This window comes from Selenomonas ruminantium subsp. ruminantium ATCC 12561 (assembly GCF_000424065.1).
GTDB lineage: Bacteria > Bacillota > Negativicutes > Selenomonadales > Selenomonadaceae > Selenomonas_A > Selenomonas_A ruminantium.
In genome coordinates, this window is sequence record NZ_AUJE01000016.1 from 1 (window position 1) to 86,398 (window position 86,398).

Here is an 86,398-nt window from a genome sequence, read left to right on the forward strand (position 1 = left end):
ATGGTACATACATAACTTTGGTGGGAGAGCAGTTTATTTATCCGAAGCTGCGATTTAGCCTGTTGCCACAAACTCGTTGCTCCTGTAACAAGAACATCGATGTACTTGCTGCTTATCACAACGAAAATGACGGTTTGTACGGACATCACTCAGGGCGGAGGTGGTGATGCTTTTCGCCGTGGAACGACTGTCCGAACGCAGTGAGGACTGGCCCACAAACGACAGTTTCTAGAAATTGAGCTGACCATACGCGCCGCCGGTCTTGCCCGGCGCATGTGGCTAAAAAGCCCATATATTTCCTTGTGGGTCATTTAGTGCAACGGCGAAAAGTATTACCACCTCCGCCAAACTGAGCTGTAACAAATAAGTTCAATCTCGCAAAGACATCGATAAACTGCAATTTGCAAAAAGTGCGTTGACCATTTAACGTCAACGCACTTTCTGTTATTTGAAAAAATATTTTGTTCGCTTTAACGCGCCAGCGCCGCCCGCCGTTTGGCCCGCAGTTTATACCAGACCATCGGCGCAATCAGCATAGGCACGCCGGTTAAGAAGGCTGCCTGCAAATCCGGCATGAATACCATGATGCCCAGGCAGATAACCTGCGACCAAATGCCAAAGAGCGTCACATACGGGAAAAACGGAGTCTTATAACGAAGGCTTGCCTCCGTCCCCGCTGCAATCATCGCCTTGCGGCTGCGATACTGGCTCCAGCAGATGGAAATCCAGGCTATCGCCCCCGTGAAGCCCGATACCGCGAGCAGGTAAGTGTAAATCACCGAATCGGGATTAAACGCATAAAGCATAATCACTGCCCAGCAGGCACAAATGGAAATCCAGATGGCGTGTGAGGGCATGCCGTTTTTATTGAGATTGCCAAACGCCTTGGGCGCCATATCCATTTTGGCCAGCGCATGCATGGCCCGTGCCGCACCATAGAGCCCCGAATTGGAACAAGAGATGGCCGCCGTCAAAATGACGAAAGCAAAGAACGCACCAAAACCGGTCAGCCCGTAATGGTTAACTGCCGCCGCAAAGACGCTTTCCTCCAACGAGGCCTTATCCCAGGGCAGAATGGAAACCAATAGCGTAATCGGGATAATGTAAAGCGCGATAATCCGCCACGTTACATTGCGCACCGCAATCGGAATGCTCTTGGCCGGGTCTTTGCACTCACCAGCCGCCAGGCCAATGATTTCCGTACCCTGAAAGTTTACGAGAATAATCACCATCGTGAGCACAATCGACCAATAGCCATTCGGCGCAAAACCGCCGCTGCCCAAGAGCACGCTCGCGCCGATAACGCCCTGGTCGCCGATAACGCCCAGACAGATAAGCCCGGCCACGATACTGAACGCCACCAGCGCGATAATCTTTATAAGCGCCAGCCACGATTCACTCTCCCCGAATTTATCCACATGAAAGAGGTTAATACAGGTAACCAGCAGGCTGAACAACACCGCCCACCAAAGCTGGCTCACTGCCGGCAAAAAAGAATTCATGATGATGCCCGCAGCAATCATCTCGGACGGAACATACGCCACCCAGGTGAGCCAATATGCCCAGCCCACACCACAGGCCCAGGTTGGCGAAATATGTTCACGCGCATAGGTAACAAACGAACCGGAAATCGGTTTGTCCACCGCCAGCTCCGCCAGACACAACATGACGCACAGGACGATAATACCGCCCAAAAGATACGCCAATACCGCCGCCGGCCCTGCCTGCTCCAGCACATACCCCGTCCCCAGGAAATAGCCGCTGCCGATAACCCCGCCAAGAGAAATCAGCTGCAGGTGCCTGTTCTTGAGACCTCTGTTCATTTTTTCTTCATTCATGACCTTAATAACACAACCTTCCCAGCACCGCTGCTTTCTGTGATTTGTATAGCTGCTGCCATCCGCGGCGCTTCATGTAATAATAAGCTAAGAATACTACAAAACAGAGGGAATTACCATAAAAATTTTTGTCAAAACGCCCTTTTTTTCCATGTATACAATAGGTATACTAGAAAGAGAAAATTTTACGCAAAATCAGGAGGCCATATGCATAGCTACCGCACTATCGAAGAAATTGACGATAGCGTAGAAACCCTCTACGAAATCCAAAAATCCAAATTCATCACCCACCTACGCCATGTGGACAGCGAAGAAGAAGCCCGCGAATTCATCACCGCCATTAAAAAACGTTACTTCGACGCCCGCCACAACTGCTCCGCCTACGTCCTCGGCGAAAAAGCCGACAAGCAAAAATCCAACGACGACGGCGAACCGGGCGGCACGGCGGGCAATCCTATCCTCGAAGCCATCAAAAAAAACGGGCTGACCAACATTGTCGTGGTCGTCACCCGTTACTTTGGCGGTATTAAATTAGGGGCTGGCGGCCTTATCCGCGCTTACTCTCACGCAGCAGCCATCGGCATCGAAGCGGCCACCATTCTGGAAATGACGCCCTTTGCCCAGCTTGATGTTGCCATCAGCTACGAACACCTCGCCACCATCGAGCATTATATGCGGCAAAAGGAAATCCGCAGCAAAGAAGCGGACTACGCCGAAGGCGTAACCCTGCACCTCCTGATTTCCCCTGCCGAAACCGAAAAAATCAGCGAAGACATCACCAACCTGACCGCTGGCCGTGCGCAAATAAAAAGTGGCGATGAGCAGCTCATCGCCATTCCGGTCAAATAATCTTTTCCCCGTGATACAATTCTCCGCCGATATCCGGCTTCACACCATATTCAATCGCCCATTCGCACTTATACTTGATTGCCTGCGCATGAATGCTCTCCAACCGGTCCTGCGTGCGCACGACCTTCCCCGGCACACCAACCACCAGCGAATTAGGTGGAATCACATCATTTTCCTTCACCAAGGCTCCTGCGGCAATAATCGAGCCTTTGCCAATCTTTGCCCCCGTCAGAACCGTAGCACTCATGCCAATCAGCACATGGTCTTCAATCTCACAGCCATGCAGCACCGCTCCATGACCGACCGTTACATAATCGCCAATGATGCAGGGTTTATCATCTGCCACATGCAGACAGACCAAATCCTGCACATTCGAACATTCCCCGACAGAAATGTAATTCACATCTCCTCGGGCCACAACCCCCGGCCACAGACTGGAATATTTTCCCACCCGCACATCACCGGACAAAAAAACTTGAGGAGCCACGAAGGCTTCCTCATGAATCTGCGGACGCCTGCCCTTAAACACATCATCTTTTAACGTATACAAGAAAATCCCTCCCCGAGGGCCTTGGAGTCAACCATCCATTTGGCTCTTGGCCAATTCTAAAATATCTGCCTGATTCCTTGTCCTGTCTCCGGCAATCCGCGCTGCAATATCCTCTGGCGAACCTGCCTCAGGCACAGCTTCTGCTGCCGGCGGTTGTGGTGCTGCCGGCTTTTTCACATCTTTCATCGCCTCAGCCTCCAGTTCCTCCTGCGAAAGCTCACTGCCCGGCGTAGCCACATAATAAGGCTTCGTCTCCAGCATCTCCATATTCATTTTACGGTTGCCAAAATACACCCGATGTCCCGTCTGAATCGGCTCCGACATGGTATCTCCCCCCATCTGCACGTCTTACATCTTTAGACTCTTTCGACAAACAGAGGACTAAATCCTGCCTCAAAATCAGAAAATCCGCCCACGGACATTACCCGTGAACTTACCGATTTCCTCCATAAAATTCTTCCACGCATCCGGCATAGCATCGCCCCGCAGAACATAACAGCCCGTATCCTCCGAACCATCACGCCAGCTGAGTGTCCATTCCACCCGCGGCAGGAAATCATCCGTGACCCCGTCCTGCTGCACCTGCCACTCCGCCGCATGCTCAGCAATCCGCTCTAAGAGCAGCGGCACATTGCGCACCGAATCAAAGGCATGGCGTTCCGTCCCCAGCCCCTGCTTATGCCGCGTAAACACCAGAATATGCTTGCCCCGATTGATGATCAGCTTTTCCACAAGGCTGATTTTTTTTTGCTTCGGCAGATAGATATTCCCCCGCGGATTGTCAATCGTATCATGCAGGATCAGCGCCACCTGCTCCAGCTGCCGCACCCGGTTAATCTCCACACCGGGAATCTCATTCATCAGGTCGATAAACGCCGCCCAGCTGCCCGGATGCGCATTATCCCCCACAATCCGCCGCTGACCAAGTTTCGAATCCTTAAACGCCAACCGCCACAAACTATGCCGTTCCGGCGGCACCGGCGGCTGATAACTTGCCCGCCAGGAACCAAGATGCAGCTTTTCCAGCCGCCGCAGCCAGCGCCGTCCGCCATCTAACACCGCAAACTCGCCATCGCCTACACGATAAAAAAGCTGCCGCTCCCGTACAGAAAACTCTACCTTTAGATGCATATCCTCTATTTCAAAACAAAGCTGTTCCAGCAAAACTTCGTCCTCCAATCCATAGTATCACTTACATCATAGTAGAAAGCGCTGTAAGTTGCAATAGGTAGCAGGGATTTCATTTAAGCCCATCGATTCCAATCTTTCTTATTTTCACACTTACAGAATAAACTTGCTAACAAACTAAAAGACGATCTATCGGATAACCGATTATTACAATAGGACATAAGCTGCAGGTCACGATAATAGTCGTCCCCCTTGTTATTATCAACCAAATATAATTTTCTGGCGACTGACAATAACCCCAATTCTTCTGCATGTGCCTCACAATATGGCAAATCATCCGAAAATAATAGGTATAGCGAAGGACAAATATCCTTTTCTATCTTCCTGATCATATCACTAAAGTAACTCATTGGAGCTGCCCAACCATATTTAACCATATCACCGCGGCGGATATGTATTGCTGTTGATTCTCTGGAAGAATTTATTGCATCTAATAAATTCAAATTAACATCATCTATAATTGGAGGAAATTTCAAGATTTCGTCCAATTCATCGTTCATATTATTATAAAAAATCTCCGACAACCAATACCCATGCCAATAAACACATGCTTTTGGTGATAATGTCAACGATGTTCCCGGAATATAATCGTTAATCTTTCCAGAAAACTTTATATTTTTAACACCTTTTTCTCTAATAACTTCTAAGGAAAGACCTTCCCTCAACAATTGCTCTGGTATATATAATCCATCCTGCCGCTTGGCCGTCATATAGCGCCAAACATCAGGCGAAAACCTATCACTAAGCAGGGGAGCTTCTATACCGAATATTCGCTTTAATTCGTAGCCATGATGAGGAACATCTGTGCCATAAAATTTATTATCATCAAGGAAAAAATCTATATCCGGCAATAACCTCTGTAAAAAATAGAAAAACATATATTGGAAAACTTGATTCCCCAGTCCCCCATTTATATATACAATATGCATAAACACCTCCACATTATAACCGCAAATCTTTTAACTTCCTAATTCCCTTTCCACAGCTGCTAAAGCCAGTTCTACAACCTTATCCATATCCAGATATCTATACAGCGCCAACCGCCCGCCTAACAGCAATTTCTCCTCCCAGCCAGCCAATCCTGCATATCGATTATACAAATCCTGATTACGCTGATCGTTAACCGGATAATAAGCCTCCTGCCCCGGCTGCCATTCCTGTGGATATTCCCTAGTAATATAAGTTACTGGCTGCGTGCCAAACTCAAAATGCTTATGCTCGATAATTCTGGTATAAGGAACCTCCGGTGCCGTATAATTCATTACGGCCACTCCCTGATAATTTTCCTGTTCCAACCGCTCCATTTCAAATCGCAGCCCACGATAAGCCAACCTTCCTAGCCTATAACCAAAATATTCATCCAGAGATCCGGTATACATAACTTTTTCTGCCATACAATCATATTCACTCCGGACAGTGTTGTAGTCAACGCCCAGCTGCACTTGAATTCCTTCCAGCAGTTTCTCAATAATCTTATTATAACCACCGATAGGAATCCCCTGATAACGGGCATTAAAATAATTATTATCATAGGTATAACGCACAGGCAGACGTTTAATGATAAAAGCAGGTAAGTCCTTGCACTTGCGCCCCCATTGTTTTTCCGTATAGCCCTGAATCAATTTTTCATAAATATCCCGCCCCACCAAAGAAATCGCCTGTTCCTCCAGATTTAGCGGTTCACCTGCTATCTCCGTCCGCTGTGCAGAAATTTTCATCTTAGCCTCAGCAGGTGTCCGCACGCCCCACATTGCCCGAAAAGTATTCATATTAAAAGGCAGATTGTACAATTCCCCACGAAAATTTGCCATTGGTGAATTGATATACTGATTAAATTGCACAAAACGATTCAAATATGTCCATACCATTTGGTTATTCGTGTGAAAAATATGTGCACCATAAACATGTACATTAATCCCCTCGCGTTCCTCACAACGAATATTCCCGCCAACAGCCTGCCGCCTTTCCAAAACCAGACACTTTTTTCCCCGCTGTGACATTTCATGGGCAAACACCGCTCCAAAAAGCCCGGAACCAACAATCAGATAATCATATTTCATGATATAATCTTCCCCCATTAACGACAATCTATCCAGCAAAATATATTCTATTGTTGCGATAATATTCTGCAAACCAACGATAAATCCCTGCCACTCCATCGATGTCTGATAGTAACTTCCACCTAAATTGATTTATATCATATTTCCTTCAAGCCAATCTCCTTGAAAATACGCACATCAACTACCGAGAAAAAAATTTAAGATTTCGTCAACATATCCGATATACAATACGAGGAATATATGATTCAAGGAAGGATGTGTAAAGCATGATGGATATGCATATTAATGGAACAGGTGAATACCACTCCCCCTATGACCGGTACAGCAGCTATGACCCACACGACCACGCAACTGCTCCCTATGAGACGAACTCTCCAACCGAGGATACTGAAACCAAAAATGTCGGCAGTCGAAACTCCCCCCCTAGTGAATGTAAAACCTGTAAAAATCGCAAATACCAGGATGGATCCGATGAAATGGTTTCCTTCAAGGCAGCCGGTCATATCGACCCCAACAACGCTGCCTCCGTAGTCATGAGCCACGAACAGGAACACGTTTCCAATGCTTACCAAAAAGCAGACGCCAGCAACGGAGAAGTTGTCCGCGCCAGCGTTCGTCTCAAAACCGATGTCTGCCCCGAATGTGGTCGCACTTACATATCCGGCGGCGAAACCACCACCCAAATCCGCTACGTCAACGAAACCACCCCATACCAAAAAGACCTCAAAGAATCCGACAAAAACAAATACCAAGGAGCCCATGTAGATATTGATGCAGGCTAAAAGGAGGCATCTAACTCATGAATATATTAATGTGTGACACGCAATATACATTCTTTCTATACTATTTATTAATGCCTTATGAAAAGTTCAAAGAAACTTTTTTTATATTCGATTTTTGTTTTAGCCCCATTGTTGTTAAAAACCTAGAAGACAAAGGTTTTGCCTGCCACCAAAAAATTCTATATAATATTCCCGCAGAAAAACTTCCCATGGAACGAAAAAAAATAAAGAATACTTAACAAAATTAACAAATGAAATATACAAGCATTTTAATGGCGATGTTTGTATTTATGGACAGGATCACATCGACATTGCTACAATCATATGGGATGAAAAATTAAAAGATATTCCGTTTATCCTCTTAGAAGATGGTACAGGTAACTATGTAACTAGAAACAGCCTTGGTGAAAACCGTCGACATTGTATGGGACATAACAATCGTGTGGATAGTATATTTTTAACTGGCATTTGGCGAATTCCAAACGATTTAAAAAGAAAGGTACAAATTATCGACATTAGATACTTATGGGGGAATAAATCCGATATATAAAAAAATCTTCTCAAATTTCAACAAAAAAGACACTTACATCAAAGCACATCCAACAGGAGGAAACATAGACTATCAACGTGTATTCCCTGAAGCTTATGTGTTTTGTAATCCAATACCATTCGAGGTTTTATATCTGACAACAGGCTCTAATTTAAAAACCATCGCTTCAGTTTCCTCTACCGCATCAATGATTGCCGATGAGGAGGTAGACGTTCAATTTTATGATAAAAATGGTAATCGAATTAAATTAAAATATCCTTGTGATAATTTTGTATAGTAAAGAAAATACCAGCCTATGTATCTATTACACAAAATCATAGTCTTTTTACGAACATTACCTTACAATACATTTCTAAACGTTCATGCATAAGTGCAAATGCCTTCTCATACTCTGCCAACAAAAATCTATGTGTAATCAAGGGCTTTAAATTCAACCTGCCATCCTGCATAGCAAGCAACGTATCTTTCCACTCATTTTTCTTTTGACTAAAGCTGCTATTCCACGTTCCAACAATTGATAATTCCTTGCGAAGAATTCGCCAATACACGTCTTGAGATAATCGCATATCACCAACAGGATTCCCCATACTCACAATAGTACCATAGTTCTTAGTGTTGAGAATACATGTTTCCAATGCCCTTGATTCTCCCGTTCCCTCAATACAAGCATCAACACCACGACCGAAGGTGATTTCCTGTATCAACTCTTCCAAATTATCCTGTTTCACATTCACTGCTAACGAAAAACCTAACGTCCTAGCAAATTCAACTTTATCCTCCGTACGCCCAACCAACACAATATTTTTTACCCCTGCTGCTCTAGCCCATTGCGCCAATATCAAAGCAATTGGACCAATTCCATAAATGAGAATAGTACTCCCTGCTTCAACGCTGCACTTGTGAAAAGCGTGCAATGCCACAGCTGCTGGTTCACACATCGCGGCTTCTTCATAACTAATTCCTTCTGGCATAAAGCAAATATTATCCTGTTTAACTGCTAAATATTCTGTCATCGCTCCATTTCTACGCGAACCATAATAATCATATTGCGAACATTGTGCATAGTGCTCTTCCTGACACGCTTCACATTGTCCACAAGGCAGTAGCGGAATCACTGCAACTCCACGACCAATTATCGAATCATCTTCAGCCTCTACAATTTCCCCAGCAAACTCATGTCCAATAATTGTTGGAAAATGATATGTCCCTTTTATAAATACCCTTGGAATATCACTGCCACAAATTCCCACAGCCTGAATTTTCAAGAGGACTTCCCCTTTATGACGCATTGGCATAGGCACATCTTCATAACGCAAATCCGCAATAGCATGCAAATTTAAAGCTTTCATTTCAACCACTCATCCTTCTCTACAGCGATTAATGCCTTAAAAAGTTCTATATCTTCTGTATTTGTAAGCTTGATATTTCGCTCTGAACCTTTGGCAAAGTGAATATTCCAGCCCAAAGCACTTTGCATAGCAGAAATCGAGTCCATACGTATTCCTCTTGCATCTGCCGCTGCATACATTTCCCGCATACGTCTTCCTGACACAGCCTCAGGTGTTTGTCCCCGGACTAATCTACTGCGTTCCATTTCTCTCGATGTATATGCCTCATTTGTTTTCTCATACATAGTATCTGTGCAATTAAGAATAGACATAGAGTTACCATACGAACGACAAACTGCTATTGTGTCCGATAAAGACTCTGCTGTAACCAGCGGACGAACACTGTCATGAACGATAATCACATCATCATCATGTACATATTTTAAAGACTCCATTCCAATCCTTGTCGATTCAAAGCGTGTATCACCTCCAGATACTATTCCCATAAGTTTTGTAATATTATATTGCTTTGCATATCCTTGTAATATTTTTTCCCAACCATCAATACATACCACCTGTATACAATCTATTTCCGGATGATTCTGCACCACCAGCAAAGTGTATATAATCACAGGACAATTATTTACATGTATAAACTGTTTTGGAATTTCTTGTCCCATACGACGGCCAGTGCCTCCGGCCAAAATCAATGCAATATTCAAAACCTCATCTCCCGTATCGTCTGCAATATCTCACTATAAGGCTTATTCTTCCCAAACAATAGTGTCGTCCCCAATACAAATCCCTTAACGCCTTGCGGTGCAAATTGTTGAATCTTATCTACGCTGCACGCTCCATCCCAGTACACATCAAACTGCATTTCCTTACGCAACGCTAATAGATGAGCCAATTTCTCTCCTACATAAGGCAAATACATTTGTCCTGCATTTCCAGGATTAACAGCCATAACAAGAACAGACTTTACAATGCGCAACATTTCATAGACTGTTTCTACACTCGTTCCTGGATTAATAGCAATTCCCGGTATCATTCCAGCATTAATAATCTTTTGTAATGTCGTAGATGGATGATATTCTGCCTCAGGATGAATATAAATCGTGTCACCTTTTCGTAAATTTCTAATAAATATCTCTATCGTATTATTTGGATGCTCTACCATTAAATGCACATCTAGTGGCCTATCAGCAGCCGAACGAATATAACGCATATCATTAAGAGACATCGCATAGTTAGGCACATATCGACCATCCATAATATCAATATGAAATGAATCTATTCCTCCTTTTTCCAAATCTCTTACTTCTTTTTCCAAATTTCCATAATTGGCACACATCATCGATGCCATCAAATTGAAATATAATTTTTCCATTTACTATGCCACCCCAATTTGATGATATTCAATTCCATATTTTGCCAGACGATTCTTATCATATTGATTTCGCCCATCAAATATCAGCGGTTGTTTCAACAGTTTTACAATTTCTTCAAAATCAGGCTGACGAAATTCTTTCCATTCCGTTATCAAGATAAGCGCATCAGCGCCCTTCAATGCCTCATATTTGCTATCTGCATAAGAAACTTTTGGCATATCAACCAAATAATATGTTTGTGCCTCTACTATAGCTTTAGGATCATATGCTACAATATTTGCTCCCCGTCTTACTAATTCCTTAATGATATTAATAGCAGGCGATTCTCTCATATCATCGGTATCAGGCTTAAAACTAAGCCCCCACACCGCGAAGCATCGCTCAGATAAATTTTCGCCAAAAATTTGTACAATTTTTTCAGGAAGCACCATTTTTTGCCGTTCATTAACTAACTCTACAGCATTTAAAATATTTGGTTCATAGTCATACTCCATACTCGTTTGTATTAGTGCTTGAATATCCTTTGGAAAACAACTACCGCCATAACCACAACCAGGATAAATAAAACTATAACCTATACGAGTGTCACTGCCAATCCCCAAACGTACTTTATTCACATCTGCACCCACACGTTCACAAATCCCGGCAATTTCATTCATAAAACTTATTTTTGTAGCCAACATGGCATTTGCGGCATATTTAGTCATCTCTGCACTGGGAATATCCATAACAATAAAATTTTCTGTATTTTTTACATGTACTCTATAAAGAGCTTTCATAACCTCCTGTGCTTCATCATTATCCACACCAATAACCACCCGATCAGGTTTCATACAATCACTAACAGCAGCACCTTCTTTAAGAAATTCAGGATTAGAAATAACATCAAATGTCAAATTATTTTCTCTATGGTCTAACTCTTCCTGAATCCAAACTCTCACTTTCCTTGCAGTGCCTACTGGAACAGTAGATTTATCCACCACAAACATATGATGAACCATATATTTTCCAATATCCCTTGCTACATTTTCCACATAAGATAAATCTGCACTCCGATCTTTTCGCATCGGTGTCCCCACTGCAATAAAGCAAATATTTGTATGCTGCAGAGCTTCTTCTATGCTTGTAGTAAAGTGTAAATGTCCTCTAGCACAATTTTCTACGACCATTTCTTTTAAGCCAGGTTCGAAAATAGGAATATCACCATTTTTAAGCATAGAAATCTTTTTATCATCTATATCAACACACCATACCATATTCCCCATTTCTGCAAAACAGGTGCCAGTTACCAGTCCTACGTACCCAGTCCCTACAATTGTAATTTTCATAACATTTTCTCCCTAAATCACCTTACAGTATTTTACGAAAATATGCTATCGTTCGTTGTAATCCATCATCTAAACTAATTGATGGTTTCCAATCTAACATCTCCATTGCTAAATCAATTATTGGCTGACGTTGTACAGGATCATCACTAGGCAATTTAGCATGTACGATATGTGAATTGGACCCTGTTAAATTAATTATTTTTTTTGCTAAATTCATCATAGTAAACTCTTCAGGATTTCCTAGATTAACTGGTCCTAAAAAATCCTCAGTTTCCATCATCCGCACCATGCCATCAATAAGATCATCTACATAACAGAAACTTCTTGTTTGAGTCCCAGTTCCATATACCGTTAAAGCCTCACCTCGAATGGCTTGTACGATAAAATTAGATACGACACGTCCATCCGATGGATTCATACGCGGACCATATGTATTAAAAATACGAATCACGCGAATATCGACATCATACTGTCTATGATAATCAAAGAACAAAGTTTCTGCCATTCTTTTTCCTTCATCATAACATGAACGAATACCTATTGGATTTACCGAGCCCCAATAACTTTCAGGCTGTGGATGTATCTGTGGGTTTCCATAAACTTCTGAGGTACTTGCCTGCAGAATTCTTGCATTTGTTTTCCGTGCCAGCTCCAACATATTAATGGCTCCCAAAACCGATGTATTCGCCGTCTTGATGGGGTTGTATTGATAATGTATCGGACTTGCAGGACAAGCAAGATTATATATTTGATCCACCTCAAGCTGAATAGGTTCTGTCACATCATGTCGTATATACTCAAAATAAGGATTCACTAGAAGATGGCGAATATTATCCTTACTACCTGTAAATAAATTATCCAAACAAATAACATCATTCCCATCAGCCAGTAACCTGTCACACAAATGCGATCCTAGAAATCCAGCACCACCTGTCACTAAAATACGTTTCAATATCTTCACCTCTATTTATATAAAATATTGCAGGCTCTAACTTACAAATATTTTTTCAGCATGTACAATCCTAATTTTATGTTTATTATATAAAAAATAAAGTGTTATCAATCTTTCGGTACAAAATCCACCATATCGATTAAAATACGGATCATTAATATCACCAACACGTTGCTCCACTTCTCCAACAATTGGGAACATCCATTTACATAAATCATCTAAAACCATACGACTTAAAATACACATATTACTTGCGTAAAAAATACGACCTTGAAAAATTTCTTTTGCAGCTTCGTAATATTCCGGCGACATTTCCGCTAATACATCCATCATTGGTTTCCAAACGGTAGGGATATGTTTCAATAAATAATCTTGATATACAGAATGCTCACACAATGTTGGTAAAGGCAAAATAGCATCTATATTTCCAGTCTGTAGCAAAGACACTATTTTATCTAAATCGACCCAATGCCTGCGATAGTGGCATAAACCCAAATAATCAGCATCTGCATTCTTCCACATCCAATAAAAAGCCGTCATCTCACAATAGTGTGGATTTCGTATAGAAATATTATCCCCTGTTGAATCTAGAACATCTGCTATACGCTCATTCGTTAAAGCTGCACCTACTTGAATCGGTACGATGTAAGATGATTCGATATCATAATTGCGCGTTTTAATTGGTTTATCAAATATGCTTTTCGCCATATATATCTTTACTGTTTTCTGCAAAGGAATATCATTAATATGTATAAATTTTTCTTCTCTGCCTTTATAATATCGCGAAAAAAAAGCATATTTCATTTCGTTATCCATCTCTGCATTATACAGTTCTATATTTCTAAATCCACTATCAAGCAAATAACACCTTGCTTTATCATTGTACTTTTCAGAAAAAGCAATAATGACCTTAATATTTTTATCAAGCTCATGCAATCTAGAATCAAAAATATTAAAATTTATATTATTATATTCAGCTTGATCATTTTCTAAGGGAAAAGAAAATATCCTCATCTTGACATCAGGTTTTATACACTCTATATACGCTTTAATCCGCATAGCATAGTCCTGTTGTCCGAATATCAAAATCTCATCTTTTATAAACATACGTTCTCCCAATATAGCAGCAACAATCTAAAAACAAAACTAAAAAACTATCGGTGGGAAATTTAATGTGACTATTTTCGCTAAAGTTTTCTTTTTCAACATTTCAAAAACAACAGTTTGACTTTTTCCTGAAAGAGCCAATACAAATATGGCATCCGAATATTTTTTTACATTAGATAAGTAGATAACTGGTCGTCCTTCAAATTTCGGATATTTTATTTGATTGTCACTTACAACAAAAGCCCGAGGAACAATCCCTATATCCTTCATAATAAAAGAAATGTATTGTGCAACTATTCCCGTTCCGTAAACATATATATCACATGTACTTCCAGATATATCATTCAATTGTTTTTTTATTTCATAAAACGTGTTATCCAAAAAAGAAACACACGTATTATAATCATTCGTCACCGCCATATAAATCTCCTTAGGCATTATATTTTGCATACCGTTACATTCAGTTAATGTGTTTTTCAGTTCAGCGATATATTTTTTTATTTGTTCCTGAAATATCACACAATCAGCAAAGTACATTTCTAATATATGTCGCAAAAAAATTTGAAAATAAAAATTTATCATTTTTTGCTTGATATTTATCATAGGCGAATCTAATATAATACGCTCAAACACCCTCCATGATGATAAATTTAAATCACATCGTTTCTCCGTCATTCCATTCGCATTTACAAAATAATGATAGGAATATTTATTATCAAAATAAATATTCCTTGTATGTTTTAATACATTCCATATTCGATCAAGGTCTTCAAAAACAGTTACTGCTATATCCATATTTTGATTTTTAAAGAGATGACGTCTGTATACTTTCCCCCAAAGATACCAATGCATCCCTTCTTTATTAACCATTGCTATCATAGCTTGCTCTACGCTCATTTTTTCAGATAATCTAGACAAATATGGTCTACTTACTTTTTCGTCTACATTTCTCACTACGCATCCTACAGCAATATCTACATCATCATATTTTTCCAAATCTAGTACTAAACTCGGCAATAATTCTCTGTCTACCCAGTCATCACTGTCCACAAATGTTATATATTTTCCACCAGCCACAGCTAAAGCAGCATCTCTGGCTGCAACTAACCCTCTATGCCTTTGATGAATCACTCTAATCCAACTATATTGCTGTTCCAAACTATCACAAATATCACCAGATGAATCTGTGGAGCCATCATCAACCAAAATAACCTCATAATCAATAACAGGCATTTCAATCAGCGAGTATATACAACGTTTTAAAAATTTCTCTACATTATAAACTGGAACTAGAACACTTAATAACATATTTCATCACTCCATCAAAATGTGATGTTTAAATCAATGTAATAAAAGAAACGATGTAAATGCAAAGTCTTTATAATTTCTTGACTATACTTCGAGTTAGCACAGATTACAAACAGCGATTTATTTGCCTCCGTTGGCACCTCATCTATGGATAAAACTTTATGTCCGTACAATGTACGCTTAGATTCCCGTGAAATTACAAAACCATTAATATTTATCCCCATATCTGAAAGCCTACATAAACATTCTGTTGCTGCGTACCCTATTCCATATATATATATATACGGAAAAGATTTTATTTTTTTTATATCTTCTTTATCGAAAATTAAATCAAATGATTTTTTATATGCAGTAAATGTGTCAAATATAGCTCTTTCGAAATCACTTGTAAACTGTCTCCTAACACTTGGTATATCCTTACAACTCAATTCATATACGCTGCCAGCCACCATTTTTTTTTGAATTACTAAGAATTTTTCTGCCATTACGGAATAATCTATCATCATAAGCTTTAGCATAGATGCATATTGCACTACTCGTCCGATTAATAAATCAATCTTATATGTGCTGCTATTGGTCACAGAATTTTCATGAACACAATAATTATATACACACTGAGAATATACAGTTGCTTGATTAGCATAATACAATGCTCGAATAATAAAATCTCCGCCTTCGCCAATTACTATTTTTTTATAATATAGATTTCTTTCTTTTAAGTATGATCTTTTATAAATTACCGACCAGCAATAATAAAAAAATTCACTATTTGTCAAAAATATATCAAACAATTCTCTTCCTTGATATACATGATTATATTCAGCCATAATTCCTCGTGGAATATTTTTATTTGCCTTATCATCCATAAATATATAATTAGCTTTATAAAAGCACATATCTACTTCATTAGATAATACATAATTCAAGAGTCCTTCCAATGAATTTGGAGAAAGGAAATCATCTGCATCTAAATTCATAATATATTTACCTATAGCATTATCTAAACCGATATTTCTACTTAAAGCAGCACCAATATTTACTGGATTAGATATCAATTTAATACGTTTATCTGTAGAAATATATTGGCAAATAATTTCTCTAGAATTATCATTCGATGCATCATCTATACAAATTATTTGCCAAGAGCATCTTTTTTGCGCTATCACACTATCCAAACATCTTTTTATTGTTTTTTCTGCATTATATACTGGAATAATAACACTTACATCAATCATGATTTTTCCTCATTTCACAAACGGATATATAGCTCTTACTACAGCATCCCCCAAAGCAACCGTCCCTATCTCAGTATCATAATGTACATCATCCGAATGCGCTGATTCAGGTAAGGATAGCGCTACTTGATACAAATCATTAATGAGTACTTGTTTATCATTCCGATATTTTTTTTCAAAAAACATTTTAACTGCCGCTTGATTAAAATATTCTATATCAGAATTACACCTACACCCAAAATCCATCCCCGGCGTAAATCCCGGCTCTTTTACTGGCGTAGTTGTTGCAAAAATAATTTCAGTATTTGGAGATAAAAACCATACTCGTTCTACAATTCGTGACAATAAATTCAAATATGTATCCAAATCATTAAAAGTATTACTTTCATTAGATAGCCTCAGAACATCCCATAGTCCATTGTTAAAATGAACAACATCCGGAATAGCTCCATCCAATACAACTCTATACCAATCATGTAAATACCTTAAGGTAAACTGTGTGAATCTACAGTTATCATTTGGGAAAAAAACCATTGCTCTCCCCTTGAGTTTCTGTCGAACATAATCATCATAATTTTGTCTAATTGAATCACCTAGTAATAATACATTTATCATAAAACATCACCAATTTCATTTTTTATAAAATCAGCATATTCATAAAAGTGCTTATCTATATCCTCCCAGCTATTTTTTGCATCATTCAAGGAACGCAGCTCACTAATTACATCTTTTATATCGATTTTATCATCATACACTCTAATATTATTAAATTCCTTTAACCATATATACGAACCAGTAATTTTTTTAGATATATTATCAAAAGCTAAACAAGGAGTTCCTGTAATAGCAGAAAAAATCATTCCATGTAATCGGTCGGTAAAGACAATTTCAGCACCTGAAAACTCATCCAATATCTTTTCTACTTGCGCATTACGTTCAACCATATTCACATTGCATTTTACTACAGTATCAATTTGTTTCCAAGATAACTTTAAGTCTTGCAGCACTGAGATAATTTCTGATTCACATTGATATTCATTTACAGCCTCTTTATCTTTTCTAAAACAGAGTAATGCACCTCTCCTATCCTTTGATTTATTAAATCTTATATTCAAAGCCATATCAGGCACCAATGAAATTTTGTTATTCAAAGAAAATAAATCTTTTGCTAACTCATAAGATATTTTTTCTCGAAATGCTAAATGCAGATTCTTGTGCGATAAAAAACACCTTGACTCTTGAACCATTTCCTGTTTACCAAAAGAGTTATTCTCATAAAAAAGCGTTTGTGGTAAAATAAACATCGTATTGTGGGGATATGTTGAAATTATATGACGTACAATATCATCAAATCTAGGCCATAATGTCCCTAAATATCCCCCACCGCTAATCAACAAAATATCATCTTGTTGTATAACATTTTTTATTTTTAAATTATCAAGTATATATTCCTCACAGGAAATTTGAATGAATTCAACATCAGGAAAATATTTATGAAAAAAAATACGTTCCCCCACGGCTATTGCATGGTCGCCTAAATTAGAGTAATCAGGGCTATTAAACAATATGAATGCTGCTTTGCGATTTTGTGCAAACAATTTCTCATAATCCGGCCATACATTATGATATATGAAATTATTATTATATAATTTTTGTTTCATTGCTCTAGCATATAACGGCTTAATCCAATGTTTCCCTTCGTTATCTACTCGATCTCTCATATCCAAATAGGAATTGCATTTTAACTCAGGTATTGCTCCCCAGGCTATAAAAGCATGCCCATTAAAACAATACCTCATCGCACACTTATCCCCTACCGGCGCCACTGGTATAGGGCTCCCCTTGCATGATAAGAAGGGATATAGCTTTTTTTGTCTATAACAAGTCTGTAGATTACCACTTTGCAAACTAATATTAAATGTCCAGTCACCGGCGTAACAAAAATATGATATACGTTGATTATATAGCTTTTTTTTCAATGAAAACATCATTGAATCAAACTGCCCCCAAATTGCTTCATAGTCATCTATTGTCAAGTCTGATAAAAGATCAAAATCATCTCTCGTGGAATCTCTTGCAAAAGAAATATGAGGCATGGCGCCATTTGCTTTATCCTGAAATATATTTTTAATTTTAGGAATATATGGTATTAAACGATCATTAGGAGTAATTTCTATTGTATAAGAACAGGGGGATTCTGCTATCAATTTTACATTACGCCAAAAGACATCCTCAAGATGTCTTTTTTGCAATTCAAAGTAATGATATGATAACTTAAAAAACATTCTTTCAAGGTATTTCTTATCCAAAGACAATATTTCTTTTATCTTCCTGGTTGTAGTTCCGTTCGTTACTAACGATACATAATGACCTTCTGCCAATAGTTCAGAAACTAATTGTGTAATATCTCTAGAAAGCAATGTTTCACCACTGGCGCATATGTTAACAAAACAAGCGCCACCACAACGCGATAAAGATAAAGCATGCCTTATTTGAATCGGCGAAAAATCAGATGTCTTTCGCCCTTCTTGATAACCATCACGACGCCAAACATAACAATATTCACAATGAAAATTACATGTAGTTGTATCTCGTAATTGCAAATCAATAAAGCGATGAATTTTTTCTTTTTGAATTCTCTCTGGCCATTGAACATCATAAGAATATTTATCAGTAAAGCATTCACAGAGAATATCTTTTACGAGACAATACTCAACGCCTATGCTCTTACATTGATTTATTATTTCAATAACAGCTTTTTCTGAAACAGAGACAATCACTACTAAAGGATTATGATAATTTACTAATTCTTTTGGACTAATAACCGTTCTATTATCACCTAATGGACATTTCCCCCAGCGATCAGGATTATTATCAACAAATCCAATTATTGATACACATCTATCCAAACGATCTACATAAGGAAAAAAATTAATCCCCATACCAAATAAGAATATATTTCTATCTTCGTATTTTATAGCCATTCTAGACACCTTCGTTTCATCTAATAAACACAATTCTCAATCGGTATATGGTATTGTATAGCTGTATCAATATCAACAATGCTTACACCATCAATCTTATTTGCTTTCAAAGCCTCTTTCACAGCATCATAAAAATAATAATTTGTTAGTATTATAGTATCAAAAGTGACTTGTTGATCCTCTATAGGCTGAATAGTTAATCCACCTACTTTTCTACCGTTTAAATCAGAATTTCCATCTACGATACAAACAATATTCAACTCATATAATTTAGCACTATCAAAAAACTTCTTTCCTCTTTTCCCGAATCCCCATAAGCAAAACTTTTTACCTACTTTTTTTGTTTCTGTTATAATTTTTTTTAAATCCATTGTTTCAATATCAAGTGACAATGCCAAATCCCAATCATTTTTTCGAATCAAACTTTCCCATTTCATAAAATCAAAATCAGACAAAAAATCTTTCCTGCTCAAATTATTCATGCCGATATTCTCCCAACCATCATTTAGCATGAAACTTTTGAAACTTTTTCTACTATATTCATCACTCCCAGTCGCATACATACTGTAAAGCAACGAGCACAAAGATATATGATAAAACGATTCCCGATACATTGCAAACATATTATCTTGAATTAATCTTTTATAAATCGCCAACAAAGCTTGATAAGTGCAATAAGGATTTTTCCCACGACTCTGAGAAATTTGTCCAGCTCTATTTATACGCCTTATAACCAATTTTTCGTTTAAATATACTATTCTTTTAGCTAACAATACGCTTATATGACCAAAATAAACATCATTTGAGTTTTGTATATTTTGATACAAAATTCTATTTTTTTTAATCATTTCACGTTTATACATTCTACGCCACGGAGCTACTGGTAATATGTCGAATATATACTTCGAAAATTCACACGGAGAAAAAGGGGTATCTATTTTATTTCTAAAGTAATTTGATGTTCTACTAATATAACATAGTTGATTTGTATTACTATCATACTCAAAGGCATCCCAACAGACTAAATCAGCATCATTTTTTCGAATTGATTCCAAGCCTTTTTTTAGCATTTCAGGATAAAAAAAATCATCAGAATCTAAAAAAATTAAATATTCGCCTTTTGCTTCTTTTATTCCTAAATTCCTACAATATCCAGCGCCTTTATTTTCTTTATTTTTTTTACAATGAATCATTGGATATTCAGCATTATATTCTTGTAAGATATTCCATGATTCATCGTTAGAACCATCATCAATACAAATCACCTCAAAGTTTTGATAACTTTGTTTCAAGATACTATCTAGACATTGCCGAAGATACGGCGCAGTATTATAAACCGGAATAACTATACTTATACTGGGATTTCTGTTCATTTTGACTAACCTCATCTAATTAACATTAAACGACACATTCTTGAATTGTTAGTCCAAACTTTATAAAACATTCAATATCAATTATCTTTTTACTAATATATCCATAACGATTCAATTCTTCCCTAACATCTGTATAAAAAGTACTATTAGTCAAAATTACAGCATCAAAATCGTTTTTTTGGTTACATAATTTATGAATATCAACATTGTTCACACAACAACCATCCAATTTATCATCATTATCTATAATCCCATTAAGTTTAAAGCCATACTGAATTGCTGCATCTACAAATTTTCTTCCTCTTTTTCCATACCCCCATAAACAAACTTGATAGTTTAGTTCAGTGAGATGCAAAAACAACTGTTCATCAAACATAATATCAATATCAGGACCAAACATGTCACTCCAATTATTATCTACAGCTAAAGGTTTCCACTTAAAGTATTCAATTGGAGAAAGAAAGTCCTCCTTTTGTAAATCATACATATCACATTTTTTCCAACCTTCTTCATTTAGAAACTGAGAAAATTCATTTCTCGTTTCACTATTACATCCTGATGCAGATAACGCATGCACTACAGTCCCTAAAAACGAGGAACGAAAAGCATTTTTATATGTACTATATAATCCTCTTTTGTGCATTTCTTCAAATAAAGCATACATAGCTTGGTATGCACATAAAGGCTTATTACCACGATTATCCGATATTTGACCCACTCTATTAATCCGATGATACACAAAATAATTGTCCAAAAAAATTATTTTGTCTGCTAAAAGAGGTATCATGCGACCAAAAAAGACATCATTTGAATTTGCAAGATTTTGGAAGCAAATATTTGCATTTAACACGAATTCTCTCTTATATAGTTTTGTCCAAGGGGCTTCCTTTAAAAGGGAAAACACATAATCTGCAATGTCTCTTGCCTTAAATACATCCGACATAACTCTATTAAAAGGCGCTAATTTTCTTCTAACATGTGCAAAGCTGCCTGTTTTTACATCTGTAGATACATATTCCCAATAAATTAAATCGGCATCTGTTTTCTTTCCAATAGAATACGCAGTTTCCAACATATCTTCCGCAAAATAATCATCTGAATCCAAAATAGCAAGGTATTCTCCTTTAGACATTTTTATGCCTAAGTTGCGACAATATGCAGCCCCCATATTTTTAGTATTTTGAACTAAAACCATTCTATTATCGTCTTTAGCTAATTCTTTTAATATCTCTATAGAACCATCGTTTGAGTTATCATCTATACAAACAATCTCTATATCTGTTAATGTTTGATTCTGTATACTCAATATACAATCGCTTAAATATGGTTTCACATTATATACTGGCAGTATTACAGATATTTGAGGATGATATGTTTTTTGATACATAAGACCTTCCTTAAACGACACTTGAAAATTATATACAGCTATATATGATTTTTATTGAAGAAGTCGCTTTTGTTTTTCTCTACAAATAGCAGCAAAAGCTTCTGCCTCATCTCTATTGATAAATTTAGGTATGTATATATTAGATGAACAACCACATGAAATAGCTGGACATTTAACTACATGTATAAAATCTCCATGTAAATATGGATTCTCTCGAAAAATATTGTATTTTGACTTATCAGCCCAACAAACCATACCTTTTACATTTCCATCGGGGTCGATTCTAAGTAAGTGTGAACCTGATAAACAAAACATTTCCTTAAAATTATTCTTTAATTTTTCATCCCAATTCACGATTTCTCTTTCATCTTCTTTTTCTACATCATAAAAAATATTATATTTGTAAGGATCTTTATGTGATATAGTTGATACAGATTTTGTCAACAAATAAAACTCTTCATTCGCTTTTTTGCACCATAAAAATTGTTTCTCTAAATATCTTGTATCATATGGAAATTTTTCTCTTTCACATTTATCAGTAGGTCTTAGCATTACAACACTCATAGAAAACGAATATTTTTTGCGTAAATCCAACATAATTCTAAAGCAATCTTCAACACTCTCTTGTTTTTCCGGATGGTACATCAGAGCAAAATGTAGCGATATTTTATTCGATAATAATTTAACTAGTTCAATAATATGATCCATATTTACATATTCCAAATGAAGTGAGACCTGTGCTTTTATGTTTACATAAGATGATATCGATGCAAGCTTATCATATAAATCATTATTATTTGAGCCATTAGTAATAATAAGTATTTTATTCAGCCTTTCTTTTAACATTTCATTTGAAAGTTGTAAAATATCAAAAAAATGGGGATGAATAGTAGGTTCACCACCAGCTAATGTTAGATCATATGAAGGACGATTTAAATCTGAAATATATTTTATTGCTTGTTTAATTTCTTCTAATGTTGAAAATTTATTTTTATCGATTTTCTTTTTTTTACCAAAACAATATGAGCAACGATAATTACACATTTCTGATAAGCTCCAATTCACCCTTATTGGCATATCATAAAATGTTTCAAAAGCCCCCTGTCTAAATATCTTATCAGACATTATTATCCCTCCCTATCCATAATTTCATTTATCATCTTTGATAAAATCCATCACAAAGCTTATTTAAATAATATTTTTTATAAAAATCATCTCTATCGTAGATATCCCCGCACCATAAAACCTTATCTTGCGAAATCCCCATATTAAGAATTTGTTTTTTTGCCACCTGTGCAATACTACTATCTTTTATAGCTATGATGACTCTATCATACTTCCATTCCTTTAATTTCGAAACAGGTTCCACGCCCCCCCCTTCTAACTGTCTATCGACCATACCCACTAATGACCAATATCCATCAATAGCTATCTTCCTATAAAATTCCTGTCCGACCTTACCTGCTCCATAAATTACTATTTTCGTTCCACATGGTAATAAATGATAAGGTACTACGAATGATGTCGTTTTTTGTGCGCCGCCATTGAATAATAGTTTTTCTAATACATATCTGTCCGATACTGGAATCTCTTTTATTTTTCGTTGTTCCTCATCCGAAGATAAGTTTTGATACATTTTTTTTATACGTTTTTCTAGCTGCGAAACTATTTTCAAAATATCTTCTTGAATTTCGTCTGGAAAATCATGACATTTCCAAAAATCTATCATTCTCCTCCACTCTAGAAACAATTTATATATATGTAAGTAGAACTTATGTTCCTGCTGCATCAATGAATCCGGATGAATTCGTCTAACGAGTAAAGGTTCTGCAACATGTTCTATTCGATTTGCGAGCAAAAATGTTTCAAATGTATAGCTTGTATCTTCATTTACAGTACGTACATTAAAAATCATATTATTTTTATGTATTAACTCACTCCTAATACATTGCAAGTATACAACGCTAAAGTAATCTCTATTTTTTACCATTTGCGAAAACATTTGATATCCTTTTTCATATAAGCCATATGCTTTTTTCCGTCTATATGCACTTTTATAATAATCTAAGTGTTTCATCTCATTTTTTGACTTTTCAATTTTACTTGTTCCATCAAATAAAAATAAATCTAGGTCTTTTTTCTCCATATGATCTATCATAATGGATAATGCATTATTTTTTAACAAATAATCATCACTATCCATAAAGAAAATATATTTACCTCTAGCTTTATTTACTCCATAATTTCTTGCAGATCCAGCTCCACCGCCACCATTTTCCTTATGAAAAATTCTTATCTGCGAATACTTTTTTTCATATTTTTGCAGAATTGACCATGACTGATCCATTGAGCCATCATCAATACAAAGGAGCTCATAATTGGTAAAATCTTGACTAATTACACTATCTAAGCATTCATTTAAATATTTTTCACTATTATAAATCGGTATAACAATTGAAAGCAATGGTATATATTCAGCCATTTCAATTCACCCCCAGTCATTCTAAAAGCCATTGATTTTGCCGCAAAAATTTCGCCCCCATACGTATAGGCAACCAAAACCAATTATCATCATCATTAGCTTTTTTGGCAATCTCAACATATCGTCTCTGTAATTCTTCGTCTAAAGAATCGTATTTGTAAGTTCCTTTAATTCTTCCATACATTTCCAAAGCAACATCAAGAATTTCCTCAGGAGTATTTTTTACAGGAACAATACCATACTCATGATATAATTTCCAAAGAATACTCATATCATACTTATCTTCTTGTGTACTCAATCTTTCAAATTTCATTATTTCCTTTAAACTAAGATACTTATTACGCTTTTGATCCCATAATTTTTTCATAATAAGCAAATCACGTTCAAAAAACAAAGGCGGATTAGGATCCAGAAAATGCATCCCCACTTGAGGGCAATTTAACATTACAATCGGTTTATTGAATAGCGCTGGAAAAGATTGCACCCCCGATGCATCTCCTATTTCAAATTCACAATTATCATTAATATATGCATCCATAAATGGTGAACGAAATTTATTTGCATAATCAATACATCCGCTATAATCTGCATAGCTGTCTACATCATAACCTATACGTACGCTTTTAATACCCAAATCTTGAAATTCATTGCACAATAATTCAAAATCCGAAATATTCGAATTACGGAATTCATTCATCCATTCTATCCATAAGTCCTTTTTATTCATTACATCGCGTGAATATGCCGCATCTCGTGAATTTATGCATATATACGGTGAGGATACATGCCACCTATTCAATATGTTTTTCCCCGCCGCCTTTTCTTTATCTGAAAAGTTTATATAACATTTTCCATATATGCCAATATCACCATTCTTTATTTTAATTAATTGTTTCTCTTTAAAATCACGCCGAAAATTATAATCAAGTTTATCTATAAACATAGATGGATATTTACTTAAAAAATATTTCCAAAAATCAATATTATTGTTATTTAAAGTTTCATACCATGTCCCCTTAAATGATTCAATTATAAATTGATTGGGATGAATGAATTTTCTTTCATACATCCGTCCATCTAACAATGAACATTGTGGAAACAAAAGAATATAAACATCATCGTCTTTACACATATCACTGTATTTACAAAAAGCTTCTGCAAGGCCAGCAATGTTGTATGCTTCCACAAATCTTATCTCGATAATCGAAAAGGTTTTTCTGATTTTTTTTATTTTCCTATCATATCTTCTGCGCACTTGATCTGATAATTTATTTTTTAGTGAACCATTATATAAAATCCATCCACGTGCTCTCCAACCGCTTTTGACATTTTCTCTATAAATCAATTTATTCGTATAATCATCGATAAAAACCACATTTTTTACATTTTCATTAGTTAGTAATTCTCTTATTTCATTATGATAATTTGGACTTACACTAACCACGATTAAAGTTTTAGAATATTTTTTTATATCTTTTACAGCAATTAACGGTCTATTATCAATTGTTTCAATATCACTTTTGGGACTAGATACACAGTAAGCAGCTATTTCTATCTTATTCCATTTCAAAAAAACCGTTAGGTCTTTTGCTCTTACTCCAGCTCCATAACAAACAACATTTTTTGCCTGTTTACAAATGGCAAGTAATTCTTTAATTTCCATGTAATTGTCATCCCTTATTGGCTAATAACTGACCAAATAGATTCACCCACGTTTTTTTTACATTCAGATAATGACTCATTTGGTTTGTGATGAAGTAAATACCAGTAAACCTGTGTAGATAAATCATATTGTTCTTTCATTTTTTGACATCCAATTGATTTTATTGCACATTTCCAATTATAATCATCGATTATAAATTCCATTTTTTTAAATTTCTTTTCTAATGAATCGAATTCATACACCGAATGATTGTGATAGGAATAAATTCCGACACACTGTCCTTTTGTATATTGCAATTCATATTGTGATTTGTATATAGAATGGTTTATGAAATCAAACCATCTACGATTTGACTCTATTGGAATAGGAAAACGTTCAATAAGTAAATTGTCCGTATCAAAGTAATATACATAATTATCATGCGAGGAAAAAAAGAGCAATATTCTGTTTATAACTCTGCTTTGGATAAAAACCGAACCTTCTTTTCCTGATATTATTTCCACTTTATTTTCTATATGTAAAGTATTAGTTTCACCTATTTCCCATATATATATATCCCCTGATGTATACCCTGTCATATATAATGTATTATCTATAAGTGCAATAGTACCTATCCCCTCATTCATATGTGGGACCATATACACATCACATTTCATCAAATCCATGTTCCACCTAAAAATTTTATTTTCATTAATTTTTGCGGTATAACATATATGAGTTTTTTGGGAATTAACCGCCACGTCATATCCACAAGGAATGGATTTCTGTGGAGGATACAAAAAAGATTGTTTGCCATCTTCTAAGCTTATTCTTGACATAATTCCATATTTCGATATAAATGCATATAATATACCTTTATCAACCCATGCAAATATTATTTCAGGGCAATCCATCATTTTATCATCTGTAACAATTATATTCCATTTATCAGAATCAAAATCATAGCATAATATGTCTTTTCCATTAGCTGGCAAACAATAAATGATATTATTATTCTTTATACAATATGGATGTGCGCGAAACAGCTTTTCAATCTGAGGTATCTTACTTAAATATTTCAATTCTCTCGTTTTATAATTTACAGAAAAAAGATGTTCTCCTTCGCCAAAATCATATGAAATAAAATAACCTGTAAATCCATCTATGCAAATATTATCTGTTCTAAAGAATTCATCGATAGCGTTATACATTACAACCACCGCCTTAGTTCAACCAGTAGTCTATATGATTCAATCTCCAAATTTATTCTCTAACTGTAACATAAATTCTTTTATCAATAGGATATTTATCTACTATTCGCATATCTATTTTTTCTTTCATTTCTTTCAATTCACATAAAGAACTTGCATTCACATTAAATACAATAGCGGAATGATAAAAGTACAAACATCCTGGATTAATTATACATTTAGAAAATATTTTTTACCTCTTGAGCTATCCTCATATTATCACAAACAACAATCCAATCTTTAGGATACTTTGTGTAGAAATCTAAATTTATATTTTTTCATTAGTAAGCATAAATTCTTTTGGATATATATCTCAAACTTCGCACATCTGAAACAAGCCCTAGTCTAAAATCTTCTTAGCTATATCTATTACATATATCAGCTCATCATCGGTCAACTTACTATGTATCGGAAGTGATATTTCCCGTGCATAAAAATCCTCACTATTTGGACAGCATACATCACGATACCCATTCTTTTGATAGTAACTATTTTTATAGACAGGAGGATAAGAAACACCAACACCTATGCCACATTCTCTGAACTTCTCATAAATCTGACGATGTTTGTCTTTTTCTACCAAAATTGGATAAAGAAAATAGCTGCTTTTTACACAATCAAGCTGCTTGGGCAAAACAATATTATTTAAGCCTGCCAATTCACAATCGTATATTTTCGCTATCTCCCTCCGCCTAGCAACAAATCTACGCACCTTGTTCAATTGGCTTATCCCCAAAGCACACTGAACATCAGACAAGCGATAATTATATCCAAGTGATGCTTGGTCAAACGCCCATCGTCCCTCTCGTTGCATGATTTCTTCATCTTTGACTATCCCATAACCCTTAAATAGCTTAACTTTTCTATATATTTCTGGATCATTTGTGGTCACCATACCTCCTTCACATGTTGTCATCTGTTTAATCGGATGGAAACTGAATGTTGTAATATCAGACAAGCTCCCTATTTTTTCCCCTTTATATAATGCCTCTATCCCATGGGCTGCGTCTTCTATCACTTTCAGATTATATTGATCGGCTATTTCCTGAATTTCATCCATAGCACACGGCTGTCCAGCATAATGCACTGGTATTATAGCTCGTGTTTTTTTATTTATATGCTTTTCTATTTCTTTTGGATCTATATTATAAGTTACAGGGTCAATATCCGCAAATACCGGCCTACCGCCTGCATAAAAAACTGCATTTGCAGATGATACCCATGTATTAGCTGTAGTTATAATCTCATCCCCAGGTTGTAGATCCAATGCCGCACAAGCTGCATGAAGTGCAGCTGTACCGCTGGAAACAGCCACAGCATACTTTGCACCAACATGTTCAGCAAACTTATTGGCAAACTCATCTGCCAATGGTCCTCCGGTTAAAAATTCATTCTTCATAGCCGATACAACCGCATCAATATCATCTTGTTCTATACATTGCGTACTATAAGGTATCACTCTAATACATCCCCAATCTTTAAATTAAATTAAATTTTCTTCACAAAATCATTGATCTTATTTTCTAATATACGCATGAAACTTTTCACATCATCACGATTTGCTCCACTAGGTGCCCATTCAGGGTATATATTGGATGTTGGCAAAAAAGGCCCTAATTTAACTTCATAATCTATAGCTGTATCCGTGAGTGGAATTGTCATATGATAAATATCACTATTTATTCTATATGACAAATACTCACCATTCCGGCTCAAAATGAACGTATCTAATATTTCCCCATCGTTTGAAAATAAAATAATTCTTTCTTCTCCATCAATTATTGTATGTGACTCTGGTATTCCAACATGCTTATCAGGACGTATATAATCTCCCCTAGTCCTACAAATCATCATATCCTGTAACAAATTCTTACTGTTATCCTGTAAACATAGTCTGTATCTTTTTTTATTATTATTCTTTTGAGCAATTCTTTTAAAGTCTTCTATTTGCGAGCAATGTACCTTAATCACATCGCCCTGTGAAAAATCGACTAAGTGATCCATTGTTTTCCCTTCTTACTCATTCAGATTTTTCTTTTCAAAAGCTATATACTGTTGTGACCTTCCGAACGCTTGGAAAAATTGAGGATACTTCGATATATCAAACTGATTCAAAGAAATATCTCTCAATGATAATTGTATCTGCTGAAACACTGTAAAAAAATGGTTATCAGCTTTCTTGATCATCGGTGAAATTTTACATAACATATCTTCAATAGCCACGATATATTTTTCATCTCTTGTTTCCTCGTATTTAAACTCTACATCTCTTATATCGTCAAAAAAACAAACAAGCTTGTTGACCGTTTCTTCCTGGCTCTCCGTTTCTCGCATGCCGGCCATAAGAAGTGACATCCTTTTTACTGAAAATTGCTTTTTGTATTCCAGCACAGTATCATGCCAAACATCTTGATACCAAGAATAATCCGTAAATAGATTGGGTGAAGAACCCAAGACGTAAAATTCTTTTTTTAGTAAATCCAAAGCCTTATTCAAATCAAAACTGTATTTGTTATTTATCGATGACCACATTATACAATCAAGAACCCAATCTCTTGCCGGCCGAGAACAACCTTTCAATGTTTTTAGCTGCGGTTCAAAAAACTTTGTAAGAAATTCTACCTTTTCTTCAAAATCTTCAATATCTTTTGCTAGAACCTGTGCCATCAGGCGTTTCATAATTTCTACAAAATACCCCACAGAATCAGCACAAGTAACCACTATTATCCCTCCCGGCCTACACATGGAAGATAGTTTCCTTATGATCTCTTCCTGATTATTCATATCATCAAGAAACCCTTCTGCAATCACGATATCATATTGTTTATTTTCCGCAAAATCTTCCACGACACAAGGATAAATATTGTATTTATCCGATGGAATTTTTCTCGACTGATATAGCCATTTTAAATCTTGTTGTCCTTTTGTTGTCGGTTCGATAAAATCAATGTGCTTTATCCCCCCCCTGCCAATCATAAATAGCGCTAATGCATTCCAACCTCCACCAGGCCCTATTTCACAAACCTCTGCCTCATGAAAAGCCAGGCTGGGTATACCACATTGACACCACATTGACGATATAGCTTTGCCCGCTTCCTGCAATGGAATTCAAAATCGGACAAATCTTTACTAACTGGAGACATATGATATTTTTCATAATATTCGACTACTAGATTTTCCTTCATAATCACCAATCCTCGCGTTCTTCCTCAAAAACTACTATCTTGGAAATCATCAAATATTTTTCTTGTTCCGATACTGCAGGTAAATTCATTACAAAATCTATAAATTGTTCCCGATCCTTATGATCATTCAACAAAAAATATCGTATATCTGTATACTCAAAAGGCAAAGCATAATTTTCATATCCAGCCAATGCATTAGAAAGTTCATTTATTATTTTTCCATCTTCCATAATTGGAGGAAATTTGTGATAATCTGTAGGTTCAATTCTTGGAATAAATCTCCACTCTTTTTCATCATGAAAAACACAATTAATTAAAACATCTTCTCCATCATTATCCTTCCGCTTCATTGGTCCGCGAATCGGCTTTATATACCTTACAATATTCAATGAGGAATCTTCAAATTCTTTCTGCCTAATGCAACTTAATAATTTTTGTTGTTCTACCTTATGAATATATGAATACAATTCAGATTTATCGTTCACATATATAATTGGTTGTATGCCATTTTCTTCTCCCCATGGTTTTGTTAATCCAATCGCATAATTTCCATATATTTCTTTATGCGTTGATATATTTCCTAACTTAATATCACAGAAACATCTCATAGGAAGAGTAATTTGTTTCACATCAGAAATATCTAAATACTCGATATTTTCTTCGCAATACCTAGCTGGTATATATTTTTTTTTTAGCAAATCCATTAAATACTCAATCTTTTTCATAAAATTGAACAAGACATTTGCACTTTGTTGAAAACCTTCTTGAGTTGAAAATTTTGTACCCTCATCCATTAATCCACTCCTCCTATCCATGATTGCTATATGATATCGAAATATCGTATTTTTTAATCCAATATCCGACAACTAGCATGGACTTCTCCGCTTCTTCCACCTAAATCAACAACCACATACCAATGAGCGCTCATATTCGTAACAAGCGTACAACTACCTGGTTGCATATTTCCACCTATATATTGAAATGAATGCCCTCTTTTATATTTACTAAAATTATTCGCATCTACCAAAATCACATTAGCGGTTTTATCTATATTTACTTCCACTTTCCTATTTGATCCAATGTATCCTAAATCATAATACAAAAATTTCATTCCAAACTCACCTCTAACTTACATCAAATACGAAATTTTATTTGGGCGAGAGATATGCTCATCACTTGAAGATATAAGATACATCTTCGAGCACATTATAACAAAAATCCACTAGAATTCTGATGCTTTCTCTTTCATAGCCAAATTACCTTTGCAATTTCATACAAATAACCTAAAATCCCGCGGAAAATTTAACCTACGGGCATAATTCATTAAATTTTCTTGAAATATAAGGGTTCGTGCCCGTTGCGCTCCTCCTTTTTGTAGGTTAAAATATAATTAACCTACAAAAAGGAGGAGCGCAAACATGGCATGCATTTCACGTCAAAACGTCGGCAAGTACACCTATCTATATGAATCCGTGTCTTTCCGTGACCAGAATGGTCGTCCACGCAACAAAAAGGTTTCCATTGGTAAGATAGATCCTGTCACAGGCATGCCTGTCTTCAAGAAAGAATACCTTGAGCGTATGGCTGCTGCTGGAACGCCAATTGAGCAAGAAGCACCCTCCATTCCACGAGAATCCTTAGAGATAGCAAGGAATATCCTGGCTTCCAATAAACGTTACGGCAGTATGTGCCTTTTTTTGAAACTGGCAAACAGCATTAACCTGTTACCGCTGTTGCAGAATGCTTTCTCTGTGCAGTTTCGTGAGATTTTCACGCTGGCCTGCTTCCTGATTGAGTCACAGGAGCCTTTGCTTTACTGTGAGGAATGGCTGTCGCAGACGGAATCCATGCCTTTGCTGAATTCCACACTGTCATCCCAACGGATTAGCGAACTCTTTACCGCCATGACTGAAAATCAGCGGGATGAGTTCTACAGTTCCTGGATTGAGCAAGCTCAAGAAAATGAGTACATCGCATTGGATATCACTTCCATATCGTCGTATTCGCAGTTGTTGGAATCCAGCGAGTGGGGTTACAACCGCGACCATGAGGACTTACCGCAGATTAATTTGTGCATGTTGTTTGGTGAGGGCTCACGGCTTCCAATCTACCAGACCAGCTATCGTGGCAGTCTGAAAGATGTCACAACACTTCGGACTACCCTGGAAGAAGTCACTTCCCTGGTTCCTGGATGTGCCATCCGCATTGTCATGGATAAGGGATTTTACAGTCGTAAGAACATCGATGAGATGTTGAATCCGGACAGGCCTGTTCATTTCCTGGTTTCAGTGCCATTTACCTGTGCCTTTGCCAAGAAGCAGGTTGAGAGTGTACAAAAAGATATTCATGACTTAGACTATACAATTCCAACGCCGGATGGCGGCATTCAAGGGATCCACAAAGTCCGTACCTGGCATACAGACAAGCGCAATGCCAAGCTACATGTGCACATCTACTTGAATTCCGTAAGACAGGTTACGGAGCGGACCAAGCTCTACACCTATATAACGGAGCTAAAGCGGGAAGCATTGAAAAATCCAGATAATCCGCAATATGCTGCTGAATTCAAGAAGTATCTCATCATCCGGAACTCTTCCAAATCATCCGAAGGGCTGACTGTCAATGTCCGGAAAGATGTAATTGCGAAGAAGATGCAGACTTGCGGGTGGATGGTCTTACTAAGTGACAGCGTGGACAACGCAGAAGAAGCCTTGACCATTTACAGAGCAAAAGATGTTGTCGAGAAAAGCTTCTCCCGACTGAAGAACACACTAGATTTAAATCGTCTGCGTGTCCATAACGATGAGCGAATGGAAAACAAGCTGTTCATCAGCTTTATTGCCTTGCTGCTCATCAGTGAGCTTCACCAGCGGATGCTGCGTGGCGGTCTTTACAAGACCTACACCATGCATGAACTGCTCTTGAAGGTACGCAAGCTCCGCGTAGCCCGGTTGAATGGTAAGCGTATCGTTCAGCCAATTAGCAAGGAACAACATGAGATATTCAAGGCCTTAGGATTTGAGGATCCCGTAGGTTAAAAAATCTCGGGATTTTAGGAAATAAATCACTCAAAAAAGATAAATCCATAATCCCCTGTATATCCCCACTCTTTATACAGCCATTCCCATTCATCCACAGCATAGTAGCTGGCACAAGTCAGTTGCCAATAAAGCAGATTCATTTCTTCCTTATCATTACGGTATGACTCCACCATAATGTAGCTATCTTTTTTACTAACACGCTCTATTTCCTGCACTGCTTTTTTCAAATCATATACTTTTAAGTTATGCAGCGTTGCCAGTGATATTACTAAATCAAACGAACTATCCTCAAATGGAAGATTTTGTGCTTCACCATACTGTAGTTGGTCACGCACTTCTTCTTTGGCATGTTCCAAGGCATAATGAGAAATATCTATCCCCTTTACGCTTATTCCTGGTACCACCTGGGTAAATTCATATAATAGATGCGCCATACCACAGCCCACATCTAAAATACAACTACCTGCTGTCAGGTTATATTGTTTTACCATTTTCTCGGCTACACTTCGCCAACGACCATCATAGCGATAGCCTCCGTAGCCGTATTTTCTATCTCCGTCCCAATAGTCATAGCCATATTGTTTGGCAACAATGGCACATTCCGCCTTATCAGCACTATTGACTCGACCGATATAATCTCGTTTTGTTGCTTTATGCAAATCCGATATAAAATCTATATATGCCATAAAATCAACATCCTTTTTGAAAAAGAACTTTGCTCACTTCTGCAACAATCTGCTCAATGCCAATCCCATTTAACGTCTTCACTTCACCATAGCTGCCATACCCCTCTGAAAATCCTTTTAATCCCAACCTTTGAAATTTAGCCGGCTTTCCGTATTCGGCAATCACTTCTGCTACAGCACTGCCTAAGCCACCGATAATGCTATGGTCTTCCACTGTCAAAATTGCACCGGTTTCTTCGACTGCATTTTTTATGATTTCCTGGTCAATTGGCTTGATAGTATGGATATTAATAACTCTTGCCTGAATTCCCTGTGTTGCAAGCTTTTCTGCTGCTTCCAGCACATCATACAAAATACTGCCCGTACCGATCAGTGTTATATCTGTTCCTTCTCTTAGGACTACACCTTTCCCAATGGTAAACGTGTAGTCTTTGTTATAAATTTCCGGTTCTCGATTTGTTCCCAATCGCAAGTATACCGGACCTTGATGTTTATAAACTGCTAAAGTCGCTTTTTTTACTTCCATTGGACTTGCAGGACATACCAAGGTGAGATTAGGCATTGCACGCAGACCGCCCATATCTTCTGTTGCATGATGTGTTGGACCTAATGCACTGTATACCTCACCTGCTCCAGTGCCGACAATTTTCACATTTTGTTTCTGCAGGCAAATATCATTACGAATAAATTCGAAGGCTCGATAAGCTAAAAATGCTCCTATCGTATAGGCAAAAGGTATCTTTCCACAGGAAGCCATGCCAGCTGCCATCCCCAGCATATTGGCTTCAGAAATTCCCATATTCAGATATTGCTGGGAAAAATCCTGACGATATTTATCATATACGATTGCACCATTATCTGAAATCAATGCATATACGCGCTTATCCTTTTTAGCTAGTTCATATAATGTATCCAGATACGCTGTCCTCATACTTATGCCTCACTTTGTTGCAAATCATCATCAACTAGTCCCAGTTCTTTCATAAGAATTGGCAGCTCCTGTTCATTAGGCATGCGGTAATGCCAAAGTGGCATGCCTTCCATAAAAGATACACCCTTGCCTTTGATGGTATGTGCAACCACCAAAGTAGGCTTTCCTTTTTTTCGTGCCAATAGTGCATTTCTTATCTCGTTGTGATTATGCCCATCGATTTCCAACACATTCCAACCAAATGCTTTCCATTTTTCTCCTAATGGCTGCATACGAACAATATTCTCCAATTTATCCATTGCCTGCAACTTGTTGTGGTCAATAATCACAGTTAGGTTATCCAATTCCAGTGTAGTTGCTGAAAGCGCCCCCTCCCAAATAGAACCTTCCTGACATTCTCCATCTCCCAAAACAACATAAGTATGAGCTGATTTTTCATCCACTTTATTCGCATAAGCGATACCTATCGCAAAGGACAAACCATGTCCCAAAGCACCAGTGGATGCTTCCACGCCTGGAATATCATACAATTTCGGGTGTCCACCAAATTTTGACCCCGGTTTCCCCACATGCCAAAGTTCTTCTTCCGGAAAATAGCCCGCCATAGCTAGTGCTGCATATAAAGCATAGCAGGCATGCCCTTTACTCATTATAAAACGATCACGCTCTGCCCAGTCTGGTCTCTGTGCATCATATTTCATTACATCGCCAAAATATAAGACACTTAGAATATCTGTAACAGAAAATGCTGCCCCCAAATGTCCACCGCCGGCATGATATGCTATTTGGAACTCTTTTTTACGCATTTCTTTAGCTTGCTTTTCTGTATACATGCTTTGTCCCTTCTCTGCTTACAAAAAATTTACATGAGCTCTATCCATGGAAAAGAACTGATTCAACAGGATATTTCGATCATCATAGACACAATGTTCCCGACAAATATTATGTGCATTAAACTGCCTAAATTTTTGTGTTGTTTCTCTTGAATACCACAAATCCTTGAACCGCTGCTTTCCTAAGTCACCAATACAACCATTGGAAAGATAAGCTTTATCGTGACAATAGTAAACCTTTGCATTTGCAGCGATAACACATACCATTTCCTTGATATAGCATTGTGTATAAGCACGATCAAAAATCATGGTTCCGTTTTTTACGCGCTGAAAGTCGCTTGTATACAAATCAACAATGCGAAAATGTTCATCATCAAGCTCTGCCTTTGCTTTTCGTAAATCTTCCATGACGCGTTCTTTGAACGGTTCATGATATTTTTCTGTTTCATTGCTGAACAACGGGGCAAATTTTATATGATTAGCTCCTAGAGATTTCATAAGTTCAGCCATCTCTCTTACATAGGAGAAATTTTCTTTTCCAACCACAAAATTTATGCCCAGTTCACAGTTATTATCTTTTTGCTTGGCAAAAGCCTCAATCTTGTTACATAATTTATCAAACGTACCTGCTGGCACACCACGCAATCGGGAATAAAGTGCATCCCTGCTGGCATCTACCGAAAGCCGCACCCATTTTGCATGGGATAAAAGCTCTGCATTTTGCCCTTGCAACAGCGTTCCATTCGTAATGATGGACAAATCAATGCCTGCATCCAAAATCTTTTGCATCGTCTCAGCAATGTATGGATATGCTAATGGTTCTCCCCCACCACTAAACGTAACAGCGCGAACGCCCATCTCCTGCATATCTTTACATATTTCCAACATCTTATCGTGTGGAATGTAATCTGCAGGATTATATTCATCCAGCGTGAGATAAGGATTTTTATAATGACAGTAATAACAATTCTGATTACATACATTAGTAGGCTTAATTCGGATGTATATAGGCGCTACGCGTTCTCCCTTTTCAATTTTTTTCAGTAATTCTGCATGATGAAATATTTTCAAATTGCTATAAGGCGATGCCTTGATATCCATATCCATTGCTCCTCAGATAAAATTTACATGTGCGCCAGGATTCTTCAACACATGCAGGTATTTGTTGATTTCGTCTAATCGACAGTTTTTCCGGCAATGCGCATGAATGAACTTACAGTCAAAAGCAGCTCTTATCTTCTTTGCCCGTTCCGACTCCCATATCTCAGGAAAAGTCTGCTCATGAATATTGCCATAAATAAAATCGTCCTGCCCCATGAATACAATACAGGGGAATAAATTCCCTGCTGCATCCATATAGGTCATAAAGTTCAAGCCTTCGCAATCGGAATAGGGCTTTTCCATATTCAGATTGTCAATTGATTGGGAACGGAAATAGATTTTGAAATTTTCTGTTTCATATTCTTTTACTTCCCGTCCAATTTCCTCAGCCTCAGAGTAATCCACGGTGATTTTAGCCTTGCTGGAAGGGTGTTGGGAAAAAGGTTTTACCGTAAAGTAGTCAAAGCCCATTTCCCTCACCATCCGGGCAAGCTGTACGATTTCGGATTTATTTTCCGGCAGCAGCAATAACTGCGCCCCCAAAGTTGTGGACAATTTTTGCTGCCGCTTAACCATAGCCACATCTGCCATATTTTGTAAAGCACGTTTTAAGTCGCCTTTTCTGCACTGATGAATTTTTTCATAGGTTTCATCTGTTGCCCCAGCTATGCTAAATCTTATCCAGGACAAAGCTGACATACAATCCACAGCTTTTTCTTTCGTGAACAGGACACCATTCGTAGACATAGCTGCATCAATGCCGTATTTCTTTGTTCGCTGAATGATTTCTGGCGCATCCGGATGAGTTAGCGGTTCTCCCTCTCCGGCATAAATAATGCTTTTCAAGCCTTTTTTTCCCATAAGTTCCAAATTAGCAAGAAAAATATCTTTAGGCAAAAGCTTTGGCTTGTATTCCATATAGTCTACAGCGCAGAAAATACAACGGTGATTGCAGGCGCCAGAAAGCCCCACTTCCATCTCTATAGGATATATCTGTTTGCCTGAAAGCCAATCAGCTACTCTCTGCGGATGATAGAGGAGTTTATGTGAATCCATACGTATATCTTCCATTGCATCCTCCTCAAACATTCATCAATGTATTAGCATATTTCAACACATTTACTTTCTCGACAGCATCCTTGTTCCCCACGATATTTGCTCCTAATGCTCCGGCAATATTGCCCATAAGCAGGCTTACTTCTTTAGGAACGCGCACAGCCGCATAAATACCAGCTATCGCATAGAATGCATCACCTGCTCCCACGGTATCCTTTACCAGCAGTGTAAATGCGGGACAGGATTGGAATTCCCCGTTTTGATAGCAGCAGGCTCCATCCGAACCTCTTGTCAGCCATCCCTCTGTTCCCAGATGCTCATTCAACTTTCGCAAGGCCCTTTCCTCGTTCTCAGCCAGTTCGGGATATGCTAATCGCAATTCTCGTTCATCTAAGCTAAAAGCATCTGCATGGTGATACTTGGTGATAAGATTCATCCCATAATTTGATGAGTTTGTCTGGCAGTTCAGTACAAGAAAATTCGCCTTTTCCTGCAGTAACTCTGCCATTTCTTCATCAATAAGCCCATGACCAAAATCACAAAGAAATACCACATCATACTCAGGCAGCTTTTCTTTTAAGGCATTCATCAGCTTGATTCGAGATTCCCCAGCTAATTTTCGTCCCTTGGCTATATTATTCACAGCAAAGAGTTTCCGATACTCTTCCCGTTTAGCGTTCCGCACCAAATAACGCTGTTTTACAATTGTAGGCTGTTCCGCACTAGTAATAATCTGCAATTGCATTTGCTCCGCTAAATCTTTATGCAGCCGATCCTGTATGGCATGTTCATTACCTATCATGGAAAGCAATGTTACATTCGGTGTAAAGCTTGCCAAATGCCTTGCTATTGCAGCAGCGCCGCCTAAATATTCCTCACTGGACTCAATACGAGCTGAATAACCCATATCCTTACTCATAAGTCCTTGAACATCACAGTAGGTATATTTATCAATGATTATTTCCCCTATAACCAAAACCTTCAAGTTCTCAACCTGTTCTGACCATTGCAGGATATCTTCCATCCCATATCTTTTCTTGAATTCCTGCATATAGGTACAAACTTCTTCTGAAAGACCTGAAAGCCCTCTATTAATCAATTTTGTCGAGCTGAAAACCTGGCCACCTGTGAAACGCAGCCTGCCTCCATGGCTCTCCACCAGTTCCCGTTCTTCCCGTATCTTTCCAGTCATATCCGCAGATTCATCTGCGTATTCACTGCCTTTGACATAAAAATCCGGTTCTACAACTTCAACAATGTCATCCACGGTATATCCTTCAGATAGCAGCACATAATCCACACATTCTAAAGCTGCCAAAAATTTAAGCCGCATATCATCGTTAAAGTAGGGACGACCAGGCCCTTTACGAACATATTTTGCTGATGTAATGGATACGACTAGCACATCTCCCATTTTTTTTGCCTGTTCCAAATGGATGATATGTCCCGGATGTACCAAATCAAAAACGCCATGACATAGTACAATCTTTTTATTTTCCTTTTTCAAAGCAGGGCGAATCACCGCTTGAAAATCTGCCTTGCTTACAACCTTTCCCATGAAACCACACCTCAATATCAGCAAAATGTCCGTTATCACTTACCCTAAATACTTAAACCAATCTTTAGTCGCATCCTTTATCGTCTCCGGTGTCCACACAGGGGCTTTGCGCCAATAATCAATATTATCTAAAATATGCTGCACACCTTCCTCCAAGGTTACTTTTGGATGCCAGTGCAACATTTGATTGATTTTCTGCGTGTCAGCCCAAGTACAATCCGGCTCTCCGGGACGTTTCGGAATATGCACGACTTCCGCATCTTTACCGCCCAAAAGTTCTACCAAACGATTAACCGAATAAGTATGTTCGCTGCCTACATTAAATCGTTCTCCCACGACATCCGATTGTGCTGCAGTATAAAACGCATCCACAATATCTGTAACGTAGGTAAAATCTCGGGTCTGCTCCCCTGTTCCCACTATGGTATAAGGCTTCCCTGCCAGCTTTTGCCCTAAAAATACACCAAAAACTGCACCATAAGTACCAGACGTACGCGAACGTGGGCCATAAACATTGAACAAGCAAAGCGAAACCACCGGCAATTTGTAGACTTTGCTCCAATGCAATGCCAATTCTTCACCCAAACGCTTGGTCAAAGCATAGGGATATTCAGGACGAATATCTGCCAGCTCATCTGTCGGAAATTTATCCGGAATACCATAGCAAGAGGAAGACGCTGTATAGAGAAATTTTTTCACACCTGCTTTATGCGCTGCTTGTAATACGGAAAACGTACCATCCACATTGGAATGGAAATAATCTTCCGGACGTTGAATGGACGGAACAATATCTGCCAAAGCCGCCATATGAAACACCCAGTCAACATCTTGAAATAGCGGCATAATTTTTTCATGATTGCAGATATCTTCCTGCACAATAGTAAGTCTTTCATTATCTTTATGATGCGCAAGGTTTTCCAACCGCCCTGTACTACAATTGTCGATAACGCATACTTCGTGCCCTTCGGCCAGCAATCGATCCACCATATGTGAACCGATGAATCCACAACCTCCTGTTACCAACGATTTCATATGATTCCCCACCTTCTTTAAAATTTTGCTCCATCCCGCTCCAAAATCGTGTCTACCACCTGCTGAAGGATGATGGTATGAATGGATTCAACTATCCCATATTTATTACAAGGAACATAGACATTGATGTCACCTTTCTGTTTTGCCTTGTTATCCGAGTCAAACCCCGTAAATGTAATGACAAAACCTTTTTTCTCCTTTACCGTATCAATAGCACTGATAATATTGGAAGAGTTTCCTGAACTGCTAATCGCTACAAGCAAATCTCCCTGTTTCGCCCAAAAAGCCAACGGACGAGAAAAAATATTTTCATAACCATAATCGTTGCTCATACATGTCATCACGGCATTGTCATAGAGACTATAGGTATTCATGCCACCGTTTTTCATAAAATCTGCAGTCATATGACTAGCAATGGCAGCGCTGCCACCATTGCCAATAAAAAAAATCTGGCTGCCAGCCTGTTTATATTTGGTAAACGCATTTACCAAAAGCTGCACACCATCTTCATATGAAGAACATGTTTGACAACCTTGCAAAAACTCTGTAGCACGAAGTTTTTCTATCAATCGCTGAATATATGATTTCATTTCACACCTGCTTATACGCTTTCTTCAAACAGCGGTTCTCGTAATTCAACATTTTGCAACATTAACATTACGGGCTTGCCAGCGGATTGAAACAATTCCACTAAACTGCTTTCCCCCCCATAATATCCATCGCTAACTGCTATGGCTCGATGCAAATCTGGAGAATCATCATATATTCCCCAACCTTCACTTCGATAGCGCTCTATCATCTTTTGATACCGTGCACCAATTTCTGGTACCTTTGATTTGATTGTAGCTTCAAACAGTGGATGTGGTCTCCATAGCAACGCTATTTCATCTTGCCGTTCGTAGAATGTCTGGAACACCCACTCCATCTTGTCCAGCAAAATCTCCTTGTACTCCAATAAACCAGCCAAGCTCACATTATACAGGATAACTTTTTTCCTTGTACCATCCTTTTTCTCGATTATGCGTCGCCAACTTTCTGGTAAACGAATATCCTCTCTTTTGGTCGATAATACCTTATCAAATTTAGGCGATCCTAGGCCCAGGATACGTTTTTCCCAATATAATCGATCCTTATTGGTATATTTCACCAGAAGCCGTATATATGCCTCACGCATATTTTCAGACTGTACAATGGTAAGATGGGCATTTCTCACGCCCTCTCCATGAAAAAGAAAATGGGCAATTCCTTCGAGGGATTCTTCATCATCTAAATCCGGCTCTTCCAGCACAAAATATGGAATATATACTAACTTGTCCGTATACTCTTTCAAATAGCGTGAATAATATTTCGTAGCAACAGATGTCACAAAATTATAATTGTCATACGGATTTTGTATCACAATCACATCCGGATGCATCTCCTCGAGATCAACATTCCTGTAATCCACCACGGATACATATTGGGGAAATTCTGCAGCCTCACAGTGCCATTCCCGCACTCCGCCCTCTGGGTCTCTGTCGCAATATGGTATCACCACCACATAAGGAACTACGTTTTCCGAATCATCCACTGCCGCCTGCCATACGGACTCCATGGAATCCCACATACTGGCCTTATATGGTAAAAAAACGATTTCTTTCTTGAAATGCTCCTCCCTGCGGGTCTCCATCACAATATGTTCCAGCAGATCCTTGCATAGCCTCACAATCTCTTCAGTATCTCTCCCAGCTTCTCCTGAGATTATCTGCTTGACAGCCATGATCAGGCCGTCATAAACCTCACCATATTGAGCATAGTTGCTCCCCGTCATTCCCTGCTGACAAAGATCCCTGGCCTCTTCCAGATTGTGAAGAACGGGATGCAATTTCTGCGGATGCGCGGTGGCTGCCATATTCATGGTTACATATGCGGATTTCAGCTTAGATAAGATTCTGCTTTTGATAGCCATGGGAATCGCCTCCCGGAACATTACACGAAAAATCTTTTAATTGTCTCAAAAATAAATCCTTTTTAAAGTTATATTCTACATGAATATCACATTTCCTTCCTGCACAAGCAAGATGTTATATTCTAAATATTATGTCATATTGTTTTATAAGCTTTGCTAAACAAATTATGCCCCAACTATAAATCCAGAGCATAGATAGTGTATTCACAAAAACATGACAACTGTCAAGCGGAGGTTGGTAAATCACAGCTGTTCAAAAAAACTTGACAAGTGTTCATATTACGTGTAATATAAAATTACCTATTTCAAATAGGCAACTCAATATGCTAAACAGGTCCTTGGCTGTACGCGCTCTTACAATACAAGAGTTGCAGACCCCCTGGACCTCTTTTATTTACATTAAGGAGATCATACATGATAAGAACAGCAATATTGGTAGATGGCGGCTTTTACCGCAAACGTGCCAAACATCAATGGGGCGTAAAAACATCAGAAGAGCGCGCCTCCGAGCTTAGTGCCTATTGCATGGCACACATTAAGAAAAAAGACGGGAAGCAGGAACGCCAGCTTTATAGAATATTTTATTACGATTGCGCCCCATCAAAGCGCAGCGTATACCATCCTTTGACAAGAGAAAACATCGATCTAGATAAATCCGATACCTATACATGGACACTGGCCTTTCTTGAAGAAATGAAGCGGCGCAGAAAATTTGCTATTCGCCTCGGTGTGCTGGCCGAAAAGCCTAATTATAATCTCAGGCCCTCTGTCACCAAGGATTTGCTGAACAATAAGCGCACCCTTAAATCCCTGACAGAAAGGGACTTTGAATTTCATGCCCAACAAAAAGGGGTTGATATGCGTATCGGCATAGATATCGCGTCACTCGTCTATAAACACCAAGTTGACCAAATAATACTGATAGCCGGAGACAGCGACTTCGTACCTGCTGCAAAACTGGCCAGACGGGAAGGAATTGATTTCATCCTTGATCCCATGGGGGCTGACATAAAGGCCGACCTATTCGAACACATTGACGGTTTAGAAACACCATGGAAACATAATTCCGCCAATCGTTCACAAAGTCAATTTGAAAAATAGTGCCTTTTCTCTCTATATATTAAAGGAGATTCACGATGCGTAAACATTACTTCCGTTGTTCACACACGCAATCTTGGGAAAGCACCGAAATCGAGGCCATTCAAAAAAAATTATTCATGGAAATGGAAAATTTCGTAGGTGATATTCGTGGAGAAACCGATATCCCAGGGTTAAGGATTGATTTCAACGTTGGATTGCGCATGGATATCCCAGAGGGAGATTTCCATGTGCGCATCAGCAATGCGGATAGTCTGGAAATTTACTTCGAAGACAATTTGTCCGCTGTCCGTCTTGTATCTCTGGAAAAATATGCTATCCCTTGGCAGATTGATGTATGGGAAACCGGCAAGCATATTTTTTCCCACACATTCAATCCACTAGGGCAAAATATAGTTTTTCACTGCAGCAGTCAGGCAATTGGCGACACCCTGGCTTTTTTGCCATATGCCCGCCTCTATCGTAAAACCTACAACTGCCAAGTATACTGCTGGGTCGATAAAAGCCTGAAAGAATTCATATCCTTTCTCTATCCTGATATACCTCAAGTAACATCTATTGATGATGATGTGTATGCCGCCTATTATTTGGGTACGTGGACAGCCGGCCCTTATGGGGCACCGTTTAATGGTTATCTCTATCCGCTCTGGATGGCTGCGGGGCCATTGGTCGGTCTTAACGGCCTGGCGCCAAAAGTTTTCAAGACCTTCAATACGCCACCGCCAATAAAAGAGCCCTACATATGCATCGGTGTGCAGGCCTCCACGCCCCGCAAGGGCTGGCTGTATCCCAACGGCTGGAATATATTGGTACATGAGCTCAAGAAAAAGGGATATCGCGTATTGTGTATAGACCGTCATACTCTGACCCGTGCAGATGATATTGAAATCATATGTCCTCAGGAAGCAGAAGATCTAACCGGCGATATCCCTTTAATGGAGCGGGCAAAACTACTTAGCCATGCCCAATGCTTTATCGGCCTTTCCAGCGGTCTTGCCTGGGTTGCTGAGGCCGTTGGCTGCCCTGTCGTAATAATAAGCGGTATAACAGAAGAGTTTTATGAATTTCCTACGCCTTACAGAGTGATAAACCGACTTGTATGTCATGGTTGTTTCAATGACAGCAAAATAAATTTTATGCATGATGATATATGTCCTTATCATCATGGCACTGAACGTGAGTTAGAATGTTCCAAAAATATCACCCCCGCTGCTGTTTTAAGCGTCGTCAACAAAGCTGCGAATCACCAGCACACACCCTATGCAGGATAGCATAGTCTCGCCCATTCGCTCGGTAATCCATATTCATGATTTGTTCAGCTAAATCTATAATGAGTGATATACATGGTGTTTCTACGCCTATAGTTTTCCCTGCACTCTCAAAAGCCACTAATCCTGTGGGCACATCTTCCTCAATATATCTGTGGTGCATAGAACGCGGTGCATCTATTTTCCGATAGGCTTCATTATCACGCAAACATTGATAAAGATTTGCGCCCTTCGCTCCATAAGTTCTCCTCAACCAATCGCTAACGCTTTCTATAGGATGTCCTAATGCCTTTGCTACTGCCAAACGCTCCACATCTATTTTTTCTATAAATGAAGCAATCGTAGGAGTTATTCCTTCATAATAATATTTAAAATCCACCTTTTCATTTTCCACCCATCCTATATTGAACAGCAACGGAGCACAATGGAGTACCATTCCTACGTTATTTAATGTAACTGCCAAATAATCATCTACAGGATGAAAATGTGAACGCAAAACCTCTGGCATACGCTGCCAAGCCTCTACAGCCTTGTTTTTTTGAAAAGTTGTCATCTGCACATCTTTTTTTAGTGCATAAAGCACTACTTGATTACTGCTATCTCTGCGGCAAGTATATACAATGGTCTGAGTTTCCACAATAAGTGGAAGTTCCTTACAGCCATTTCGTTGTAGTTCAAGCGCAAATTCCCATGCACCAAATGTTCTTCCAGGATTAAGCACCACTAAATATCTAGAGCTCATATAAGGTGCCAATAATTTCGCCACATCACGATGTGCTGAAGATGGAACTGTGACCATTATCTGTTCTGCAATCACATCCTGGATATCCGTAGAAACTTTAGCAATCCGCGCATTCTTCTCATATAGGCCACTACACTTTATCTCGCCTGAATTCAAAATTTCTGCTATATGTGATGACGTACGATTCCACAAGCCCACCTCACAGCCAGAAAGAGAAAGATGTGCTGCCATAGTCAGCCCCTGATGACCAGCACCGATCACACAAACTCGACTTTTCATAAGCAAAGTCACTCCTTTCAACCAATCCGGCATCTATACTGATGATTACGCAACAGTTTTTGCAATCGTTCCTGCTCAGTCATTGTGTTTCCGTTCTCATCACAAGCCAGACACATTCCTTTTTCTAATTTTGTCCGCAAAATACCGCGAAATTTTTCATTTTTCTTAATATGTACCGCATCTATAAATCCTTTTTTTATGCAATCAGCCAGCACTTCAGGATTTGTTAGTGGATTATCGTATTCGGAATACATCTCCTCGATAAATGATAACAAAATCTTCGCTTCAGATATCAGCTCATTTTTTCTCTCTAATACCCGATCATCTTGCTCCATAGAAAATTTTTCTCCTAATGTTTGCCTTATTACCCCTCTGACTATTTTGCAGCTTTCAATTACTTCATCCGCATTTGCTGCATGATCAGCCTCACAAAATCCTACTACATGTACTATTTGGGGCTTTACAGCCATCTGCATAAATGTAGATGCTGCCAGCTGTCCTTTAGCTACATTGGCATCTGCATTAAAAAGTGCCAATCCCGCTCTGGTTTCCCTATATACATGAAAATCCTTATCTACTAAAGATTCTACCAATTCAATCATAGCCAATATTTTAGCAAAATCCATCGAAAAAGATAGCCCTTGAGGATTATTAAACATATATTGTGCTATGTAGTGCTTAACCCCCATGTGTTTAGCATTTAATGCACTTATATATGCCATTGCCACAGGAATTACATCATGAGCATCACGCAACCCCCAATGGTGAGGTTCATTAATCTCCACGGGAACCCCCTTTTGAGCATGCCATCGTATCAATGCCTGTGCTTCACACAAAGAAGTTTCCAGTTTACGCGTCCCCCGGCCATCCATTTCATTGTACCAACAAAGAGGCACAGCTGCCCATGCATTATTTATGGTTTCCAAAAGCAACTTAGCACAGTCAAATACATCCTCAGTGCCGCTATAGCAGCGCATCAAAGGATAGTTTCCCTTTTGTGATGCCGTTTTCAATGCCTTTAAATCGTCCACTGTACGAATTGGCACACCGCCAGCTCCATCAAACTCTGGCTTCATTCGCTCTGGATGAAAAAAGAATTGTTGTGCATTTTGATCTGGTCCCAAAGATATAACATCCAGCACTCCAGCTTCCGCAATCTTGCCTATTCCTTGTATTGTCTCTTCCAATAAAGGCCGACCAAAATGATGACGAATTAAAGGGTATGGTGCTATTTCATGAATACGTTCCAGTAGATTGTCCTGATAAACTCTTTTACTCTCAACTACTCCCATACCTCGCAAATATCGCAACGAATCAGACACATCGTCATATCCATCGGAAACAAAGCTAAAATACCCCTCACGTCTTGCTAAATCAGCTACAGGTTTTGTTCCACCAAAACACCATTCAGGATTGTATGAAAGCCTTTCGCGACGTTTTCTCACCTCAAGCAGCAATGCTTCAGCGCTCCTTAAAGTCAGGCGGTAGCCAATCGCTACAATATCCGGCCGCAATTCTTCAATTTTTGCGAAAAGAACTTCGATATCAACGGCTCCGCCCAAAAATATCGTTTGATATCCCTCTTCACGAGCCAAATCAAGAAAATGTATAGGCCCTGCCACATGAACACAGTTGCCAATTTCAGCTCCTAAAATCATTTTACCCAATTTATTTTTTCTCATGAATATATCTCCCGTAACATGACATTTCTTCCATGTTCATCATACACCTCAGCTTGTTGTAAAAATTTTTTTTCTTTCTCCAGTAGGAGATTCATATTCCGCGCCTTAACAAGTACTCCTGCTACGCGGTCACTACTTGTTTCAGCTTTTTCTATATACGATCCCATTTTTTTATACTGGAATAAATCATCTATGATTCCATCTTTCCATAATTGATTTAGATTCATACCTGAAAAAATGCCCTTATTCATATAAACATAATTTACATGAATAACATCATCTCGTAATGATGGCAATGGACAAACAACCTTTTTTCCTATGGACATATCCAAATATAATTGTACAATATCTATTCCTGACATCTCTTCAATCAATCTATACTTTGTCCCACCGCCCATACGAGCACTAAATTCTAACACAAAAATATTATCATCTTGCACTACCATTTGCAAAAGAAGAGGCATATCAGCTAGGTCAAATGCTGTTGCAATAGAAGCTGCAATATCAAGAATACGTGTAATAACCTCATTAGATAAATCCAATGGATATTCACTCTGTATAATGGTAAAACCATCTTTACCTGAAATTTTATTTGTCTTACTCAATCCAAGCAGTATAGGATTTTTCCCATTTAACCAAACATCAACAGATATTTCCTGTCCATCCAGATATTCTTCTACTAATACCATCCCTTTGCGGCTTAAAGAAAAAGCATTTCTTACAGCAATTAGATAATTATCGCTTCGATTCACTTTACGTACACCTTTAGAACTATTGCAATCAACTGGCTTCACTACAACAGGCCAAGACAATGGTTGTTTTAAATCTGAAGTCATAGAACCATCAATAAAAAAAGCCTTCGCTGTCGGGATTCCATTTAACAGCATACGTTTTTTCATCTCTACTTTATTGGTTACATTCAAAGCCTGGTCATATGAAAGATAACTATACAAACCCAATTTTTCTGAAACATACGCCATAGTCAACAATGCTTGATCCGTACAAGCCGTTAATACTTTATCTACATGTTGTTGTCTAGCTAAATTTAATATAGCATCACAATCTAACGTGCTAACTTGATAAAATTTATCTGCCGCCTTAGCTGCCATAGGTTCGTCATTATAGTCAGCTAAAAGTACTTCCCACCCCATTGTCTTCAATGCTTTTATAAAAGCTATCTGATCATAACCTCCAGCCAAAAACAGACATTTCATACTAACCACCTTCCACCTCTATAAAATGTAAGTCATAAAGCTGCAATATTTGACAACTCGTTTTAACATGGCGTTGGATGAAAACTTATTTTTTATTTACCACGTAATTCCTGCATCCATTCGTCCTTGAAAATATTCACGACAATAATTCAAAAACTTTTGAACATTATTTTGATTATGCACATTAAAACCTTTTATTCTTTCTTCTAATTTCTTATATGTATTACGGGCAAACTCCAGTTCATCAGGTGTAGTTCCATAAGCTACTCCCCAGCCTTTTTCCCCTTCACTTAGATAGTCTTCACGTTTTTTCCCTGGTTCAGGAATTACTATAGATATACAGCCACAAATAGCTGCTATTGTTGTATAAAAAGTCTGCGTGTCGAATGAATAGCAATATTTGCATTTATTCATTATTTTGACTTTTTCTTCGTCTGATAAGTTATCTAGAATTATGCCAGGAACCGTTGAAGGTAAATCTTTACGACTACATCCCTTGCGAACAATATAGCAGTTTCCTTCCCGATGTCCATAGTTCCATCTCTTATACAGATCATAATTAAAATGATGAAGCTGTACTTCGCGCCCCATTGGATTCAACTGATAATCATTAAATATTTGTCGATAGCAGATAAACATATCATCTTTATCGTATGGCTGCGCACCTACATAATCACCCTTGAATTGATAAAAGCTAAGAAACCACCTTACCACATGCTTGGCACCTAACGGATTACCAAAAATAACTTCGGGATAAACTACTATAGTATCATCATCAACATAAGGCCATGTGGTAAACACGCAACCTTTAACCGCTCCATCTTGACGATCTAGTTTTTGCCTTGGTATTTTATTTGTAAACGGTAAATATTGTTTCAGGCATTCCTGCCTTGTGGCAGGATAATTGACATCTATACGCGTTAAAAAAATCTTGGCATCATAACCTAAATCAGCTAACATTCGGCACAATAGATGCAAAACAATAGGCCCTCCCCATTTTTGTGGTGGTGATACGATTAAAAAACGTGGTCGGCGGCTCTGTTTCTTCATGTTCATCCCTCTTTATTACCTAATTGCAATTTACTTTTAATGATATCACAAATTCTATCTACATCTGCCAAAGCCAAATCTGCATAAAGTGGCAATGTCAACACCCGTTTTGAAAAATATAATGCCACGGGCGTATCGCCTTCAGTGAAACGTTGACGATAGCACTCAAATTGACTAGTCAGTGGATAGAAATATTTTCTAGAGTATATCTCATGGGCAGCCAGTGTCATATAAATTTCATTTCTCGTCACACCTAAAACTTGCTCGTCGAAAACTACTGGAAAATAGGCATAGTTATATTTCACATCCGGCTGTACAACTGGGAGTTTTATACCTGAAATATCCTGCAGACATTCACGATATCTATCCACTACACGCTTGCGTTTTGCAATTTCTTCATCAATATGCCGCAAGTTGCATATTCCCATAGCAGCACAAAACTCATTCATCTTAGCATTAGCACCTACACCATCTACTTCGGTTTCGCTGCGAATACCAAAATTTTTCAAGCGAAATAAAGATAAACCAAACTCATTTAAACGGTCAGAATAGCAAACCGCCCCGCCCTCAATGGAATTGAATACTTTCGTTGCGTGAAAACTGTAACAGCTAACATCGCCAAATGCAGCTACGCTATTTCCTCGATAAGTCTCTCCAAAAGTATGTGCAGCATCATACAAAACAACCAGACCATATTTATCTGCAATACGTTGAATTTCTTCTACCTGACAAATATTGCCATATACATGTACAGGTACTATTGCTGATGTTCGATCTGTAATTAGCCGCTCCAATTTTTCTGTATCTATTGTATAATCATCCGGCCGAATGTCGCAAAATACAGGTGTCAAACCATTACGGACAATGGCATGTGTTGTTGAAGCAAAGGTAAACGGAGTTGTAATTACCTCACCTGTTAATTTCAAAGCTTGTAATGCTAATTCCAAAGCCATATGCCCATTCACCATCAAATGCATATGTTCTACGCCCAGGTATTCCTGAAGCCGATGACGAAACTTTTCATGTTTCGCTCCCATATTCGTCATCCAATGCGTTTCCCAAATGTCTTTTATCTCTTCAATGTACTCTGACAATTCAGGCATTGACGAACGTGTCACGTAAATCTTCTGTTTAGACAATATTCCCGCCTTCTTTCTCAATCGATTATAAATATTATTGTATTCCGGCTTATTTTAATTCATTTTCAGATTTTGAACAACAATACCCAGCCGTCAACATGAGTGAATCTTTTTAAGTAACACGAAATCGGTAGAACACATTTCTGCTGCCATTTTTCCAGCTTTTTCTATACGTCCTAAACCGATTTGTACCATAACCATATTACGCAGCGTTTTTTCGTCTGCACTATCTATATCCAATGCAGACAACAACAAAGTTTCCGCATCATGCAGCTGACCTTTCAAATAAAAACTACCAGCAAATTTATTAAGCATTACTAATTTATATTCTAGAGACTGCTTCTCCATCATAATTTTATGACAAATATTTATCGCATCTGTTTTCGTATCCTTTGTATCATTAATTGTATTCTTGCATATCGTTTTTTCGTCTGGACAATCGATATTACCTATAAGCTTAGCTATCTCAGGATAATCTACTCCTATACTCTGAGCTTTCTGACCAGCATATCCCTCACCTACACAAGTTATCTCTTCAAGAACATCTTTATCTAAAGTATTTCCTCCATGTTTCAATACATATTCATATAATGCGATTGCATCATCCACACGATCATTTAATAAAAGTAAACGTGCCAATAAGATTCGTACTTTTAAATGTTGCGGATTATAAGTCAATGTATTGTTAATCCAATCCGCAGCTCTGTCGTAATCTCCCATCATGAAGTAACTATACGCGCCAGCATACATAGCTTCAGCATCATATACTTCATCATTTATTAATTCAGCCAATTTCTCAAGCACAAGATTATACTCTTCATCCTTCAAATATTGAGCAATCATTGTTAATATTGAATTCTCTCCTTTAGGCATTCCTTCTTGCTGTACTTTTTTTTTGTGAGATTCGATATTATTACTCCTTATCTCCATTTTTATCTCCTTATGTTAAATCAGCTTATATATCCTATAATTCGACATTATTTTCTCTTCCCCTTCTTATTAACAGCAGTTTTATATCAACCACCATTTAGTATTTATCTCTATCCGCTATGGATGGGTGTCACTATCCACCAGTATACTGCAAATGTTGATTAACAATATAAGCACTGATATCTAATAGTTCCGTATCCGCTGGAATTATGCCATAATCAAGACCTTTGGTATCAATCTGTCCAAATCGTGCTATATAAAGCTTATCTGCTATAGCAATATCTCCGCCATTTTCCTTTTGTATATTTATTGCTTCTGTTATCACAGGCTTTTTATCTAATCTGACCAAAGGACGTGCCAATATGAACTTATCTCTATTAGCATAAGGTTGATATGGAGCAAATAAACCTGTTGCTATGGCATATGTTTGTTTAGCCGGAAGCTTCTCTATAATTTGACGAACATAATTCATCGATTCCTGTGGCAGGATAAAATCTGTTGCCTTCAATTTTAAAATATAATCAACGTCTGCATCAAAATCATGGATATTCAATGATTTTTTGTGGAGGATTAGAGGCAATCCTTCATTCTCCAACTTATGCAGGATGTTTTGAACACTTTCTGTTGCAAAGCGTTCGTCAATAATGATCGCATCCGTAAATGTAAGTGTGTGACGAATAAAACTTTCAACCACATCGCTCTCATCAGCCACTGTAACCACAGCAATAATCTTCTTATTTGCTTCAGGAATACATTTCTGATAACATGAATTCCCCGTCCAGAATTTCCACCAGCCTGATTCTATTTCTGCGATTAATGTTTTCATTTCAACGTAATCATACTTGCACAAATGAGGTATCAACGTAACCAGCAAATTCCATAGAATGGGACTAAAATTGTTGTCATTTATCCCTCTATTAATACCTATTGATAATTTACGTAAATAGAGTTCCTTCCATAATTTGTTATATTTGTCCTCATATTCTACAGCCCTCCACATACAAACTAACTCCTCCATGTTATGATACCAGCCCGAATGGCCCTCCTTGTATCGCAACAACCAGTCATCCAACAATGACAATGCTTTATTCAATGTCCCATTACGATACGCGCCCCACAGGATACGCATATTTACAGTTGACCTTGTCGCCAGGTAAAGTTTCATGCGAGGGTATGCTTCCTTGCCAGAATGGGGAATTTTACTGAAATCAAAACCATAGCTTTCAATAATCTCTTGCCAAAAATCATAATCCAAATTATACCAGTCATGACAGCCAAACGGGCGCCATCCTTGCTGCATTCGCTTATGTGCATGGGCAACATTTGCCTGAACGGCGAATTCGGCGGCAATTTTTAGCGGAGCCGTCTTAAAAAACAATGTTTTCTGCCTACCGCAATACCCCCAAAACAAATCCTCCCACTGCATGAATAAATTTACGAAAGGACTGCCTTTCATGATATCATTCCACTGTCGAAGCATGCGAATTGCAGAAGCTATTTTTCGCAAAGATAAGCCGCCATTACCCGTTTGGGCATCAATCGCATGCCAGACTGGATTGAAGCGCGATACCGGTGCACCAATATAATCATAGTCCATGGCGCAGAATTCTTTTAATCTATCACTGAAGACAAACGCATCAGTCTGATAGATCAACAGATATTTATATTGAGTGAAACGCTGATAAAACTCCACATTCAACATCAAGGCACTGTAACTGGTAACATTGTTAAAAAAATAATCTGGGAACCGTTCAATCCCAACCCCTGCTGCATATTCCTGATAATCAAACTCCAAAGATGCAGGCGCCACAAATACACGTGGATATTTGCCCAAAACATGATTCAATTGTTTTAATGAGGCTTTCTCAAATGGAGATAACTCTTTTTTATACACGGGGATGCATATAATCACTTCCTGATCAGGCGCTATTCCCGTTGCACGTGCAATCTCTGTTTTTTCCGCCCCTCCCCATTTCTCTTTCGATATACAGGCTGCATAACATGCAGCTATTTTTGCTGCATCCTGACGGCCTTTCATCATAGCTATTCTGGCATAACGGGCGTAGATAATCCCCATGCTTTCTGCATTGAAATATCCATAATCATTTTTTTCCCGTTCTGTAAATTCATATTTATCGATGCATTGCGAGAGCATTCTGTATGCTTCACCATAGCGGCCCATACTGCTGAGAATAATCCCCTGTTCCCCATAGAACTCTGGCATATCCGGGAATTTCTTTATTGCCTGTTCTGCCACAAGAGTCATTTCCTCAGCCGGATATTTACGTTGCCGCATGGATTCCAATAAAATATGATAATAATTAGCCTCTTCACGATAATGACGCACTGGAGAAGCAATCGCTTTTTTTATATAATCAATAGCCTTTTCATATTCCTGCAGGCCAAAGTAGGATTCTGCAATATAGTAGTAATAAGCATCCCGCTCACCATTCTGTTCTACATCTGCCAGCAACAGTTGCAGATTCCGCTGAGATTTTCTTTCCATATTGTCAGGGTGATATCCCGTATGGATAAAAATCATATTTTCTGCGAAAATATAATCTATATCCCCATCCTTTTTTTTGAGTTGTTCATGTATCACTCCTTGATAATATATATCCGGACGATTGCGAAATATACGTGGCACATGTATCGGCGGATTCTTCATTTGATGAGCCTCATATCTTGGAACTATCACCGCATCTTTTTGTGGATATTTCGCATCAACCTCCTGTAAATAATCCCGAATGGATAGCGAACAATCATAATATTCATCAGCATCCAGAAATATTATCCAATCCCCTGTTGCCTTACTGAGCGTAAAATTTCTAGCTAAGGAAAAATCATTCTGCCATGTGAAATAATCTATTTGGGCTCCATATTTTTGGGCAATGGCTATGGTATTATCCGTGGAGCCCGTATCAACCACAATCAACTCATCATATATCCCTTGCAAGCTCAAAATAGATTTTCCGAGATTTTGTTCTTCGTCTTTAACTATGTAACAAGCTGAGATTCGCATTTTTTTACTCCTTCATCCAGCATAATCAGTCCAACACGCCCTCATTTAATAAACATGCGATGAATTCCTGCATTTTCTGGCTGGCTGCTTCCTTACTTGTCTCAATAAGAGCCTTTTGCGCTATCTTTGTCATTTCATCCTTGGAATAATTAAGTTTCCTGCCTGATTCCAGCCAATAGCGATACAGTTTATAAAAACCAGCCACCGTAGTAATCCCTAATTCCTGTTCACGATGAATCGCACGGCTGGCGTAATAAGCTGCCTGCTCATAATCTTCAAGACCGAAATAGCAGTCTGCCAAATATCTGGCACTTAGCGGCTGTTCCCCATGTTTTTCGATTTCCTGATGCAGCATAGCAAGATACCGCTTATGTTTCTCCTGCATGATATTGCGACGATACCCCGTATGATGAAGCGTGAACTTATCATGTGCTGTTATCGTTTTTAGTGGCCGTATTGTATTCTCTTCTTCAAAAACGTAAAGCATCTCATGTACACAGCCCATAAAACGGAAGTTTTTCTTATTACGCCAAACCCGCAAACTCAATGCCCTATCGATAATTTCTGCCTGCTCGGTTCCTGTATCCGGATTGATATTTATGAGGGGCAAAAGCATTCCTTCACAGGTTGGAAAGGCATCTGCCCTGTTTAGATAAGCATCCAAACCTTCGGCATTTACAAAATATTCATCTGCATCCAAAAATATGATCCATTCTCCCGCAGCCTGCTCTAATGCATAGTTGCGGTGAAAGGCAAAGTTTTCCTGCCAGTTCTGCTCGAAGATACGCGCTCCATAGCTCTTGGCAATTTCCATCGTCCTATCCGTGGACCCTGTATCCACCACAATGATTTCATCTACTGCATCTGCCACGGAAGCTAAAGACTTGCTCAGATTTTGTTCTTCATTTTTTACAATATAGCAGGCCGATATCCGCACCATAAGATCCACTCCTGAAATAATCAATGAAAATGTTTTGCTGCGTAGGCAAAAGCCTGCACAATCTCCTGCGGGTCAATCTGCGCAATGCAATGGGGATAGTCTTCTTTGCATCCGCCATAGGCAACCGTATGCAGGCAGTCCCCCTGCGCCTTGTCCGGCTGCAGGACCACTGCTTTGGCCTGCCAGGGAGCAAAACGGGTACTCTCGCTGAATACGCCTGCAGGCGCCTCTGCCCGCATCTGCGCTTCACGAAACAGTGTAATCAGTGGTGTATGTGCCGCTGCCGCCATATGCATAACCCCGGTAACATTGCCCATATAGCAGTAAGCTCCTGCAATCAGGGCGGCGGTTTCCCGCAAGGAAGTTTTTCCCGCTAAATTGAACAAACTTCCCTCTGGCATCTGTGCGGTCAAAAAATCTCCATCTTCCTTTTCGCCCGGACCGCCGCAGATTACAAAGGGCAGCTGATAACGATCATATATTTCCCTCATAGCCAACAGCCATTTATCTAATGGATATTTCCGATTAGCAGCTCCAGCGCCGATTCCTAAAACAATATACGATGATAAACCGCCTGTAAGCTTTGCTGCGTTGTAATAATCTGTATTATCCAACCACAATTCCGTTTCTGTATCCGTAATATTTTTTCCCATAGCTTTCAATACATACAAAGCCCGCTCTGCCTCGTGTGTAAGTTCTGTCGGTGTCATAACCGGCTGGGTCAACAGAAATTCCCATTGGTCAATCAGACGAAAATTTTCATTATAAGCCATTATCGATTTATCGCTGATGCCAACACGCTGTCGTGCACCTGACAAGTAGGCCAGCAAATTCATGGGACGCTTATCGTCACTCCATTGTACACAGAGACTTAGATTAAAACTCTGTGGCAAAAGATGCTGACAAGCAAATTCTACAAAGCGTGGGAAATAGTCCGTTACCGATTCATGCGGTGCATACTCAAGCTTCCAAATCTTATTTACATAAGGACAATTCTCCAGCAGCGGATATACCAACGGCGTTGCCAGCATGGCAATATAGCTTCGGGGATAATTTTTTCTCAATTCCCGCACAAAGGCCGAATAAAGCACATTATCGCCAATAGCATTCAGACTGATAATCAGTATTTTCTCTATATCATGAGGCGCTTCCCGATAACCATAAGCCTGAAACTTTTCCTCTAAATTTGCATACATGTCATGTGGCGAGAAACGCTGACTAAGTATAACTTTGCGGGCAAATTTTCTTAGAACGGCTTCCATTTTTCCACCTCATTATTGCGTATGTCCTTCTGCTAATTCCTGATAATACGCCTCCAGGCAGCGAGTATATTTCACCGGCGATAATGCATCGCTTTTTTTCATCATCTGCCGCAAATTTTTATGCAATAAATTCAATAATTCAATATTGCCAGCCAAGGAAATGACACGTTCTATATAGCTTTCCTTGTCAGAAGCTGCCAGTTCTTCCAGTCCTAAACTGCTCAATATACTATAACCGAAGCGCGTATTGCGCCGCTCTCCATATAGTGACACTACCGGACACCCCATGTAAAGTGCATCTAAGGTCGTACTCCCCCCGGTATAAGGATAGGTATCCAATATAATATCTACATCCAAATACCGCTCCATATAATGCTCGTCCCCGGCTTCCAGCACCACCCTTTCCATGGGAAATCCCATCTTTTTCAACCTTTGGGCAGCAGCCTTGCGCAAGGAGGAGCTTTCAAACGGGATACTTTTGAGGAGCAGCCTAGCCTGAGGCAGTTTTTCTAAAATTATACGCCACAACTGTAGAATATCATCATTCAGCTTGCGGTATTCCTGAAAAGAGGCCAACTGTATATAGCCTTTATTTATAGCAGGCGTTCCTAATGATTCCGGTACATCATTCCGTCCCACATAAGAAAACTGTGCGGGCATATATAGCGGTTTCTCTACAAAATATTCATCATGCATGCCGGGGGGGTCTACAATTCTGTCCGTCAGATAAAAGTCCACTGCCTTGAATCCTGCCGTGCAAAGGCTGCCAAGTCCGGAAATTTGTATTTCTGCAGGCCGATAAGCTAGGATAGGCAGGCCGCTGCCACAAGAATGACTAGCCAGATCTACCAGAATATCAATATTGGCCGCTCTGATCTTCTGTGCCGCTTCTTCCAGCGGCAAGCCCGACAAGATATGCCATTCACCAGCTCGTTCTTTTAATGATTCCGTGTAACCATCACTTTTTTCATTCAACTGAAACCCGACCACAGTAAACTGCTCCCGCTCATAGCAGGCGAAAAGACCGTAATAAATGGGAAACATGGCATGACGACGAAAATCCGGAGACAGATAGCCAATCCGCAGCTTAGTTCTTCGCATTTTTTTTGACACAGTTGATGCCAATGGCTTTATCTTCCCAATCTGCTGCACATAATACTGCTGCCGCTGCCAGATTTCAGCAGAGCTGTAAGGTAAATAGTGACTCGCCAACAAATACGAACTGATTGTATCCAGCTGCTCTGCCAGTCCCACATCACAACGACTAGCCTTAAGATACTCCTGCTCGCATTCCTTAAGATAGCACATAGAAGCAGCACTATCAGCACAGGCGATATGCACCTGCCATTGCAATGCAGCGTCCATATTCTCCGTGCCTTGTTCCAACAAATTGACTGCTTCATGTGCTGCCTGATAGCGTAAGACAAAATCTCCCAGCCGTCCAGCCCGTTCACTTAGATAAAGCAATTGTTTTATCTGCTGTGAGGATGCCTTCGCAGCTAGGTGGATTTTATCCACGGGACGATTCTCCAGCATTTTCTCATAGGCTTGTTCCATGCGCTGAACGTATTTGGCCGGCGATAAGGCATCACTTTGCCACATCATCTGGCGCAGATTTTTATGTAATATGTCCAATAATTCAACATCATGAGCCAGTACTACTGCGCGGTTGATATAGGCTTCTATGCTGTCCACAGCCAATTCCGCTAAACCTGCACTATGTAAAATACTATATCCGAAACGAGTATTGCGCCGTTCTCCATAAAGACTCACCACCGGGCATCCCATATAAAGCGCATCCAGCGTTGTACTGCCGCCGGTATAGGGATAGGTGTCTAAAACGATATCGAAGTTCAGATACCGCTCCATATAATCATGCGTAGCCCCTTCCCAATCTACCCGCTCCAAAGGAAATCCCAGTGTCTTAAGCCTGTTTTTTGCTTCTTCCAGCAGGCTTTTGCTGTAAAAAGAAACACTTTTCAACATGAGTCTTGCGTTGGGAACCTGTTTCAGTATCTCTTTCCATGCCAGCAGCATCTCATCATTCAGTTTGCGATAATTTTGTACCACCGCAAACTGGATGTACCCTTTTTCCTTGCCGGGCGTACCGGCCGAAGCCGGCAAATCGTCTGCTCCGGCATAGGAAAACTGTGCCGGCATATATAATGGCTTTTCCACAAAATAACGGTCATGCAGACCTAGCGGATCCACAATTTCATCCGTAATATAATAATCCACCGCCGAAATTCCCGCTGTACACAGGCTTCCCAAACCAGAAATCTGTACTCTGGCCGGCCGATAAGCTAAAATGGGCAGACCTGTATTGCTGGAATGACTAGCCAAATCCACCAGAATATCAATGGCATCTGCCCTTATCTTCCGGGCCGCTTCCTGCCTGGATAAGTCATGGATATCGTAATATTCATCCGCCAAAGAACGAATCATGTCCGTATGTCCATCGCTATCACTGTTCAGCTGATAGGCAATGACCGTAAAACGTTCCTTGTCATAACAGGCAAAGAAACCATAATAGATTGGAAACATCGCATGACGCCGAAAATCCGGAGACAAATAGCCTACCCGTATTTTCCCCTGAGGCTTTCGGGGCGGCAATGCAGGCAAAGGCGTGATATTTTCCGCTATCATCTGCGCATATACTTGCTGTCTCTGCCATATCTCTGCTGTGGTATAAGGCTTGTAATGGCAAATCAGCAAATAGGCACTATAGGTGTTCAGCTTTTTGTCTATGTCGGTCACACAAGCTAATGCAGCCAGATATTCCTGTTCCGCTTCATCATAAATCCCTAAATCTACAGCAGCATGCGCCAGCGAATTATGCATATTCAGCAGCCAAAAATCAGGCAGTTCTTCCCTGTTCCCCTTGAGCATATCCACAGCTTCCCGGCTGGCACGATAACGCTGGACAAAATCCCAGCTGCTGTCTGCCGCCTCACTGAGAAAGCACAGATATTGCAAGCGGTAAGGAATCTGCTTATCTTTTACCGCCTGCTGCAAATAATTCTGCGCTGCAGCCGCATACTTTTTTTTGTCTAGGGAAAGATAGGCCTCTCCCAGACAGCCATATATCTGTGTCCGGATATTTGCCTTGTATGAATCTTGAAGAGCCTTTTCTCCGCAGGCAATCAATTCCGCCCAGGCATGTATTTTTTTATATGCCTCCAGTTTCTGAATAATGGGTGCCATTGTCTCTAGCATTCCTAATCCTCTGCTCTCATATTGTGCTATTTTGCTAATTTCTGTATTCTTATTTGGGATTGCCAAATTTTCGTAAAGAAGTTCCAATTCCTTCATATACGAACTGCCATCCATCAGAGGCGACATCTGCATACGTCTCTGCAGCGTACCACGATAATGTTGCAAACGCTGCGTATCTGTTGCTAACCTTACACAAATATCGATGTATTCGGCATAAGTATAAGCACATAATTCCTCCAGCTGCATATTCTTCATTATGGAATAGCCAAAACGGCTGTTATGTGTTTGTCCGACCAAAGTTACTACCGGTACGCCGGCAAACAGTGCATCACAGGTAGTTGTGCCGCCGGGGTACGGAAACGTATCCAGGGCAATATCAATCTTTTCATAAGCAGAAAGATAGTCTTTGCTATGCCCCTCCCAATGCACCCTTCTTATGTCAATTCCTGCCGCTTCCATACGTTTTTGTGCCGTTTCCCGCCCTAAAGACGAATCAAACGTCTTTCCTTTGAGAAACAATCTGGCATCAGGCAGCAGCTGCATAACAGCCGCCCAAGCCCTCAGCATCTTGTCCGTAATCTTGGCAAATTTATTCAGCGTCCCCAAGGTTATATAACCATTTGCTAAAAACGGCAGCGGTGAAACTTTCGGCGATTTATTTATCCAAAAGCAACATAAATGCGTATGAGGCAAACGCAATAATTTTTCTGTGAAGTATTCGTCATTTTCACCAGGCGGATCAACATGTATATCCGTCAAAAAATAATCCACGGCCTCCATTCCTGTGCTGTCAAACCAACCCACACCGCATATTTGTATCGGCGCTGGCTTATAGGCCAGAATCTCCAAACAATTATTGGCCGTATGACCGGATGGTTCAAAGAGTATATCAATCTCATCATGATGAATCAAAGCAGCAGCTTCCTGTGCCGATAGTGAGCAGATATTACGCCAGACAGTCACATTCTCGGCCAGCGTACGGCTGATATCATCCTCTGCTGTTTTAGCATAGGCATATACCTCAAAGCGGGCTTTATCATAAGCTGTCAGCATAACATAGGTAAAAACAGCTACTACTGAATAACAGAAATCTGCCGATACATATCCAACCCGTATTTTTTTATGGCTATACGGCTGCTTATAAACGTAAGGTTTAATATCCGCCAGTAAATCATTATACCTCTTGATGGCCTGAAACATTTCTGTCTGTGGCATTTCCAGATAATGCAGGTAAAACAGCATGGTACTGTATTCCAGCAAGGCCCCGGGATTATCCGGCAATCTGCTCGAAGCCAGTTCATAGGCGGCGGCCTTATCAGCATTTCCCAGTTCGGCCTCTACAATCGCCAACACGTTATATAGCAGTGCTTTTTGCCAGGATGGCAATGGAGCCGCCAGTCCTGCCTGACCACTGGTTAACACCTGCTTATAATCCTTTTGCAGATAGGCCAGTTGAGCACGGAAAACATGCCAATAGGGCTGCGGCTTGAAGTGTTTCTCCATAAAAGCCAAAGCCTTACCAGCCTCCTCAACCTGGCCGCCATCAATAAATACCGCTGTGATTGTTTCCCATAAGCTGCGGTTGCGGGGAAGTAATTCGGCAATCTGTTTGGCAATGACAGCAGCTGCCGGCATATCATTTACTGCTTTATAAGCCGCCAGCTTTTTTTCTAAGCTGCGACATTCATTCCTATTTTGCTGCATTACATCCCCTCCTATCTCATTGCCCCATTTCTAATACGATCAGTTATTCAACCAGTGCTTGCAAAAGCACAAAATCAACTTCCGGCATTTCAGCCGCATAAGCTAAAGCTTTGTCCACATCTCCCTGCACCTTTGACAGAACCGCCAGATTGGCTAAGGTTTTCGTATAATAGCTGTCAATTTCCAATGCCTTTTCCAGCAGCAATTGTGCATTAGCAAAATCCCTTGCGATAAAATAACCGCCAGCAAATTTATTTAACAGTTTGACTTTTTCAGTCAACGAAGCATCCTTAGCAAACACTTGTTTTATAATATCTTCTGCAGCAGCAGTGTCATTATTGCCTTGTTCCACTGTTTCTGCCTTATCTTCCATAGGCTTTAGATTGCTATCGTTTATGGGCACCGGCTGCGGCTCTTTTTCGTTCCACAATTCTGCTACCAGCGGGTAATTTTCCACTAGCCATTCCCTATCTGTACGCCAGGTGTAATCCGCCCCTTCTTTTATGTCCTCCCGCTCTGCATCTGTCAACCGCTGCGGATAATTTTGCAGGACAAATGTATATAACGCCATCGCATCATCTATACGTTCTTCTAACAGGCATATTTTTGCCAGCAGCAGACGTGCTCCTATATGTTCCGGTGCAAAGTGCAGGGTATTATCGATCCATGCGATTCCCCGTTCATAATCGCCAATCAGGAAGTACGCCTGTGCCCCCTGAAAAATCACCTCCGGATCATAGCACTGTTTTTCAATCAGTTCCGCTAACGTGCTTAATGCATCTGCATATTGCATATCGTCCATCTGCTGAGTCAGTTGAGCTTTCAATTCTTGTATCTGCTGATTTTCCAGCTTGCTTTTTTGCTGATTTTTCTTTTTATTCATTTTTTTACTATTCTTCCCCATGGCAATACCTCCCGTTGTCCATAATTATTCATTATTGTTATTTCGTGACAGAATATTTTTTTCCTGCTCCAAACAGTATGTCTGAGCACGCAGCAAGGATTTTTGCAAAAGGGGTACATGAGGGAACTCTTGGACAGCTTTAGTCAGTACCTTCAAACCAGCTTGGACCTCGCCCCTTTCCACCATGCTTTCTCCCTGCATCATCAGACTGTACGGCAAAAGTTCATACACCGGACTTACCGGCGACATGTTCTCCGTTGCTTCCAACCCAGCTTCTACATAGCTGAGGGCCTTCTGCCGTTCCCCCTGTTCCCACAAGTAATGACCCATTAACTGCAGAAAATAGGCGCGATCTCCTGCCTGCAGGGCCTCCTGAATCATTTCTGTTATCTTTTCCGCAGGAAGTCCGGCAGAGTAGGCAGCCTTGACGCGTATTTTATGGATATAACTGATCAATCCTGCCAGCTTATCGGAAAACTGCAGACATTTTTCACTCATGGCCAGGGCTTTTTCATATTCCCCCAGGCCATAATAACAATCCATTAAATAACGATAATCCATGGGCTGCATTTCATAATCGGAGCGTTCCTGCCTTTTCAGGAGCATTTGCAAATTGCGTTTCAACTTCCCCTTGATCAGGCTGGCTGAATAGCCAGTATGATAAAACAGCAGCCGGTCATCCTGCAACAATTCCATCCCCTCCGGAATCTGCAGGGTTTCATGAATACTCCCTTGATAAGTACATCCCCTACGGAATATCCTGCACTGCACACTGACCTCAATAAATTGATCCGTCTCACTCTCCACATCAATATCCACACGAGGAGCGCACAGGCCGGCGACCTGTGGTTTGCTGTTCAGCTGCGAAATAATCAGCCGCAGTTTCTTCAGAAGTGAATCCGGAAAATATTCATCTGCATCCAGGAAAATCACCACATCTCCCCTTATCTGTTTTAAGGCAAAATTTCTGGCAGCTGCAAAATCATCCCGCCATACATAAGAAACAACCCTGGCACCGCTATTTTGAGCAATCGTCACGCTTTCATCCACCGAACCGGTGTCAACCACTACGAGTTCATCCGCGACATATTTCATATTCGCTAACCAGCGTGGCAAATTCTTTGCTTCATTTTTCACCATACAAAGGGCTGAAATATACAAAGGTATCACTCCTTCTGCATCTGCAGCCACTGTCCATCTTTGACCGTGATCATCCAGCCGCCAATAGATAAGTGCTTTTCTATTTGCTCTATGATCTCCTGAATTTTATCCCCATATTTTTGGATATCCTCCGCAATAATGATCAGCTGATATTCTCCCTCCAAAATATCGATAAACTGCCCCAGGTCTTCTGCATATAGCAAGGGATAAGAGCCTCCTATCTCTAAATCCGGTTTATGGCTTGTCGTGCCCTTAATATCGCCCTGGCGGCATAACGATCCTAAAATATATAAATCCATGGTGCTGCCGGCTTCATATTCAATGATCCGCATCGGCTCATCCGAAAACTTTAAACTTGGCAGTATCGTCCTATAACGATGATAAAAATCTTTTCTTAAATTCCATTTTTGACAAAAATAATCATCATTACGCTGCATATACTGGTCATATTGAGTTCTTTCCTTTCCCAGCATACCGTTCGTAAGTTTATAAAAAGTCTTACTGCCAAAATGATGAATGAATGTATCCCTGCATAACAGAATTTCATAGCCAGCTCTGCGAATCCGCATGCTATAATCATCATCCTCGAAGTTCCCCGGTGAATATGCCTCATCCATACCACCAATCTGCTCATAAACTTCACGTTTGAACAACATACAAAAACCAACCAGCATCATCCATTTATGCCATTTACGCGGATCGCTTTTGTTATAAGCTGCAGCAAAGCTCTGCATAGCCCTCATTGCAACAGGATCATTTTCATTAGGATAGGGGATTTCTATTTTCTGTAGATTGGAACAGCTATTGGTGACAGGACCTACGGCGCCAATTCCCGGCTCTGCATATAATGCCTGCCGTAAATTTGTGAGCCAATTTGTCGTTACCACCGTATCATTGTTCAGCAGGAGGATTTCCTGACCTCTGGCAATTTCCATTCCCTGATTGCATCCTTTTGGGAACCCTGCATTTTCTTTATTAGCTATCAGCCTTACATCGTTCTGCTGTTGCAGCCATTCCACCGAGCCATCCTGGGAGCCATTATCCACCACAATAATTTCATAGCTTCCCTTTTCCGTATATTGCCGAATGCTTTCAATCAATTGTTTCGTATAGATCAATAAATCCTTATTCAGAATAACAATACTGGTCAGAAGGGAATGTGCTGATTTCATGGAACCCACCTTATCATCTTTTACGCATGAATCATTACAATAGGCCGCTCGCAAATATTGCGAGGCATTCCTTGCCGCACCTAAGAAATCATCCTTCTCCATAGCAGTATAATAATCTGCATACTTCTCAATCTTTTTCATATAATCATTTATCAGGGATGGCATATTTCCTACCGTCAAATTCCGTATATCTTCGGCAGAAGTCAAGGGTTTTTCATAGAGTTCTTTTGCTTTTAGCAAGGCTTTCCGAGCTTTTGCGCCTTCCATTTTTGACAATAAATGCTGTCCATAAAAAAAATAAACTTCTGGCAGATCCGGATATGCTTCTGCAGCCTTTTCCAATTCTTTTCCATAATCGGCCAATCCTGAAAGCCGCATTGCATTCAATAGTTTGCATACGATAGAATTGGTCTGTCCCATCAAACCGGTCTCCTGGCGATGTTTCAGCGCCAAAAGGCCATAATGGATTGCCTTTTGGTAATCTTCCAACCCCATATAGCAATCCTGTAAATACCCATATTGGCGGGGATGTTCTCCGCCTTGCTCCTGAATCTCCCTTAAAAGAATTTGCAAATTACGCTGCAATTTTTCTTTGATAATCGTTCTGCTATAACCTGTATGAATAAATTGCAAATCCTTTAACAGGATAAATTCCCGATCCTTGCCATCTATTGCATAGTTTTGCAAGGATTCATGAACTTTTCCTGCAAATCTTAGTTGTTTTTCCCGACGAAAAACACGCATCTGCCAGGCCTGAGACAGTATGCTTCCTCCCTGCTCAACATCAATATTCAAGAACGGCGTAATAAAACCTGCGATTTTTTTTTGCCGATTATATTTTTGCAACACAGTTCTTAGTTTTTTTTGCGATGGTTCATCAAAATATTCATCTGCGTCCAGCATAACCACCCAATCACCAGAAGCTTTATCCAAAGCAAAATTTTTGGCAGCTGAGAAATCGCTGCACCAGGGGAATTCATAAACAACAGCCCCTTCCTCCCGGGCAAGTTCTCTTGTTTCATCTGTTGAACCTGTATCCACAACAATAATCTCATCGGCAAATATTCTCACGCTATTTACCCAGTGGCGAATATTTTTAGCTTCATTCCTGGCGATGGTACAAGCAGATATCCTAAACATAGTTTACCTCCTGGCTAAATTCCTCCTGGGCAATCTTTTTGTCCAGCCAAGCTGCAATTTCGTCACGAACCCCCACCGAAAATCCATTGCTAAAAGACAAAAGTTTTTCCAGCAAAGCCGGCTGATTTTGTGCTAATAAAATATCCAATACATCCAAATATTCACGGCTGCAGCTATCATCTATCCCTGCTTGTTCACCATGATAACGCTTCAGAATGCGCACAAAGGCAGGCGGGAGGATTTCCTCGAACTCAGATTTTACCTGTCTATATTCTTCATCTTTCATCCTGACTAATGGCAGCAGGAACATGCGCATAAGTTCTGCCATCTCCGCTAAATCAACCGGATTCATTTTGCTACACCACACTTCCATTCGTTTTTGTGCCAGTTCTGCCTGTTCTGCCGTAAACAACATAGGCTCAATCCCGTGATATTCCTGATAATTCTGCAAGGCTATGGTCATTTCTTCCACGGCGCGTTTATAATCCGTCAATGCTGCCCAGCACTCTGCCAGATCCGCACGAAATTCCGGACTTTCCGGATAATCATGAACCGCCCGCTGACATAACTGCAATCTTTTTTTTAAATCATCTCCATCTTCCAGCGATAATTGCAAAAGAATGCGATACGAACGGCTGGCATATGTAGTATTACGTCTTCCCTGATCCACATCCAGATATGCATAATAACGGGCTTTTTCCTTTTCCCCTAAGCCTAAATAGGCATCAGCCAGATACATATACAAACGCCCGGGATTATTCGTCGTGGATAGTTCCCGCAGCAATAAGCGGAGATTCCGCTCAGCTTTAGACAGCGACAACGAATTGCTATAGCCCGTATGCATCAGCTTCAAGTCTGTCGGTGGAATTATATATAATTCTTCTACAGGCCTTCCCTCTTCGACCAGTTCTTCATGAATAATCCCTTCATAACGATAGCAGGGATTGTGAAAAAATATGCGCAGCATCAGGGTATCTGCTAAAATCTCATTGTTATTATCCTTATCAATATCGTAACGATGAATCAATAATCCCCCCCGTTTTCCTATTTCATGATATCTCTTTATTAAGAGACGTAAATTAGAAGCTGTATCCTCTGTAAAATATTCATCTGCATCGATAAACACAATCCAATCACCGCTGGCTTTTTCCAGCGCAAAATTACGGGGCGCAGAAAAATCATCCTGCCAGGGAAATTCATATACCCTCGCACCATATTGCTTGGCTATTTCTTTGCTATTATCCTGGGAGCCAGTATCGATAACGATTATTTCATCCACGCTCTCATATAAACTCATTAAGGATTTTTGCAAATTATCAGCTTCATCTTTTACGATATAACAGGCAGATATTCTCATATTTCCCCCTTGCTTTCCATGCTTTCAATACGATACTTCCCGAAAAACATATATCTACTGAAATAATTCGCCATACAATAAAAAAAACCTCCCCCGAAGGGGAGGTTCTTGGCAATATCGTTATATTGCGAAAGCTGTCGATTACTGGAGGAGGCTGAGAACCGAGCTGCTGCTCTGGTTTGCCTGAGCCAGCATGGACTGAGCGGCCTGCAGAAGAACATTGTTCTTCGTGTAGTTCGTCATTTCTTTCGCCATGTCAGCATCGCGAATCGTGGACTCGGAAGCCTGAACATTTTCAGAAGCCGTGGTCAAGTTGGTGCTCGTGTAGTTCAAGCGGGACTCGATGGAACCGATTGTGGTCTGCTGGTCGAGAGCCTTGGAAACTGCATTGTCCAAAACGTTGATAGCCGCATTGGCTTTTTCCTGCGTGGAAATGTTGAGCTTCGTGCCATCGGAACCTTTCAGGCCCAAAGCCTCGGAACGCATATCACCGAGACCAACCTTGATGCTCTGATTAGCCTTTGCGCCCACCTGGAAGGTCAGGGCATTATCTGCGGATTCATTCTGAGCCTTAATCTTTTCACTGAATGCATCCAGCGAAGCATTAGCAGACTTCTTCACATTGCCTTCATCATCCGTGATGCGGATGCTGAAGCCAGCAATCTGACCGGAAATACCGCTAACCTTGGACTGCAGGCTGATTGCGGACGTGCCATCTGCCGTGTAAACGGTCTTACCGGAAGCAGCCGTACCAATAATAGAATTACTTGTAGTAGTAAATCCAAAGCTTGCACCAGCGTCACCAGCCAAAGTTCCTGCGTTATAGACTTTAGTGGTCAAAGTTTCCATCGACGAGCTTCCTACCTTAAAGGTCGTGGAATAGGTCTTGCCCTGATGGGTATAGGATACGGTAACCTTATCCGTGGATGCGATTTCCAAACTTTCACCATTAGCATTCTGCAATGCAGTCAGTGCAGAGCTGGAGGTCGTTGCCGTATTCAGGGACTGATTGGTCATAACCGTGCAGGTTGCATCACCAACCGTATTCTTGGAACCATCAACGAGATACTTGCCGTTGTAAGTAACGTTAGCATTGTCGTCGATCTGGTCGATGCTCTGGTTCAGTTCTTTCTGAATCGTAGCACGGTCGTCATCGGTGTTGGTATCGTTGGCTGCATTGATAACTTTCTCTTTCAGAGTCTTCAGGATATCAACGGTGGAACTTACTGCACCTTCAGCAACCTTCAGCATGCTGTTGCCTGCCTGGGTGTTGGCATTAGCCTGATCCAAGGAACGGATCTGAACGCGCATACGCTCGGATATTGCGTAACCGGAAGCATCGTCAGCTGCGCTGTTAATCTTCATACCAGAAGATACTTTTTCCAGGCTCTTAGAGAGTGCGCTGGAGTTCTTGTTCAGAGTGTTCAGAGTCGAAATTGCCGACATGTTGTTCTTTACTACCATTGCCATGATGTTTTTCCTCCTTGAATGTAGAAAAAATTAATATTTGGTAACAGCCATCCCTGACTGTCGTAAGCTATATAATGAGCAAATCGCCACATGGATGCATGGCTGCTAGCTGACCATAAATCCGTCCTTGTATTGATTTGCTTATTATCTCTGCCTTACACTATATATATCGGAGCTTTTTGGAATTCCTTAAGTGTTTTTTTCGATTTTTTAATATTTTTTATTGAGTATGCTGCCCAAGCCACTTACGCCCTGCAAATCATAGGCATGAACCGAGGCATTCTGCTTACGGGATTTATTGAGCCAGGCCCTGGCCTTATAGATGATCTGCATATCCAAAGGCTTTATTTTGGCCACCAGGGCCTGACACTCCTCGGTCTTGCGGTAATCTTCCGTCTCGGGAAGAGCCTTCATCCGCTCCACCACCGTATTGCGCTGTTTTTCCAGTTCCAGAAACTGGTCGATATCATTCTGGTCGATGAATTTCAACAGTTCCTGCGTAAGCATATAGTACATATCCCAGTTGGCTTTCGCCTGCTCTAAAGGTGTTTTTCCGTTAGCCGACATAGCTGTCACCTTGCGCATTCTGCAACGAGCCATTGTCCTGACGGGCTTTTTTCATGGCCTGTGCCCAGGCATCACGCAACTCCCGGATGATATCTATAGCTTCCTGAATCAGTGCAGGATTGCTCTGCATATTGCCATCCACCAGACATCTGTAGGTATAATTATACAATGGCAGCAGCTGATGGGATATCTCATAATCCATATTGAGCGTTACGCGAAATTCTGAAATGATTTGCTGCGCCTTTTGGAGCGAAGTGTTGGCCTGTTCGTACTGCTTTGCCTCCACGGCTTCCTTGCCCTCGTTCATAAACTTCAGACAGCCATTGTATAGCATGAGGGTAAGCGCCTCTGGCGTGGCTGTCATGATTTGCTGACGCTTGTAGGCTTCTGCTGCATTATTTACCATATTCCTGCCTCCCTAAAGGTTTTGCTTATTGCCCTGTGATATAGCCCGATTGATAGGCCAGCCGCTGAATAGCCGTTTCCATCGCATCGTATTTCTTATATAGCAGGGACTCATAGGCCGACATCATAACCTTGAAATTCGACATCTTGGTCTTCATATCCCGAATGAGGTTTCCCAGTGTGCTGCCATCATCTTCGGTAGACGTACCGGCATAATCTTTCATCTCTTTCAGCACATCCATGACCTTGTCACCAATACGCTGGGCAACACCTTCACTATTGTAATCGGTATAGCTCTTGCCATTTTTATCTACCTTTTCTCCCGAAGAAGTCAGAAGCTGATAGACACAGTCCGGATCAGCAGCCAATGCCTTTTTCAGCTTTTCCTCATCTAGTGTCAGATGACCACGGTCGGTCGAAGAAGAAACTCCGATAGACATCATGGTATTGTAATTGCTGTCTACCGATTCCACCGGGGTATAGATTGCCTCGCGCATCTGGGAAATCATCTTGCCAATGGTCTGATTGTGATTCAGCAAGCCGGATTTCGCCTTCTCATTCCACTTGTCAATCTGCTCTTTGGTCATGGCTTTTTCCTGATTCTGCGTAAGCACATCATAATCCTTGTACTTTTCCTCATAGTATTTATCATTCAGGGCATCGAGCATCTTATTATAATCTTCGACAAATTTCTTGACGTTTTCAATGATTTTATCCGTATCCTGCGTAACCGTCAAAGTAGCCGTACTACCTGCCGCCGATACCGACTGGAAGGAATACGTCACATTGGATACCGTTATCTTATTGTTGCTCAGTTTGTCATAGATACGGCCATCAATCGTCACACTTGCATCTTTACCAGCCACTTCTTTTGCTGTATTTTCCGTGAAATCAACAGCCTGCTCCGACATGGAACCGCCATCGACTTCATGCAGCTTCAGGTTATCCATCAGTTTTTCGGCTGCAGGATTTAACGGCTTGATGCTGATCTTATTTTCCGAACCGCTGCTCTTGTTATAGAGTGTAAAGGCATCATTCGTAGCATCGTAGGATGCAGACAGGTTCAAGGTTTCGCCATCATCGTCTTTCAATTTTTTGAACGCCGATGCCAGATCATTTAAGGTCTGATGATTCGTATAAATCTGCTCATACGTCAGCTTCAAGGTTGCGGTCTTATCGCCATCACTGACCTCCATGGTAATGGCCTCGCCCGGATTATTCAGCGCCCCCGCTCCCAAAACATCTTCCAAATAGATGCTCTTGTTGCCTGCGCTGCCGCCGCTGCGGGTTATCCCCTCAGAGCCCGTAAGCAGATACGCATTGGATGCCAGGGAATTAACCTTTACCGTATGTGACATCTGGGCAGCATCCGCATTGGCTGTAGCCGTAACGACTGACGAATTCGTTGACGATACCGTCTGTGGATTTGATGTAGAAGACATCCGATAACTGGACATCGTCACCGAGTTGAACTTGTTGAGATCGGAATACATATTGGCATATGCTTCCTTCGTCCACTCGTTTCGGACTTCCTTTTTGTACATCTTATCATATTCATTCTGTTTGTTCATCATGCCCATGCGGACCATGGAATCGACATCAATCCCTGAGCCGGACAGGCCATAAATTCCCATACCACTCATGATTCACACCTCCTCATACATTCTTATCGAGGAAGGCACCCAGCCATTCCCTGGTTTTTGCCATCTGGTCAAGCATTTCTTCTGGTGGCACTTCCTTGAGCACTTCTTGGGTTTTCTTATCCAGCATACGCACAGACATCATATTGACTTCTTTATGATACTGAAACTCCAAATTGCAATTGATTTTACTCATGAGCTCATTGAGTTTTTGGGTCATATAGCTGACGGAACGCTCATCCATCGCTTCTTTTTCTTCTTTTGCTTCTTCTGCTGCCTTTGCGTCCCGCACCTGCTGGAGTTTTTCCTCATCAGTCAGCTTTTCGTACCGGTTATACTGTGCGGTGCTTTGCGTATCCTGAGCGGGCTGCACCGAATCCGTATTCTGCTGTTCGGTCATCTTAGACGCCGGACTGCTGCCCACTCGCTCTGCAGCGCCAGCCACAATCGATGCCGACACAATGTCCTGAATCCTACCTACCATGTTAATCCCTCCGTAGATTTCCACCAGATTCCTTGCTTATGAATTATTCTTTCGGCAGGCCGGCACTTAAATCCAAATCCATTGGAACCGGGGCAGCCGCATTTTTGTTTTCTTCCTGTATCGCACGATAGATTTCGCCACGATAGATTTTTATATCACGCGGTGCATCAATAGCAATGCGGACATTGTCTCCCTGCACTTCTACCACATTGATTACGATATTGTCGCCAATCATGATTTGCTGACGGGGCTTTCTGGTTAATACGAGCATTATTGTTCCTCCTTATTTTTCGGAAACAATCTATGCTTGGTTGTATAGCTGCTTCGGTCAAGTACAATCTGGCGGGCCTGCATATTCGCGGTATTTATGACTACAGGTGCCATAAGATTGGCTGTCATATCCTGAACCTGACCGCCATTCACCGTAATCAGCGTATAGATGAGCATGTCTTCCTGCTTATACAAATTGAGTTTTCCCTGATTCTCATCGTCCAGTTCAAACGCATAATCGGGGAAGAACACAAAAGGCACCGTCATTAAAAACGCTAAATCGGGTGTAGTCAATGACTGCAAGAACACATACGGGCTCTCTTCATCATAAGGAACAATCACAAATTCATGTTCGTCTTCAAAGGCGGGTATACCATCGGCAAAATGTACAACTTTGTCTTCTGCTACTTCCACTTCACCAAATCTTAAGGTGTTGACTTTTCTCATCTCTTATGCCTCCACTTTCCGCTTGATCTAATCATGCGTAAATATCGTACTTGCCTTCGGTTACCCAACGTTCTACATTCGCCTTTTGCTGCATATAGGTTTCCACTTTGCCGGGAGTAAAATTCGTCTCAGCAAAAATCTTTTGGGGTTCAAATTCTGCCGTAACATCGCCTAAGTCCGGCTCACCTGCTGCCTCCACAGGATGATAGGTAATTACCGGATCGGGAATCAGTTCGGCAACAATCCGCCTCTGTTTGCTGATCTCCTGGCTAAGCTTGCTGTCATAGCGCTGCACCACCGGATTCCGGCCACGCTTGCCACTGTTCTCTACATTATCCCAGGCTTCCTGTGTCCAGCGGGAAGTTGTTTTCGCCAGATCCGAAAAGCCCTGCTGACCATATTTACGGGCAAAATCGGTATGATTATCGTTTCCATAAGCATGGCGGCTGGGATATTGATCAATATCCACAGAAGGCTGCGTCCAATGTCTGTTGGAGCGCGCCTGTTGGTCATTGGTATGCAGTTTGGCCGGCGTGGAGTGGGCCTCCAGCTTGCCAAGCTGCGTATGCATGCCAATCATGGGCTGGGTAAACCGCATATTAAGCCTTAACATATTGCTCAGCATAGATTATTTCCCCCTTTCCTTGGGAAATTCCTGCTAATCCTTTAAGTTTTTGGAACCAATACGATTCCTTAATCAACATTTTAACATGTTTTTCTTAAAATTTCCCTAAAATTTACAGATAATCCGCCAGACTCTGAGGAAGAATCCGCGCCCCTAAAGAAAGACTCATATTGTAGATGGTTTGTTCCTGCATAAGCTGTACGGCCAATTTAGCCACATCGGTAGCCGATGTGTTGGTAATATCGTTGGTAATCAACTCATTTTGGGTAGTCAGCATAGTCGTGACCGAATTATAAAGCTGCGTGCGAGCCCCCAGTTTCGTTTCCGCCTTGACCGTTTGTGCATGCGCTTCATCGGCAATGGTCACGCCATCCGTTTCCAGCCATCTATGGTCATCCGCTAAAACCTTGGCCTGCACAGTAAGCATTTCATTCAACATTGCTGTTCCGGAAGGTGAATTTCCCGAGGCTGGATCATCAAAAATATCCATGCCAAAAATTTCCACAGCCGTGGCATTTACGGTGTCCGCTGAAGGCTCCGTTGTGCCGTTTTTCTTTACCATGGATACATACTTATTATCGCCTGTAAAGGACACCACCTGCTGGCTGACCGTATCAAAGCTAAACGTCAGAGAATTACCGCCTACCTTAGCCGATAAGGTCGCTGTACTGTCGATGATTTCCCCCGTATTCTTGAAATAATATGCTACCGAAAACGAAGATGCATTGGTAATCTGTCCAGCTGCATCCGTAGTTGGGTCCACCGTTGCTTTGGAATTAGCCGCCAATCTGTCCTTAAAACCGTTATCGACAAAATCCTTGGTATACAGATAACCATCTCTCGTATTTAAATAGTACGTTACCCCATCACTGCCAGTCAGGGATAACATCTGGCGCAGCGTGCCAGTCTCCTCTATACCATTGTTCCCCGCAAAAAAAGTTTGCTGTGTTTCATCCAAAGTCTTAGTCAGGCCGCGCTGTATCGCATCTTCAGACATGTTAAATGGTTTGGTTAAGTCCGTCTGCCCGCCAAACACATAACTGTCCCCCTGCATGGTATTGCCTAAGGATACCATTTCCTGAATTTCTGCCATCATTTCTTTGCCAATAGCAGCCATATCGGTAACATTATTCGTATCATTAGCTGCGGCAATGGTTTTTTCCTTGAATGTCGTCTGAATATCCACCATATTGACCAAAGCAGCATCTGAGGTTTTCATCCAGGCCAAGCCAGTATTGACGTTATTGGTATACTGTTCATTTTCATTCAGCGAAGTATCATAACGGATGAACTTCGCATAGTCCACCGGATTATCGGACGGCCGATGCAATTTGCTGCCATCGCCCTGCTCCAGCAAGGCAGACTGCCGGGTGTTGGCATCATTTAACTGTTTCTGATAACCGTAGACCATATGATTGCTGCTTACACGAATAGACATATTTTTTCACCTCATCTTATTGCATTAATCGTTAACGGCCAACCGTGCCCGTACTGTTAATCAGCCTGTCCAGCATTTCATCCATGGTGGTCAAACATCTCGAGCAGGCGCTATAGCCCTTCTGGAAGGTAATCATGTTCGTAAGCTCCTCATTCCAGTCTACGCCTGATGTAGAGGAACGCCAGCTGACAATCTGGGTGATGAGATCATCCTGTGCACTTTCCTTTTTATCGATAGCATTGGCATCCGTCCCCAATTGGCTCATGACAGACTGGTAATAGGCATTCAGGGAAATATCGTTAATAGAACGGTCGTTCATATTCACCACTGTACCATTATAAGAAACGTTAGCCGTTGTACTTACATTATCTGCCGCCAGATTGAACAACGAACTTATGTTTACGGCATTCGTACCATCTTTGGAACCATCCGCCTTGACACTGTACGAATTCAGATAAGCACCCGTGCCGCTGGTATCCTGCTCCACCGTCAGCTTGCGCGCTGCCACCAGACTTGTTCCTCCGGTCTCGGTCAGTTTACTGTTAATGCGCATGACATCCAGGATATTGATTCCCTTTAGATTAACCGGTCCGGTTGATACCACCGTACCAGTGATCAGTACCTCCGGCGTATCGGTAAGTGCTGTTGGTGTGGACAGGGAGCGCGTAATGCTGCTGCTGGTATATTCCGTAGCCACCACACATTTATTGTTCGCATCCCAGGTATAAACCGTATTATTGTCGCCAAAGAAGTTAATCCCATAAGTAGGCCCTGTATAGGTTGTGTTATTGTCATATGGGCCGATATTCCCATCCGAACCATCAATTCCTGCACCCTGCTGATGCATCGTATTGAAGGTCGTCATCATAAAGGCTGCCATATCCGCCAGGCTGTCTATATAACCTTTATCCTCGGCAATGGTGTCTATTTCTGCCTTCAATGCACCGTTTTGCGGTACAAAGGCGACACCGGATTCCTTGATCAGGATACTATAATCATTCACCCCGTAATCACTATTGACATAGGGATCGGACATTTCCAAAGTTAAATGATTTATCCCATTAACCAATGAAATACCATTGGACACAATGGTGTACATGCCCTTGTCATCCTCGTACATGTTAAGGTTCATGTATGTGGAGAGTTTATCGACAAAAAGGTCACGCTGGTCACGAAGGTCATTTGCCGATGCACCTACGGCTTCGGCTCCTGAAATATTTTTATTCAATTCAACGATCTGTGCGCTGATATCATTTATCTCATTTAAGTGTACCCGTATATCATCGTATTGGGCATTAATCTGATCCTGCAGCTGGCTGGCTGCCGTACACATTTTGTCCACAAAGATATTGCCCTTTTCGATAACGGTGACACGACTGCTGTCCATCGAAGCATTCGCGGATAATTCGCTCCACGCTGTATAAAAAGCATTCATGGCATCCTTGATACCTGTATGATCCGAATCGTCAAAAATAGCTTCCAGCTTGTCGTAATTTACCTGTGCACTTTTGTAATATTCATGGGTAGACGTTTCTGCCCAATACTGTTTATCCGCATAAACATTACGGGCTCGTTGTATAGACATGGAATCCACACCGGTACCGACCAGCACCCCACCATAAAGCGAGGATACTTCCTGCGCACGGGTAGCGACCTGATTTACTTTTTGCCGCGAATAGCCCTCCGTGGATGCATTGGTGATATTATGTCCCACGGTATCCAAAGACAACTGATTGGCAAACACACCGCGCACCATGGTATTAAGTCCGGAAAATGTAGAACGCATGATATTTCACCTATTATTCCTTTCTGGTAATTTTCCTATATCAAATCATCAAACGCTGGAATCAAACATCTTGATTTCCCGCCGGCTCTCACTTTCCGCCGCATCCTGATTGTATATCTCACTGGCCACGGTCTGTGTCATCACATTAATGTTGAAATCCACATATTCTTTCCCTTTTTTCAATAAGAAGCGGGTTATTGTGACCTCTTGGGCTAAACTTTCTTCAAATTCCTGTGCACGATGCAGCAGATGGATTGCGACTCTTTTTCGTTCAGAATCCGCTTCTCTGGCTAATACCTGCTGCACAGAAGAAACGTTTTGCCTGTCTAAGAATTCCTGCTTCCGCTTGGCAAATTTTCCCAGTTCCAGCAGTGCAGGTTCCATCTCCTGCACTGCAGCTACAATATCTGCCCCTTTGTTTTCTGCTTGAATTGTTGCTTTAATTGCTTTGAGCTTTTCCAAACATTTGTTGCTGAGCAGGATTTGCGCTCTCAGCAAACGTACTGCTTCGTCCAATTTTCTCCACTCCTGCTTCGTTTCCTGCTTCAACATCAGGCCTTGTAATCAAAATTCTTGCGGTGCGTTACCACTTCACCGCCTTTGCCATAAGCTGGTTCCACAGCAGCCCCGCCGATGCGGTTTAAATGAAATGCTGCCGCATTCATAGCCGCACGAATAAGCAGAGCATTTCCTTCGCTGAGTTCCTGCGCTTCTTTTACGGTATTTTGTAACATCGCATAGAGTTTTTGCAGGATCTCCTGCATTTTCCCTGCCGGAGCAAGGCTTAAAATATCTTCCATCTTGGATTCCGGTCCCAGTTTCACGCTGGAAGCGGCCATTTTCAGCAGGATACTCTGCCGATTTTTTTCCAACCGGGCAATATTGGCTGTGATTTTCTCCTCCTCCGGCAAGAGGGCCTCCACAGTCTTCATATCCACCATGACCAGGGCATTGCGTTTCTTCTTGCCTAGTTCGATAAGGGCTTTATATGCCTTGTTCAAATCATTGAGTGTATTTGCAAAATCCTGCCACATGAATCAAATTCCTCCTGCCTATGTCTTAGAAACGTACGCCCAAAAGGCTTGCCGCGATATTCTCATTGGGTACCTGATAACTGCCATTTGCGACTTTGGCACTCAGCTCCTGCACTTTATTGCTACGCACATCGTCCATACTCTGGAGTTTTTGGAGCATACTGCTGAAGCTCTGCCCTTCGTTAGACAGGAGAACTTCATCTTTTTTCTGTATTGCCTGTACGTCTGCCGACCGTCGTACACTGCCTGAGGAACTTACGCTGTATGCGCCGGCGACTGCCTGCACATTGCCATTGATAATCATCTTTTTTCACCACCTGTTAATCCTTGATTACGTCCTTATATCCCTTGAAGTTACACAGTATCTTCTGATTGGAGTATCGAAAAAAAAAGCAGGAAACTTAATTCCTGCTTTTTGATAACTATTTGAGTTTATCTTTGAATTACTCGTTTTTTCGCCATTTTTTACCCATTTGCATCTATAAATAAGTACAAATCATAATCAGCGCTCTTTCGAGCGGAATCCCTGCCCACGATTCTGGTCTGTTTTGGCCAGCTGCCGTGCAGCAGTCTGCAGTGCCGCCTGTTTTTGCAGTTCTGTACGGGCCTTTTCTTCACACTGCTGGCAAAGCTTGCCGCTAATGATGGGTGCACCGCATTTTTCGCACGGATAAGTCATCTTTACCCCAATCTGTTCAAAGCGGCCTTCGCGAATCATCTTCTTGATCATGCCAATGGGTGCACCAGTAGCCTCGCAAATCTCAGGCACCTTTGCTCCACGGTTTTCGCGGACAAAAGACACGACTTCCTGCTCTTTTTTCTGTATCTGTTCATAGCAGTCCATACATACCTTGTTCCCCATGTCGTTAAAGAGTTTTCCACACATCGGGCAGTTTTTAATTTTTCCAGCCATAATCCTCACTCCTTGGGCGTGTTTATTCGTTTATTTCGTTTATTCGCGACTAAAACGGAAATTCCTGCAAAAAATTTCACCAAATCTTGCCCAGCATAAACCAAATTCTGCCTCTTGCCTTTGCTTTTTCACTGAGATTCGCATCGCTGCCTATGCGACGGGCGTAATCCAAACGGGCAAACCAGTCATTGGGCTTGGTATAGGAAAGGGCTGCGCCATAGCCTTTGAGGGTCATGCCCTTGGCCGTGCTGCCGGGAAAACTTGGCTGGCCGTCCTTGCGGAACTGCACATAACCAATGTCAAAATACGTGCTGAAGACCAGCCCCGGCACGGAGGTGTAGAATCTTGGTTCTACAGTTGCCATAATCCCCTCATCACCGGAACCTTCTCCCTGCGGGTAAGCCCGGACACCATTGGCACCGCCCAAATACATGCGCTCGGAACCGTCCAGATTACGGCTGGCCAGCTGCCCGCTGGCTTTCACCAGCATATCCGCACGATTGCCCAGACGCTGTACTGCCGTAGCATTGAATTCGCCCTTGGTATAGCTCCCCTCTGTACGATTGTACACATTCAGCGTCCGCGCCCAGTCAGAATCCATTCCCAAACGGCCCGTGGTTATTTTCGCCTGATAATTCAAAGCGGTTCCAGGCCGGCGTTCAAAACCTTCCAGCCCCACATAGACACTTTGGGAATGTTTCTTGGTTTTAAGGTTAAACAAGATATTTTCATCGTTCAGGCGGCGGTAGTTATAACCATAGCTGACCGTCAGTCCGCTGTTGCTCAGATGGTACAAGGAACGCTGTCCATATATACTGAGTGTTTCTGCGGTGCCTTTCAGCCTCGCACTGCCCACACCTGCTTCATAATCCATCCGGCTGATGCCCAGCCCCAGCGTCGTACCACCATGGCCTACAATCGTCTCGTAGTTTGCATAGTAATTGTGCATCTTCCGATTGGACAGCAGCACACCCATGCTGACCTTATCCCCATTGCCGCTGACATCGTAGAGATTTTCCTGCAAGCCATAACGGTACTGGCCCGTATCCTTGCTGCCATAGTTCTCTACGTAAAGAACGGTATTCGTGCCCTTGCCTTTCTCAATGCGCACAGTAAGGTCACTTGTGCCAAAATCCTTGCCGGGACTCAAGACACCCACCGCCTTGGTACCACTCACATCGGAAATGGAATACAGGGTCGTTTCCAGCTTGCCCGTACGAATGATTTCGCCGGATTTTAGCCCTTTCACAAAGCCCTGTGCAACATGCTCTCTCAACTTGCTGCGATTATCCAATTTTATCTCGCCGTAACGGCCGGGAATCACCTTTATGGTAATCATGCCGTCACTGCTTTCCTGTGCCGGCACATAGGCCGCAGCGGCAGGATAACCATGCTGGCGGCAATAACTGGTGAGCTCCGCCAGTGTAGCATTCAGGCTTACCATGGTCTTTTGCTCACCCATGCCGTCCTGCAAGATCTTGGTCAGTTCTCCTTTGTCCAAATAAAGATCCGGAGCCTCCAAGCGGAAATTGGTGATGGTAAATTCCACCGGTGGTGCCTGCTGCGGCTTTTCCGGTGTAGAATCCACCACCTCCGCTTCCGGACGGGGAAGTTCTTTTTGCACCTCCTGTCCGGGCTGGGAAAGGGAAGGCGCCGCGAAGGCCACTTCCCCGCCCAAATTGAAACACGCGGCTAAAACTCCTGCTGCGATTTGAACTTTAGCGATATCTTTCATGCTGTCTCCTTGTGATTAGCCCCCATTACAATTCCTGATCAGGCTACGTTTACGCCCTCGCCTTCAACTTTCAGTTCGATTTCATCTTCGTTCTGTCCATCTTCGGATTCAATGGCGATTTCACCTTCCTTTTCCTGTTTCTCTGCCTTATCCTCATGTTCCTCCTCCAGCACATTGCCGGATTCGTCTACGATTTGAATGGAGGCCGAACTGTTATTACGGACACTGCCGTTTTCATCTGTTGCCACAATCTCGGCTGCAGAATTACGGCCATCTGCGGATTGCGCACCATCAAGGGGCACAACTTGAAGGTTCACAATAGAACCATCTCCGTCCACCGCGATGTTTGCCTGACCTGCAGCATTTGCCCCCTCCATATTCACAACATCACCACCGGAAATCCCGATATTCGCAAGACTCGTACTGTCGGGATCAACACCGGTAATGGCTATGGCAGCGTTGCGGCCACCATGGATTTCCCCACTGTCCACCGTCTCTCTGCCAATAACCTGACCATCTTTGTTCACATACTCAATGGCCGCCATGCCATTATCCCCAAAACCACTGCCCCTATCTCTGGAAATCTGCTGATAAACATCACGGGTAGGTGTAAATTGGATATCCGGAATACCATTGTTATCACCGAGATAATTTACGGTAAACGCATTTTCATTGTTGACAGCCTGTGAGAAGGAATAATTCCGGCCCAAATTCCCGGAGAACCGGTTATTGTACCAGCCGTATACTGGATAAGAGCCCGGCCTGTTGGTCGTTGTTGTACTCAGCGGAGCAAAGGTGAACAGATTGCCCAAGTTGTTATCATTTTCCAGCAATCCCTCCACTGTGCCGCTAAATTTCGGCATTTGCTCTCCGGCATACACCGCTGCAGGCTGGGCAACAATCGTCAAGCCCTTGCGGTAGATGGTTCCCTCACCTGTAACGGTGCTTTCTGCCAGCTCATAATTAGGGTTGGCAAGATTCAGGGTATAGGTCACCTTGTGGTTCTCTAATTCGTCAGAGTCCTCGGATTTTCCTGCATTGGCGTTGTCAAAAACGGCTGCAGCCGTAAGCCCCAGACTATCCTTGTCTTTCCCTAGATAATTATCGCTGAGCAAAATATACGCTCCTGCATTTTCGAAGGCTGCTCCATCCGTGGTACCATCAAATTCCTTGGTCATGGCCTTGATTACGCTGGCGGTGAGGATACGCGGCGTTATCGTGCCATCATGCGCCGTAATGGTACCGGACTGACCGTTATCCGTTACGGTAAGAGCTGGCTTGCCTGCGCCCTGTACCAGTTCATAATCGCCATTGCCCATGCGGAAATTATAGCTGTATTCCTTGTTTTTGCCGGCATTGGCATCTGCATAAGCCGCAGAATCAATCAGCACATTGGCGTTATCTTCCGGCAGCAGCCCTTCAATCACCAAATTGTCATTGGCCGCATAAGTGGAACTAAGCGCCGTTTCACCATCATAAACTTTAACCGGTGCATCTTTAAGGCCTACGGTTAAGCTGCGTGGTGTAATCGTGCCGCTGCCGACAATACGAGTTGGCTCGACAATGTAATTACCATTATCATTAGCCAACAGGAAATGATTAAAGGTAATATCCTGCGCTATTGGTCTGCCAGCAGCATCACGATTGACATGTGCACTGTTATAGGAACCCGTAATCGCTTCAATATCCAAATCGATATCAGCATCTTTGGCCACGATTCCAGTTTCTGTTGCAGCATCATAATCTGCCAGTCTAAAATGCCCCTTATTCGTAAATGCATCAGACAGTGCAGACGTACCATCATAAACCTTGTCAATGCCATCAATACCATCAGCTACTACATATACCTTACGTTTTTCAATCACCCCGTCACCAGTAATTACTTTGTCGCTCAACTGATAATTCGTATTGCCCAAGGATAAAGTATAGGTCACCTTACGGTTATCTGCGGCATCACTGCCATCATAGACGGCATTTGCCGTAAGTCCCAGACTATCCTTATCTTTATCCAAATAGTCTTTACTTAGGACAATATTCTTTATTGCATCCTGCTTGCCAGCATTCGTTCCATCATAAACTTTGACCATATCCTTGATTACGCTGGCAGTCAATTTCCGTGGTGTAATTGTACCATCGTAAGCCTTAAGTTCACCGATCTGACCATTATCGGACACAGTAATTACAGGCTCGTTCTCTCCTTGCGTAAGCTGATAATCCAAATTGTCAATGGTTATGCCATAACGATATTCCTTGTCGGTTGCGGCATTTGCATCCTGATATTCTGCAGAGTTAACCACCAAATTAACATCATCATCTCCAAGCACCCCCCACAATGCAAGATTGTCTTTCGTATTATAGGCATTGCTGAGCGATTTTTCGCCATCATACACCTTTGTCGGTGCATCTTTGATGGAAATGGTCAACGCAGCAGGCGTAATGGTGCCGCTTCCAGTCAGGCTGTCGGTGTCCATAACGTAATTGTTCAGATTGCCGGTCCCTGTCAAAGTGAAATTATGGAAGGTAATTTTCTGCGGGATAATTGTGCCATCTGCATCACGCTGAACGTGCTCACTTTGATATGCTCCCTTAATTGCGCCAAAATCCAACTTAACATCATCATTCTTGATTACGCCTGTAGTATCATCAGTGGATCTAAGCGTAAACCGTCCACTATTTGCATAGTCGGCAGGCATATCCTTAGTGGTATCGTAAGTCTTATCAATACCCGTAACATTCAACGCATCCACATAAACCTTGCGCTGCTCGATATCCCCGAGTTTAGCGGTATCTTCAAAAATATCATTTACTGCCCCTTGCAAAATATAATTACCCTTGGTATTCCCCTTCAATGTCAGGCTATAGGCAATATCCTTCTGATTACGGATAACACCAGGAGCAACATTTGCATCGCTGCCTACATAGTGTGCATCTACATCATAGCCAATTTCACCAGCAACGATATCCCGCTGCACAACAGCGGCCTGCTCTGCATCAAAGCCAATTTTAGCCTGGATATCACTATCTGCAATGTCTTCGGTTCCATCATAAATCTTATGGAAACCATTCTGGGCGATGACGTTAAGCGTCAATGGGGTTATTGTACCAGTAACCGATTGTCCGTTGGCATTATCCGCCGCCGTAGTACTCAGCCAATCACGTTTTGCCTTGCCTGCCGTATCGTTGGCCAGCTGATAATTTCCCAGATTCTTCGTCACCTCAGTGACCGTATAGCGCAGGGCATGATTGCCCGCATCCTTAAATGCATCACCATTTACATCTGCATAGACACCACTATCCTTGCCCGTATACGCCACTTCTATTTCTCGGCCATCCAGCGAATAGGTCACCAGTTTCATCGTACCATCATTATTCAGAATATCCGGCGTTGCGTCATACACTTTATCCTGCCCCTGCCATTTTGCTTTCAGGTTCGTAAGTTCAACAGGATTAATCTTTCCTTTTTTATCACCTTCCGTATAAGCTGTATCTTCTTTTATGAAATAATTTGCGGCATCGATATTCAGATTGCGTTTAACGTAATCATTAAACGCATCTGCTGCATGATCATAACTTACTGACTTATAGCCAACAATATCACCATTGCGGTTTACATTCGCATCATCGTAACGCCCTGTAATCATGCCCAAAGCAGTACTATCCAGTGTAATCCTATCCTTACCTAAAAGGCCATTGAATTTTTCCACCTGGATATCTGCAGGATAAACTGCAGCTGTGCCATCATAGGTCCGTTCAGCCAATTTGAAATCTACAGTGAGTTCCTTGGGATTGATTTTGCCTGAACCAATAAGGGTTCCCGTATTATCCGTCAGGCTGGCATAATTTGCACCAGTTTCCCCCTCAATCTTGTAGTTCCCCTTAGCATCACCGGATAGTTCTACATGATAGTAAACCTCTTTATCCACTACATTACCATCACCATCCCGGGATACATTTTTATCCTTATATTGGGCATTGATGGCATTTACATTGAGGACTGTACCATCTTTAGATGTAAGCAAACCTGTTACAGACACTTTGTCCGTAACATCCTGAATCACATTGTTCTTACCATCATAGGTTTTCACCACATCATGATCCAAAGGCTTATTGGTCAGGCTTGCCTTTACCACAGCCTTATCAATATTGCCGCCAGTAGACGTTACCCACTCATTGTTGCTATTTACCAGACCAGCTGCTTGTAATGCAGAAAAATCATAATTCGCGTTACTGAGGCCCAAACGATAATCCACCCGATTACCAGGATTGATTGGATTCGTAGTAGCATTGGACTGATTGTATTCGGCGTTATAACTGGTAAAATCGATTTTTTCCTGCGTTCCGCCTGCAGTATTGGGTATGGTCACATAATGATCTGTAATGTAGTTGTTCGTAATATTGGTCAGGCTGCCATTCTTCAATACATCTTTCGTAGCATCATAAACCTTGCTTGCATCGCCAATATTAATGGTAACATCTCCAGCAGTTAAGGTGTAGGGTTTGATGATGCCTGTACCGGCGAATTTATACAAACCATTCGTATCCAGGCTGAGTGCATTTCCCTTGCTGTCGACTAATTTATAATTGGTTGCTGCAGAGCCATTTACATCAAAACCCAAGCCCGTATAATTCACCGTATGGATATCCGGCGTACCATCCCCATTTTCATCTACATTAACACCCACATAACGTGCGTTAACACCTGCAGGATTTTGCAAAGATATTACGTCATTTCCAACAGCTTTCCCCAAATGTAAGGCATTCGAAGAAATCGACGGTGCTACAGAAGAAGTCGCATCATAAATTTTTTCAATCTGATCAGCCGTAACCACCACGCCAAAGGCATTAATGGTATTGTTATTGGTCGTCAACGGCGTCATCTGCGTTGGACCGTTTAAGCCGTCATAAAGGACGTTGCCATTTTTATCTTTGAAGATATAGTTGCTTAATTTATCTCCTGTGATGTCTGCCGTATATTCTACGACTTTGCCTAAACCTGCATCTACATTCGTATATGCACCCGTACTTGCATTCGTTCCTTTTATCAATCCTGTATGGTTGACTGTATCTACCGGGTCAAATTCTACGATGCTGTTGCCCGTCAGAACCGTTCCGCTTGCTGCGTCCGTGGAATAGGCCTTGTTGTCATTGTTGTAGATTGCACCGGTATTATCGTAGTATTTGCTCAGTCCTCCTTTGGCTAGTGCAGTCAGATCCACCGTTACTTCACGCGCTTTGATTTCACCGTCCGTGATGGTTGCCGTTGGATTGGTCACCGCAACAGGGATATTCGTGTAGTTATTGAGCAGGCTCGGGTTCAAGGTAACTTCATATTTTACCTCTTTGTTCGTT

At 40.7% G+C, this 86,398-nt stretch carries 73 protein-coding genes; 7 read left to right on the forward strand and 66 right to left on the reverse strand.

All coding sequences use genetic code 11. The features are described 5' to 3' along the window. Nucleotides 1-470: 470 nt before the first annotated feature. Entirely contained in the window at nucleotides 471-1,838 is a 1,368-nt protein-coding gene (locus G598_RS0107380) for an amino acid permease (protein ID WP_026766424.1), read from the reverse strand. A 207-nt stretch (nucleotides 1,839-2,045) separates the two neighbouring features. On the opposite strand from G598_RS0107380, the gene G598_RS0107385 reads away from it, so the two are divergent. After that, a complete protein-coding gene (locus tag G598_RS0107385; RefSeq protein ID WP_026766425.1) occupies nucleotides 2,046-2,687 on the forward strand; it encodes a YigZ family protein in 642 nt (213 codons plus the stop codon). Here the strand turns inward: G598_RS0107385 and G598_RS0107390 are convergent. From G598_RS0107390 to glf, 5 genes are all read right to left on the reverse strand, one after another. Then, on the reverse strand, nucleotides 2,680-3,237 hold the full coding sequence (locus G598_RS0107390; protein ID WP_026766426.1) for a gamma carbonic anhydrase family protein: 558 nt from the start codon (nucleotides 3,235-3,237) through the stop codon (nucleotides 2,680-2,682). The two genes, G598_RS0107385 and G598_RS0107390, sit on opposite strands and share 8 nt — an antisense overlap. Nucleotides 3,238-3,264: 27 nt before the next feature. Beyond that, nucleotides 3,265-3,561: a hypothetical protein gene (locus G598_RS0107395; RefSeq protein ID WP_026766427.1), complete on the reverse strand. Its 297-nt coding sequence runs from the start codon at nucleotides 3,559-3,561 to the stop codon at nucleotides 3,265-3,267. A gap of 75 nt (nucleotides 3,562-3,636) precedes the next feature. After that, nucleotides 3,637-4,401, reverse strand: coding sequence for a hypothetical protein (locus G598_RS0107400; RefSeq protein WP_026766428.1), 765 nt, complete (start codon nucleotides 4,399-4,401; stop codon nucleotides 3,637-3,639). Nucleotides 4,402-4,481: 80 nt separating this feature from the next. Further along, a complete protein-coding gene (locus G598_RS0107405; RefSeq protein ID WP_026766429.1) occupies nucleotides 4,482-5,354 on the reverse strand; it encodes an alpha-1,2-fucosyltransferase in 873 nt (290 codons plus the stop codon). Between the two features lie 30 nt (nucleotides 5,355-5,384). Continuing rightward, on the reverse strand, nucleotides 5,385-6,584 hold the full coding sequence (gene glf, locus G598_RS0107410) for a UDP-galactopyranose mutase (protein ID WP_336433145.1): 1,200 nt from the start codon (nucleotides 6,582-6,584) through the stop codon (nucleotides 5,385-5,387). A 167-nt stretch (nucleotides 6,585-6,751) separates the two neighbouring features. Between glf and G598_RS18965 the strand changes: the two genes are divergently transcribed. From G598_RS18965 to G598_RS20430, 3 genes are read left to right on the forward strand one after another with little or no spacing between them, the layout of a single operon-like run. Further along, nucleotides 6,752-7,267 (forward strand): hypothetical protein, encoded by a 516-nt coding sequence (locus G598_RS18965; RefSeq protein WP_071837961.1) that lies wholly within the window; start codon nucleotides 6,752-6,754, stop codon nucleotides 7,265-7,267. A 17-nt stretch (nucleotides 7,268-7,284) separates the two neighbouring features. Further along, entirely contained in the window at nucleotides 7,285-7,506 is a 222-nt protein-coding gene (locus G598_RS0107420; RefSeq protein WP_026766432.1) for a hypothetical protein, read from the forward strand. Between the two features lie 17 nt (nucleotides 7,507-7,523). After that, nucleotides 7,524-7,817 (forward strand): glycosyltransferase family 52, encoded by a 294-nt coding sequence (locus G598_RS20430; RefSeq protein WP_157833297.1) that lies wholly within the window; start codon nucleotides 7,524-7,526, stop codon nucleotides 7,815-7,817. Between the two features lie 314 nt (nucleotides 7,818-8,131). Here the strand turns inward: G598_RS20430 and G598_RS0107425 are convergent, their stop codons facing one another. The 21 genes from G598_RS0107425 to G598_RS0107530 form a co-directional block, all read right to left on the reverse strand. Then, nucleotides 8,132-9,166: a galactitol-1-phosphate 5-dehydrogenase gene (locus tag G598_RS0107425; protein WP_026766433.1), complete on the reverse strand. Its 1,035-nt coding sequence runs from the start codon at nucleotides 9,164-9,166 to the stop codon at nucleotides 8,132-8,134. Then, complete coding sequence (locus G598_RS0107430) at nucleotides 9,163-9,867, reverse strand: IspD/TarI family cytidylyltransferase (RefSeq protein ID WP_026766434.1); 705 nt, start codon at nucleotides 9,865-9,867, stop codon at nucleotides 9,163-9,165. The genes G598_RS0107425 and G598_RS0107430 overlap by 4 nt, the downstream gene beginning before the upstream one ends. Continuing rightward, nucleotides 9,864-10,535: a ribulose-phosphate 3-epimerase gene (locus tag G598_RS0107435; protein ID WP_026766435.1), complete on the reverse strand. Its 672-nt coding sequence runs from the start codon at nucleotides 10,533-10,535 to the stop codon at nucleotides 9,864-9,866. Before G598_RS0107435 ends, G598_RS0107430 begins: the two co-directional genes overlap by 4 nt. A gap of 3 nt (nucleotides 10,536-10,538) precedes the next feature. Continuing rightward, the gene (locus G598_RS0107440; protein ID WP_026766436.1) at nucleotides 10,539-11,864 is read right to left on the reverse strand and encodes a UDP-glucose dehydrogenase family protein; all 1,326 of its coding nucleotides are present in this window, start codon (nucleotides 11,862-11,864) and stop codon (nucleotides 10,539-10,541) included. Nucleotides 11,865-11,886: 22 nt separating this feature from the next. Beyond that, the gene (locus tag G598_RS0107445) at nucleotides 11,887-12,825 is read right to left on the reverse strand and encodes a UDP-glucuronic acid decarboxylase family protein (RefSeq protein WP_245582776.1); all 939 of its coding nucleotides are present in this window, start codon (nucleotides 12,823-12,825) and stop codon (nucleotides 11,887-11,889) included. 27 nt (nucleotides 12,826-12,852) lie between these two features. Further along, nucleotides 12,853-13,923 carry a DUF4422 domain-containing protein gene (locus tag G598_RS18545; RefSeq protein ID WP_026766438.1) on the reverse strand — a complete coding sequence of 357 codons (1,071 nt, stop codon included), beginning with the start codon at nucleotides 13,921-13,923 and terminating at the stop codon, nucleotides 12,853-12,855. Nucleotides 13,924-13,962: 39 nt separating this feature from the next. Beyond that, on the reverse strand, nucleotides 13,963-15,231 hold the full coding sequence (locus tag G598_RS0107455) for a glycosyltransferase family 2 protein (protein ID WP_026766439.1): 1,269 nt from the start codon (nucleotides 15,229-15,231) through the stop codon (nucleotides 13,963-13,965). A 14-nt stretch (nucleotides 15,232-15,245) separates the two neighbouring features. After that, the gene (locus G598_RS18550) at nucleotides 15,246-16,466 is read right to left on the reverse strand and encodes a glycosyltransferase family 2 protein (protein WP_026766440.1); all 1,221 of its coding nucleotides are present in this window, start codon (nucleotides 16,464-16,466) and stop codon (nucleotides 15,246-15,248) included. 9 nt (nucleotides 16,467-16,475) lie between these two features. After that, nucleotides 16,476-17,081, reverse strand: coding sequence for an SGNH/GDSL hydrolase family protein (locus G598_RS0107465; RefSeq protein WP_026766441.1), 606 nt, complete (start codon nucleotides 17,079-17,081; stop codon nucleotides 16,476-16,478). Further along, complete coding sequence (locus G598_RS0107470; protein WP_080656976.1) at nucleotides 17,078-19,450, reverse strand: polysaccharide pyruvyl transferase family protein; 2,373 nt, start codon at nucleotides 19,448-19,450, stop codon at nucleotides 17,078-17,080. Before G598_RS0107470 ends, G598_RS0107465 begins: the two co-directional genes overlap by 4 nt. A 20-nt stretch (nucleotides 19,451-19,470) precedes the next feature. Next, on the reverse strand, nucleotides 19,471-20,823 hold the full coding sequence (locus tag G598_RS0107480) for a glycosyltransferase family 2 protein (protein ID WP_026766444.1): 1,353 nt from the start codon (nucleotides 20,821-20,823) through the stop codon (nucleotides 19,471-19,473). A 25-nt stretch (nucleotides 20,824-20,848) separates the two neighbouring features. Then, entirely contained in the window at nucleotides 20,849-22,210 is a 1,362-nt protein-coding gene (locus tag G598_RS18555; RefSeq protein WP_051180057.1) for a glycosyltransferase family 2 protein, read from the reverse strand. Nucleotides 22,211-22,261: 51 nt separating this feature from the next. Next, nucleotides 22,262-23,335, reverse strand: a complete 1,074-nt coding sequence (locus G598_RS0107490) for a radical SAM protein (protein ID WP_026766445.1) — start codon at nucleotides 23,333-23,335, stop codon at nucleotides 22,262-22,264. Nucleotides 23,336-23,366: 31 nt separating this feature from the next. Further along, nucleotides 23,367-24,692: a glycosyltransferase family 2 protein gene (locus G598_RS18560; protein WP_026766446.1), complete on the reverse strand. Its 1,326-nt coding sequence runs from the start codon at nucleotides 24,690-24,692 to the stop codon at nucleotides 23,367-23,369. A gap of 16 nt (nucleotides 24,693-24,708) precedes the next feature. Beyond that, complete coding sequence (locus G598_RS0107500; protein ID WP_026766447.1) at nucleotides 24,709-26,355, reverse strand: TIGR04372 family glycosyltransferase; 1,647 nt, start codon at nucleotides 26,353-26,355, stop codon at nucleotides 24,709-24,711. Nucleotides 26,356-26,369: 14 nt separating this feature from the next. Then, nucleotides 26,370-27,545: a hypothetical protein gene (locus G598_RS0107505; protein WP_026766448.1), complete on the reverse strand. Its 1,176-nt coding sequence runs from the start codon at nucleotides 27,543-27,545 to the stop codon at nucleotides 26,370-26,372. A gap of 379 nt (nucleotides 27,546-27,924) precedes the next feature. Further along, nucleotides 27,925-29,043: a UDP-4-amino-4,6-dideoxy-N-acetyl-beta-L-altrosamine transaminase gene (pseC, locus tag G598_RS0107510; protein WP_026766449.1), complete on the reverse strand. Its 1,119-nt coding sequence runs from the start codon at nucleotides 29,041-29,043 to the stop codon at nucleotides 27,925-27,927. 29 nt (nucleotides 29,044-29,072) lie between these two features. Further along, nucleotides 29,073-29,588, reverse strand: a complete 516-nt coding sequence (locus G598_RS18565; protein WP_051180059.1) for a WbuC family cupin fold metalloprotein — start codon at nucleotides 29,586-29,588, stop codon at nucleotides 29,073-29,075. Between the two features lie 12 nt (nucleotides 29,589-29,600). After that, a complete protein-coding gene (locus tag G598_RS0107520) occupies nucleotides 29,601-30,686 on the reverse strand; it encodes a class I SAM-dependent methyltransferase (RefSeq protein WP_157833293.1) in 1,086 nt (361 codons plus the stop codon). Nucleotides 30,687-30,771: 85 nt separating this feature from the next. Beyond that, nucleotides 30,772-31,563 (reverse strand): abortive infection system antitoxin AbiGi family protein, encoded by a 792-nt coding sequence (locus G598_RS0107525; RefSeq protein ID WP_026766451.1) that lies wholly within the window; start codon nucleotides 31,561-31,563, stop codon nucleotides 30,772-30,774. A gap of 53 nt (nucleotides 31,564-31,616) precedes the next feature. Further along, a complete protein-coding gene (locus tag G598_RS0107530) occupies nucleotides 31,617-31,880 on the reverse strand; it encodes a DUF1883 domain-containing protein (protein WP_026766452.1) in 264 nt (87 codons plus the stop codon). Nucleotides 31,881-32,187: 307 nt separating this feature from the next. Between G598_RS0107530 and G598_RS0107535 the strand changes: the two genes are divergently transcribed. Next, the gene (locus tag G598_RS0107535) at nucleotides 32,188-33,807 is read left to right on the forward strand and encodes an IS1634 family transposase (protein ID WP_026766453.1); all 1,620 of its coding nucleotides are present in this window, start codon (nucleotides 32,188-32,190) and stop codon (nucleotides 33,805-33,807) included. 26 nt (nucleotides 33,808-33,833) lie between these two features. Here the strand turns inward: G598_RS0107535 and G598_RS0107540 are convergent, their stop codons facing one another. From G598_RS0107540 to G598_RS17335, 9 genes are read right to left on the reverse strand one after another with little or no spacing between them, the layout of a single operon-like run. Next, a complete protein-coding gene (locus G598_RS0107540) occupies nucleotides 33,834-34,496 on the reverse strand; it encodes a class I SAM-dependent methyltransferase (RefSeq protein WP_026766454.1) in 663 nt (220 codons plus the stop codon). Between the two features lie 4 nt (nucleotides 34,497-34,500). Then, nucleotides 34,501-35,427: a transketolase family protein gene (locus G598_RS0107545; RefSeq protein WP_026766455.1), complete on the reverse strand. Its 927-nt coding sequence runs from the start codon at nucleotides 35,425-35,427 to the stop codon at nucleotides 34,501-34,503. Between the two features lie 2 nt (nucleotides 35,428-35,429). Further along, entirely contained in the window at nucleotides 35,430-36,260 is an 831-nt protein-coding gene (locus G598_RS0107550; RefSeq protein WP_026766456.1) for a transketolase, read from the reverse strand. Between the two features lie 18 nt (nucleotides 36,261-36,278). Next, entirely contained in the window at nucleotides 36,279-37,361 is a 1,083-nt protein-coding gene (locus tag G598_RS0107555) for a radical SAM protein (protein WP_026766457.1), read from the reverse strand. 12 nt (nucleotides 37,362-37,373) lie between these two features. Then, complete coding sequence (locus G598_RS0107560; protein WP_026766458.1) at nucleotides 37,374-38,432, reverse strand: radical SAM protein; 1,059 nt, start codon at nucleotides 38,430-38,432, stop codon at nucleotides 37,374-37,376. A 10-nt stretch (nucleotides 38,433-38,442) separates the two neighbouring features. After that, on the reverse strand, nucleotides 38,443-39,975 hold the full coding sequence (locus G598_RS0107565; RefSeq protein ID WP_026766459.1) for a PfkB family carbohydrate kinase: 1,533 nt from the start codon (nucleotides 39,973-39,975) through the stop codon (nucleotides 38,443-38,445). Nucleotides 39,976-40,014: 39 nt separating this feature from the next. Then, entirely contained in the window at nucleotides 40,015-41,007 is a 993-nt protein-coding gene (locus tag G598_RS0107570; RefSeq protein WP_026766460.1) for an SDR family oxidoreductase, read from the reverse strand. A 17-nt stretch (nucleotides 41,008-41,024) separates the two neighbouring features. Then, complete coding sequence (locus G598_RS0107575) at nucleotides 41,025-41,597, reverse strand: SIS domain-containing protein (protein WP_037363545.1); 573 nt, start codon at nucleotides 41,595-41,597, stop codon at nucleotides 41,025-41,027. A gap of 11 nt (nucleotides 41,598-41,608) precedes the next feature. Further along, the gene (locus tag G598_RS17335; RefSeq protein WP_051180062.1) at nucleotides 41,609-42,955 is read right to left on the reverse strand and encodes a hypothetical protein; all 1,347 of its coding nucleotides are present in this window, start codon (nucleotides 42,953-42,955) and stop codon (nucleotides 41,609-41,611) included. Between the two features lie 414 nt (nucleotides 42,956-43,369). Between G598_RS17335 and G598_RS17340 the strand changes: the two genes are divergently transcribed. Then, nucleotides 43,370-44,056, forward strand: coding sequence for an NYN domain-containing protein (locus G598_RS17340; protein ID WP_037363548.1), 687 nt, complete (start codon nucleotides 43,370-43,372; stop codon nucleotides 44,054-44,056). A gap of 35 nt (nucleotides 44,057-44,091) precedes the next feature. Continuing rightward, nucleotides 44,092-45,324 carry an autotransporter strand-loop-strand O-heptosyltransferase gene (locus G598_RS17345; RefSeq protein ID WP_051180064.1) on the forward strand — a complete coding sequence of 411 codons (1,233 nt, stop codon included), beginning with the start codon at nucleotides 44,092-44,094 and terminating at the stop codon, nucleotides 45,322-45,324. Here G598_RS17345 and G598_RS17350 read toward each other — a convergent pair. The 30 genes from G598_RS17350 to G598_RS0107740 all read right to left on the reverse strand — a co-directional run bounded on the left by G598_RS17350 (nucleotide 45,281) and on the right by G598_RS0107740 (nucleotide 86,367). Then, entirely contained in the window at nucleotides 45,281-46,342 is a 1,062-nt protein-coding gene (locus tag G598_RS17350) for an NAD/NADP-dependent octopine/nopaline dehydrogenase family protein (RefSeq protein WP_051180065.1), read from the reverse strand. The genes G598_RS17345 and G598_RS17350 overlap by 44 nt on opposite strands. Nucleotides 46,343-46,359: 17 nt before the next feature. Continuing rightward, nucleotides 46,360-48,024 carry a cobalamin B12-binding domain-containing protein gene (locus G598_RS0107600; RefSeq protein ID WP_211221524.1) on the reverse strand — a complete coding sequence of 555 codons (1,665 nt, stop codon included), beginning with the start codon at nucleotides 48,022-48,024 and terminating at the stop codon, nucleotides 46,360-46,362. Continuing rightward, nucleotides 48,021-49,238: an ATP-grasp domain-containing protein gene (locus G598_RS0107605; RefSeq protein WP_026766463.1), complete on the reverse strand. Its 1,218-nt coding sequence runs from the start codon at nucleotides 49,236-49,238 to the stop codon at nucleotides 48,021-48,023. The genes G598_RS0107600 and G598_RS0107605 overlap by 4 nt, the downstream gene beginning before the upstream one ends. A 96-nt stretch (nucleotides 49,239-49,334) precedes the next feature. Continuing rightward, complete coding sequence (locus G598_RS0107610) at nucleotides 49,335-50,288, reverse strand: hypothetical protein (RefSeq protein ID WP_037363550.1); 954 nt, start codon at nucleotides 50,286-50,288, stop codon at nucleotides 49,335-49,337. 2 nt (nucleotides 50,289-50,290) lie between these two features. Next, nucleotides 50,291-51,427: a DegT/DnrJ/EryC1/StrS family aminotransferase gene (locus G598_RS0107615; protein ID WP_336433146.1), complete on the reverse strand. Its 1,137-nt coding sequence runs from the start codon at nucleotides 51,425-51,427 to the stop codon at nucleotides 50,291-50,293. Between the two features lie 93 nt (nucleotides 51,428-51,520). Further along, entirely contained in the window at nucleotides 51,521-52,357 is an 837-nt protein-coding gene (locus G598_RS0107620) for a tetratricopeptide repeat protein (RefSeq protein WP_026766466.1), read from the reverse strand. A 133-nt stretch (nucleotides 52,358-52,490) separates the two neighbouring features. Next, nucleotides 52,491-55,379 carry a DUF5672 family protein gene (locus G598_RS18570; protein WP_026766467.1) on the reverse strand — a complete coding sequence of 963 codons (2,889 nt, stop codon included), beginning with the start codon at nucleotides 55,377-55,379 and terminating at the stop codon, nucleotides 52,491-52,493. Nucleotides 55,380-55,404: 25 nt separating this feature from the next. Next, nucleotides 55,405-56,319 carry a glycosyltransferase family 2 protein gene (locus G598_RS17360; protein ID WP_026766468.1) on the reverse strand — a complete coding sequence of 305 codons (915 nt, stop codon included), beginning with the start codon at nucleotides 56,317-56,319 and terminating at the stop codon, nucleotides 55,405-55,407. 20 nt (nucleotides 56,320-56,339) lie between these two features. After that, nucleotides 56,340-57,581: a glycosyltransferase family 9 protein gene (locus G598_RS0107635; RefSeq protein WP_026766469.1), complete on the reverse strand. Its 1,242-nt coding sequence runs from the start codon at nucleotides 57,579-57,581 to the stop codon at nucleotides 56,340-56,342. A gap of 12 nt (nucleotides 57,582-57,593) precedes the next feature. After that, nucleotides 57,594-62,501 (reverse strand): O-linked N-acetylglucosamine transferase, SPINDLY family protein, encoded by a 4,908-nt coding sequence (locus tag G598_RS18575; RefSeq protein WP_051180068.1) that lies wholly within the window; start codon nucleotides 62,499-62,501, stop codon nucleotides 57,594-57,596. A 43-nt stretch (nucleotides 62,502-62,544) separates the two neighbouring features. Beyond that, nucleotides 62,545-63,405, reverse strand: a complete 861-nt coding sequence (locus tag G598_RS18580) for a CDC27 family protein (protein ID WP_026766470.1) — start codon at nucleotides 63,403-63,405, stop codon at nucleotides 62,545-62,547. A gap of 24 nt (nucleotides 63,406-63,429) precedes the next feature. Then, nucleotides 63,430-64,545 carry a tetratricopeptide repeat-containing glycosyltransferase family 2 protein gene (locus tag G598_RS18585; protein WP_157833294.1) on the reverse strand — a complete coding sequence of 372 codons (1,116 nt, stop codon included), beginning with the start codon at nucleotides 64,543-64,545 and terminating at the stop codon, nucleotides 63,430-63,432. A 26-nt stretch (nucleotides 64,546-64,571) separates the two neighbouring features. Then, a complete protein-coding gene (locus tag G598_RS18590) occupies nucleotides 64,572-66,878 on the reverse strand; it encodes a glycosyltransferase (RefSeq protein ID WP_051180071.1) in 2,307 nt (768 codons plus the stop codon). Then, the gene (locus G598_RS0107660) at nucleotides 66,871-68,235 is read right to left on the reverse strand and encodes a glycosyltransferase family 2 protein (RefSeq protein WP_026766471.1); all 1,365 of its coding nucleotides are present in this window, start codon (nucleotides 68,233-68,235) and stop codon (nucleotides 66,871-66,873) included. The genes G598_RS18590 and G598_RS0107660 overlap by 8 nt, the downstream gene beginning before the upstream one ends. A gap of 141 nt (nucleotides 68,236-68,376) precedes the next feature. Beyond that, entirely contained in the window at nucleotides 68,377-69,705 is a 1,329-nt protein-coding gene (locus tag G598_RS0107665) for a flagellin N-terminal helical domain-containing protein (RefSeq protein ID WP_026766472.1), read from the reverse strand. A gap of 210 nt (nucleotides 69,706-69,915) precedes the next feature. Next, nucleotides 69,916-70,290, reverse strand: a complete 375-nt coding sequence (locus G598_RS0107670; RefSeq protein WP_245582778.1) for a flagellar protein FliT — start codon at nucleotides 70,288-70,290, stop codon at nucleotides 69,916-69,918. Then, nucleotides 70,262-70,678 (reverse strand): flagellar export chaperone FliS, encoded by a 417-nt coding sequence (fliS, locus tag G598_RS0107675; protein WP_026766474.1) that lies wholly within the window; start codon nucleotides 70,676-70,678, stop codon nucleotides 70,262-70,264. The genes G598_RS0107670 and fliS overlap by 29 nt, the downstream gene beginning before the upstream one ends. 25 nt (nucleotides 70,679-70,703) lie before the next feature. Further along, a complete protein-coding gene (gene fliD, locus G598_RS0107680) occupies nucleotides 70,704-72,320 on the reverse strand; it encodes a flagellar filament capping protein FliD (RefSeq protein WP_026766475.1) in 1,617 nt (538 codons plus the stop codon). A gap of 13 nt (nucleotides 72,321-72,333) precedes the next feature. Further along, complete coding sequence (locus G598_RS0107685) at nucleotides 72,334-72,801, reverse strand: flagellar protein FlaG (RefSeq protein WP_051180073.1); 468 nt, start codon at nucleotides 72,799-72,801, stop codon at nucleotides 72,334-72,336. A gap of 43 nt (nucleotides 72,802-72,844) precedes the next feature. Further along, a complete protein-coding gene (gene csrA, locus G598_RS0107690; protein ID WP_026766477.1) occupies nucleotides 72,845-73,072 on the reverse strand; it encodes a carbon storage regulator CsrA in 228 nt (75 codons plus the stop codon). After that, on the reverse strand, nucleotides 73,072-73,518 hold the full coding sequence (gene fliW, locus G598_RS0107695; RefSeq protein ID WP_026766478.1) for a flagellar assembly protein FliW: 447 nt from the start codon (nucleotides 73,516-73,518) through the stop codon (nucleotides 73,072-73,074). Before fliW ends, csrA begins: the two co-directional genes overlap by 1 nt. 31 nt (nucleotides 73,519-73,549) lie before the next feature. Then, nucleotides 73,550-74,131 carry a DUF6470 family protein gene (locus G598_RS0107700; RefSeq protein ID WP_245582779.1) on the reverse strand — a complete coding sequence of 194 codons (582 nt, stop codon included), beginning with the start codon at nucleotides 74,129-74,131 and terminating at the stop codon, nucleotides 73,550-73,552. Between the two features lie 124 nt (nucleotides 74,132-74,255). After that, nucleotides 74,256-75,581 carry a flagellin N-terminal helical domain-containing protein gene (locus G598_RS0107705; protein ID WP_026766480.1) on the reverse strand — a complete coding sequence of 442 codons (1,326 nt, stop codon included), beginning with the start codon at nucleotides 75,579-75,581 and terminating at the stop codon, nucleotides 74,256-74,258. Nucleotides 75,582-75,612: 31 nt separating this feature from the next. Further along, nucleotides 75,613-77,367: a flagellar hook-associated protein FlgK gene (gene flgK, locus G598_RS0107710; protein WP_026766481.1), complete on the reverse strand. Its 1,755-nt coding sequence runs from the start codon at nucleotides 77,365-77,367 to the stop codon at nucleotides 75,613-75,615. Nucleotides 77,368-77,415: 48 nt separating this feature from the next. Then, the gene (locus tag G598_RS0107715) at nucleotides 77,416-77,919 is read right to left on the reverse strand and encodes a hypothetical protein (protein WP_026766482.1); all 504 of its coding nucleotides are present in this window, start codon (nucleotides 77,917-77,919) and stop codon (nucleotides 77,416-77,418) included. Beyond that, nucleotides 77,919-78,401, reverse strand: coding sequence for a flagellar protein FlgN (locus G598_RS0107720; protein WP_026766483.1), 483 nt, complete (start codon nucleotides 78,399-78,401; stop codon nucleotides 77,919-77,921). The genes G598_RS0107715 and G598_RS0107720 overlap by 1 nt, the downstream gene beginning before the upstream one ends. Nucleotides 78,402-78,426: 25 nt before the next feature. Beyond that, nucleotides 78,427-78,705, reverse strand: a complete 279-nt coding sequence (flgM, locus tag G598_RS17390; protein ID WP_037363555.1) for a flagellar biosynthesis anti-sigma factor FlgM — start codon at nucleotides 78,703-78,705, stop codon at nucleotides 78,427-78,429. A gap of 198 nt (nucleotides 78,706-78,903) precedes the next feature. Next, complete coding sequence (locus tag G598_RS0107730) at nucleotides 78,904-79,314, reverse strand: flagellar protein (RefSeq protein ID WP_026766484.1); 411 nt, start codon at nucleotides 79,312-79,314, stop codon at nucleotides 78,904-78,906. 76 nt (nucleotides 79,315-79,390) lie between these two features. Continuing rightward, on the reverse strand, nucleotides 79,391-81,049 hold the full coding sequence (locus G598_RS0107735) for a ShlB/FhaC/HecB family hemolysin secretion/activation protein (RefSeq protein ID WP_026766485.1): 1,659 nt from the start codon (nucleotides 81,047-81,049) through the stop codon (nucleotides 79,391-79,393). A gap of 38 nt (nucleotides 81,050-81,087) precedes the next feature. Then, nucleotides 81,088-86,367: a YDG domain-containing protein gene (locus G598_RS0107740; protein ID WP_211221525.1), complete on the reverse strand. Its 5,280-nt coding sequence runs from the start codon at nucleotides 86,365-86,367 to the stop codon at nucleotides 81,088-81,090. Nucleotides 86,368-86,398 lie beyond the last annotated feature (31 nt).

Coding starts and splice junctions, on each gene's coding strand:
- G598_RS0107380 (WP_026766424.1), bottom strand. CDS start 1,838: ATGAATGAAGAAAAAATGAACAGAGGTCTCAAGAACAGGCACCTGCAG.
- G598_RS0107385 (WP_026766425.1), top strand. CDS start 2,046: ATGCATAGCTACCGCACTATCGAAGAAATTGACGATAGCGTAGAAACC.
- G598_RS0107395 (WP_026766427.1), bottom strand. CDS start 3,561: ATGTCGGAGCCGATTCAGACGGGACATCGGGTGTATTTTGGCAACCGT.
- G598_RS0107405 (WP_026766429.1), bottom strand. CDS start 5,354: ATGCATATTGTATATATAAATGGGGGACTGGGGAATCAAGTTTTCCAA.
- glf (WP_336433145.1), bottom strand. CDS start 6,584: ATGGAGTGGCAGGGATTTATCGTTGGTTTGCAGAATATTATCGCAACA.
- G598_RS18965 (WP_071837961.1), top strand. CDS start 6,752: ATGATGGATATGCATATTAATGGAACAGGTGAATACCACTCCCCCTAT.
- G598_RS0107420 (WP_026766432.1), top strand. CDS start 7,285: ATGAATATATTAATGTGTGACACGCAATATACATTCTTTCTATACTAT.
- G598_RS0107425 (WP_026766433.1), bottom strand. CDS start 9,166: ATGAAAGCTTTAAATTTGCATGCTATTGCGGATTTGCGTTATGAAGAT.
- G598_RS0107435 (WP_026766435.1), bottom strand. CDS start 10,535: ATGGAAAAATTATATTTCAATTTGATGGCATCGATGATGTGTGCCAAT.
- G598_RS0107440 (WP_026766436.1), bottom strand. CDS start 11,864: ATGAAAATTACAATTGTAGGGACTGGGTACGTAGGACTGGTAACTGGC.
- G598_RS18545 (WP_026766438.1), bottom strand. CDS start 13,923: ATGTTTATAAAAGATGAGATTTTGATATTCGGACAACAGGACTATGCT.
- G598_RS0107455 (WP_026766439.1), bottom strand. CDS start 15,231: ATGTTATTAAGTGTTCTAGTTCCAGTTTATAATGTAGAGAAATTTTTA.
- G598_RS18550 (WP_026766440.1), bottom strand. CDS start 16,466: ATGATTGATGTAAGTGTTATTATTCCAGTATATAATGCAGAAAAAACA.
- G598_RS0107465 (WP_026766441.1), bottom strand. CDS start 17,081: ATGATAAATGTATTATTACTAGGTGATTCAATTAGACAAAATTATGAT.
- G598_RS0107470 (WP_080656976.1), bottom strand. CDS start 19,450: ATGGCTATAAAATACGAAGATAGAAATATATTCTTATTTGGTATGGGG.
- G598_RS0107480 (WP_026766444.1), bottom strand. CDS start 20,823: ATGAACAGAAATCCCAGTATAAGTATAGTTATTCCGGTTTATAATACT.
- G598_RS18555 (WP_051180057.1), bottom strand. CDS start 22,210: ATGTATCAAAAAACATATCATCCTCAAATATCTGTAATACTGCCAGTA.
- G598_RS0107490 (WP_026766445.1), bottom strand. CDS start 23,335: ATGTCTGATAAGATATTTAGACAGGGGGCTTTTGAAACATTTTATGAT.
- G598_RS18560 (WP_026766446.1), bottom strand. CDS start 24,692: ATGGCTGAATATATACCATTGCTTTCAATTGTTATACCGATTTATAAT.
- G598_RS0107500 (WP_026766447.1), bottom strand. CDS start 26,355: ATGGAAATTAAAGAATTACTTGCCATTTGTAAACAGGCAAAAAATGTT.
- G598_RS0107505 (WP_026766448.1), bottom strand. CDS start 27,545: ATGTATAACGCTATCGATGAATTCTTTAGAACAGATAATATTTGCATA.
- G598_RS18565 (WP_051180059.1), bottom strand. CDS start 29,588: ATGGATCACTTAGTCGATTTTTCACAGGGCGATGTGATTAAGGTACAT.
- G598_RS0107525 (WP_026766451.1), bottom strand. CDS start 31,563: ATGGATGAGGGTACAAAATTTTCAACTCAAGAAGGTTTTCAACAAAGT.
- G598_RS0107530 (WP_026766452.1), bottom strand. CDS start 31,880: ATGAAATTTTTGTATTATGATTTAGGATACATTGGATCAAATAGGAAA.
- G598_RS0107535 (WP_026766453.1), top strand. CDS start 32,188: ATGGCATGCATTTCACGTCAAAACGTCGGCAAGTACACCTATCTATAT.
- G598_RS0107540 (WP_026766454.1), bottom strand. CDS start 34,496: ATGGCATATATAGATTTTATATCGGATTTGCATAAAGCAACAAAACGA.
- G598_RS0107545 (WP_026766455.1), bottom strand. CDS start 35,427: ATGAGGACAGCGTATCTGGATACATTATATGAACTAGCTAAAAAGGAT.
- G598_RS0107550 (WP_026766456.1), bottom strand. CDS start 36,260: ATGTATACAGAAAAGCAAGCTAAAGAAATGCGTAAAAAAGAGTTCCAA.
- G598_RS0107555 (WP_026766457.1), bottom strand. CDS start 37,361: ATGGATATCAAGGCATCGCCTTATAGCAATTTGAAAATATTTCATCAT.
- G598_RS0107560 (WP_026766458.1), bottom strand. CDS start 38,432: ATGGAAGATATACGTATGGATTCACATAAACTCCTCTATCATCCGCAG.
- G598_RS0107565 (WP_026766459.1), bottom strand. CDS start 39,975: ATGGGAAAGGTTGTAAGCAAGGCAGATTTTCAAGCGGTGATTCGCCCT.
- G598_RS0107570 (WP_026766460.1), bottom strand. CDS start 41,007: ATGAAATCGTTGGTAACAGGAGGTTGTGGATTCATCGGTTCACATATG.
- G598_RS0107575 (WP_037363545.1), bottom strand. CDS start 41,597: ATGAAATCATATATTCAGCGATTGATAGAAAAACTTCGTGCTACAGAG.
- G598_RS17335 (WP_051180062.1), bottom strand. CDS start 42,955: ATGGCTATCAAAAGCAGAATCTTATCTAAGCTGAAATCCGCATATGTA.
- G598_RS17340 (WP_037363548.1), top strand. CDS start 43,370: ATGATAAGAACAGCAATATTGGTAGATGGCGGCTTTTACCGCAAACGT.
- G598_RS17345 (WP_051180064.1), top strand. CDS start 44,092: ATGCGTAAACATTACTTCCGTTGTTCACACACGCAATCTTGGGAAAGC.
- G598_RS17350 (WP_051180065.1), bottom strand. CDS start 46,342: ATGAAAAGTCGAGTTTGTGTGATCGGTGCTGGTCATCAGGGGCTGACT.
- G598_RS0107600 (WP_211221524.1), bottom strand. CDS start 48,024: ATGAGAAAAAATAAATTGGGTAAAATGATTTTAGGAGCTGAAATTGGC.
- G598_RS0107605 (WP_026766463.1), bottom strand. CDS start 49,238: ATGAAATGTCTGTTTTTGGCTGGAGGTTATGATCAGATAGCTTTTATA.
- G598_RS0107610 (WP_037363550.1), bottom strand. CDS start 50,288: ATGAAGAAACAGAGCCGCCGACCACGTTTTTTAATCGTATCACCACCA.
- G598_RS0107620 (WP_026766466.1), bottom strand. CDS start 52,357: ATGGAGATAAGGAGTAATAATATCGAATCTCACAAAAAAAAAGTACAG.
- G598_RS18570 (WP_026766467.1), bottom strand. CDS start 55,379: ATGCGAATCTCAGCTTGTTACATAGTTAAAGACGAAGAACAAAATCTC.
- G598_RS17360 (WP_026766468.1), bottom strand. CDS start 56,319: ATGGTGCGGATATCGGCCTGCTATATTGTAAAAAATGAAGAACAAAAT.
- G598_RS0107635 (WP_026766469.1), bottom strand. CDS start 57,581: ATGGAAGCCGTTCTAAGAAAATTTGCCCGCAAAGTTATACTTAGTCAG.
- G598_RS18575 (WP_051180068.1), bottom strand. CDS start 62,501: ATGCAGCAAAATAGGAATGAATGTCGCAGCTTAGAAAAAAAGCTGGCG.
- G598_RS18580 (WP_026766470.1), bottom strand. CDS start 63,405: ATGGGGAAGAATAGTAAAAAAATGAATAAAAAGAAAAATCAGCAAAAA.
- G598_RS18585 (WP_157833294.1), bottom strand. CDS start 64,545: ATGGTGAAAAATGAAGCAAAGAATTTGCCACGCTGGTTAGCGAATATG.
- G598_RS18590 (WP_051180071.1), bottom strand. CDS start 66,878: ATGTTTAGGATATCTGCTTGTACCATCGCCAGGAATGAAGCTAAAAAT.
- G598_RS0107660 (WP_026766471.1), bottom strand. CDS start 68,235: ATGAGAATATCTGCCTGTTATATCGTAAAAGATGAAGCTGATAATTTG.
- G598_RS0107665 (WP_026766472.1), bottom strand. CDS start 69,705: ATGGCAATGGTAGTAAAGAACAACATGTCGGCAATTTCGACTCTGAAC.
- G598_RS0107670 (WP_245582778.1), bottom strand. CDS start 70,290: ATGCGCAAGGTGACAGCTATGTCGGCTAACGGAAAAACACCTTTAGAG.
- fliS (WP_026766474.1), bottom strand. CDS start 70,678: ATGGTAAATAATGCAGCAGAAGCCTACAAGCGTCAGCAAATCATGACA.
- fliD (WP_026766475.1), bottom strand. CDS start 72,320: ATGAGTGGTATGGGAATTTATGGCCTGTCCGGCTCAGGGATTGATGTC.
- G598_RS0107685 (WP_051180073.1), bottom strand. CDS start 72,801: ATGGTAGGTAGGATTCAGGACATTGTGTCGGCATCGATTGTGGCTGGC.
- csrA (WP_026766477.1), bottom strand. CDS start 73,072: ATGCTCGTATTAACCAGAAAGCCCCGTCAGCAAATCATGATTGGCGAC.
- fliW (WP_026766478.1), bottom strand. CDS start 73,518: ATGAGAAAAGTCAACACCTTAAGATTTGGTGAAGTGGAAGTAGCAGAA.
- G598_RS0107700 (WP_245582779.1), bottom strand. CDS start 74,131: ATGTTAAGGCTTAATATGCGGTTTACCCAGCCCATGATTGGCATGCAT.
- G598_RS0107705 (WP_026766480.1), bottom strand. CDS start 75,581: ATGTCTATTCGTGTAAGCAGCAATCATATGGTCTACGGTTATCAGAAA.
- flgK (WP_026766481.1), bottom strand. CDS start 77,367: ATGCGTTCTACATTTTCCGGACTTAATACCATGGTGCGCGGTGTGTTT.
- G598_RS0107715 (WP_026766482.1), bottom strand. CDS start 77,919: ATGTTGAAGCAGGAAACGAAGCAGGAGTGGAGAAAATTGGACGAAGCA.
- G598_RS0107720 (WP_026766483.1), bottom strand. CDS start 78,401: ATGTGGCAGGATTTTGCAAATACACTCAATGATTTGAACAAGGCATAT.
- flgM (WP_037363555.1), bottom strand. CDS start 78,705: ATGATTATCAATGGCAATGTGCAGGCAGTCGCCGGCGCATACAGCGTA.
- G598_RS0107730 (WP_026766484.1), bottom strand. CDS start 79,314: ATGGCTGGAAAAATTAAAAACTGCCCGATGTGTGGAAAACTCTTTAAC.
- G598_RS0107735 (WP_026766485.1), bottom strand. CDS start 81,049: ATGAAAGATATCGCTAAAGTTCAAATCGCAGCAGGAGTTTTAGCCGCG.